Below are 115343 nucleotides of genomic sequence, written 5' to 3'. Positions count from 1 at the left end.
AGGGCTGCGTGTTGGTGGAGCGGGGTGGGTTGGCGGGGAACGGCAACAACCGCATCCTGCGGGCCTCGTTTCGCGCCATCCATGGCGCTCAACGCCCCCGCCAACCCACCCCGCCCCACCTTCGACAGGTCCATGGCAGCCTTGGAACATGCGGCTCTGGTAGCGCCGACCCATGGTCGGCGGATCGTTGGGGGAACAGGATCTGATGGTCTCCGCCGACCATGGGTCGGCGCTACCGCTTGCTTGCTGGCGGCCACGGGAACTGTCAGAGCGACGGGCGGGTGGGCTGTCGGGGACACTGTGAGGCAGGAGCCGAACAGTAGCCTACAAGGACGTACTTGCGGCGTGTCCCGGACAGCCCACCCGCCCGTCGCCGTCCCAGAGCAAACCAGCCCTTCCATGACCTGTGGGCCAGCCCCTGCCGGGGAGGGGCTGCTACCCTTGGCCGGTTTTCTCCTCCACGGTGCGTCCCGTCCATGTCCCGAGTGCTGCCGCTGTCCCTGTTGTTGTCCGCCCTGCTGGCCGCTCCGGCCGTTCAGGCCGCGCCGACCCCGATCACCATCGAACAGGCCATGGCCGACCCCGACTGGATCGGGCCGCCGGTGGAACGCGCCTGGTGGTCCTGGAACAGCCAGCAGGTTGAATACCAGCTCAAGCGCAAGGGCAGCCCGGTCCGCGACACGTTCCGCCAGCCGCTCAGCGGGGGCGTCGCCGCCCAGGTGGCCGACGACCAGCGCGGCAGCCTGGACGTGGCCGATCCGGTCTATGACAGCAGCCGCAGCCGCATGGCCTTCGCCCGCAACGGCGATGTCTTCGTGCGCGACCTGCGCAGCGGCGCGCTGACCCAGCTCACCCGCGGCAACGAACGTTCCAGCGGCATCAACTTCGCCACCGACGGCGGGGTGATCTGGCGCAACGGACAGAACTGGTTCCATTGGACCGCCGCGAAGGGCGTGGCCCAGGTGGCCAGCCTGAAGGCGGAGAAGAATCCGTCCGACGCGCCCAAGGCCGATACCCTGCGCGAGCAGCAGCTGCGCACGCTGGAAACCCTGCGCCGCGACCGCGAACAGCGCGAAGCCCTGAAGGAACAGGACCAGCGCTGGCGCGAAACCGACCCGACCCGCGCGCCGGGTCCGGTGTTCCTCGGTGCCGACGTGGAGATCGTCGACAGCGTGCTGTCGCCCGATGGCGTGCACCTGGTGGTGGTGACCAAGCCGAAGGGCTTCGAAGAAGGTCGCACCAGCAAGATGCCGCTGTACGTGACCGAATCCGGTTACGAAGAAACCGAAGACACCCGCACCCGCGTCGGCCGCAATGAGCCGGAACCGCATACCTTCTGGCTGGTCAATGCACGCACCGGCAAGGTCGACAAGGTGTCGCTGGACGCGCTGCCGGGTATCGGCACCGATCCGCTGGCCAGCCTGCGCAGGCAGGCCGGCAAGGACGCGCTGAAGGGCAACCGCCCGCTGGAACTGATGAGCGACTTCATGGGCGGCGGCATCCGCTGGAGCGCCGATGGCCAGCAGGCCGCGATCATGTTGCGCGCCAACGACAACAAGGACCGCTGGATCGTCAGCGTGGGCGCGGCCGATGGCCGCCTGCAGAGCCGCCACCGGCTCACCGATGCGGCCTGGATCAACTGGGGCTTCAACGATTACGGCTGGATGGCCGACGGCCGCACGCTGTGGCTGCTGTCCGAGGAATCCGGTTTCTCGCACCTGTACACCCAGGCCGGCACCGGCAAGCCGCAGGCGCTGACCAGCGGCAAGTGGGAGACCTCCGCGCCGGCACTGTCGGCCGATGGCAAGGGCTTCTACTTCCTGTGCAACCAGCAGGCCCCGCACGACTATGAAGTGTGCAGCGTCGACGTGGCCAGCCGCCAGGTACGCGAGCTGACCAGCCTCAACGGCGTGGAGGATTTCACCGTCTCCCCGGATGGCCAGCAGCTGCTGGTGCGCTACTCCGGTGCCTATCTGCCGGCCCAGCTGGCCGTGGTGCCGACCGCAGGCGGGCAGGCGCGCGTGCTGACCGACACCCGCAGCGCCGAATTCAAGGCACGCGAATGGATCCAGCCGAAGCTGGTGGCGGTGCCGTCCAAGCACGGTGCCGGCGTGGTCTGGGCCAAGTACTACGAGCCGGAAAACAAGGAACCCGGCAAGAAGTATCCGATCGTGATGTTCGTGCACGGCGCCGGCTACCTGCAGAACGTCCACCAGCGCTATCCGGCCTATTTCCGCGAACAGATGTTCCACAACCTGCTGGTCCAGCAGGGCTACATCGTGCTGGACATGGACTACCGCGGCAGCGAGGGCTACGGCCGCCACTGGCGTACCGCGATCTACCGCAACATGGGCCACCCGGAGCTGGAAGACTACAAGGATGGGCTGGACTGGCTGGCCGAAACCCAGCAGGGCGACCGCGACCGCGCCGGCATCTACGGCGGTTCCTACGGCGGCTTCATGACCTTCATGGCGCTGTTCCGTTCGCCGGGCACGTTCAAGGCCGGCGCTGCACTGCGTCCGGTGGTGGACTGGCACAACTACAACCACGCCTACACCGCCAACATCCTCAACACGCCGGACATCGACCCGGAGGCCTACCGCGTTTCTTCGCCCATCGAGTACGCGCAGAACCTGCAGGACCACCTGATGATCGGCCACGGCATGATGGACGACAACGTGTTCTTCCAGGATTCGGTCAACCTGACCCAGCGCCTGATCGAACTGCACAAGGACAACTGGACCATCGCGCCGTACCCGCTGGAACGCCATGGCTACACCCGTGCCGATTCCTGGCTGGACCAGTACAAGCGCATCCTCAAGCTGTTCAACGAAAACGTGAAGTAATCCAGCGGGGCGTGCCGGTTGCGATCGGCACGACCCGGCTGGCGTCGTCTCCCCCTGCAAGGACACCGGATGTCACAGCGCCCCCCTTCCCTGGCCACGCCGGGCCATGGCACATCCCCGCGCACCGATTTCGTGCGCCCCATCGCGTTGACCACCCTGCTGGTCTGCATGGCCATGATCGTGTGGTTCCTGCTGCAGGCACTGGTGGCCTGGCCGATCGGCGCCAGCCAGCCCTGGCAGATGCTGGTGGAACTGGCCGAGGAAAGCGGGTGGCCACCCAGCCTGCGCTGGATGCTGGCCCACCCGGTGGCCACCAGCCTGTTGCTGGGCGCGGCCTGCGTGCCGTCACTGGTCTCCAGCTGGGGCCTGTACAAGGGCACCCGCTGGGGACTGCTGAGCTTCGTCTGGCTGCTGGTGATCACCGGCATCGGCAACATCGGCGTGGCGTGGTGGATGGATCGCGTCGCCGCCGTGTTGATCGGCATGCTCGGCGAGGCCGACGTGGTCGAGGCGCTGAATGCCCAGCGCATCCTGTTCACTGCCACCGTGCTCGGCAGCTGCGTGCTGTTCGCGGTGCTGCAGGGCTGGCTGGCATGGCGGCTGATGCGCCCGGACATCCGTTCGCGCTACTGATTTTCCCTCTTCCTTCTTTCCTTTCCCCCGGAGTCTGCATGTCAGTGATGACGTTGCCGCTGCGCGCGATCACCGCGCTTTTCCTTCTGTCCGCCACTGCCGTGGCCAGCGCACAGGACTGTGCTGTCTACGATGAGGCCACCTGTGGCAACCAGCTGTACAGCGCCGATGCAACGCGCCTGCAGCAATGGTGCGAGCAGGGCACCGGCGTGGCCTGCAGCGGCCTGCTGCGCGAATGGGCCAGCGAGGCGCGGCAGGCCGACACCCGCGCCCCCAACGACGACCCGGACCTGCAGGAACCGGCAGTGTGCAAGGAAGCCGACCCCGCCTACGACGAGCAGGCCTGCGAGGTGGCGGCCAAGGCGGCGCTGTCCAAGGCGATGGGCATGGCGCTGACCGGAGTGTTCGACCAGCGTGAGATCGTGTTGCCGACGGCCCGGCTGGAGGCGCTGCAGTCGTTCTGCGTGGCGCATCCGCATGGCGACTTCTGCCGCGAGGTCGCCGAAGAACAGTGGAAAGCCGGTGGCTTCGCGCAGGCCGTGGCGGCGCTGCAGCTCAGCTGCCGCAGCGGCGATGAGCGCGGCTGCGAGCTGCATGCCCCACTGCAGGCGCTCGGTGGCGCGGCGCGGCCGCAGCCGGCCACCACCGTGCCGTGCGGCGAGTATCGCAGCGAGGGCGGCCTGCTGGACACGCTGGACTTCGGCGACGGCGGCCTGGTTGGACTGGGGTTGGGCGCACAGGCGCGCGCGCGGCTGGAAGACGGCGCGATCCGGCTGCGCCACGACAAGGGCGGGGACTTCGTGTTCCAGACCCTGCCCGGCGGGCGCCTGGTCGGCATGGACGAGTGGACCCGGATGCGGGTTTTCCAGCGTACCGGTGGCAAGGCGCAGTGTGCCGAAGCGGTGGTGTTCAACGTCGTGCCGCTGCCACGGGACTGCCCGCAGGCCGCCAGCGGGGACGGCGCCGCAGCCTGCTGCAAGGCCGGCAGCCTGCAGGGTTGCAACACACTGGGCAACCAGCAGGCCTTGGCCGGCAATTGGGTGAAGGCGGCCGGCAGCTACCTGCAGGTATGCCGCGCGGGCGTGCGCGAAGGCTGCGAGAACCTGGCCAGCGCACAGGAAAACAGCGCCGAGGTGGATGCGAGGGGGCAGTTGCAGCAGCTGTGCGAGGCCGACCGCAGCGGCCGTCACGTGGCCTGCGATGTGGTGGCCACGCGCAACTGGACACTGATGGAACTGGGCCGGGCGCTGCAGGACGCCGCCGAGGAGAGCAGCAAGGACGACGCGCCGGCAGCGTCGCGCACGCGCAACCACAAGCGCTGATGGCATCGGCCGGGAGTGGCTCGGCGCTACCAGCGCTGCAGCGGGCGGCGGGCACCGGCTAAACTGCACGCATGAACCAGTTCGACCGCGTCCGCGCCTACCTCACCGACCTGCAGGACCGCATCTGCGCCGCCATCGAAGGCGTCGACGGCCAGGCCCGCTTCCAGGAAGACCTGTGGCAGCGCGCCGAAGGCGGCGGCGGGCGCACCCGCATCCTGCGCGATGGCGCCGTGTTCGAGCAGGCAGGCATCGGCTTTTCCGACGTGGCCGGCAGCCGCCTGCCGCCTTCGGCCTCGGCCAACCGGCCGGAGCTGGCCGGCGCCTCGTGGCGCGCCACCGGCGTCTCCCTGGTGTTCCACCCGCTCAATCCGCGGGTGCCCACCACCCATGCCAACGTGCGCTTCTTCCAGGCCGAACGGGACGGCCAGGTGGTGGCCAGCTGGTTCGGCGGCGGCTTCGACCTGACCCCGTTCTACCCCTTCGACGAAGACGTACGGCACTGGCACCAGACCGCGCATGACCTGTGCGCGCCGTTCGGCGCCGAGCGTTATCCGGCGCACAAGCGCTGGTGCGATGAGTACTTCTTCCTGCGCCACCGCAACGAGACGCGCGGCGTGGGCGGATTGTTCTTCGATGACCTGCATGGCGATTTCGAGCGCGACTTCGATTACCTGCGCGCGGTCGGCGATGGCTTTCTGGACGCCTACCTGCCGATCGTGGCGCGGCGCAAGGATGCCCCGTACGGCGATGCCGAGCGCGAGTTCCAGCTGTACCGGCGCGGCCGCTACGTGGAGTTCAACCTGGTCTACGACCGCGGCACCCTGTTCGGCCTGCAGAGCGGCGGCCGCAGCGAAAGCATCCTGATGAGCCTGCCGCCACGCGTGCGCTGGGAGTACGGCTTCCAGCCCGAATCCGGCAGCGCCGAAGCGCGACTGGCCGACTACCTGGTGCCGCGCGACTGGCTGTAACGGCGAGGCCCTGCAGACGCCCCAAATAAAAAGCCCCGCTGACCAGGGGGAGGTCAACGGGGCCGGGGAACGGGTGCTTGGGGAGGAGCCCCCGTTCCGAGATCTGCTCCAGGGGATGGGAGAGATCCACAACAGGCGTTGCGCCTGTTGGAGCCTATGGAAGCACTCCGAACATTGATGAATCGTGAAGGCGGCCCATTTAGCCAACCTCCCCCACCAGAATATTCATCATTTAGTCAGCTAAATCACGTCGATTAACCCATTCAGCGGCATAAGGTGCTGAACACGACTCAATGGGCTTCGTCCCAGTTGTGACCGTGTCCGGTATCGACCACCAGCGGCACCTTCAGCTGGGCCGCTTGCGACATATGGAGAACCACCGCCGTACGCAGCTCGTCGATGAATCCGGCTTCGCACTCGAACACCAGTTCATCGTGCACCTGCAGGATCATCCTGGCCGGCGCCGCAGACGCCTTCAGCCAGCCGTCCACGTGCACCATCGCCCGCTTGATGATGTCAGCGGCGGTGCCCTGCATCGGTGCGTTGATGGCCGCCCGTTCGGCACCGGCACGCAGGCCCTGGTTGCGCGCATTGATGTCGTTCAGGTACAGGCGCCGGCCGAACAGGGTTTCCACGTAGCCCTGCTCGCGTGCCTGCTGGCGCATGCGTTCCATGAAGTCGCGCACGCCGGGATACCGGCTGAAATACAGCGCAACGTAATCCTGCGCCTGGCCGCGGTCGATGCCCAGGTTGCGTGCCAGGCCGAACGCACTCATGCCGTACATCAGGCCGAAGTTGATCGCCTTGGCGGCGCGTCGTTCGTTGCTGGTCACCTCCTCCAGGCTGCGCCCGAACACTTCTGCGGCGGTGGCGCGGTGCACGTCCGCACCTTGTTCGAAGGCCCGTACCAGGCCCGGGTCTTCGGACAGGTGGGCCATGATCCGCAGTTCGATCTGCGAGTAGTCTGCGGCCAGCAGCAGCTTGCCCTCCGGTGCGACGAAGGCACGGCGGATGCGGCGGCCGTCGTCGGTGCGGATCGGGATGTTCTGCAGGTTCGGATCGGACGAGGACAGCCGCCCGGTGGCCGCGCCGGACTGGTGGTAACTGGTGTGCACCCGGCCGGTATCGGCGTTGACCATCTCCGGCAGCTTGTCGGTGTAGGTGCTGCGCAGCTTGGCCAGCCCACGGTAGTCCAGGATCACCCGCGGCAGCTCGTGCTGTTCGGCGATCGCTTCGAGGGCTTCTTCGTTGGTGCTCGGCTGGCCCTTCGGCGTCTTCACCAGGGCCGGCAGCTTGAGTTCGTCGAACAACACCGCCTGCAGCTGCTTGGGCGAATCCAGGTTGAAGCTGCGCCCGGCCAGTTCGGTGGCCTTCTGCTGCGCGGCCAGCATGCGGGTGGACAGGTCCTGGCTCTGGCGGCGCAGTTCGGCCACGTCCACCTGCACGCCATTGGCTTCGATGCTGGCCAGCACCGGTACCAACGGCATTTCGATTTCCCGGTACACCTGGTCCAGCGACGGCAGCGCCAGCAACTGGGGCGCCAGCGCGCGATGCAGCCGCAGGGTCACATCGGCATCTTCGGCAGCGTAGCGGCTGGCCTCGTCGATGCCCACCTGGGAGAAGGAAATCTGCTTGGCGCCCTTGCCGGCCACGTCCTCGAACTTGATCGTGGTGTAGCCGAGGTAGCGCTGCGCCAGCGAATCCATGTCATGCCGGGTTGCCGTGGAGTTCAGCACGAAGCTTTCCAGCATGGTGTCGTCGTGGTATCCACGCACCTCGATGCCATGCCGACGCAATACGTGCAGGTCGTACTTGCCGTGCTGGCCGAGCTTCTTCTTCGCCGGGTCTTCCAGCACCGGGCGCAGCGCATCCAGCACCTGCTGCATCGGCAGCTGGGCCGGCGCGCCGGGGTAGTCATGGTTGAGTGGGATATAGGCCGCCTTGCCCGGCTCCACCGCCAGGCTGATGCCCACCAGCCGTGCACGCATCGCATCCAGGGCGTCGGTTTCGGTATCGAAACTGACCAGGTCGGCCTGTTGCAAACGCTCGATCCAGGCCTGCAGCTGGGCCGGCTCCAGCACGGTCTCGTACTCGCCCGGCAACGACAGCGACGGGTCCAGATCAGCCACCGGCGCATCTTCGCCGCCACCCCGGGCGAATCCAGCCGCGGTGCCGCGCAGACTCGGCACCGTCTCGCTGGCCAGCGACGGTGCCAAGCCCGCGCTGCCTTCCAGTTCCTTCAGCGCCTGGGTGAAGCCGTACCGCGCGTACAGTTCGCGCAGTTCCTCGACGTTGCGCTCGCGCAGCGGCAGGTCCTGCGGCCCGGCTTCCAGCGCCACGTCGGTACGGATGGTGACCAGCTCGCGGTTCAGCGGCAGCCGTTCCAGCGCCGCGCGCAGGTTCTCGCCGATCTTTCCCTTCATGGTCGGCGCGGCGGCGATCACCCCGTCCAGGTGCTGGTACTCGCCCAGCCACTTTGCGGCGGTCTTGGGGCCACATTTCTCGACGCCCGGCACGTTGTCCACGGCGTCGCCCATCAAGGCCAGAAGGTCGACGATCTGGTCGGCGCGCACGCCGAACTTTTCCATCACCGCAGCGTCTGAATCCATCCGGCTGCCGGTCATGGTGTTGACCAGTTCGATGCCCGGGCGCACCAGCTGGGCGAAGTCCTTGTCCCCGGTGGAGATGGTCACGCTGAGCTCGCGCGCCACACCCTGCAGGGCCAGCGTGCCGATCACATCGTCCGCTTCCACGCCGGAGATGCGCAGGATGCTGATACCCAGCGCGTCGACGATGCGGCACATCGGTTCGACCTGGCTGCGCAGCTCGTCCGGCATCGGCGGGCGGTTGGCCTTGTACTGGGCGTACAGGTCGTCGCGGAAGGTCCTGCCCGGCGCATCGACCACGAACGCCACGTAGGCGGGGCGCTCCTTCAGCGTTGCGCGCAGCATGTTGACCACGCCGAACAACGCGCCGGTCGGTTCACCCTGCGGATTGGACAGCGGCGGCAGCGCGTGGAACGCGCGATACAGGTAACTGGACCCGTCGATAAGGACTAATCTGCTCATGCGACGATTCTACGCGCCCCGCGCCTGCACGTCGGTCACGCCGGCTGGGGCATAATCCCCTACACACCCGGCCAAGGACTCCTGCCCATGAAACCCATGATGCTCGCCGCGCCGCTGCTGCTGGCCCTGCTGCTGGCCGGCTGCGCGACCTCCGGTGGCGCCGGTGCACCGCCGGTCGACGTGGCCGGTGCGGACATCGCCAAGCGCACGCTGGACAACGGCGACGTGCTGGAGGAGTACCGCGTGGCGGGCCAGCTGCGCATGGTCAAGGTGACCCCGCTGCGCGGTGCCCCCTATTTCATGTACGACCAGGACGGCGATGGCCGCATGGATGATTCCAAGGACGGCGTGTCGCCGGTGTACTGGAAGCTCTACAGCTGGTGATGCACGTTTTTTCGAAATGAACAACGTAGAACGCCGCAACCTGCCGATCGACCAGGCCGCCCTTCGCCAGGGGCTGACGGCCGAGCAGCTGTCCGCCGTGCAGACCCTGGAACATTTCGGCTGGCAGCTGCGCTTCGTGCGGCGGCCGCTGTTCCGCGATCCGATCCCGGTGCTGTTCGACCGCAGTGGCGAGCGCTACGTGGTGCTGCAGGCCGATGGCAGCCTGGACGAATCGCAGACCCTGAAACTGCGCGACTGAGCGTGGCGCGGCTGGCAACAGCGTGACGACCAACGGTCGTCACCCACCACGACCAATGGTCGTCACCCACAACCGCGCCGGGCGCCACCCACAAGGCAGCAGAACGGCGCCGGCCGCTTCCTGTGACCGACGCCGGGTCCCCTCCCCGGGAACGCTGTCTCAGCGGATGACCAGCACCGGTATGCTGCTGCGCGCGAGCACTTCGGCGGTCTGGCTGCCCAGCAGCACGCGGGTCATACCGCGCCGGCCATGCGAGGTCATCACGATAAGGTCCGAGCTGCGCTCGCCGGCCACGTCGATCACACCGTCGGCCGCATAGCGGTCCAGCACGTGCACGCCGTTGGCCCGCACGCCCTGCGCCTGCGCGGTGGCCAGCGCGGGCTGCAGGATCTCCTGCGCGGCCTCTTCGCGGTCGGCCTTGTATTCCGGGCTGTTCATGTAGCCGACGCTCCAGCCCATGGCGTCATACATGCCAACGGCCCAAGGCTCGGATACGGTAACGATATCGACCTCCGCGTCCAGGTCCTTGGCCAGCTCCAGACCCTTCATCAGGCCTTTTTCCGACAGTTCGGACCCGTCGGTGGCAATCAGGATGCGCTTGTACATGGCCGGGCTCCTTGGTGATCCGCCGTGTGGGGACAAGAGCATTACATACCCCGCGTGCAGGCCGCGCCTTGAGCACGATCAATGCAGTGCAGCATGGCGCAGCGGGCGGTACGTGCCAGAATCGGCCGCATGCGCACCCTCATCTCCTGCTGCCTGGCCCTGTTGCTGCTCCCCTGGCCGGCCTTTGCCGACGATGCGGTCCTGGTCTTCACCCGGACCGCCAAGTTCCGCCACGATTCCATCCCGGTGGCCGTGGATACGCTCAGATCGCTGGCCGCCGAGCAGGGACTGCGGGTGGTGCACGGCGAAGACAGCGGCGTATTCACTGCCGAAGGACTGTCAGCCTATCGCGCCGTGGTGTTCGCCAACACCACCGGTGACGTGCTGGATGAGCCGCAGCAGGCCGCGCTCCAGGCCTATATCGAACGTGGCGGCGGCTTCCTCGGACTGCATTCGGCAGCCGATACCGAATACGACTGGCCGTTCTATGGCGAACTGGTCGGTGCCTGGTTCCACAAGCATCCACCCGGCCTGCAATCTGCGCGGGTGACGCTGCACGGCCAGGGCCATGAGGGCGTGCAGTGGTCGATCACCGATGAGATCTACAACTATCGCCGCAATCCACGTCCGTGGGTGCAGGTGCTGGCCACGGTGGATGAAGCAGGCTACGAAGGCGGCACGATGGGCGATGACCATCCCATCACCTGGTGCCGGCCGATGGGCCGCGGCCGAAGCTGGTATACCGGCTTCGGCCACGATGCGGCGGTGTACGCCGATCCCGATGTACGCGCGATGCTGCGGCGGGGACTGGCCTACGCCAGCGGAGCGTCCCCGCACTGCTGACGGCAGCCTGCGGGTCATCGGGTCGCGCTGCCCGACGCGCCGCTGTGAGGGTCCACGTATTGCCGGGTGCGTTGCCGCCCGGGGCGGGAGCCAGGCGCCGCCTCTGCGCGTGGAGAGCCTTCCCTGAGCGCCCGCAATCGTTGTTCCAGCCTGGCCGTGGCGCTGTCTTCCCGCAGCGCGCGCAGGCGCCTTTCAAGCTGCGCATCGGTGTGCCTGACAGAGGACGCGGAGCCGCCGGCAACATCCGGGCTGCGCAGCATTGCAAGGCGTGTTTCAACCTCGTTCTTGAATCCGCGGCTTTGGACGATCGCATCACGCGTGGCGCGGGCCGAGGCTTCGCTGGCGGCCTTTGCACCTGCGCGACGTTCGGCCTCTCTGTGCGCGGTGGCCTGGGCCTGCGCACTTGCCTGCGCATTTGCCTGCGAGGAGGCGGCAAGAGCCGCAGCGCGGGTAGCGCTTCCAGCAGCACGGGCGGATGCCCGCTGAGCGGATTCCCTGACCTTGCTGCGCGCTTGCTGTTCGGCCTGTACCTGCGCATCCCGCTGCGCCTGGGCCGCTGCACGGGCTGCCATGTCGCCAGCGGTGGCAGCCGCGTGCTGCTGCGCGCGTTGGCCGATGCCCACTGCATCCAGGGCCTCATTGCCGGTGCCGCCAGCGTCACGCACCATGTTGCGGATGTCGACCTCGATCTCCGCGGCACATTGTTTGAGCAACTGACGCCTGTCCGGCAGCGACAGTCCCGGCTGCGCCAGCACCGCGTCCGTGTAGCGCCGCTCACCGGCCTGGACCCGTAGCTCGGCGTCGGCTTTGCGCAGGTTTCTCATTCGAATCCGGTAGTCGTCCAGTGCTTCGCTCTTGAGCTTTTCGATCATCCCGGGCGGCACGGGGGCGTTGCGTGGAAGCCGGTTGTTTTCCAGCGCCTCCTTCCAGGCGCCTTCCACGGTGTCATGCACAAGCGCCTGCAACGCCTCGTCCTCGGCATGGCTGGTCAGCTTCATGTGCAGGTTTCCGCGCATGACGGGCAGCTCCAGTTCGATCATGCGGCGGACACCATACGCGCCTTCGACATGCTGCACGAGGGCGCGCAGCGGTAACGCGGAGCGCTGTCCTGCGTCCGCTGCGACCCTGATCGGTTCGTCACTGCGGCGCGGCTCGTAGGACAGCTTCTTCGCCGCCCAGCTGCGCCACGACCGCAGTCGGATGTACTCCGCGTTTCCCGGCAACAGCTCGGCCTGTTGCAGGCGACGATCCCACGCGATCGATGCGCCTGATGCCGCCAACGCGGCGTAATAGTTGGGATAGCCCTTCTCCTTCGCCGTCAGCAGGCCCTCGCGCAGCATCGTCGGGGTGATCTCCGCCGATCTGGCCATCAGGGTCTCCAGCAGCTCGATGAAGGCCATCCCGAGCGCGGGGTCGCCATGGGCGTGCGCGCCGACGTTGGGCGGATAGACGGATCCTTCGAACGGCTCCAACAGGCAGCGCGTGACCCGCGTGGCATCGAGGTGACCCGCGTCCACCAGGCGGGTCACCAGCAACAGCCAATCGCGGTTTGCCTCGAAGCTGGCGTGCCCGAGAGCATCCGAGCCCGGACCCAGTTCCAGGTCCCTCAACAGCTGCCCGAACAACAATGGGGACAACAGTTCTTCGCCGATCGCACGGATGTCCCTCTCCTCGTTGGTGTCCAGCGCGGCCGCCAGTCTTCGATTGCAGTCATGCAGCTGCTGCAGCGTCCTGATCCGTGCCGTCGTGGCATTGGGAGCGTGCGCCGTGGCGTCACCCATCACCGGGGCAAGATCGCCGTCCAGCAGCATCTGATGCCCGGCGTGCAGGGCGTTGATGTGTTCCTGCAGGGCCATGGGGTGGGCATCACCGCCCAAGGCAGCACCGATGCCGTCCAGCATCTGCTGCCGGACCCGCGCGGCGCGCTCGGGGTCGGCGCTGATCCAGTCGCGGATCTGCGCTGGCGCATACTGTGCCAGCAGGGCCTGCCGGCGCTGCACCAGGGTGCCGGCCATCCGTGCGGCGTCTGGCCAGTGGCCTTCCGGCGCGCCAGCGGGAACCTGCCATCCTGCGCCGACGACCGCATGCACGGTCATTGCAGGAACCAGCGCGAGCCGATAACCCATTTCAGCCATCGCATCGGCAATGGCCGGGTCGGGCACGGCAGGCGCACGCATGAGCTCGGCGACGCTCTCCGACTGGAATCCATAGGGCCAGCCCAGCGTGTCATGCAACCGGCCGGGATCTGCCGCCATGGCATCGAACTCCGCAGCGTTCTCAACGAAGGCATCCGGTATCGGAAACAGCGAGGCGGGCCGCTGCAGCATGGCGATATCGCCACTGACCTGCTTGGGCAGCATCACCCTGCGCGCATCGAGCGTGGCGAATCCAAGCGGCCCGCACGAACCGAAATCCACGGTCATCGCCACGGGCTGTCCATCGCGCTCGGCGTAGCCGAAATTCTCCATCCGGAAGTTGAGATGATCCCAGTTGCCGAGCCATCGCGAGGCGATGAAATGGCGGACCTGGTCGCTGCGCACCGCGGTCGGCAGCAAGCGGTTCATCGCCTCCAGCGCATCGAATCGTTGCCTGTCGGCCGCTGCGTGTTCGGCCTGCAGTCCAGCGTCCTGCACCTGCCAGAAATGCGCGACCCCGGCGCGCTGCAGCACCGCATCGCAGGCGGAAACAGCCGCTGCATGGTCGCCACGCAGCTGCGCATAACGCAGCCGGGCACCTTCATCGCCTGCGGCGGCCAGCGCTTCGGCGGCAGGCGAGTCAAGGTAGCTGCCAAGATCCTTGAAGCTGGGTTCGTAACGCGAAGCAAAGCGCTGGCTGTCGCCCGGCAGCGAGGCGTCCGCTGCCATCACGCGCGCGTCCGGCGCGGCCAGGCCGGTAAGCTGGAACACGCGGGACAGGCTGGCCTCCATCGCACTGAGCCCGGTGTCCCCGGTTTCCTTCACCCTCCAGTCTGCGCCATCGAGGAAAACCAGCGCGGCGGGACGACTGCCGGCGCCGGTCCATGCGCGGGCCGCTGCCGGGCCTTGGCCGTCACCTTTCGCATCGGAATCTGCATCGGGATGGAACAGATGAACCAGCTGGTCGACTCCCTGCACGGCTTCTCCGGAAAGCTGCCGCAGCAGCGCACCGCGCTGGATGCTGGACAGCGAAGGGCCCGACCCGGCGACAGCAGCTACATATTCGTTCTGGATATCGGCAAGCAGCAGGTTTCCCTGCGCGCGTCGCAGGCCACCTATTTCTCGCGTGTAGGTGGCCAGGGCATCGCGCCTCTGCGATTCCAGCGAGTGCGCCCGTGATGGCGTGGACTGGAAGAACGGGCTGTCGCGCAGACCGCCGGGCCCACCGCGCTGGAACTCCATCGCCACCATGCGGCCTACCCACTCTGCTTCGGAAGCAGTGATGAGCGCTGGCATGTTGGCGTCCACGCTACGCCGCAGCAGCGAAAACTCCAGCGTTGCCAGGCGTACCGGACAGGTTGCCTCGCAGGCTTGCTGCAGCGTCTCGTGCAAAGTGCGCCGGGGCGGGTCCGTCGGCCCCGCTGGCACCAGATTGCCGCGCGCGCGCGCACGCAGGGCAGTCAGGGCTGCATTGCCAGTGTCTCTTTCATGCAGCGTATCGAGCAACGCGACGTAGGCCGCGCCAAGTTCCGGATCACGGAGATAGCGTCTGGTGGAGGGTGCACTGCGTCCATCCGGTGCCGGATCCAGTAGATAGTCGACCACTTTGCCTGCCGCAAGCACCTGTTCCTTTACCAGGCCCGTCACGGTCTCGAGCAAGTACTGGTTGGCGTCCACGCCGGCTTGCCGGAACTCCGGCGTGGCGGAAGAAAGCTCCAGGTCGAGCATCAGCCGCCGATGCACGCCATTGTCCAGCAGTGCCGCCGCGGCACGCCCGCTCGCCGCTGCATCTCCCGTCTGCAATGTCTGGCGCACCGCGTCCATCGCGCGATGGAACATGCCCAGGGTGGTCGACTGGCGCATCGCATCGGGTGATCCGGCAACAGGCAGGCAGCGTTCCGCCGATACCCGTGCAGTGGCGGTTGGCGCAGACCAATGGCGGATGCGGACGGGTGCCGCATTGCGGACATGCACGTCGCTGATTGCGTTCCCCGCAGCGCGCTCCTGCAGAGGATCGGCTGGATGGCGCCCGTCTCGAATCACTGCGGGCGTTGTCTGCGACGAGGTGCCACCCACGGGCATATGCCTTCCTTCCATGAACAAGAAGCAAATACTGCCTCTAGCCATAGGCGCAAGCTTTCATAAATGCGGCGCTGGTCAGATGACACCGTCACCCGCCCGGGGAGATGGAGACACGATGCGTCCACGCCGGCCACTCAGCGCAGGTGCGGACTGACCTTGCGCTTGAGCAGTTCGACCAGCACCGGGTCCATGTAGTCGTAGTCATCCGGGATATCCAGGCACACCACGCGCTTGCCGTTCAACCAGGGGGCGAAGCGTGCCGACAGCCGCGTGCGGTGCGCGCGCTCCATCACGAACACCAGATCGGCCCATTCCAGCAGCTCAGGCCCCAGCAGTTCGTCCGCATCGGCCAGCAGCCCGGCCGACGCGGTTTCAACACCGGGCCAGTCGGCGAACACCTGCTCGGCCGTCGGGCTGCGCAGGCGGTTCTGGCTGCACAGGAACAGCACGTGGCGGGTCAATGCGCGGCCGCCGAGCTTACAGCGCGGTCAGGTTGGCGTAGGCCATCACCAGCCACTTGCTGCCGGCATCGGCGAACTCCACCTGCACGCGTGCATGCGCGCCGCTGCCTTCGTAATCGGTGACCATGCCTTCGCCGAACTTCGGATGGGTGACCATCGTGCCGAGCTTCAGCGGCGGTGCTTCCAGTGCGGCATGCCCGCCGCCGCGGCTGGCGCCCAGCGAGGCCGGCCGCGACACCTGCACCTTCGGCCGCACTTCATGCAGCAGCTCGCGCGGGATCTCGCGCAGGAAGCGCGACGGCACCCCGTAGTTGTCCTGGCCATGGATGCGCCGTGATTCGGCGTAGCACAGCACCAGCTTCTGCCGGGCGCGGGTGATGCCGACGTAGGCCAGTCGGCGTTCTTCCTCCAGCCGCCCGCTTTCTTCCAGCGAACGTGCGCTCGGGAACAGCCCGTCTTCCATGCCGGCCAGGAACACCAGCGGAAACTCCAGGCCCTTGGCCGAATGCAGGGTCATCAACTGCACCCCGTCTTCGTTGGCCTGGGCCTGTCCTTCTCCCGCTTCCAGTGCGGCATAGGCGAGGAAGGCGACCAGCTCGTCCATGTCCTCCACTTCTTCGACATCGTCGGCCCGGCGCACGAAGCGCGAGGCTACCGACACCAGTTCGTCGAGGTTGTCGGTGCGCGATTCGGAGTCCAGCGCGTTGCGGCTTTCCTTGCTCCAGTGCTCGCGCAGCAGCGAGCGCGCCAGCACGTGGTCGATGCGCTCGGCCAGGGTCATGTGCACGGTCTGCGCCTGCAGCTCGTTGACCAGCACCAGGAAGCCGGCCAGCGCATTGCGCGCGCGTGCCGCCAGCGCGTTGCCCTGGGTGACCAGCATGGTGGCTTCCCACAGCGAAATGCCCTGTGCGCGCGCCTCCCGGCGCACCTCGTCCAGGGTGCGGTCGCCGATGCCACGGGTCGGGGTATTGACCGCACGCTCGAAGGCCGCATCGTCGTTGCGGTTGGACAGCAGCCGCAGGTAGGCCAGCGCATCCTTGATTTCGGCGCGTTCGAAGAAGCGCATGCCGCCGTAGACGCGATACGGTACCTGCTCGCTCAGCAGCACTTCTTCCAGCGCGCGCGACTGCGCGTTGCTGCGGTAGAGCACCGCCACTTCGCCATGGCTGCCGCCGTCGCGCACCCACTGGCGCGCACGTTCGACGATGTAACGCGCCTCGTCCATCTCGTTGTAGGCCGCGTACAGGTCGATCGGATCGCCGTCGCCGCTGTCGGTCCACAGCTCCTTGCCGATGCGGTCCGGATTGTGCGAAATGACCGCGTTGGCCGCGCCGAGGATGTTGGCGGTGGAACGGTAGTTCTGTTCCAGGCGGATGGTCTGCGCCCCGGGGAAATCACGCAGGAAGCCCTGCACGTTCTCCACCTTCGCGCCGCGCCAGCCATAGATGGCCTGGTCATCGTCGCCGACCACGAACACATGCCCGGTGTCGCCGGCCAGCACGCGCACGAAGGCGTACTGGATGGAGTTGGTGTCCTGGAATTCGTCGACCAGGATCTCGCGGAAGCGGGCACGGTAATGCGCCAGCAGGGCCGGGTTGTCGCGCAGCAGTTCATGCGCGCGCAGCAGCAGTTCGGCGAAGTCGACCAGGCCGGCGCGGTCGCAGCGCGCCTGGTATTCGGTGTAGGCCTGGCGCATGGTGTCCAGCCAGGCGTCATTCGGCTCGGGCTGGATGTGCTGCGGCCGGCGGCCCTCGTCCTTCTGTTCGTTGATCCACCAGGCGATCTGCTTGGGTGGATACTTGCCGTCGTCCAGCTCCAGTGCCTGCACCACGCGCTTGACCAGCCGCAGCTGGTCGTCGGAGTCCATCACCTGGAAGGAATCGGGCAGCCTGGCTTCGGCCCAGTGCAGGCGCAGCAGCCGGTTGGCCAGCCCGTGGAAGGTGCCGATCCAGGCGCCACGGCTGCCACTGGGCAGCTGCGCGTCGATCCGGTGGCGCATCTCGCCGGCCGCCTTGTTGGTGAAGGTGACCGCGAAAATGCCATGGGTCGGCACGCCGAACACTTCGTGCAGCCAGGCGATGCGGTGGGTCAGTACGCGGGTCTTGCCAGAGCCCGCGCCGGCCAGCACCAGGTGGTGGCCAGGGGGGGCGGACACGGCATCGCGCTGGGCCGGGTTCAGGCCATCAAGCAGGTGGGAGACATCCATGCCCCCATTTTACGGCATCGCTGCTTCGAGCTCCCGCACCGCGTGGCGTGCCGCATCTTCGGCCTGCTGACGCAGTTCAGGCACGGCCAGGCTCTCCCACAGCGTGCCGATGCGCAGGCTGCCCAGCACGCCGATGGCGCCATGCGCGGTGCCGTCGGCATCGATCAACCGGTCACCTGCTGCCTCGCTGTCCAGGCCGAGGCCATGCGGCCCCGGGCGCGCGATGCCTTCAGCCAGCAATTGCCTCAGCAAGGGATTGCGCAGGCCCTGCGCACGCGTCTCCACGCCGGTGGCGTTGACCAGCGCGCCGAGGTCCCACTGCACCGCTGCGCCGTGCGACAAAGCGGCCAGGCGCAGGCCCGCCTCGGTTTCCACGACACCCTGCAGGCGCACGCGGTGCAGCTGCAGGCGGCCATCGGCCAGCGCATCGCGCAGCTGCATATGGACCTCTTCAGCGATACGGTGCCGGTGCACGTCCCAATGCCGTACCACGTGGCGCAGGAAACGCCGCTGGTCAGCCTCATCGAGGGTCTGCCACAGGGCCTTGCCCAGCGGGCGGATGCGCTCCATCACGCTCTGCCAGGGAATGCCCTGCGCGGCGGCCTCGCGGGCATGCCGGCGCAGCGTGTGCAGCCGCGCACGCAGCCCCATCGCCAGCAGCGGTTGCGGATCATACGTGGCGGGCGCGCCGTGGGCATGCGGCAACGGCATCAGCGCGTGACGCGAAAACACGTGCAGCACGCCGGTCTGGCCCGCCGCGAACAATGCCACCACGCTGTCCACCATGCTCAGCCCGGAGCCGATGATGCCGATCGCCTGGTCACCCGCCAGCAGCCGTACCCCGTCGTAATCCCAGGCCTCGGCGATCGACTCGTGCGGCAGGGCATCGGCGCCAGCCAGCGGAATCGGCCGTACGCTGTTGCCGCAGGCCAGCACCACCTGGCGGGCATCGACGGCGCTGCCGTCGGCCAGCTGCAGCCGTGCCATGTCGTCCTGCTGGCGCAGCGACAGCACCGCCTGCGCGACCACCTGCAGCTGCGCGCTGCTGGCCTGCTCGGCTTCGGCCAGCCGCTGGCGCAGGTAGGCAGCGTAATGCCGGCGCGGCACGAAGCGGCCCGCCAACGTCGCATCGTCATCCTGCGGAAAGGCGTCGACCTGGCGCAGGTAGCCGGTGAAATCGGTGGGCTGGTCCGGCAGCGCGCTCATCCGGCCGGCCGGCACATTGAGCAGGTGCTGCGGTGCCGGCGTGGCATAGGCGATGCCCTCGGCCAGGGTCGAGGCCGGCTCGAACAGCTGGACCTGCAGCGGTGTCCTGGCGTGGCGCAGCAGATGCAGGGCGGTCAGCGCACCGGCGGCGCCGCCGCCGATGATGGCCAGGTCGATGCGGTGCGGAGTCGCTGTATCGTTCATGCGTTGATTGTAGGCGATGCGTGGGCCAGCGCCTTTACATCAGCGCATCGGCCAGCCGCGCGATGCCTTCGCGGCTGCGCCGCCAGGTGGGGCGCTTGCGCCACTGCGAAAGCTCCAAGGGCCGCGAGTTGCGCAGGTAATCGTCCTCGATATCCAGCAATTGGCGCACGATCTTCCGGTCATAGCAGAGCAGGCCGATTTCGGCATTCAGCGCGAACGAACGGATATCCAGGTTGATCGATCCCAACAGGGCGATGTCCTCGTCCACGCTGAGGTGCTTGGCATGCAGGAAATGGGGTTCGTACAAGGCGATGCGCACGCCGCTGCGCAGCAGTTCATCGTAGTAGGCTTCCTGCGCCCACGCGGTCAGCCGTGCATTGCTGGTGGCCGATACGATCAGCTGCACATCCACCCCGGACAGGGCCGCGATGCGCAGCGCGCTCAGGGTGGCTTCGTCGGGCACGAAGTACGGGGTGACCAGCACGATGCGCCGGCGCGCGAGGTGGATCAACGCATTGACCGCATCGCGCGCGTTGCTGAAGGGGTAGGCCGGGCCACTGGGCAGCAGCTGGGTGGCCACGTCTTCGCAGCACACCGGCACATCGGCCATCACCTCCAGCCGCTGGCCGGTTTCCATGTACCAGTCGCTGGCGAACACCGCTTCCAGGTGGGCCACGGCGGGACCGCGCACCCGCGCCACCAGCTCGCGGTTCGGACGGCCGCGCACGAAGCCGGCATCGGCCAGGTTCTGCGAGCCGATATAGCCGACCTTGTTGTCGATGACGGCGATCTTGCGGTGGTTGCGCAGGTCCATGCGCCCGCTGCGGCGCCAGCGCAATCCACCGGGCAGCATCGCGCGGACATCGATATCGCGCGCCATCAGGCGCTTGCGGTAGGCCCGCAGTCCACGCTTTGCGCCTACCGCATCCAGCAGCAGGCGGCAGTGCACGCCGCGCGCGGCGGCACGCTGCAGCGCCTCCACGATGGCCTCGCCCACCGTATCGTCGAACATCAGGTAATACAGCAGGTGGACGCGCTCTTCGGCCTGGTCGATGTCGGCGATCAGGTGGGCCAGCGAGTCGTCGTAACCGGTCAGCAGGTCCAGTGCATTGCCGTGCACCGGCATGAAATCGCCCTGCCGCTCCACCAGTGGCACCATTTCGGCGACGGTGGTGTCCGCGTCCGGCTGCCAGCGCAGGGCCGCCTGCAGCGCCTGTTCTTCGCGGATCACCTGCGAGGCTTCGGCCTGGCGGCGCAGGCGCTCGGCCGACAGCCACGGATGGCCGAACAACAGATAGAGCGGCAGGCCCAGCAAGGGCACGAAGCCGACCAGCAGCAGCCAGCTGCGTGCGGCGCCGGGCGTGGTGCGGGCGGGGATCCACAACAGCGCGGCCAGCCGGATCAGCCAGTCCAGCAGCAGCAGCCATGATCCCAGCATCCACTCGAAGAGCATCGCGCCACCTGCCCGAAGGAAGCCGCATTCTGCCACGGGCTGGGCCACGGCAAAAAAGAAACCCGCCTCGCGGCGGGTTTCTTCATTGGGGAAGCTCAAGCATCCTGGCGGATTACTTGATCTTGCCTTCCTTGTACGGGACATGCTTGCGCACGACCGGATCGTACTTCAGGAATTCCATCTTCCCGGGGGTGTTCTTCTTGTTCTTGTCCGTCGTGTAGAAGTGGCCGGTACCGGCCGTCGAAATCAGACGGATCTTGTCGCGCTTGCCTGCCATGATTTACTCCTCAGACCTTTTCGCCGCGCGAACGCAGCTCAGCCAGAACGGAGTCGATGCCGTTCTTGTCGATGGTGCGCAGTGCATGCGCGGAAACACGAAGCTTGACCCAGCGGTTTTCGCTGGCGACCCAGAAGCGGCGCTCGTGCAGGTTGGGCAGGAAACGACGACGGGTCTTGTTGTTTGCGTGCGAGACGTTGTTACCCGTCTGCACTCGCTTGCCGGAAACTTGGCATACGCGGGACATTGCGCACCTCGATAAGTTTGTATTGAAAGTCCGGCCAGGGAAGGCCGAGCTTCTGCGGAAGGATCCGCACATGTTGTCAGCCCGTAGCCCGGGCGACGGCGGCCTCGATGGTTGCCCATCACACGTCAAGAGAATCAAAGGGTTACGCTGTCCTAGGCGCACCGGAGGACGTATTCCCGGCACCGCCATCCGGGGTTGACCGGACACAGCGAGCCGCGAATTATGCCGCGAAGCGGGGAAACCTGCAAGCCTGCCCGGCAGCGGGCGCCGGTTTACGGAGCCCTCGCCCGGTCCCTGCTACACAGGGCACATGAGACTCCTCGCGCTGACCTACGGCACCGAAGGCGACACCCGCCCACTGACCCTGCTCTGCCGCGGGCTGATCGACGCCGGGCACCAGGTGCTGCTGCTCGCCGACGGCGGCACGCTGGGCAGCGCGCGGGACCTGGGTGTCCCCCATGCCGCCCTGCAGGGCGACATCCACGAAGAGGTGGTGGCGCTGCTGTCGCGCGGCAACAGCCCACGGGCCGCCAGCAGCGGACTGGCCCGGATGGCGCGCCGCCACGTGGCCGACTGGATGCGCCAGGCCGACCACGCCGCGGCAGGCTGCGATGCGGTGCTGGCCGGTGGCCTGGCCGCCTTCGTCGGCATGAGCGTGGCCGAACGCCACCGCATTCCTGTGATCGGTACCGGGATGATCCCGATCACCCCGACCCGCGCCTTCCCCTCGCCGTTCCTGCCGCCCGGCTGGACGCCGGCTCCCCTGAACCGGCTCAGCCACCGGCTGGTGACCCGATTGATCTGGCAACAGTTCCGCGGGCCGATCAACCAGGCCCGCCGCGCCGTGCTGGGCCTGCCGCCGGCCACCACGCCGTGGATCGATGCGCCGATGCTGTACGGGGTGTCGCCGAGCCTGGTCGCCACGCCTGCGGACTGGCCGGCCGACCATCGCGTGTGTGGCCAGTGGCGACTGCCCGACAGCACCGACTGGTCGCCGGCGCCCGCCCTGCAGGGGTTCCTGGATGCCGGCCCACCACCGGTCTACGTGGGCTTCGGCAGCATGACCGGCTTCGACCGCGACGCGGTGCTGTCGGCCCTGCTGCGCATGCTGGAAGGACGCCGCGTGCTGTTGTCGCCCGGATGGTCCGGCACGCCGGCATTGGCCCTTCCCGGCAACGTTCATGTGGTGGGGGCGGTGCCGCATGAAGCCTTGTTCCCGCTTACCTCGCTGGTCATCCACCATGGCGGCAGCGGTACCACGCACTCGGCCTGCCGCGCCGGCGTGCCCTCGATGGTGATGCCGTTCGCGGCCGATCAGTTCTTCTGGGCCGACCGCCTGCATCGGCTCGGCGTGGCGCCGCGGGCCCTTTCGCCCCGGCGGCTGGACAGCCGGCGACTGTCGGCCGCACTGGCCATCGCCGAACATCCGGACGTGCATGCGCGCGCGACGGCACTGGGTCGGCGGATGGCGACGGAAGACGGTGTGGCCACCGGTGTGGCGGCGGTGGCGCAGCTGCTCTCTCAGCCGACGGCCAGCTGCAGTGCCATGCCGCCGAGCACGTCCGCGCGTTCCCGATCAGACCCATGAAGCACGATGAAGTCGCGCGCGCAGGCGGCGAACTCGGCCTGATCGGACTGCGCTTGCGCGATCGACTGCTGCTGCAGCTGCCGCAGGTCATCCGGCACTCCCGGCAACTGCAGGGCGCGCAACGCAAGCCAGAGCGCCCCCAGCAAGCGCGCGCGCCGGCTGGTGAGGTCCTGGTGGTTGAGCTGGAAGAATTCGATCGTCACCCGCGCACGTTCGTGGTCGCGGCCGCGCTTGCGGCGCGGCACGGCCAGCACGCCGTCAAAGCGGATGATCCGTGCCGGATCGGTGTCCAGGGTGCCGAGCGGATAGACCAGCAGCGGATCTTCGCTCCGTGCCGACTGCGGCGTGGACGCGCGCGTGCGGCGCCTGCCCCGCACCGGAAAGTAGTCCGCTTTCAACGTCGAATTGCAGCGGGTGCAGGCGATGACATAGTTCAGGGGATGGTAGGCAAGCAGGTAATAGCCGCGGGTGCTGGGCCTGCCGACCGGGCACGGCGGAATGAAGCCGACGGCCCCCCTGCCGGTGGCGGGCGGCCACGCCCCCACTTTCGATTTGGGCCGGAAGTGCTCGACTTCGTGGACCTTGCTGGCCAGCGCGCGGCCAGCGAGACGGCTCTCGCAGTAGGCGCATTTTTCATGCTGGAGTCCGATGTAGACCTGCTTGATGTCGCCCCAGAATTCCCTGCCTTCCAGGTAGTGACCCTGGCCTCGGTATTCGGCGGTGCGCTGCCGCGCCTTTTCCAGCCAGCGGCCATCGTGGGCAGCGATGAGGGCAACCAGTTCGGCTTCGGTCACCGGGATGCGGATCATGCCAGGCCCTCCCCGCAGGCAAGCAACTGCAGATAGGCTGCTGCCGCAGCGGGATCGCCCCGCTCGCTGGCCAACCGCAATCTGTCCAGCGCCTCACCCACCTCCGCGGGTCGGGTGGTGGCCAATCCGAAGTACGGGCTGAGCAGCACCTGGTCGGCACTTTGGCCGTGTATCCGTTCGGGCAGGCGGCGGCACTGGGTGCCCTCGCTGCCCGCGTGTTCGAGCACCAGCAGGTTCGACGGCTGCAGCGCGCCCACCACCAGCGGACTGTGGGTGGTCACGATGAACTGCAGGTTCGGCAGCGCCTGCGACAGGGTGGACAGCAGCACGCGCTGCCATGCCGGATGCAGGTGCAGGTCGATCTCATCGACCAGCACAACGCCCTGGTTGTCCACCAGCCTGCGCCCGGACGGTGCGCCCATGCACAGCTGATGTAGCAGGTCGCCGATCCAGCCCACATACGCCTGATAGCCGTCGGACAAGCCTTCGAACGGAAGCAGGATACCCTCCATATCGAACCGGGTAGCCTCACCGGGGGGGGCCGCCGCCAGACGGCATCCCGCCGGTAGCAGGCAATCCATCAGGGTGACCACCTGCCGGTAGCGACCCGGGTTCTGCAGCGCGAACGCAGGCAACCAGGCAGCCAGCGGCAACAGGCCGCGGTTGTCGAACAGGCTGGCCACGCGCTGCCGTCGCTGTGTCGCCAGCGGCATCGATGCTGTGCTCGTCCCTGCCTGCGCGTGATCGACCCAACGCGAGGCGCCGTAAGCCACCAGGAAGAACGCACTGGGTTCGCGCACCTGCTGGATCAGGCGCAGCTCACGTGCCAGTACGTGATCCTGCGGGCGATGCCAGTCGATCAGGTCGAGCTCGCCGACACGCTCGATCCGCGCCTGCATCGGCAACATGCGTGGAGGCTGCCCGGCGCACCGCAGCAGGTCCTGGCCGTGCAGCCGCAGGTCGATATCGATCGAGGCGAAGTCGGCAGCCATCCGGTCCCTGCCTGCGCCGGCGCGTGGTGCCCTGCGTACCCAGGCGCTGCCCTCCAGGGTGGGATCGCGCTCGATCACCGGCGCCAGTACACCCAACGCAATGGCACGCAGCACGGTGGATTTGCCCGTACCGTTGCCGCCGAGCAGCACATGGATGTTGGAAAGTGCGCCGGCCACGCCAGGATCGTCGTCCGCCGCGAAGTCGATCCGTGCGTCGCTGAAGGCACGCAGGTGCTGGATGCGGATGGCGTCTACATGCAAGGTGGCAACCCCTTCGACGCCCGGCCGCGCGCCTCGTACCCAGCGTAGGCGGGGCGCGCTGGCGGCCGCCAGAGGCAACCGGGTCAGTTCAGGACTGCATCAGCGCAGTCACCCAGTCGATGAACACCCGCAGGCGCTGGTTCACGTGCCGGTTCGGTGGAAACATCAGGTGCATCGGCATCGACTCGATCTGCCAGTCCTCGAACAGGCGCACCAGTTCGCCGCGCGCAGCAGGCGCGGCGGCCATGTAGTCCGGCACGCAGACAATGCCGAGCCCGGCCAGGCCAGCGGCGAGGTAGGCGTCGCCATCGTCGACGGCGATCACGTGGCGTCCCTGCAGGTCGATCTGCTCTGCGCCACGCTGCATCACGAAGCGGCGCGTGCGGCCGGTACGCGGTCGCAGGAAACCAACCGTGAGCTGATGCGGCCCTTCCAGTTCGTCTGGATGGGCGGGCCTGCCATGGCGCTGCAGGTAACCAGGCGACGCATGAATGCCGAAGCCGAGGTCACCGATATGACGCGCCACCAGCGACTGTTCGACCGGCGCACCGCCGCGGATGACGCAGTCCACGCTGTCCCCGATGAGGTCGACTTCGCGATCGCTGACGCCGATCTGCAGCTCGATGTCCGGATAGCGCGCATGGAAGTCGGGCAGCGCCGGCACCAGCAGCAGGCGTGCGAACGGGCTGGGCACGTCGATGCGCAGGCGGCCACGCGGGGCGGCGGTGGCAGTGGAAAGGCTGGCTTCGGTGTCTTCCAGTTCGGCCAGCAGGCGCACCACGCGCGGATAGTAGACCTCCCCTTCCGCGGTCAGGTTGACCTGTCGGGTGGTGCGGTTGAGCAGGCGCACGCGCAGGTGCGCTTCCAGCTGCTGCACCCGTTCGGTCACCCCGGTCCGGCCCAGCTGCAGGGTCTGCGCCGCGCGGGTGAAGCTGCCGGTCTCCACCACCCGCGCGAACACGCGCATTGCGTCGAAGCGGTCCATGCCGGGCCCCTATTTGTTGGATATGCCGAACAATCTAGGCGCTCTGGGTCGGTTTATCCATCAGACCAGCCGGTCCAGTATGAATCTCGTGCTGTGGCAGCCTGCCGGGCCCCTGACGGAGCAATCCCATGAGCCGTGACGTCGTGTTTCCCGCTGGCCGCCAGGCCCTGTATGAGCGCAACCGCTACTCCCCGGCGGTGCGCGCCAACGGCTTCCTGTTCGTATCCGGCCAGGTCGGCAGTCGTGAAGACGGCTCGCCCGAGCCCGAACTGGATGCGCAGGTCCGCCGCGCCTTCGACAACCTCAACGCAGTGCTGGCCGCAGCCGGCTGCAGCTTCGATGACGTGGTCGACGTGACGGTGTTCATCGTCGACCCGGAGAAGAACTTCGAGAAGGCCTGGGCGATCGTGCCGGAGTACTGGGGGGAGGCGCCCCACCCCACCCTGACCGGCATCGGCGTGACCTGGCTGTATGGGTTCCAGTTCGAGATCAAGGTGATCGCCAAGTTGCCGGCGCAGGTGGGTGGGTGACGACCGTTGGTCGTCACGCCCTTCCAGCGGCCATGGGAAAGCAGAAGCCGTGACGACCAACGGTCGTCACCCACCAGAGCAGTCGTCAGTGTTCGCGGCGGTGCAGCCAGCGGTACAGCACCGGCAGCAGCAGCAGGGTCAAAAGCGTGGACGATACGATGCCGCCGATCACCACCGTTGCCAGCGGCCGCTGCACTTCCGAACCCGCACCGACATTGAACGCCATCGGCACGAAGCCCAGCGAGGCTACCAGCGCGGTCATCAGCACCGGCCGCAGCCGGCCGAGCGCACCGTCGCGCACCGCGTCCGGCAGCGCCAGTCCCTGCCCGCGCAGTTGGCGGATGAAGCTGATCATCACCAGCCCGTTGAGCACCGCAACGCCGGACAGCGCGATGAAACCCACTCCGGCGGAGATCGACAGCGGCATGCCGCGCAGCGCCAGCGCCAGCACGCCACCGGTCAATGCCAGCGGCACGCCACTGAACACCACCAGCGCGTCCCGACTGGAGCCGAAGGCCCAGAACAGCAGCGCGAAGATCAGCACCAGGGTGACCGGCACCACCACCGCCAGCCGCTCGCTGGCTGAAATCAGCTGTTCGAAGCTGCCGCCGTAGTCGATCCAGTAACCGGCGGGGACCACCACATGCGTGCCCACCGCTGACTGCAGGTCAGCGACGAAACCGCCGAGGTCACGGTCACGCACGTTGGCGGTGACCACGATGCGCCGCTTGCCGTTTTCACGGTTCACCTGGTTCGGCCCTTCGCTGGTTTCAATGCGGGCCAGTTCGCGCAGCGGCACCGTGCGCGGGCCGCCACTGGCCGCGCTGTCGCCACGGCTCAGCTCATCGGCGTCGCCATTGGCAAGCGCCGGTTCCAGCGACACCGGCAGGTCCGCCAACGCCGCCGGGTCCTGGCGCAGGGCTTCGGGCAGGCGCACCACGATGTCGAAGCGGCGATCGCCTTCGAACAGCTGCCCCGCCACCGTACCGCCGACGGCGGTGGCCACGGTCGACTGCACCTGCCCCGGATTGAGCCCGTAGCCGGCCAATGCCTGGCGATCAGGCCGCACCGTCAGCAGCGGCAGGCCGCTGGTTTCCTCCAGTCGCACATCGGCGGCGCCGGGCACGGCGGAAACCACCTGTTCCACCTGCCGGCCGATCTGCGCCAGGGTATCCAGGTCATCGCCGTACACCACCACCGCCACATCCGCACGCACACCGGAGATCAGTTCGTTCATGCGCATCTGGATCGGCTGGGTGAACTCGTAGTTGTTGCCCGGCAGCTGCTCCACCGCCGCTTCCAGCTCGTCCAGCAGCACGCCGCGCGGCTTGCGCGGATCGGGCCAGTCGCGCCGATCCTTCATCATCACGAAGGTGTCGGCCACCGATGGCGGCATCGGATCAGACGCCACTTCCGGCGTGCCGATCTTGGAGAACACCTTGGCTACCTCGGGGAACTGCAGCAGGCGCGTTTCAATCTGCGTCTGCATCCGTACCGACTGGCCCAGGCTGGTTCCCGGAATGCGCATGGCATGCATCGCCACGTCACCCTCGTCCAGGCTGGGAACGAACTCGCTGCCGAGGCGGCTGGCCAGCACGCCGCAGCCCACCACCAGCACCAGCGCGGCGGCCACTGCCCAGCGCCCACGCCGCAGCACGAAGCCCAGCAGCGGCTGGTAGCGCCGGCGCAGCCAGGCCATCACCCGGTTTTCCTTCTCCTGCACCCGTCCACCCAGGAACAGCGCGATGGCGGCCGGCACGAAGGTCAGGCACAGCAGCATCGCGCCGGTCAGCGCCAGCACCACGGTGATCGCCATCGGGTGGAACATCTTTCCTTCCACCCCGGTCAACGCGAAGATCGGCAGGTAGACCGCAGTGATGATGCCCAGGCCGAACAGGCTCGGACGGATCACTTCGGCGGTCGCGCTGGCGGTTTCGGCGAAGCGTTCGGCGGCACTCATGTCGCGGCCCAGCGCATGCTGGCGCTCACCGAAGCGGCGCAGGCAGTTCTCGATGATGATCACCGCGCCATCGACGATCAGGCCGAAATCCAGCGCGCCCAGGCTCATCAGGTTGGCCGACACCCCACCGCGTGCCATGCCGGTCAAGGTGAACAGCATCGCCAGTGGGATCACTGCTGCGGTGATCAGCGCGGCACGCACGTTGCCCAGCAGCAGGAACAGGACCACGACCACCAGCAGCGCGCCCTCCAGCAGGTTCCTGGCCACGGTGGTGATGGTGCGGTCCACCAGCGCGGTGCGGTCGTAGCTGGCGGTGGCGGTGACCCCTTCCGGCAGGCTGCGCTGTGCCTGCGCCAGTTTCGCGGCAGCAGCCTGGGCCACCTCGCGGCTGTTGGCGCCGACCAGCATCACCACCGTGCCCATCACCACCTCATGACCGTCCTGGGTGGCCGCGCCGCTGCGCAGCTCCGCCCCTTCGGCCACCTCGGCCACATCGTGCACGTGGATCGGCACCCCTTCGCGGCGGTCCAGCACGATGTTGCCGATCTCTTCCAGGTTGGCCACCTGGCCGGGTATGCGCACCAGGAACTGCTGCCCGTTGCGCTCGATGTAGCCGGCGCCCACGTTCTGGTTGTTGGCTTCCACCGCGGCCGCCACATCCTCGAGTGTGAAGCCCAGCGCGCGCAGCCGTGCCGGGTCCGGCGTGATATGGACCTGGCGCTGGAAGCCGCCGATGGTATTGACCTCGGTGACCCCGGGCACGTTGCGCAGCTGCGGGCGGATCACCCAGTCCTGCAGCGTGCGCAGGTCGGTGGCGGTGTAGGCCGTGCCATCGGGCTTGCGCGCTCCGGGCGCGGCGTCGACGGTGTACATGAAGATCTCGCCCAGGCCGGTGGCGATCGGCCCGAGCTGCGGATCCAGGCCGTCAGGCAGCTGCGAGCGGACCTGCTGCAGACGTTCGGCCACCTGCTGGCGGGCGAAGTACAGGTCCGTGCCGTCTTCGAACACCACCGTCACTTGTGACAACCCATAGCGCGACAGCGAACGGACCTGCTCCAGTGCCGGCAGCCCGGCCATCACGGTTTCCACCGCGTAAGTAATCCGTTGTTCGCTCTCCAGCGGCGAGTAACCGGGTGCCGCGGTATTGATCTGCACCTGCACGTTGGTGATGTCCGGCGTGGCATCGATGGGCAGCCGGCCGAAGCTCCACGCACCCACCAGCACCAGCACCACGGTCAGCGCCATCATCAGCCAGCGCTGGGCAATGGCGCCGCTGATCAGACGTTCCAGCACGCCGGGCGTGGCGCGTCCGGCCATCGTTTCAGTGCTCATGCGCTGCCCCCGCCTTGCCGATGTCCGCCTTCACCGTATAGCTCTGCTCCACCACCACCTGTTCGCCCGCCCGCAGCCCGCCGATGACCGCAACCTGGCGTGCGTCGCGTGCACCCAGCTGGACCTCGCGTGCCTGATAAGCGTCGCCGTCGCGGACGAAGACCACGTCCTTGCCCTCCAGGGTCTGCAGCGCGCTCAGCGGTACCGCCAGCGGCGCTGGCGTACTGGCGACGACGATCCGTGCGCGCACCGCCGCACCGGGTCGCCATAGGCCATCGGCGTTGTCGATGGTGGCCCGGGCAACGGTGCTCTGGCTGGCGGTGGCGGTGCCCGGCAGCACGCGTTCGAGGGTTACGGTCTGCGCGACGCCATCGGTCATGCGGGTGATGGTGACCGGCACCCCTGCGGTGATGTGCTGGGTATCGGCACCGAAGATATGCAGGTCCACCCACAGCTGCGACAGGTCACCGATGTCGAACAATACCTGGCCTTCGGCTGCTACTGCGCCCAGTTGCACCTGCCGCGACAACACCACGCCGGAGATCGGCGCGGCGATGCTGTAGAGGGTCAGGCTGAGGTTGCTCTCGATGCTGGCCAACGGCTGGCCGGCGCGCACCCGGTCACCGACATTGGCGCGCAGTGCACGCACCGGTCCGGGGAAGCGCGCCGTCACCTGTGCGCTGCGGCCATCGACAGGCGCCAGCAGGCCCTGCACTTCGTGCTCGTCGGCGATGGTGCCCGGGCCCGCGGCTGCGCTGACGATGCCGGCGGCGCGGGCTTGTGCGTCGCTGATACGGGTGCTGTCGGCGGGCGCTTCATCATCGTGCGATTCACCTTCTGCGTGCGCGTGTGCGTCTTCGGCGGAGTCCTCGGCCTTGCCAACGCAGCCCGCCAGCAGGGCAGACAGCAACAGGATCGCGAGCGTGCGGCGCGTGGCCACGATGATGGGGGTCATGGTGCAGCTCCTTGGGTTGCGTTGGCGACCAGTGGCTGTCCGGTCAGCCGCTGGATCTCGATCAGGGCACTCTGCGCGGACACCGCTGCATCCAGCTGGCGCTGCCGCGCTTGGATGCGCATCGCCTGCAGCTGGGCCCATTCTAGGTAACTGATGGCGCCGGCGCGCCACGCGGTTTCGGCAGCCTTCTCCGCACGACGCAGCTGCGGCAGGACGTCACGGTCCATGCGGGTCACCTCCAGACGCGCGTTTTCGTAGCGCCCATGCGCTTCGGCCAAGGTGGCATGCAACTGCAGGGCGCGCGCCTGCCGCTCCACGGCACTCATCTGCAGTTCGCTGCGTGCCGCGCGGATGTCCGCATCGGCGCGCCGCACACTGCCAAGTGGCACGCTGAAGCCCGCCACCAGCGAGGAATCGCGGCTGGCGCGGTCATTGCGCAGCCCGAACTGCCAGGACACATCGCTGCGCTGTTGGCTGCGGGCCAGTTGCACCTGCGCTTCGCGCACGCGCTGCTCACCGGCGATCATCGCCAGCTCCGGGGTCCGCTCGAGCAGATCGGCCAGCCCGGCGAAGTCCTGCAAGGCGGGCAAGCGCAGGGGATCACCACTGGCTACATCGAAATCCACGCTGCGCGCGTTCCACAGCGCCGCCAGCGAAAGGCGCGCAGTGCTGCCTTCCTGCAGGGCACGATCTAGATCCAGCTCGGCCTGGGCCACCGCCGCCTGCGCGGTCATCAGGGTCGAGGCCGGTGATGCGCCAGCGCTGAGCCGCCGGCGCGCTGCGTCGACCGCGCGACGGCGCTGCTCGATGTCATCCAGCGCGATGCGCTGACGGCCACTGGCGACGGTGATCGCAAGGTAGCGACGGGCCACTTCGGCCATCATGTCCAGCCGGATGATCTCGCGCTGTGGTGCCAGGGCGTCGATGTTGGCCTGGGCCAGGGCGCGGCGGGCATTCAGCTTGCCGCCACGTTCCAGGACACCGGCCAGCGACACGGTGGTTTCCAGCGCGTCGATGCCGCGGCTGTTGCCGCTGCCAAGCGCGTTCTCGATGTCCACCCCGAACACCAGTGGCGGTGCCAGCCCGGCTGCGTCGTAGCGGGCGCGGGCGGCCTGCTGCTGCAGGGGCAGCAGTCGCAGGTCGGGGTGGGTGCGCGAAACACGTTCGATGGCAGCATCGAGCGTCAACGGGACGGCGGGCGATGTCACCTGTGCGCCTGCGCACGGTGCCATCGCCAGGGCCGCAAGCGCGGCCAGGCGTTTCCACATGGGATTTCTCCAGCAATCTCAGGACAGGATCGGGTCGTCCGCTGCGTGCGGACCGCGGATCAGGCCTGGATCGGGGGACGCAGCGGGCTGTCCTGTGGCGCGGGACGCCAAGTCGCGTCATGCGGAGCGTGGCGCATGCCGGCCGGTGCAGTGATCAGTTCCCAGCCTGCGTATGCAAAGGGCAGCACGCCACCCTGGCCATGACAGTGGCCGCAATGCACGAGTGCATGCAGCAGGCGTGCGCCGGTATCGTCATCATCGTGGCCGGTCTCCATTCCGGCATCGCCATGCGGCGCGGCGGGATGATCGGCATGGGACAACTCATGCAGGTCACCCAGCGCCGACGCCAACGCGCCACCGGCCGTGCCAAGCGCCACCACCACCAGCATCAGCAGGCGGATCAGGAACAACGGGCGTCGGCGGACAGTACGGATCATCATCGTCAGGGTAGCGGCCGCACGAGGCGTTACACAATCGCAGCGCAGGCGACCGGTGCTAGAGGGGGGTCTGCAGATCGTGCAGGGAAGCGCCAGTGACTTCGTGCATGCCGGGCGGCAAGGCAGCTTTCAGCGCGTCCAGTGTCGCGAAATGCCTGCCGCGTACGCCGTTCCAGCCGCTGTTCGCGGTATCGGCGACGTCCAGATGCCAGCCCCTGGCCGAATGCTTCAGCGCGGTGCGCACCAGCTGCGGTGTCCGCTGCGAGCGATGCACCAGCATGAAGGCGCCCTGCTCCGCATGCCGTATGGCATAGCGGCCGGGCCGCTCGAACTCCGTACACAACACCCGATAGGCTACGTGGGCCGTCGCCTTGCAGGCATCGATGTTGAACACGTAATCGGGCTTGTTGAGATAACCGCGATGCCGGCTGTAATCGTCCTTGATGACGGCGCGTTCCGCAGCCGCCAGCACGTGGGCGATGCCTGGCGGTGCATGCTCGCCGTAGCACGGCATGCCCACCATCCAGATGATGCCGGAGGCATCCGGCGCGTTGGCCATCACGCGGGGCACGCTCGATGGGCGCGGAGGCAGCGTTGGCGGCACGTCGCGGTTCGCAGTTGCAACCGGCGTGGCGGGACTGTCTTGCAGGGAGGGAAGCATGCGGCAGGCCTGTCTGTTGGACCAGACAAGCCTGCCCTGCTGCAGAAAATCCGCTACCAGCAATCAGCCTTTGCGGCGCTCTGCGATGAAGGCCTGGATCTGCTGTTCCAGCACCGGCAGCGGCACCGATCCCTGCTGCAGTACGGCGTCGTGGAACGCCTTGATGTCGAATGAGTCGCCCAGTTCCTTCTCCGCCTGCGCGCGCAGCCGCACGATGGCGATCTCGCCGAGCTTGTAACTGAGTGCCTGGCCCGGCCAGGAGATGTAGCGATCCACTTCGGTGGTGACTTCGTGTTCGCTCAACGCGGTGTGGTCGCGCAGATAGGCCAGTGCCTGCTCGCGGCTCCAGCCCTTGCTGTGCACGCCGGTATCGATCACCAGCCGCGCCGCACGCCACATTTCGTAGGTCAGCCGGCCGAAGTCTTCGTACGGGGTCTCGTAGATGCCCATCTCCACGCCAAGCTTTTCGCAGTACAGGCCCCAGCCTTCGCCGTAGGCGGAGATGTAGCTGTTGCGACGGAACTCCGGCAGCTCGCCCTGCTCGGCCGCCAGCGCGCCCTGCAGCGCATGGCCCGGATCGGACTCGTGCAGGGTCAACGCGGGCAGGTTGTACAGCGGTCGCGCCGGCAGGTTGTAGGTGTTGAGCCAATAGGTGCCCATGCCACCGCGGCCGGCGGTCCAGAACGGGGCGATGTCCGGCGGCACCGGCACGATGGTGAAGCGTGCGCGCGGCAGCGTCATGTATTTACCGATCACTCCGTCCACCCGCTTGGAGATCCACGCCGCGCGATGCAGCAGTTCATCGGGTGTCCTGGCGTAGAACTGCGGATCGGTACGCAGGAAGGTCAGGAACTCGCCGAAGCTGCCCTTGAAACCGACCTGCTTGATGATGGCGTTCATCTCGGCCTGGATGCGTGCCACCTCGGCCAGGCCGATCGTGTGGATCTCATCCGGGCCCAGGTCCAGGGTTGTGTATTCGTGGATCTGCTGTTTGTAGAACGCCTTGCCGTCCGGCATCGCTTCGGCGGCCAGCGTGGTGCGCGCCTGTGGCACGTACTCCTGCAGGAAGAAGCGGCGCAGCTGCTGGAACGCTGGGATGACCTTGCCGGCGATCGCCTCGCGCGCCTGCGCCTGCAGCTGGGCCTGCTCGGCGGCGGGGATGCTGGCAGGCAGTTTCTTGAACGGCGCGTACAACGGTGACCGGGTCGGGTCGGTGAGGTCGGCGACGTTGGAGATCGCCACTTCGCGGCCATCCAGCACTGCACGCGGCACGCTGAAACCACGCGCCAGGCCGGCACGCATGTTGTCGGTCTGCTGGGTGAAATAACGCGGCACGTCGTTGAGGCGCGCGATGTAGTTGCGATGGTCCTGCGCGGTCTTCATTTCGCGACGGGCCATGAAGGACAGGTTCGACCAGAACGAGGAATCCGAATTGAACGGCATCTCGTAGGTGCGCAGGCGCACGTCCTCGGCCAGGTTGAACACCTGGTCGCGGTAGATCGCCAGGTTGACCTGGTTCACCGCTGACAGGGCCTTGGCATCCAGCCCATCCAGTTGCTTGAGCACGCCGTCCCAGACCGCAAGCCGCGCCTGCTGTGCGGCCGGGCCTACATCGGGCATGCGCGCGGCGCTCTCCGGGGCGTCGCCGTCTTCGCTGGCTTCACCTCCACCGGCCTGGCGCCACGCCCATTCCTTTTCATAGATCGCGCGGAACGCGGCGTCGGCGGCACTTTCATCGGCAACGCTGGCCGGCGCCGCCGTGGCGACCGGCGGGGCCGCGTGGGCGAGCAAGGGAGCGGACAGGGCGAGCAGCAGGGCAACGGCAAGGCGGGTTTTCACGAGCGCAGGATTCCCGGGGAGGCAGGCCTTCGATGATGGCACCGATGCTGCCCCGCTACATGGGTCGAACGTCCTGCCCGCGGACTAGTGAGCGGCCTTGTCGCGCTTCCAGCCGCGGTGGGCGATATCCAGCTTCAGGCTGTACAGCGCGGTGAACGCAGGGAAAAGGTTCTGCAGCACGCCGACCGAGTCCTGTTTTGCGGAAAACAGGAAGTAACTCAGCGTCATCAGGCTGCCGACCACGCTCATGTACCAGAACAACCGCGGGATCACCGGCTTGCCGGCGCGCCGCGAAGCGACGAACTGCACCAGCCAGCGGCCGCCGAACATCAGCGCGCCGGTGTAGCCGATCAGCTTCCAGCCGGTGACGTGCAGCCCGGTCCAGTACAGCCAGGTCAGCGGCTGGTCCAGCAGGGGAAGGTCCATCAGCGTTCTTCCACGGCGGTGCGGCGGCTGCGCGTGATCAACCAGGCCACCCCGCGCAGGTCGCGCAGGCCGACCAGCGCCCGCTGCAGGTTGTTGTACTTGGACACTCCGGCGGTACGCGGGCGGTGGTTGACCGCCACGCACTGCGTGGTCCAGCCGGCACGCTGCATCAGCGCGGGCAGATAGCGGTGCATGTGGTCGAAGTAAGGCAGGTCCAGGAAGGCGTCGCGCTCGAACAGCTTGATGCCGCAGCCGGTATCGGGGGTGGCGTCGTGCAGCACGCGTGCGCGGATCGCATTCGCCCAACGGCTGGCCCAGCGCTTGCTGCCACTGTCCTTGCGGTTGACGCGCCAGCCAGCGAACAGCTTGACCTGGGCGTCCGCCGCTACGCGTGCATCGAGCAGCTTCGGAATATCGGCGGGATCATTCTGGCCGTCGCCGTCCAGCGTGGCGATCCACGCGCCGCGAGCGTGCTTGACGCCGGTCCGCACCGCCGTGCTCTGGCCGCTCTGGCTGACGTGGTGCAGCACGCGCAGCTCCGGCGTGGTGGCCTTCAGGGCCTGCAGCACCGCCAGCGTGTCGTCCCCTGAATGGTCGTCCACGTAGACGATCTCGAACGCCACGCGGCCGCGCAGCGCTGCGGTGATTTCAGCCACCAGCGGGGCGACGTTGTCGCGTTCGTTGAATACCGGGACGACGACGGAAAGCTCTGGATGACTCATCGGGAACTCGGCCAAGGGAAAGTAAAACAGCGCGCATTCTCCGCTGCCGAGGTTATCCGAAGATGAACCCGGCTGCCCAGCAAGGCCGCCTTCAGCCGCTTTCAGCCGCTTTCGCCGAAATAATCCCGGCACCACGCCACCACGGGCGGCAGACCCTGTTCGATCGGCAGGGACGGTGAATAGCCGAACGCGTCATGGGCACGGCGGGTGTCAGCCATCGTGCGCACCATGTCGCCGGCCTGCATCGGTTTGTAGACCTTGCGTGCAGGGCGAGCGGCGGCTTGCTCGATCACCTCGATGAACCGCTCCAGTTCCACCGGGGTGTGGTTGCCCAGGTTGAACACGCGGTGCGGCACCGGCTCGGTGCTGGAATGCGCGAGCGCACCAAGGATGCCCGCCACGATGTCGGAAACATGTGTGAAATCGCGCTGCATCCGGCCTTCGTTGAACACCTCGATCGGCCTCCCGGCCAGCACCGCGCGGGCGAACAGCAGCGGCGCCATGTCCGGCCGCCCCCAGGGGCCGTACACGGTGAAGAAGCGCAGACCGGTGGCGCGCAGGCCATACAGCTGCGCATAGCTGTACGCCATCAATTCGTTAGCGACCTTGGTGGCTGCGTACAGCGAGCGCGGCTGGTCCACGCGCTGGTCTTCGGAGAACGGCGGGGTGGCCGAATCGCCATACACCGAACTGCTGCTGGCATACACCAGATGCTCCACGCGGTGGTGGCGGCAGGCTTCCAGGATGTTGACGAAGCCACTGAGGTTGCTGTCGACGTAGGCCTGCGGATTTTCCAGCGAATAACGCACGCCGGCCTGCGCCGCCAGGTGGATCACCGCCTGCGGCTGGACCTCTTCGAACAGCGCAGCCAGGCCGTTGCGGTCGGTCAGATCCAGCGTGCGCAGGTCCAGCTGCGGGCACAGCGCCGCTACGCGGTCGCGCTTCAGCTGTGGATCGTAGTAATCATTGAAATTGTCCAGGCCGACCATCGGCTGGCCGGCCTGCAGCAGCGCCTGCGCGGTGTAGGCCCCGATGAATCCCGCAGCACCGGTAAGCAGGATCTTCATGCGGTCGCTCAGCCGCGCTGGGCCCGCAACCGTTCCAGCACGCCATCCAGCGTGTCCAGATCGGTGTAGTGGATGACCAGCTTGCCTTTGCCGCCGCGGCCGTGGTTGATCGCCACCTTGGCACCGAGCGATTCGCTCAGCTCGGTTTCCAGCGAGGCGATATCCGCCTGGGGCGCGCTGCGCGGCGCCGGCTGCGGGCGGTTGCCCGGCACCTTGCCGGCGGCGAACGCCTGCGCGCGGCGCTCCACTTCACGCACCGACCAGCCTTCATCGGCCGCTTCCTGGGCCAGCTTGCCGGCCAGTTCCGGGGCCAGCGTCAGCAGCGCGCGGGCGTGGCCCATTTCCAGGCGGCGCGATTCCAGCAGCACGCGGATCGCGATCGGCAGTTCCAGCAGGCGCAGCAGGTTGGACACCGATGCACGCGAACGGCCCACCGCTTCGGCGGCTTCGGCGTGGGTCAGGGTGAACTCGCTGATCAGCCGATGCAGCGCTTCGGCTTCTTCCAGCGGGTTGAGGTCTTCGCGCTGGATGTTCTCGATCAGCGCCATCGCGATGACGGTGCGGTCTTCCAGCTCACGCACCACCACCGGCACTTCGTCCAGGCCGGCCAGCTGCGACGCACGCCAGCGGCGTTCGCCGGCGACGATCTCGTAGTTGCCGCCCGGCAGCTGGCGCGCCAGGATCGGCTGGATCACGCCCTGCGACCGGATGGAATCAGCCAGTTCGGCGAGCTTGGCCTGGTCCATTTCGCGCCGCGGCTGGTACTTGCCCGGCTGCAGCTGGCCGATCGGCAGCCTGCGCAGCACCTCACCAGGCAGCGGTTCGATCACCGCCGTGGCCTGCACCTGGCTCACCGAAGCCTTCGGTCCCAGCAGGGCATCCAGGCCGCGGCCGAGGCCACGCTTCTTCCCTGCGGCGGGCTTGGTGGTCATCAGGCAGTCTCCACGGCCTTGGCGGCCTTGTTGCGATCGTTGTTGCGACGGATGATCTCCCCGGCCAGGCCGAGGTAGGCCACGCCACCGCGCGAGCCACGGTCGTAGCCGACGATGCTCTGGCCATGGCTGGGCGCTTCGGCCAGGCGCACGTTGCGCGGTACGATGGTGCGGAACACCAGGTCGCCGAAGTGTTCGGTGAGCTCGCCGGACACCGCGTTGGCCAGGTTGTTGCGCACGTCGAACATGGTGCGCAGCACGCCTTCGATTTCCAGGGCCGGATTGAGGTTGCCGCGCAGCGCTTCGATGGTTTCCACCAGCGCGCTCAGGCCTTCCAGGGCGTAGTACTCGCACTGCATCGGCACCAGCACCGAATCGGCGGCGGCCAGGGCATTCAAGGTCAGCAGCGAAAGTGCCGGCGGGCAGTCGATCAGGATGTAATCGTACTCATCGCGGATCGGTGCCAGTGCGCGCTTCAGGCGCTGCTCGCGCTCGCCCTGGCCCATCAGCTGGATCTCGGCGGCGGTCAGGTCGATGTTGCCGGGCAGCAGGTCATAGCCCTCGGCCGATTTCACCCGCACTTCCGCCGCGGTGCTTTCGCCCAGCAGCAGGTCATAGGTGGACGAGACCAGATCGCGTTTTTCCACGCCGCTGCCCATCGTCGCGTTGCCCTGCGAATCCAGGTCCACCAGCAGGACGCGCTTGGGGGCGTGGGCCAGGGCGGCGGACAGGTTGACGGCGGTCGTGGTCTTGCCGACGCCACCCTTCTGGTTGGCGATGGCGATGATGCGGGCCATGCGGGTGAGCCTCGTCGACGGTTGCTGGGGCTGGTCATTATGCGTACAACCAGCCCCGGGCGGAAATCGGGATGCGCCAGGGCCTTGCCGAACAAGGACCGGCGCAGCCGTTCAAGGACCGGTAATGGTCACCAGATGGCGCTCGCCGGACAGCCCGGGAACCTGCAGCGGCACTACCTCGCGCACGCTCCAGCCCTTCGGCAGTGCGGCGATTTCATCGTGCGGATGGATGCCTTTCATCGCCAGCAGCACCCCGCCCGGGCGCAGCAGGTGGCCACCCACGCGCACGATACCTTCCAGCGTGTCCATCGCACGCGCGGTGATCTGGTCGTACTGGCCGGGCTCGTCCAGCGCTTCAGCGCGCGATTCGGCGACCCGCGCATTGCCCAGCTGCAGTTGGCGCACGGCTTCGCGCATGAAGCGCGCCTTCTTGCCGTTGCTTTCCACCAGGGTGACGTGCAGGCCCGGGCAGGCGATGGCCAGCGGAATGCCGGGCAGCCCCGGACCGGTGCCGAGGTCGGCCAGGGTGCCTTGGGTTACGTGCGGCTGCATCGCCAGCGAATCCAGCAGGTGGCGGGTGACCATCTCCTGCGGATCGCGCACGGCGGTGAGGTTGTAGGTCTGGTTCCAGCGATGCAGCAGGGCCAGGTAACGCAGCAGCGGCGGCGCCAGCTCGGCGGCCAGGCCCATGTCGGCCAGGCCACGCTGCAGCGTGTCGGCGACGGCAGGCGGAAGGTTGTGTTCGCTCATGCCGGCATTATCGCCGGTTTCACCCGGCCACGAGCGCTTCAGGCCGCGTGCCAGGCCAGCGCAGCGCGGAAATCGGCGCGCGCCTGCCACTCATGCAGGTGCCAGCGCGCGGCCGGGCCGAGTGCCGGATCGCACCAGTGCAGCTGCAGGCTGCCGTCGCGGGCGGGGGCGAACTGCAGGCGGTGCAGGCCGAAGGAGATGCCTTGCCCGTCCGCCTTCAGCATGGCCTCCTTGGCACACCAGACACGGAAGAACCAGTGTTCGCGATCAGCCTCGGACAGGCTTTCCAGCCATTCGATTTCCGCCGGGTGGAAAAAGCGGCGGACGATTTCCAGCAGGCGCGGTCGGGGACGCAGCAGTTCCAGGTCCACCCCCAGCCGCACGCCTTTGCCCAACGCCACCAGCAGCAGCTCGCCGCTGTGGCTCCAGCCGGTGCCGTAGCCGGACAACGCGGCAGACAGTTCCGGGCGGCCACGCGGATCACGGACCAGCGGCAGCGCCAGCGGATCGCCCCCCAACGCCTCTGCCAGCACCTGTCGCGCCTGCGGTTCGCCGCGTTGTCCGGGCACGTGGGGACGGCGCCAGACCGTCACCGGACCGAACTGCCACGGGCCATCGAGGGGCAGCTGCGGGGTCACGATGCGCTCCTGCCAGCACGACTGCACAAGCGGTTCACGGCCGGGCGCGTCAACTGAGGTCCCTTGGGACGTGGAGGTGTGGCGATGGGCATCATCATCTGGTTGATCGTAGGCGGCATCGTGGGCTGGCTGGCCAGCATCATCATGAGGCGCGATGGCCAGCAGGGCATCATCCTCAACGTGGTGGTCGGCATCGTCGGCGCACTCATTGCCGGCTTTCTGTTCGGTGGTGGGATCAACGACGCGATCACGCTGCGCACCTTCCTGTTCTCGTTGATCGGCGCGGTGATCCTGTTGGCGATCGTCAACCTTTTCACCCGCAAGAGCATACGCTGACGCCGTCGTGGTGCCGGCCGCTGGCCGGCGGATGCATCAGCACGGGGCCCGGCAAAATGCCGGGCCTCGTTGTTTCAGGCCAGCTGCACCCAGGCCGGTGCGTGGTCGCTGGGGCGCTCCCAGGTCCGCGGCTCGCGATCAATGCCCGATGCCACCGCAGACGCCTTCAGCGCCTCCGATACGAGGGTGAGGTCGATGCGCAGGCCAAGGTTGCGGCGGAAACCGGCGGCGCGGTAATCCCACCAGCTGAACACTCCGGCCTCGTCACTGTGCAGGCGGAACGCATCATGCAGTCCCAGCTGCAGCAGCTTGTTCAGCGCGCCGCGTTCGGCGGTGGAGGTCAGGATGTGGTTTTCGTTCCAGACCAGCGGGTCGTTGACGTCACGTTCGTCCGGGGCGATGTTGAAATCGCCCATCACGATCAGCTTCGGGTAGCGCTGCAGTTCACTGGCGATCCAGGCGTGCACGGCCTCCAGCCAGCGCAGTTTGTAGGCGTATTTGTCGGTGCCCACGTCCTGGCCGTTGACCACGTACAGGTTGATCACCCGCAGCTCGCCGAAGGTACCGGCGATGACGCGCTTCTGCTCGTCTTCAAAGCCGGGGATGCCGATCTGCACGTCCTGGGCCGGCTCGCGCGACAGCAGTGCCACGCCGTTGTAGGTCTTCTGGCCAGCGAACACGCTGCGGTAGCCGGCGGCGATCAGCGCCGAATCCGGGAACTTGTGGTCTTCCAGCTTGGTTTCCTGGATGCCGACGATATCCGGGCCGAAGTCCTTGAGCCACTGCTCCAGGTGCGGCAGGCGGACGTTGAGGGAATTGACGTTCCACGAGGCGATTTTCATGCGGGGATTGTAGCCCGCCCGGTGGTGCGGCCCGGTAGCGCCGAGCCATGCTCGGCGGCTCTTTGCCGAAGACTACGGATATGTTCCGCCGAGCATGGCTCGGCGCTACCCGCCTTCAGGCCGGCGGGACGTCCCAGCCGAACAGATCCAGCGCCTTCTGGAATGCGGCGTCGACCGGTGCGCGCACATCCACCGTGCCACCGTCCGGATGCGGGAAGCGCAGGCGCTCGGCATGCAGCAGCATGCGGTGCACGCCCTGCATGCGGAAGATGCGGTTGTGCCGCCCATCGCCATGGCTGGTGTCACCAATCATGTGGTGCGACAGGTGCTTGAGGTGGCGGCGGATCTGGCGGAAGCGCCCGGTCTGCGGCTGGCAGCGCAGCAGCGCATAGCGCGAGGTGTTGAACTCACCACTCGGCACCGCCAGCTCGCCGGTCGCCAGGCGCTGGAAATCCGTCACCGCCGGCTTCTTCACCGGCTTGCCGGGGCCGCCGTCCAGGTCATGGTCGACCTGCCAGCTTTCCTCTGCCGGCCACCCACGGCACACGGTGAGGTAATCCTTCTGTACCTCCCCGCCCATCAGCGACTTGCCCAGCGCGCTGGCGGTATCGCGGTCGAAAGCCAGCAGCAGGCAGCCGCTGGTGGCACGGTCCAGCCGGTGCACCAGGAAGATCTGCCGGCCCAGCTGCTCGCGGAGCCGATCGGCCAGGAAATCATCCTCGCCGCGCGCCAGCTTGCTGTCGTGGACCATCAGCCCGGCCGGTTTGTTGACCACCGCCAGGCGTTCGTCCTGGTGCAGCAGCTGCAGCGGTTCCGCTGCTGCGGCGGCAGACGCATCCTCCTGGATCGTTTCGTCGATCACCGGGTCGCCCCCATCATCGCCACCACGCCCGTGCCAGCGCCAATGCACCCAGCACGCCGGACACCGCGCTCCAGATCGGCATGTCGCCGAAGTACAGGCCCGGCGGCTGCAGCACGTACAGCAGCGCGGCGATCGCCAGCAGGCCGACACCGGTGATTGCGCCCACGGCGCGCTTCTGCAGCCGTCGCAGGCTGGCATCCAGTGCGGCCAAATCGCGCGAGCGCATCGACAGCTCATGCCGTCCTTCCACCTGCTGGCTCAGCCAGGCGTGCACCAGCCGCGGCATGTCCGGCGCATGGGTCATGATTTCCGGCACCCGCTTGCCGATCTCGCGCAGCACCCGGCGCGGGCTGTAGCGCGCACGCAGGATCTTCGCCAGCACCGGCTTGGCCACCGCCCAGATATCGATCTGCGGATCCAGCTGGCGCCCCACCCCTTCGATGTTGAGCAGGGTCTTCTGCAGGAGGATCAGCTGCGGCTGCAGGGTCAGCTGGTAGCGCTGCGCCACGCGGAACAGCTTCATCAGCACTTCCGCCAGCGAAATCTGCGACAGCGGGCGGGTGAAGTACGGCTCGCACACCGAACGCACCGCCGACTCCAGCTCGTCGATGCGCACGTGGTCGGGCATCCACCGGGCCTGCACATGTAGTTCGGCGATGCGCCGGTAATCGCGGTTGAAGATGGCCATGAAGTTCTCGGCGAGGTAGTACTGGTCCTCCTGCGAGAGCTGCCCCATGATGCCGAAATCCAGCGCGATGAAGCGCGGATTGGCGCGGCGCTGCGGATCGATATCGACCCAGATGTTGCCGGCGTGCGCGTCGGCGTGGAAGAAGTTGTCGCGGAACACCTGGGTGTAGAACACCCGCACGCCCTTGGCCGCCAGCGCGACGCGGTCGATGCCGGCGCGGTCCAGCGCTTCGATGTCGTCCGAGGGGATGCCCCACACGCGTTCCAGGGTCAGCGCGCGTTCGGCGGTGTGGCTCCAGATCACCTCGGGCACGTACAGGTCGTCGGAGTTCTCCCAGAACCGGCGCAGCACGCTCGCATTGGCCCCTTCGCGCTGCAGGTCCAGTTCTGCCGAAAGCGTGTTTTCGATCTCGGCCACCACTTCGCGCGGGCGGATCTTGTCGGCGCGCGGATGGGTGCGCTCGACCAGCGTCGCCAGCGAGTTGAGCAGGGCGATGTCGGCGACGATCTGCTTTTCGATGTCCGGGCGCAGTACCTTCACCACCACCTGCCGGCCATCGCCGAGCGTGGCGGCGTGCACCTGGGCGATCGATGCCGAGGCCAGCGGCTCGGTATCGAAACTGGCGAACGCCGCACTGACCGGCATGCCCAGCGCCTGTTCGACGATGCGCCGTGCGGTATCACCGTCGAACGGCTTGACCCGATCCTGCAGCAAGGTCAGTTCGACGGCTACATCCGGCGGCACCAGGTCGCGGCGGGTGGAGAGGATCTGTCCGAACTTGACGAAGATCGGGCCGAGGTCCTGCAGCGCCAGGCGCAGCCGCGCACCGCGGGACTGCGCGGCGATGTCCGCCGATGCGCGTGGCACGAAGGGTTTGGCCAGCCGCAGCCAGCGCTCGGCCGGGGTGCCCTGCAGCAGGTCGTCCAGCCGGTAGCGCAGGATGATGCGGCCGATGCGGCTGGCCCGCAGCAGCGCCTTCACGCGGCACCCCGCAGGCGTTGCACGCGCGCGGCGATGCGCTCGACGTCGTCACGCAGCACGTCCACGTCGTCATGGAAGGCATCCAGCTCGCCGCGCGGAACCACGTCACGCGATTCCTCGGTGACGAACTCGGCGGCCGTATGCGCGAGGTCGGACGCGCCGCGGCGTGCATGCTGCAGGGCACTGCGCAGGGTATTGGCCACCTGCACACCCAGCACTTCGCCGAACACGCGCACGAAGGGCAGCTGCCAGTCCGGATCGAAGCCCTTGGCCAGCTGCTGCAGGCGGCGCGCCAGTTCTGCATCGCCGGCCACCCGCACGCGCCCGGCCGTGTTGGCCTGGGCGCCGCGTGATCTTGCCAGCAGCGGCAGCTGTGCCAACACCCCGGACAGGCTGCTGCGCACGGCCAGGTCGGCTTCGCGATGGTCAACCGGCCCCACTTCCAGCGCCTCGCCGTGCACGCTGATGCGCATCGCCAGCGCGGGCGCTTCCAGGGTCAGGTCGATATGGCGGCCATCCAGTGCGGTCAGCGCCTGGCGGGTATCAGGGTCCAGCGCAAGCGCGCGGTTGAGCGCGGCTTGCAGGGCGCGGCCGGCAACCGGCTTGAGCGACTTGAGCAGGGAAAGAGGCATGGCGGGCATTCTACCTGCCTGATGAGGTAGTGACGCCCGCTGTGGTCGGTGACGACCGGTGGTCGTCACGCTGTTCCCGCTGCGCTCGCCGAGCATGGCTCGGCGTTACCGCCATTCCGGTAGTGACGGCCGCTGGCCGTCATCGTGCAGAAACAACAAAGCCGGGCAATGCCCGGCTTTGTCTTTCAAGCAACCCGACCGGAGGTCAGGTTCGCTTGCGGAACATCGAGATGATGGCCAGCACCAGGAAGACCACGAACAGGATCCAGGCGATGTTGCTGGCGGCACCGGCAATACCGGAGAAGCCAAGCACTGCGGCAATCAGGGCGATGACGAAAAAGATGACGGCGTAATGCAGCATGGCGTTCCTCGCGGTTAACGTGCCGGGGTGGCGTTGGGGACCATACTCACGTGCCAGCGGTGTTCATCTGGTGATGGAAATCTCGCCGATTGATGAAGCTTTCAGCCGCGTGAGCCCTTCGTCAATGCTCACCACGGGCACATAACCGAAGTCACGGCGCGCCGGTTCCATGCTGTACCAGTGCGCGGTGCACAGCTGTTCGGCAAGGAAACGGGTAAGCGGCGGCTCACCCGGCAGGCGCAGCAGCGGCCACAGTTTTTCGGCCACCGCACCGATGCGATATGCGGTCTTGAAGCTTACCGACTTCGTCACCGGGGGCGCGCCTACCGCAGCCAGCAGCTTGTTTAGCAGCTCGCGCATCGGCAGCGGTTCGCCGTTGGAAATGAAGTACGCCTTGCCCGCGCACGCCGCACCGGGTGCCAATGCATCCAGCGCCAGGAAATGCGCCAGTGCGGCGTTGTCGATGTAGGTGGTATCGACCAGGTTGCTGCCATCGCCGACCAGACGCAGGCGTCCAGCGCGCGAACGCTGCGCCAGCCGCGGCACCAGCTGCAGATCGCCTGGCCCCCAGATCAACCGGGGGCGCAGCGCCACGGTGGCCAGCGTGGCATCGTTGGCCGCCAGCACGCGTTGTTCGGCAATCGCCTTGGTCGCGGCATACGGCGCCTGGAAGTCTTCGCCATACGGCACCTCGTCCGCACCCAGCCCTTCCACCGGATGCGTAGCCCGATGGGTCACGCTGGGCGTGGAGGTGTAGACCAGTTTCGAAACCCCCTGCGCACGGCAGGCGGCGATGACGTTGTCGGTGCCGACGACATTGGCCCGGTGGTAGCTGTCATAGCTGCCCCACGCTCCTGCCTTGGCCGCGTTGTGCAGCACCGCGTCCATGCCCGTCACGGCGTGCAGCACCGCCTGCGCATCGGCGAGATCCCCCTGGATCTGGCCCACGCCCATGGCCTGCAGCGCCGGGTAATGACCGCGATTGAAGCTGAGGACCTGGTGCCCGCGTTCGGCAAGGCCAGCGCACAGCGCCTGGCCGAGGAATCCACCGCCGCCGGTGACAAGGATCTTCATGCGTGTTTTTCCCGTTGCGAAGCGGCCCAGATCGCCAGCTTCTCGCGGCCGATCTTGGCGTTGTGGCGGATATCCACCGGGAACCCCGGATGGACCAGGAAGTCCTGCAGTCGCGCCTCGGGCAGGCGCACGGCCGCCTTGGTGCGCAGCGCTTCCTGCAGGGCGGCGGAATCGGAATGCCCGCGCAGCAGCTCCACGCACAGCACCGGCACCTGCGCACCCGGCGCACCGACGCCGACCAGCGCAGTGCGCGCCACGCCGGCCACGGTGTTGAACACCGGCTCGACCTGTTCGGTGTACAGCGGCCCCTGCGCGGTTTCCACGCGCTGGGTCTTGCGCCCACAGAACCACAGCTGGCCCTGCGCATCGAAGTAGCCGACATCGCCCATGCGGTGCACCACGCGGGTGCTCCCATCGGCCAGCGTCTCGTTGATCTTCGCCGCCGCGGTGGCCTGCGGACGGTTGAAATAGCTGTCTGTCGCAGTGGGTCCGGCCACGGTGATCTCGCCCACTTCACCCACCGCCAGCTCACGCACCTGCGACCAGTCCGGCAGCGGCGCGTCGTCGATGGCGATGATGCGCACCTGGTTCGGTGCCACCACCCCGCCCACGCAGGTCCCGGCACCGCCTTCAGTGGCCGCGCGGGTGTTTTCCAGCGCGCGCCCTTCGATCACCGCGACCGGCAGGCATTCGGTGGCGCCATACGGCGTCCAGAACTGGGCATCGGGCGGCAACAGCCGGCGGATCCTGGCCACCACGTCCGGCGGCACCGGCGCCCCCGCCGAGGTCACCCGCTTGACCCCCGGCAGCGGCTGGCCATGGTCGGCCAGCACCCGCATCAATGCCGGCGAGCCGAACAACTGGGTGACGCCGTGGCGTTTGATCGCATCGTGCAGGCGGCGCGGATCGGCGCTGGCCGGGCGCGTCGGGTCCATGTCCGGAATCACCGACGTCAGCCCCAGTGCCGGGTCGAACAGGGCGAACGGCGGGAAGGTCGGCAGGTCCACCCCGCCCGGTTCCATCCCGAACGCCGAACGCAGCAGCTCGACCTGGCCGACGAAATGGCGGTGGCGGTAGACCACGCCCTTTGGCACGCCGGTGGAGCCGCTGGTGAACAGGATCGCAGCGGTATCTTCGCCATCGGTGGCGGCCAGCATCGGCGGCGTACCGGCGCCGGCCCGCTCCAGCGCGGCCAGTGTGGTGCCGCCCCAGCCCAGCCGGCGGCCGACGGTCACCAGCAGCGTGGCCGACGGCGCCCAGCGCAGCGCAAGCCGGGCCACGTGGGCCAGCGCAATGCCAATGAAGGCCTGCGGCTGCGCCTCGTCCAGGCACTGTTTCAGCGCGCGCTTGTCGATGCCCGGATCCACCAGCACCGGCACCGCACCCAGCTTGAACAGCGCGAACATCAGCAGGAAAAACTCGGGCGAAGGCCGCACCATCACCACCGCACGTACGCCGCGGCCGATGCCGTAGGCGGCCAGGCCGGCGGCCATGGCATCGCTGCGCGCATCCAGCTGACGGTAATCCAGGGTCACGTCATAGGCCGCCATGCCATTGCCCGGACCGCGCCGTCCGGGGCAGCGGATGGCGATCTGGTCGGGGCGTTCACGCGCCAGTTCGGGCAATCGTGCGGCGATGTTGCTGTATCGGTTCATCCGTTCATTGTCGCCGTATACGGAAATTCTTGCGCGCCGGCCCGCATCATGGAAAATCCGCACTCTCTTTTCATGTCGCTAACGGCCGCCCGAGGCGCCCTGCCCATGCTACACCCCTGCATGACCTGCGGCGCCTGCTGCACCCAGTACCGCGTGGCATTCCACTGGATGGAATCGGATGAAGTCACCCCCGGCGGCGTGCCGCACCAGCTGACCGAAGTGCTGGACCCGCATCGCCTGTGCATGCAGGGCACCCATTCGGCGCCGGTGCGTTGCGTGGCGCTCGACGCCCAGATCGGCGTGTATTCGCGGTGCACGATCCATCCCAACCGGCCCAGCGTGTGCCGCGAGGTGGACGCTTCATGGGAATACGGCAAGCGCAGCGCGCAGTGCGAGAAAGCCCGCATCGCCTACGGCCTGGACCCGCTGACGCCGGCCGACTGGCGCTGGCGCGACGCCGCCGGCAACGATGACGACCACCCGGATGACAACGGCTCGCCGCAGGCCCCGATCGCTGCCTGAGTAGCGCCGATCTATGGTCGCCGGCTCTTCATCGCGGTGTCTGATGGTTTCCGCTGACCATGGGTCGGCGCTACCGCGACGCGCGCGCGGACTGTCGGGGGCGGGCGGTGGGGCGGGGGCGTTGAGCGCCATGGATGGCGCGAAACGAGGCCCGCAGGAGCGGCTTTTGCCGTCCCCCGCCCAGCCCCACCGCCCGACGCCAAGCACGATGCCTGCTTTCAGAGCCCACCCGCGAGGGGCTCCGCCGTTCGCAGCCCGCTCAGCCGAGCGGATGCGAATCCAGGAACGCGCGGATCCGCGGCACCAGCACCTCGTGCTTGTCTTCCAGCACGTAGTGGCCGGCATCCTCGAAGGCGAGCACTTCCGCCTGCGGCAACGCCGCCTGGAAGCCCTTCAGGAAATGGTGGTCGAAGACGAAATCACGCAGGCCCCAGCCGATGAAGGCGGGCCGGTCGGCGAAGGACGGCAGCACCCGGCCGGAGCGCTCCAGCAGCGGCCACGCCTTGTCGGCCGGCGACAGCGGGATGTCCTGCATGAAGCGGATGGTGCTGATGCGGTTGGCATAGCTGTCATAAGGCGCCACGTAGGCGCGGCGTACGTCGGCCGGCATCTTCCGTTCCACGCCCAGCCAGGAGGCCCCGGCGGAGAACGCGTTGAAGCTGCGGATGATCCACTCGCCGACCTTCCAGTGCCGCCCCAGAGCGATCTGCCACGGCATTTTCTTCGCCGCCGGCATCGGGAATGCCGCGGTGTTCAACACCACCAGGCGCTTGACCTGGGCGTGGTGGGACAGCGCCCAGCCGAAGCCGATCATGCCGCCCCAATCGTGCACGGCCAGGGTCACCGGACCGGTGATGCCCAGGTGCGCCAGCAGCGCGTCCAGGTCATCCACGCGCGACTGCAGGGTGTATTCGTAGCGGTCATCGGCCGACTTGTCCGACAGGCCCATGCCGATGTGGTCCGGCACGATGCAGCGGTAGCGGTCGGACAGGCCGGCTACCAGCGTGCGCCAGTAATAGCTCCACGACGGATTGCCGTGGACCATCACCACCACCTCGCCATCGCGCGGGCCTTCGTCGAGGTAGTTCATCGACAGGCCCGGACGGACCTCGAACCGATGGGGAGTGGACGGGTAGCCGGGAAGATCGCGCATGCGGTGCACCTGTAAAAAGGGCCGGTAGTACCGGCCCTTGGGAAGACTTACCGGGCCTGGGTCACCAGACCACTTCAGCCATCGAGCAGTTCAGCCCCGAGCCGATGCCGAGCAGTGCGATGCGATCGCCCTTTTTCAGCTTGCCCAGCTGCTTGAGCTTGCTCAGCACGATCGGCACCGAGGCCGGGCCGATGTTGCCGTGCTCGCCGAAGATGGTCATCACCTTCTTCGGATCGATGCCGAAGTTCTTGATGAACGCGGCGGTGTGCGGCTGGCTGACCTGATGGATGACGAACTGGTCCAGCTCCTCCACCGCCCAGCCCAGCGCGATCTTCGCCGCGGCGAAGGTCTTCTGGGCCAGTTTGATGCCTTCGATCAGCAGCAGACGGGTATCGGTGACCATGCGGTCCAGGTTGCCCAGGCACAGCTGGTTCCATTCGGTGGCCGAACGGGTGACGCCGCCCTTGTAGCGCGGGGCATCGGGGACCAGCTCCGAACGGGCCATGACCATCGCCGCCGCGCCCGACCCGGTGGTCAGCGCCGCCAGCTCGTTGCGGAAATCTTCGGCGGTGACGCCCGGGGCAGTCATCCGCTCCAGGGTCTTCTCGTACACCAGGTTCGCGGTTTCGCCGTCGACGACCAGCGCATAGTTCAGCTCGCCGCGCTCGATCATCCGTGCGGCGATGTCCATGCCATTGATGAAGGCAAGGCAGGCATTGGCTACGTCGAAGGTCACGCATTCCTCGCCCACGCCCAGGTTGCCGGACACGATGCTCGCCGTGGAAGGCTCCAGATAGTCGCGGCTGACCGAGGTGTTGATCACCAGGCCGACGTCGGCCGGACCGATGTTGGCGTCTTCCAGCGCCTTGCGGGCGGCCATGGTGGCCGCGTCCGAGGCCAGCGTGCCCTCATCCCACAGGCGGCGCGCATGGATCCCGGCAACGTCACCCAGCACGTCGGTACGGATACCGAGGCGGTCCAGGGTGGGCTGCAGGCGTTCGTTGATTTCCTTGGTCGTTAGCGTGTGGGGCGCGTCGACATGCGCCAGGCCGGCGATCGAGACATTCTTGAAGAGCATCGAGTTAGCGCCAAGGCTCAGGCAAAGGGGGCGTCATTCTATAACCCTCTTGGCCTGACCGCACCTTTACCGATTCAGCTTTACCGTATGGTGCGTTTCAGCGCGGCGGGCACTGGAAGGCGGCGAAGCGCTGGCTGCCATCGGCCGGCGGCGCGGCGGCCTGCACGGCGTTGGCGCCGGCGCTGGGCGCCTCGTTGCGGGCCAGGGTTTCCAGCTCTTCCTGCACGCGCAGCGGGTTGCGGTTATAGAAGCCGACCTTGCTCTTCACGGTCACCACCACCTCGCCCTTGGTCTGGCAACCGGCCGGGACCGCGCCGGGGGCCAGCACGCGCACGGTCTTGCCGGACGACTCGATCGGTACCCAGGTGCAGGCAGTGGTGGCGAGCAGCAGGGTGGAGATCAGCAGGAAGCGCATGGCGGAGTACCGGATAAGGTTTCCGCGATTGTGCCTGAACAGGCTGAACGGGAGGTAGCGCCGAGCCATGCTCGGCGAGCGCAGCGGCGCGGAAACAGCGTGACGACCAACGGTCGTCACCCACCGATGGCAAATGCATGACGGCCAGCGGCCGTCACTACCTCGCGCGAACGCGAAGGGGCCGCGGATTTCGCCGCGGCCCCCGGTTCACTTCGTGTCGATCACCGTTACTTGGTGATGTCCACGTTCCTGGTATCGCGCAGGAACAGGCCACCGATGACCACCGTCATCAACGCGATGGCGATCGGGTACCACAGGCCGTAGTAGAGGTTGCCGGTGCCGGCCACCAGCGCGAAGGAAATCGCCGGCAGGAAGCCACCGAACCAGCCGTTGCCGATGTGGTACGGCAGTGACATCGAGGTGTAGCGGATGCGGGTCGGGAACAGTTCCACCAGGTAGGCGGCGATCGGGCCGTAGACCATGGTCACGTACAGCACCAGGATCCACAGCATGAAGATCGTGCCGGGGATGTTGATGCGCGCGTTGTCCGCCTTGGCCGGGTAGCCTGCGTCCACCAAGGCGGCCTTCAGCTCGGTACCGAAGGCATCGGCCTTGGCCTTGCCATCTTCCTTGGTCAGGCCAGCCGCTTCATACGAGCTCACCTTGGACGCGCCGACATTGACCACCGCCAGCGAACCGGCCGGTGCCGGCTGCACGTCATACGGCACACCGGCCTTGGTCAGCGCGGCGGTCGCCACGTCGCAGGAGCTGGTGAACTTGCGCAGGCCCACCGGATCGAACTGGAACGAGCAGGTATTCGGATCGGCGACGACCAGTGCAGGCGAATTGGTGCGTGCTTCCTCGATCGCCGGGTTGGCGAAGTGGGTCAGGCCCTTGAACACCGGGATGTAGGTGACCGCAGCCAGCAGGCAGCCGGCCAGGATGATCCACTTGCGACCGATGCGATCGGACAGCCAACCGAAGAAGATGAAGAACGGCACGCCCAGCGCCAGCGCCGCGGCGATCAGCAGGTAGGAGGTGGTGGCATCGACCTTCAGCATGCTGCTGAGGAAGAACAGCGCGTAGAACTGGCCGCCATACCACACCACCGCCTGGCCGGCCGCTGCACCCAGCAGGACCAGCAGCATCAACTTCAGGTTGCCGTCCTTCAGGCTGTCACGGAACGGGGTCTTGGAGCCCTTGCCTTCGGCCTTCATCTGCTGGAACAGCGGCGATTCGCTCAGCTGCAGGCGGATCCACACCGAGATGCCCAGCAGCACGATCGACACCAGGAACGGGATGCGCCAGCCCCACGCTTCGAAGGCTTCGTTGCCCAGGAAGTAGCGGCAGGCCAGGATGATCAGCAGCGACATGAACAAGCCCAGCGTGGCGGTGCACTGGATGAAGCTGGTGTACAGGCCACGCTTGTTGGCCGGTGCATGTTCGGCCACGTAGGTGGCCGCGCCGCCGTACTCACCGCCCATCGCCAAGCCCTGGGCCAGGCGCAGGATGATCAGGATCACCGGTGCGGCAACGCCGATCGAGGCGTAGTTGGGCAGCACGCCGACCAGGAAGGTCGAGATGCCCATGATCAGGATCGTGACCAGGAAGGTGTACTTGCGGCCGATGCGGTCGCCGAGGCTGCCGAAGAACGCCGCGCCGAACGGACGCACGAAGAAGCCGGCCGCGAACGCCAGCAGGGCGAAGATCATGCCCGTGGTTTCATTGACCCCGCTGAAGAACTGCTTGGCGATGATGGCGGCGAGTGAGCCGTACAGGAAGAAGTCGTACCACTCGAACACCGTGCCAAGGCTCGATGCGAAAATGACTTTCTTGTGGCCGTGCGTCAGTGACGCAGGTGCGGGTGCAGGTGTTGTTGACATGGGAAGCTTCCCCTCCGAAGCATGGTGACGGTGGGTGCCGACCTGGGTCGGCACTCAGTTAAAAGCTGTACTTGGTGGTGAACTGCACGCGGTTGATGTCGCCCTTGCGACCGTCTTCGATCTCGCGCACGCCGTACATGTATTCCGCACCGATATCGACCTTCGGCATCGGCGTATAGAACACGTTGCCGCGGATGCTCTGCACGCTCTTGGTGACCAGCGGGCCCAGCGTTCCGTCGTTGTCGTAGTCACTGCGCGCGTAGATCAGGTTGGTGCGCAGCTTCGGGGTGAAGGCATGCCGCCAGCCCACGTAACCGGCCAGCACGCCGGTGGTCGCCAGCTCGTCGCGGGCGATGTCATAGGCGGTGTCGGCGGTGATGCCCAGGCCGATGTAGCGCGAAATGCCTTCGCCTCCGGTGAGCTGGTAGTGCAGCGTGTCCGAGTCGGCCATCACCCATTTGCCGCCCAGGGTCAGGCCGCCGGCGATCTTGTCCGCATCCGCGCCGGTGGTCTGGTTGTCGACCTTCAGCTGGCGGACCAGGCCGGCCACCCCGAAGGTGCCCCAGTCGCCCTTCCAGCCATAACGCACGGTCAGGTCGGGCAGGCTGCCACGATCGGAGTTGGCGCTGGCGTTGGTCCACGCACCGGTCACCGGATTGCGCACGCCGGTCAGCGTGGTGGTTTCCGGGTTTTCCAGCGCAACGCTCAGGCCGCCGGTGGTGTAGCGGATCTGTGCCTGGCGGATGAACACCACGCCGTCGGTGGGACCGACGAAATCGGCGGCTTCGGGAATGGAGGCCGCGTCCATGAAGTTGGTCCAGGTCTGGCCGGCCGTCCACTTGTTCCAGTACATGTAAGCGTGCCGCAGGGTCACGCCGTAGGTATTGGTGGCGGTCTGGTTGCCGAGCGAATTGCCGAAGAAATCCATCTCGAAGAACGCACCGGCCTTGTTGCCGTTTTCGCTGACGTTGTCGATGCCCAGGTTGAAGCGCGAGAATTTGGCGTGGGCGTTGAAGTCCACGTCCGAACGCTCACCGCTGCCGCCGGCGCCAGCCACCGGAGTCTGGCCCGGCAGGTACAGCGCGCGGCCGGTCGCATCGTCGGCCAGCTGGCCATCGCCGGTCTGGGTAGCCAGGAAATCGGCCTTGATGAAGCCGCCGATCTTGACCGTGGTGCCCGGCGCGGCGCCGGGAGTGATGGTGGTGACCTGGATCGGCTGCTTGCCTGCCGGTACTGCCGGCTTCTGCTCGGCCTGCACCGTCCTTACTTCGGTGACCGCCTGCTGGGTCTGGCTGATCTGGCTCTGCTGCTGTTGCTGCGAAGACAGCAGCAGCTGGACCTGGCGCTCCAGCTCGCCCACGCGTGCTTCCAGGGCCTTTTCTCTTGCGGTTTCGGCGAAGGCCATGCCCGGTGCAGCCAGTGCGACCAGCATGCAGGCAGCCAACGGCTTGCGCAGCGTCTTCAACGTACGGTGATTCATGTTGCCCTCTCTCCCAAGTGGCAAATCGAAAGACGCGCGTGGGGCACGGTCGAGGCCGAGGGTGCGACTGGTTGACGCACGGCGGCTATTGGCCATTAGTCGTACCTGGTGCAGCGGGCGGGGGCCGTGTTAACCCCGCGCAGCCTCTGCGCCTGTCGGCTTGCGACCATGGTCTAAGCGCGGCGGTGTGGCGGGCGGGGACGGATCGGGCAAACTGGGTGGCAACGGTTGCGCCGCATGCTGCAACCGCACATCAAAGTCCACGTGCAAGTGAGGGCGCCATGGCTGATCTCTATCCCGTCGACCCGCAGTTCGCCAAGAACGCGCGGATCGACAAAACCACCTACCAGCAGCAGTACCAGGCTTCGATCGCCGACCCGGATGCGTTCTGGGGCGAAGCGGCGCAGCGGCTGCACTGGTTCAAGCAACCCAGCATCATCAAGAACGTCAGCTACGACCTGGCCGACTTCCACATCAAGTGGTTTGAAGACGGCGAGCTCAATGCCAGCGTGAACTGCCTTGACCGCCAGCTGGAAACGCGTGGCGACAAGACCGCCCTGCTGTTCGAACCGGACAGTCCGGATGCGCCGGCCCAGCACGTCACCTACCGCGAGCTGTACGAGCGCACCTGCCGCCTCGGCAATGCATTGCGCAGCCTCGGCGTGCAGAAGGGCGACCGCGTCACCATCTACCTGCCGATGATCGTCGATGCGGCCGTGGCCATGCTGGCCTGCGCGCGCATTGGTGCGATCCACTCGGTGGTGTTCGGCGGATTCGCGCCGAACTCGATTGCCGATCGCGTCAGCGACTGCGCCAGCAAGCTGATCATCACCGCCGATGAAGGCCTGCGTGGTGGCAAGAAGATCCCGCTGAAGGCCAACGTCGATGCCGCGCTCAAGCTGGCCGGCACCAACACGGTGGAAACCGTACTGGTAGTGCGCCATACCGGCGGCGCGGTGGACATGCAGGCCCCGCGCGACCGCTGGTTCCACGATGTGGTGGACAGCCAGCCGGCCAAGTGCGAGCCGGAACGCATGAACGCCGAGGATCCGCTGTTCATCCTCTACACCTCTGGTTCCACCGGCAAGCCGAAGGGCGTGCTGCATACCACCGGTGGCTATCTGTTGTATGCGGCCTACACCCATGAAGCAGTGTTCGACCTGCGCGAAGACGATATCTACTGGTGCACCGCCGACGTCGGCTGGGTCACCGGCCACAGCTACATCGTCTACGGACCACTCGCCAATGGCGCCACCTCGCTGATGTTCGAAGGCGTGCCGAACTTCCCCACCACCTCGCGCTTCTGGGAAGTGATCGACAAACACAACGTCAGCCTCTTCTACACCGCGCCGACCGCCATCCGCGCGTTGATGCGCGAAGGCGAAGAGCCGGTCAAGCGCACCTCGCGCGCGTCGTTGCGGCTGCTCGGCAGCGTCGGCGAGCCGATCAATCCGGAGGCCTGGCGCTGGTACTACGAGGTGGTCGGCGACAGCCGCTGCCCGATCGTCGATACCTGGTGGCAGACCGAAACCGGCGGCATCCTGATCTCCCCGCTGCCCGGTGCGGTGGACCTGAAGCCGGGCTCGGCCAGCCTGCCCTTCTTCGGCGTGCGGCCGGCCCTGGTCAATGCCGATGGCGAGATCAAGGACGGTGCCACCGAAGGCAACCTGATCATCCGCGATTCGTGGCCGGGCCAGATGCGCACCGTGTACGGCGACGACCAGCGCTTCATCGATACCTACTTCCGCACCTATCCGGGCGCCTATTTCACCGGCGACGGCTGCCGTCGCGACGAGGACGGCTACTACTGGATCACCGGCCGCGTCGACGATGTCATCAACGTATCCGGCCACCGCATCGGCACCGCCGAAGTGGAAAGCGCGCTGGTATCGCATCCGAAGGTGGCCGAAGCCGCCGTCGTCGGCTTCCCGCACGAGGTGAAGGGCCAGGGCATCTATGCCTATGTCACCCTGATCGCCGATGAGGCGCCCAGCGACGAACTGCACAAGGAACTGGTGGCGTGGGTGCGCAAGGAAATCGGCCCGATCGCCACGCCGGACCACCTGCAGTGGGCCCCCGGCCTGCCGAAGACGCGTTCGGGCAAGATCATGCGCCGCATCCTGCGCAAGATCGCCGAGAACGCGCCGGATCAGCTGGGCGACACCTCTACCCTGGCCGATCCGTCGGTGGTGGCCTCGCTGGTGGACGAACGCAAGGTCAAGTAATGCGCCACGCGGCGGACCGGGAGGAGGGCCCGGTCCGCACGTTGGATCCAGCTGCTTTCGCGTGGCGAAGCGCGCTGTGTCCGCCCCTGCCCTCCTGTTTTCCGTAAGCTGATCCCATGCCCACCCTCCTGATTGCCGACGACCATCCCCTGTTCCGCGAGGCCCTGCGGGGCGCCGTGAAGCGCGTCATCCCCGGCGTCCAGCTGTTCGAAGCCGACAGCGTGGAAGCGCTGTACGCGCTGGCTGACCAGCACAACGACGCCGACCTGGTCCTGATGGATCTCAACATGCCCGGTGCGCAGGGATTCAATGCACTGGTACACATGCGCTCGCTGCACCCGCACCTGCCGGTGGTGGTGGTGTCCGCGCGCGAGGAACCCAAGGTGATGCGCCGTGCGCTTGATCATGGCGCGTTCGGCTTCATCCCCAAATCGGCTGACTCGGACACCATCGGCCATGCGCTGGGAATGATCCTGGACGGCGAAACCTGGGCACCGCCGGAGGCGCACAGCGAGCCACCCACCGGCCGCGAAGAGCGCGAGGTCGGCCAACGCCTGCGCGAACTCACTCCGCAGCAGTTCCGCGTACTGCAGATGCTGGGCGCGGGGCGCTTGAACAAGCAGATCGCCTACGACCTGAATGTGTCCGAGGCCACCATCAAGGCGCACGTCACCGCCATCCTGCGCAAGCTGGGCGTGACCAACCGCACCCAGGCCGTGCTGATGGCCGGCAAGCTGGCCATCGACGACGAGCAGATCGTGTTGCCGCCCGAGGAAGACTGAGCCGCCTCCGGTAGCGCCGAGCCATGCTCGGCGGCTTTCCGTTCCGGCATCCCGCTGCGTGCAGCAGGCCGCGCTGCGCGCTCGCCGAGCACGACTCGGCGCTACCAGGTCGCGATATAGCCTGAGCTATGAAAACCAGCTTCACCTGCGCAATCGCAGGGTGACGCCACAGACCGGGACCCCGGTGCTAAGCTTCGCGTCCCCTTGGGGAGTAGCCGGTTTCCTGCTGCAGGAAACGCCCGTATCAACATGCTCGGCCAGTGCGCCGTGGTGCGGGCAACCATCTTGGTTGGCGAGACCAGCGGCCCGCGTGCGCAACGAGAGGTTGGGCGCGAACGTGGGCCGTGCGTCCGTCTTCGCCCGACCTGTCGTGAACTTCATGTCCCCTCTTTCGATCCTCCTGATCGGCTTTGCCATGTCCACCGATGCCTTCGCTGCGGCGATCGGCAAGGGCGCCGCCATGCGCAGGCCGGTGTTCCGCGATGCACTGCGCGCCGGCCTCATCTTTGGCGCCATCGAAGCGATCACCCCGGTGATCGGCTGGATGCTCGGGCGCGCGGCACTGGAGTACGTGGAGGCCTTCGACCACTGGATCGCCTTCGGCCTGCTGATCGCCCTGGGGCTGCACATGATCGTCAACGGCCTGCGTCCGCAGCACGATGATGCCGACGAAGACCCGCAGCGCCACCATGGCTTCTGGCAGCTGGCGGTCACCGGTTTGGCCACCAGCATCGATGCCATGGCCGTGGGCGTCGGACTGGCTTTCATGGATGTGCATATCGGCGTGGTGGCGGCGGTCATCGGCCTGTGCACGCTGGTCATGGTCACCGCAGGCATCATGCTTGGCCGCGTACTCGGCGACATGGTCGGCAAGCGCGCGGAGATCATCGGCGGGGTGATCCTGATGATCATCGGCGCCACCATCCTGTACGAGCACCTCAGCGGCGCTGCGTGACCGGCACCGCGCGGTTCACCCTTCCCACCAGCGGCCTGGCCGGCGTGGGGTTCCATCCAAGGGGAGGTTGCTGGTGCGTCGATGACGGATGGTCACCACCGATTCCACGGTGGGCCGGTAACAGTCCGCCGGCGGGCGGATATCGCGTTCGGCGGCAGGCAACACCTGCTGCGCGGGTCTGCGATCCGGACTCGGAGCCGATGCCAGCTCTCCTTGCATGAAGATGCAGCCGCGCTGGCGGAACGCCAGGCAGGCGGGGCGGCCTGCTTTCAGCTCCCGGGTGAGCGCGTCTGCCGACGCCTCGTCGATTGCCGCCAGATAGTAATGGCCCTGGTGCGGCTGCAGCGCCATGAACGGTCCCCGGTCCAGGCACTGCGCCATGCAGAATCGGGTGATGGCGTGGATCGCCTGCGGATCGCAGAACAGGCCGTGCTGCACGCAGTAAGCGCGGTAGTGATCCACCATGCCCTGCGTCAACCGCTGCATGCAGGCGTGCAGCTGCTTGACCTCGGCCCGGTCACTGAAGCGGACATTGTTGTGTTGCAGCCATGCTCGCATCTTCGGGAACTCGTTGAGTACCCTCCACCGCTGCTGGTGGGCCGTGTCATCAAGGTAGCGGTCGCGCGAGAACTGGTGATATATCAGGCCCAGTACAGCGCTGAAAACGGTGTCCCCCAGCAGCCGGCTGCTGCCGTTGCAGAGCAGCGAAAGGCCCGCACCTGCGCCCCCACCCAGCGCCACCGCCAAGACGGGTGCGCGCGGCGAATCCACGGGAGTGTTCAGCACACCCTGCAGCGCACCGCACAGCGATGATGATGTCGATGCCGTGGATGTCCATGGCGTGGCCGTCGATGCGCTCGGCACAGGCCCGGTTGAGGACACATGCATGGTCTATCGTCCGCCGCAGAAACGCTCTGTATACCGGCCAGCCAGCCTGGCTGCCACCACCAAGCGCGCAACGCTTCGATGGCGGCGACTCAGTTGTCCGAACGTGCGTAAGCGGCCAGGAAGGCACGCAGCGATGCTGGCTTGATCGGCTTGGTCAGCACCCGATAGCCGCGGTCGCGTGCCATCCGCTTCAGCTCATCACGGCCATCAGCCGTGAGCAGGGCACCGGGCAGGTCGCTGCCAGCCGCCTCGCGCAGCGCGACCAGCGTGTCCAGGCCATCCAGGCGGTCATGCAGGTGGTAATCGACGAGCATCACGTCGGGGTGCGCGGTGATTTTCTCCAGCGCCTGGTCCACGGTGCTGGCGGTGATCACCTGCACCTGCCAGCGTCCGAGCAGCGCGCGCATGCCATCCAGGATCTCCTCATCGTTGTCCACGCACAGCACGCGCATGCCGGCCAGTGAATCCGGACGCGAAGCCGGCGCCGCCGCGGCCATCAGTTCCTGCTCGCTGGCACCCGGGGTCGCCGCTACCCGTGGCAGGGTGATGGAGAACATCGACCCGCTACCCACCCGGCTGCGTGCATTCAGTCGATGGTCGAGCAGGCGTGAGATACGCTGGCAGATGGACAGGCCCAGCCCCAGCCCCTGTTCGCCCCAGTCGAAGGGCTGCTGGTAGCGATGGAACTCATCGAATATCTGCTGCATGTGGTGTTCGGGAATGCCGGGACCGGTATCCCACACCTGCAGTTCCACTTCCTCGCCACGCAGGCGCACGGCCAGCACGATGCGGCCCTGCCGGGTGTAACGCAGCGCATTGGCCAGGAAGTTCTGCATCACCCGCCGCAACAGCCGGCGGTCACTGCGTACCCAGGCCGGACGCGCGAACAGGTCCAGGCGCAATCCGCGGCCTGCGGCGACCGGCGAATACTGCGCCGCCAGCTCGCGCATCAGGGCGCTGGCATCGAACTCGCCGATCACTGGATTCAGGCCACCAGCGTCCAGTCGCGAAACGTCCAGCAGGCCATCGAGCAGTTCCTCTGCGGCACGCAGCGAGGCGTCCACGCGCTCGGCCAGATGGCGCTGCTCTTCGTTGTTGTGGTGGCTTTCGCGCAGCGCCGAGGCGAACAGCCGCGCCGCATTCAGCGGCTGCAGCACGTCGTGGCTGATCGCCGCCAGGAAGCGGGTCTTGGACTGTTGCGCCGCCTCGGCAGCATTGGAGCGCTCGGCCACTCGCTGCTCCAGTGTCTCATTGGCTTCCAGCAGCGCTTTTTCAGCGTGTTTGTAGTCGGTGATGTCGTTGTAGCTGGTGACGTAGCCGCCGCCGGGCAACGCCTGTCCCCGCATCTCGATCACCTTCCCATCGCTGCGCGTACGTTCAAACACATGCGGCGAACCGGCGCGCATGTAGCGGATGCGACGGCTGATCTGGCGTTCGATATCGCCCTCGCCCAGTTCACCGCGTTCGGCGTTGTAGCGGATCAGGTCGGCCACCGGGCGGCCCACGTAGAGCATGCCGTCCGGATAGCCGAACATGTCCTGGTAGCGCCGGTTCCATGCGGTCAGCCGCATGTCCGGGTCGACCACGCTGACCCCGGCACTGATGTTCTCCAGCGTGGTGGACAGGATTTCCCGATTGAAACGCAGCTCCTGGCCGGCTTCGTCCAGTACCGCCACCACCTCGCCCAGGTCCATGCCCGAACCGCGCAGCAGGCTGGTCAGCAGCAGGCGGGCCGACGCGGCACCGATGGAGGCGGCAAGCAGGCGTTCGGTGAACTGTACCCAGGGCCGATCCGCCGGCACCTGGGTCTGCAGTTCGCGCCCCAACGACTGCGCCTGTTCGAAGAACGACCGGCGCGCATGGCGCTCGCCCACCACCCGCGATGCCAGCGCCAGCAGGTCGCCCACGTGCACGTGGCCCGGCCAGCCACTGGCCACCGACGGCCGCTGCGCATACGGGTCCAGGAACGGTGCCGCGCGCAGGCGCTCGTCGACGCTGGGCCGCCAGCGTGCCGACACCAGCATCATCGTCGCTGCGTTCACCAGCAGCGACCAGAACGTGCCGTGGGTCAGCGGATCCCACCCGTTCATGCCGAACAGCTGCTGCGGCCGCAGCCATGCCACGCCGAACGGCCCATCGCTCAACCACGCCGCATCCATCAGGCCGGACTGGGTCAGCGCGGGCAACAGCAGGGTGTAGATCCAGGTGGCGAAGCCCAGCACGATGCCGGTTTCCACGCCGCGGCGGCTGGCCCCTCGCCAGTACAACCCACCGATCAGCCCGGGCGCGAACTGCGCCACCGCCGCGAACGCCATCAAGCCATAGGACGCCAGCGAGTTGTCGTTGCCGCTGCTGCGGTAGTACGTATAGGCGATCAGCGCCAGGAACAGGATCGCCAGGCGGCGGATCCACAACACCCGCGATGCCACGTCCGCCGCCTCGCCGGTGCCCCCGCTGCGTCGCAGCAGCACCGGCATGACCAGGTCGTTGCTGATCATCGTGGCCAGTGCGATGGACGATACGATGACCATGCCGGTCGCCGCCGAGAACCCCCCCACATAGGCCACCAGCGCCAGCGCGTTGCGGCCCTCGTGGAGGGGCAGGGCCAGTACCATCGCATCGTCGGCCACCGTGCCGCCGGTACCGAACAGGGTGACGCCGGCCGTGGCGATGGGGATCACCATCGCCGAGATCACCACCAGGTAGCCGCCGAACATCCAGCGCGCGCGGTGCACGTCACGTACATCGCCACACTCCACCACCGCCACGTGGAACTGCCGCGGCAGGCACACGATGGCCAGGAAGCTGAGCAGGGTCTGCGAGATGAACCCCACCGGGGGCAGCGACGTGAACAGCGTATGCGCCGACTGCACCACCGCATCGGTGCGCTCGCTCAGCCACAGATAGGCGAACACGCCCACGGCCACCATCGCCAGCAGCTTGATCACCGATTCCAGCGCGATGGCCAGCATCATGCCGTGGTGGTGCTCGGTGGCGTCCACCTGGCGGGTACCGAACAAGGTAGCGAACAAGGCCATCAGCAGCGCCACGTACAACGCCGGATCACTGAAGTAGCCGGTCGGTCCGCTGTCGCCGGTCAGAACCTGCAGGCTCATCGCAACGGCTTTGTACTGCAGCGCCAGGTACGGCACCACGCCGATCAGCGCGATGATCGCCACCAGCGCCGCCAGTCGCCGCGAGCGGCCGAAACGCGAAGAGATGAAGTCGGCGATGGAGACCACGTTCTGGCTGCGCGCCACCAGCGCCAGGCGCTCGATGATGCGCCAGCCGAACAGCATCATCAGCAGCGGGCCGATGTAGATCGACAGATAGCCGATGCCACTGCGCACGGCGGTGCCGACCGCGCCGTAGAAGGTCCACGAGGAGCAGTACACCGCCAGCGCCAGGCTGTAGACCACCGGGCGCAGCCAGGGCCGGTCCGGATACAGCGGGCGTCGGTCACCCCACCACGCCACGCCGAACAGCAGCGCAGCATAGGCGACAGACACCAGCAGCAGGATCCAGCTGGAAACCAAAGGCGGTCTTCCGGGGCGGCAGTGCCGACAGTGTAGTGGGTTGGGCCGCGGCCAGCCTGCGCGCGGGCAAGCGCTCGATGAAAGCCGTGGCCGTGGCAGAAGCGCACGCTGTCGTGCTGCAGCGCCTGCCGTTGCGTCCTGATGCCCGGATCGCCATGAATTCGACCGCCCCTGTCCAGACAACCTTCCCGGTGCTTGTTGCCGCGCTCCGCGGCACCCATCCCGATCTTCGGGCGATCGGGGTCGCGGCGGACCCTCCGGCGATGCCAGGCCGGATAGCGAATGCGCCGCTGCAGCATGCGGCCGCGACACCGGAAGCGGATGTGCGCCTGCTCGTCGAGCGCGCACTGGCAGCGGCCACGTGGGAATGGGTGCAGGAACGCACGGCCGAGCAAACTACCCGGCTGGTGGACACGATCAGCGCCGATCTGGTCCAGGACAGCGCCAGGCAGGGACTCACGCTGTCATCGGTGCGCATCGTGGAAGGCTGGGACCAGGGCGTGCACGGCCTGTTCGTGTGTGCGTGGAACGCCCTGACCGCCCCACCCGTGTTCGAACCAGGCCCGGGCAGCAACGCCATCGGCTGGGATCCGAACAACCCGCTGGATGTCCCGGAGTACCGTCAGCCGACCTTCGATGCCATGCAAGCGCCGGTGCGTCGCCTGCTGCTGACGTTCATCAGCAATTGAGCAAGCCTGTACCGGGGGCGGTGCGGGGCCGCCGCCTGCCCTGCCCGCTCACTGCTCCGCCGGCACACCCATCTCCTGCAGCAGTGCCGGGGCCGGATAGACCTTGGCCAGCAGCCAGCGCAGGTAACGCATGTCCACGTGGACGGCGCGCTTGAAGCGCGGATCGAACCACCAGCTGGCGCTGACCGATTCCCAGTTGCTGTCGAAGTTGAGGCCGATCAGTTCGCCCTTGGCATTGAGAACAGGGGAGCCTGAGTTGCCACCGGTGGTATCCAGGTTGGTCAGGAAGTTGACCGTCTGGGTCTTCAGCGCCGGATCGGCGGTGCTGCCGAAGTCGCCCTTGGCGATGGCGTCCTGCAGCGGGCGCGGTGCATCGAACGGATACGCATTAGTGTTCTTTTCCACGATGCCGGCCACGGTGGTCACCGGATCGAAATGCACGCCATCGCGCGGACTCAGCGCTTCCACCTTGCCGAAGCTGATGCGCAGGCTGCGGTTGGCGTCGGGGTAGACCGCCCGGCCCTGCTGGGCACGCCAGGCGAACAGCGCCTGCATGTAGGCCGGGCGCAGGCGCAGGCTCTCACCCTCACGGGTCTTGCGCTCGCCTTCCACGCGCAGCTGCGCCTGTACCAGCGGGCCGGCCAGGGCCAGCAGGGGATCCGGCGCCAGCGCCTTGCCCTCACGCGCCGCGGCAAAGCGCGACAGCCGCTGTGCCTCATCACCCAGGGTGGTGCGTCCATACAGGCCATCGAGCGCGCTGCCCAGCGACTGCGGAGTGCGCCCGAAGGCAGCATCGAACTCTGCCAGGCGCTGCGCGTCCGGCAACTGCTGGTAGCGGCCCAGCAGCGCGCCCAGCAAGGCCTTCTCCACCGCAGGGGCATAGCGCCGCTGGGCCTGCTTCAGCACCCCTTCGATCAGCGCCTGGTCACGCTGCTGGAAGCCGCTTTCACGCTGGGCATCCGGCTTGGCCGATTCCAGCCGCAGGCGCTCCAGCAGCAGTGCCGAGCGCAGCAGCTGGGTCTGGCTGGCGATCTGGTCCAGCAGCAGGTCGCGCTCACCCACCGAGGCGCCCTGTGACAGCGTGGCCAGCAGGGCCTGGATATCACCGCGATAGCGGGAATCGACACTGGCCAGCATCGCCTGCTCGTCACGGGCGCGCTGGGCCTTCGCGTCGCTGCGCAGCAGGCCTTCCAGTTCACCGGCGGCGCGCTTGCGGTTGTTCTTCAGCGACTGCAGCTGCGAGGCATAGCGGGTGCGCGCCTGCGCATCGCCCTGGGTGGCCGCCTCGATGGTATCGATCATCTGCTGGAACAGGGCGACGCGGCGCGGCAGCACGCTGTCGATCTGGCTGGCGAACTCGCCCGCGGTGCGGTGCCGATAAGTGATTCCCGGGTAGCCGGCCAGCATCGCGAAGTCGCCCGCCTTCGGGCCCTGCAACGACATCTGCAGGTGTGCCGGTGCCTGGTACGGCACGTTGTCGGCGCTGTACGCGGCCGGCTTGCCATCCTTGCCGACATAGGCGCGCAGCAGGGTGAAATCACCGGTGTGCCGCGGCCACATGAAATTGTCGATCTCATCGCCATAGTTGCCGATCGCCCGCGGCGGTGCGTAGACCAACCGTACGTCGCTCAGTTCCAGCTGGGAAATACGGTAGAAGTCGGTGCCGTAGTACATGTCGGCCACGCTGCAGCGCACATCGCCGGCGCGCTCGCACTCGGCCACGATCTGCTTGCTGGCCCTGTCCACGGCATCGAAATAGGCGCGGCCGGTCTTGCCCTTGGCCTGCGCCAGCACCTGGTCGGTGACCTTGTCGAACCCCACCGTGACCAGCACGCGGAAATCCGGGTTGGATGGCCGCTCGTCGGCCCGGTCACGCGCAATGAAACCGTCGTCGATCAGGTTGTGCTCGGCGCTGCTGTTGTACTGGATGACCCCCATTGCCACGTGATGGTTGGTCAACAGCAGGCCATCGGGCGAGACGAACGAACCGGTGCCGCCCCCTGCGCGCACCACCGCGCTGAGCGGTGGTGCGGTGACCGTCGCCAGTGCGCCCGGATCGCCCTTGAAGCCGGCCGCCTTCAGCGGCTTGGCCAGCTCGGGCAGCTGGGACGGCATCCACATGCCTTCATCGGCATGTGCGCCTGCCGCCATGGACAGGCCCAGGGCCAGGGAGACGGAAAGGGTTCTGCGGAGAAACATGCGGGCATCCGGCGGATCAGGTCAGCCCGTGACCTTAGCCTCTGCATGCCCCGCACGACAACCTCCGGACGTTGGGCACCCGAGGGTCAGTCGGGCAGCCCGGACAGCTGCACCAGGCACTTGCCATCGCCGTGATCGGTCAACTGCAGCGTCCAGGCGGCCCCCCGCCACCAGACCGTCGCGTCCAGGCGGGTCACATCGAAGACACCATCGTCCTCGGGACGTTCCACCTTGAGTACCACCACATCCGGCGCCAGGGTCATGGCGTCCAACGCACAGGGCAGCAGCACCTGCTCCTGTGCATCGGGGCCCAGGTAGATCACATCACCATCGATGGCGGCGGTCAGCTGCAGCCAGTTATCACCCCACTGCCCGCTCGGGTCGATCTGCGACGCATCGAAGCGTGCGTCCGGCGGTACACGCGTGGAAGCCAGCAGGCCGCGCAGTCCGGCGATGCCGTCGGCGTCGAGCAGCTGGTCGATCTCCCATTGCGCGATGCAGCTCTCGATGGCAGCGCGATGGGCCGCCAGCGGCCCGGTAGGAGCCGGGTGCTGGGCAGGAACGTGTTGTGGCGGCATCGGGGGAGGCATGGAATCGATGGAGGTCATGGAATGAACCAGATGGGTGAGTGGAAAGCGTAAGGCCAGGGGCCGTTGCCGGAGAGCACCGACGAGGCCGATGAGCGATACCTGTCATGGTGCAGATCCGGGCTCAGGGCAGCGGAAAAAGGCGCGGCGGGTTCCTGTGCGGCCGGATGACCCCGCCATGGCCCGGCGGATCGCCATAGCTCATCTTGATGTCCACACCCGGCAATGTCTCCGCTGCCGCCTGCATCAGCAACTGGCAGTTGTTCAGGCAGGGCACCCTGTCTGAAAACAGGCCCACCGAGCCGGTCACCCGGTCCAGCATCTCCGGCCGCTGCCACACGCCGGGCAACTCCGCCTCCACCGCATCAGCGACTTCATTGAGGAACTGCGATTCGGTGCAGCGGCGCACCGATGACAGGTAGACAGGGTCACCCACATGCAGCTGCGTACCGCCTATGTTGACGTGGGTGCGGAGCAGATGTTGCAGGTCGGCCTCGCTGCCGATCCAGTGCAGTTGGGTGTCCGGGACGCCCTGGGGCGCGCTGCCCGGCAGCTGGGCGCGCGGTTCCACCACGTAGCGACCGAACGGATGGTCCTCGGTCATGACCCGGTGCAGCAACGCTTGCGGTGCTTCGAAATCGGCTTGCCCCGGCGTGGCGACGCCTTCGTGGCCCGGTCGCCGGCGCGCGGGCACCATCACCTTCTGCACCTTCACCCCCTCCACCTTCGAGAACCCGTACCTGCCCCCCAACTGGCTACTTGAGACGAATGCCGGCTTGTCCCAGGCGAGGGGGCGTCCGTCGATCCGCAGCGAGACGTCGGCCACCAGGATGTTGGCCGTGCCCAACGCCTCGCGCGCAGCGAAGGCCTGCACGAAGGCAGAGAGTTCCCGCGGTGCAGCGGCGGAGGACTTCCAATGTGCCTTGATGAAATCCCTCAGACGCGCATCGTCACCGGCATGGCTGCCGGGCGGATTATTTCCCCGCCAGGAACGCGCCGCCGTGCCTGAGGTGTCCTTTGCCAACCACGCACGCGCTGCGGCACGTGCCTGTCCAAGTGCGTCGTCCAGCGCCTTTGCGGCGTCCCGTCGCAGGCTCACGGCCGTGTCGCGAAGATTCAACTGCCGCTCCAGGTCGTTCTGGTCCGGGCGGCGCGCACTGGCCGGGCAGCTGCCTGCCGCGGTCGGGCAGGCGGGCCGGCCCGCGGTCTGCAGCACGGCGTGGCGGTGCTGTTGGATGCGTGCCGTCGGGGCGGCCATTTCAAGCGCGCGCAGCCGTTCGGCCACCGCGCTTCCCAGCCCGTTGGCGTTGCGCAGCGCGATCGCCGATTCGGTGCCGAGCACCGCACTGACCGCCTGCTGCCATTTCGCGTAGGGCTGCGCGTGGCCGCTGACCCGCACGCCATCGGCGCCGAACACGAGCGTATGCGTTCGACGCGCATTGGGCTGCAGCGCCATGTGCAACTGCGGCCTGCCCTCAGGATGCAGGTCGCTCACGATCTTCCACGAGGGCAGCAAGGCAGCAAGCACATCCTGCAGCAGCGTCAGCGCATCGACCGACGGCACCCGCCCATCCAGCAACGCCTGCCGCAGCGTGCGCTCGCCCTGCCGTGCCAATGCGTCGGCGATGGCATCAACCAGTTGCTGCGGCCGTTGGTAGCGCAGGACGGCACCGGTGAGCTCGGGCTGCCGCTGCAGCACCTCCTCGGCCAGCCCGCGGTCAAGGCCGAACTGCAGTTGCAGGGCAGCCACCGCCGGCTGCGCCGCGTCGATATCGTCGGCCAACGTGCGCAGGGATGCCTGCACGTCGTCACGATGGCGCTTCACCGTACGCTGCAGGTGAGCGGTGACCGGGTCCACCAGCGCCGCTGGCGCGGTACCTGCTGGCAGCTTCAATGCCGCCGCTACGACGTCCGGATTGAGCAGCACGATCACCTGCTCCAGAGTCGGCAGTTCAGAGGACAACTGGAGCCGGAACAACGGCTCGGCGCCCCTGCCGATCACGATGCGGCGCTGGCCGGTGGCCGCCGAGCCGGTATACAGCTCGATGCGCCGGCCCTGTCCCAGCAGCGGGTCGCTGGCGAGTGCGCACAGCATGGCCATGCGGCCTGCTGGGCCGAACCCGGGTGCTTCGAAGGAGGCCTTGCCTGCCCCGATACGCCCCACCATCGCCTGCTGTGCACTGTCACGCAGGTCGCGGCGCAGGCTGGCACCGACCTGCCCGCCCAGCGGGCCATGCACGCTCAGCGCGCGATGGATGGCGGTGTCGTCGAGCAGCCGCGGTGCCGGCACCGCATGTTTCAGCACGGCCAGATCGGACGTGTCTTGCGTGCCGGGTGCGCCTCCGCGCAATCCTCCGCGCGGCCGCTGGGTCACCTTCCACACGCCATCCACGCGGGCCAGCAGCAGATCACTCCGGACGCGGCCACCGGGTGCCATCAGGTAGCGGCCACCCCCGAGTTCGGAACGCACCTCAGTGCGGAACCAGCCGCCGTCGATGCGGACGAACTGCGCACCATCCAGGTCGTACACGCCATTGCCCTGGGTGCTCAGGCGACGCAGTCGGTGGTCGTCAAGGTGCTCTTCCAGGTGTGAGTAGTCCGCGCTGCGGCTGGGCTGCGCCGGTTCGATCCGCCACTGCAGGGTCTTCCTGTCGTAGCGCGCCACGCCCCCCGCCGGCTGGCCGGTGACAGGGTCCAGCAGCACCGCCAGGCCCGACGCAGCGGTGCGGCTGCCTTCGGGGATGCGGTAGTCGCCCTGCCGGGCCTGGATGTATACCGGGCGCGCCAGACTGGCCTGCTGGCGCAATGATCGCGGTACGCCGGCAGCCAGCAACGGCCGGTTCGGCGCGGCCCCCAGCGTCGTGCCGGTTGCGGCATGGCTGAACAACTGCAGCAGCGCGGTTTCCGCTGCCAGCCGGCCGGCCCGCGCGGAGACACCATTCCGGGAAAGCAGCGGCGCCAGGGTACGGGCCGCCATCGACAACGCCTCAAGGCGCAGCGGCAGCAGGTTCTCGGCGAACTCATATACGCCGCTCAGCACGTCGAGGATGTCCCTCCCGCATTGCTCCTGGTCAGAGACCACCAGATCATCGGCTTGCCGCTGCAGGTGGCCGGCCCAACGCCGGTAGCAGGCGTCCAGTACATCGCCCTGGTCCGGGGTCACCGAGAGTTCCGACCAGGTGCCCGGCTCTTCCATGTCCTGTCGGTGCCTGGCGGCCGGCAGATGGGCCTTCAGCCAGTCCTGCATGGCGTGGCCGGCCAACAGGGCGTTGAGCTCGGCCTCGTTGTCGGCGGACAGGAACGGGCTCGGGTGCAGGCCGGCCACGTAGGCCTCCACGCGGCCATCCCCGGTACGTACGGCCAGGGTGCCGGGCAGCACGGAGTTGCGATCGAACACATACGTGTCATCGATCACGGCATGGGTGATCAGCGTGAGCGGTCCAACCTGCACCTGCTGCACCCTGCCCCGGTGTTCCACTGCCCGGGATCCCGGGTGCGCCAGCATCTGCCGCAGCACGGACGGGCCTTGCAGGCGCTGATGGGCAAACGCCAGCTGTTCTTCCAGCGCGATCCGTGCCGGGAATGTGTGGCGGAAGGCGCGCAACCGGAGGTCGCCCGGGCCGCCGCGCTGGCTGCTGTCGAACTGCTGCTGCAGGTGCCCCCGATACGATCCATCCAGGTCCAGTCCCCGGATCCATTCGCGCATCAGCGCAGGGGTCAGAGACGGAAGGGCCTTTCCATGCCTGTCGAACGCCTGCGCGCCGGCGCCGAACGGGATGTCGACGAACCCGATGTTGCGAGTGGCCAGCTCGGCAAGGCTGAGATCATGCTGGATCGGCGGCAGCAGCCTGGCCCCGGCCGGGTTGTGCGGCAAGCCGACCGGCTCCGGGCGGTAGTGGACCTGCTGCCAGCGCACGCGGATCTCGTCTGGCGCGGCGTCGATGCCGATGCTTTGAAGGTGCGCCTGCAGGCGCTCACCAATATGCCGTTGCAGTTGATCGCCGGTGGCGTAATCCTGTGGTGACTGCAGGCCGGGCACTGTCGGCGCATCGACCAGCGCGTCCAGATAATCGATCCATGCCGTGGTCAAGCCGAGCGCGCGCCCGGCGTCCTGCACGGGTGCCTGCAGCAGGCCATGGTCGGCCAGTTGTGCCAGCGCATGTTCCACCACGCCGGCCGCCGCTACGTAGGGGCCGACCAGATCCGCCAGCGGCCGCACCGGTTGCGCCCGCTGCGCGCCCGCACGTCGGATGTCGATGCCACCCTGCAGCACACGCTCAATCACTTCTTCGCCGGTGCGGTCCGCGTCCATCGGTGTGACCCCGAGCGTGACCTGGCCCCTGCCACCGGGTGCCGGCTGCAGGCGCCCCAGTGGGATCAATCCATACAGCGCCGCACGCAGCACGGGATGGGCGTCCATGTCGCGCAACAGGGTGTCCAGTGCCCCCGGAGCGTACTCAAGCAGGCCGATCCCCGGCAGCATCACCACGATCGGCCCGCTCGCGCTGCGCGGGGAGGTATCGGTGGGCTTGCCGGTGATCACCACCGCACCGGGCACGGCCACCTCGCCGCTGCCATCCACCAGCAGCCGCAGGTCAAAACGACCCACTGCATGCGCGCCGGCCGGCGTGCCTTGGCGGTCCTGTTCCACCAGCTGCATCACCAGATCGGCCGCGGCCGCGCTCAGGGTGTTCCGGGCTCTCCCGGCCTCTGCTTGCTCCTGCAGGTGGTCGCCCCAGGCCCGCGCCAGCTCGGCGCGAACGGTGGTCGATGGCCCGCCGCGCGTCATTGCCGGCAGGTCCAGGTAGTCGGCGATCGCCGATTCCTGGCCGTCGCCTGCGATTTCCGGCATCAGACCCAGCAGCAGCCGCAGCCGCGCCTGTGCCTTGGCCGGCGCCGTCGCGTTGGCAGCCGGCGAGGCGGCGGGCGTCAGCGCCTGCGGCTCGCTCGCGCCGCCCGCGACCGGTGCGACGGCGTCCGCGCGCAATCGCATGGCGATCGCCGCAATGCCGCTGAAGACGCCGGCGACGTCGTAAGGCGCCCTCTCCAGCGAGCCCGGTTCGGTAAGCGCACCGGTGCGTGCCGTCCGTGGCAGGTCCGGTGCAATGGCCTGTGCCGGGGTGCTCGCCGTCGCGACCGGATGCGCCGCAGCGAGGCGGTTGAGCGCCATCGCCTGCTGGGCCTTCCCTGCGCGCGCCTGGGCGATCAGCGGTGCCTGATTTCGCAGGTTGTCCACGCGCGCCCGGGCGGTCGCGATGGCGTCCAGGCGCCCAGGCCCAGGGGCAATCGAGCGCGCATGCAGCAGGCGCAGGCCGGCTTTGGCGCACCGACGCTGGTACGTCGTGCGGGTGTCTTCCGGGTCTGCACCGACCTGGTCGATCTGTCGCTCCACGATGGCGCGGTAGTTCATTCGTGCGGTGTGCTGCGCCAGTTCGAACAACCCCACCGAGGCCGGTCGCACCGGCTCGGCGCGGCCGGCCGGGAATACTCCGCGCAATGGCTGGCTATCGGTCGGCGCAGTGCCGGCCGCCACCGTCGACTGCGGCGGCGACAAGCCAGCGAGCAGCCGTGCCAGCGCTTCGGCGACGGCCGCCCGGTCGCCTGCCGGGGGCACGGCGGGCGGCAACCGGGAGGCCGTTTTCACCACGCCCAGCGCCCTGTCGATGCAGCCGTCGGCGTCCTGCAGCGCCTGCGTGGCCTGCAGGCTGACCATCAGCAATGAGCGGTCATTCGGTCGTTCAGCCCAGATCGCATACAAGGCATCCCGTTGCGCGCCGTCCCACGCCGGCAGCAACGTCTGCAGCACCGCATCGGCACGCTCTCGCAGCACATCGGACTGCACCTCCCCGGCCTGTGCCGCGGTGGCATCGGACACTGCAGCCTGCGCGGTGATACCCAGGAAGCCCGCGCTGCCGGCCAACAGCGCCGGCACGGCGACCGCAGGCATGAGCGTAGATACCATCGCCGCCGTGCCCAGTGCCGCGGTTGCCAGGCCGACCTGCGCCAGGCCGCTGCCCGGCACAGGGGTAGCTGTCAACTCCGTGCGCAGCGCCGCCCAGTGCTCGGCGTCGTGCAACGCGCGCAGGCGCATTTCACCACCCTGCCCATCACGCGGCAGGGCCAGTGCGCGCGCCCACGTGGCAAGCGGAACGTCCTGCGCATGCATGCGGATATCAGCGGTCAGTTGCTGGCGTTGCGCGTCCTGCAAGGTGGGAAACAGTGCCAGCAGCAACTGATCCAGCACGTAGGGCACCAGCGCGCGCGACGCGCTTCCGTAAGCGGCGGCCACCGCATCGCCGAACGGCGCGTGCAGCCATCGCAGCGCTTCATGCAGCTGGTGTTCGTCATGCCCGGGCTGCGCGCCATGCTGCAGCCAGGCGCAAAGGTGCTGCTTTAACGAGAGATCGGACGAGGTCAGCGGCAGTGCCAGCAGCTCAGCGGCCAGCCGCGCCTTCTGCAGTGAAGCAGGCGCAGGCGATCCGCTCGGGGTATACCGTGGCAGGTTGATGACACGCTGCGGCGTGGAATGCTGTTCCGCGCGAGCCGATGATGCGTTCGGGTGGCTGGCTTCGGCGCACGGGACAACCCGCGGCGCAGAGGAAGAAGGGGGCACAAGCGAGGGGGAGGCAATCATGGAACGATCCGATGGAAAGGCGTCCGGCTTCAGCCGGAGCGAGATTCTTGCCCTCGCCGTTCTTTTCGCCTTTCATTTCCCGCCCATCGAACGCGATCGCCGCTATTTTTCGCGGCGCCAGTTCAATGAACCGCGGTTCTCCACCGTGCTCGATTCCACTTCGATATCGAAGCCGCGGCTGAGCAGGTACTTCAATGTGAGCACCGAACCACTACCGACCAGCGAAACGCCGTAGCCCACGTACAACTTCGGCGAAATGAACTTGCCTACGCCCAGCACCGAACCGCCGAGCGCGCGTGACTGGCTGACGCCTGCATCGTCCAGGCCCAGTTTCGCGCCCAGCTGCGAGGCCAGCAGGCCGCTGCCCGCCGACAAGGCCGCCGATGCGGCGTTGACCTGCTGGGTCTGGTCGCTGGTGGCACCGGTCAGGCTGCGACCGAGCACCAGATAACCGAGCGCCTCGGATTGCGACATGGACGGGTCCGACCACACCTGCGCACGCGGCTGCATCGCACGGCCGGTGACATCGATGCCGGCGGTCACATCGCCGATGCGCCGTTCCGCGCGCAGGTTGATGCGTGGATCGGACACCGGGTTGTAGTTCCAGGTCAGCTGGCCGCGGGTGATGGTCAGGTCCTGGCCATAGGCCTTGTAGCGACCACTCACCTCCAGCCCGCCATTGGCGGTCATTTCGCGGCCCGGCTTGGCCCACACCTGCATCTTGCCGGTCAGTGCACCCTTCAGGCCGAAGCCGGCCATCTTGACGTTGTCGCCAAGGCTCACGGTCAGGTCCATGTCCAGGGGTGAGCTGACCGTCTCTTCCGGATCGACCGGATCCAGCACCACCACATCCGAGGAGACCGAGGTGCCGCGGTCAAGGCGTTCCAGGTCGATGTCCGCTTCCGGCACCAGCACTTCGCCCTTCAGCTGCATCGTCGTGCCGGCCAGGGTGAAGTCCAGGTTCGGATTGGCCACCACGCGCAGTTCGCTGGTGTTGGACAGCAGCACGTTCTCGCCATGGATATGCAGCTGCAGCGGCTGCGCATCGCCGAACCACGACAGCCCGCCGTCTACATACAGCGTGCCCTTGCCGGAGTTGGCCTGCGCGGTGATCTTCGCCGAGCCATCCGGTTGTGCGGTGAAGTTGCCCTTGCCCTGTTCGAACGTCAGGCCCAGAGCCGGGAATTCGCCCTTGAAGTCACTCAGCGTGGCCTCACCGCCCAGCAGCGGCTGGCTGCGGGTTCCGCGCAGGCTCACGTGGCCTTCGATCAGGCCGGTGGGCCGCACGATGTCCGGCGAGAACAGCTCCAGCCAGTACAACCGCGCCATGTTGAGGTACAGCTCACCGTTCAAGGGCGCACTGGCATCCCAGCCGGTCTGCACCTTGGCATTGACGAAGCCGTTGCCCTGGAAGCCCATGCCGAGGAAGCCGTCGATACGCGCAGGCGTCATGTCCAGCTTGATCGAGAACTGGTCGTACTTCAGCAGTTCGCCGCGGGCGTTGTCGCCCAGGCGCACACCACCTTCGGCCGAACGTACCTCCACGTTGCCTTCCCAGGCGTTGCCACGCGGACGGATCTGCGCGTCCATCGTCACCTCGCCACGCAGGAAGATGCGACGCCCGGAGGTCGGCGGCAACCACGGCTGCACCAGGGTCAGCGGCAATGCGTCGCCGCGCACCACCAGCCCTTCGCGCGGCCAGTTGGCATGCACGCACAGCGCACCGCCGGTGGCCGGGGCCAGGCAGGTTTCCGTCAGGCTGTAGTTGCTGCCGTTGACCGCGAAATCCGATGCGCCACGCAGCACCCAGGGATCGCCCTTCTGCGGTGCCAGCCGCAGCGATTCAAGCTTGCCACGCCACTGTTGACCCTGCTGGCGCACGCTGCCCTGCAGGTCCAGCGCGCCCATGTCATTGCGTGCCTGCGCGGCCAGCCGCAGGTTGCTGACGCTGCCCTGCGCATCCACGTTCACGCTATCCAGCAGCATCCCGGCGTTGACGTTGCGGCCCTGCAGCGCCAGCGTGCCACTGTCGCCGCTCCATGGCAGGCGACCCTTCAGGCTGATCGCTTCGGCCGCGTAATCGTCCCAACGCAGGTTGCTGCCCACCACGTCGGCGGTGATGTCCGGCGCGTCGCGCCGCCCCTTGATCTGCACCGTGCCCTGCAGGCCGCCATCGGCACCCGGCAGCAGGTCACTGAGCTGCAGCGGTGCAAAGCGCGCGTCGATGTCCAGCCGGTCGCCGACCTTGCCCGATGCCGTGACCCGGCTCGCACCGACGGCCAACTTCAGCTGGCCTTCGCCCTGCTCGCCCTGCACCGCGAATCTGCCCTGCGCATCCACCGCACGCTGGCGCAACCTGCCCTTCAAGGAGGGCAGATCGACCGTTGCTTCGATAACGCCGGCGGTCCCCGGCGGTGCATTCGCCGGCACCGGCAGCTGGCGGCCGGTGCTGGCAAGATGGCCCGACAAGCGGCCGTCCCAGCCCGGCATGAAGTAGCCCGGATCGAACGCGTCGAGTGTCGCCTTGGCATCCCATTGCAGCTGCGGCGCCCAGGCCACGTTGCCTTCCACGTCGAGCGTGCCGCCGGGCGTGCGCGCCTGCAGCTGCTCGATGCGCGCCGCGTTCTCATTGCCGCGCACATCGAAATCCAACGCCGCCTTCTGGCCATCGCGCTCGATGTCGGCGGTGCCGATCGCCGCCCACGCCTGCAGCGTACCGGCCAGTCCCATGCGGGCTTCGCGCAACATCACCGGCACCGCGACACTGCCGGCGGTGTTGGGATCAGCAGCCGGGGTATACGTCAGGTCATTGGCGACGATGGAAAAATTGAGTTTCTGGTTGCCCTGCTCCCGGAAGTCGGCACTGCCCTTCAACCGCACCTGCCCACCGAACGCCTTCACCACCAGCGGCGATACATTCAGCACCTGGTCTTCCAGCTGCACCTTGGACGGGGCCAGCTCGATCTTCTGTTCGCCAAGCTGGGCGGTACCCTTCAGATCGGCACTGCCCCCCTTGCCGGACGCGGTGAAGTCCAGCGTCAGCGGCTCCAGCGTGGAGGCGCTCAGCGCCGGGGTCAGCAATCGCACGTCCAGCGCATCGGTGCTTACGCTGGCCTTCCAGGTGGGATCGGTGCGGCCGTCGAACACCAGCATCGCGCGCAGCGGCTTGGGTGCACGACCGGCCACGGCCACTTCCATATGCCCCAGGTTGCCGCGTGCCACCAGGCCCAGGCTGGCCGGCGTGCGGCCACGCGGCGCGGGCAGGATGGCGGTAGCGCTCAGGTCCGTGTCGTAATCATCGGACGGAATGTAATGGCCGTTGATGCGGACATTGCCCATGTCGCTGTCCACCAGCAACTGGTTGGCCTTGAACTCGCCGTTGGCGATTTCCAGTCCACCGCCGATGCGCGCGATGTCGATGGTCGGCTCGCCGCCGGTGGTGACGCGCAGCCCATTGACCTGGATGAAGTCGGCCTGGATGGCCAGGGGCATCTCGATCTGCGGCAGCGAGTCCGGCCATGACGGCAGCTCGAAGGGCTCTTCGCTCTTGGCCAGGTTCAGCGTGGCATTGTCCAGTTCCAGCCGGTCCAGCATCAGCTTGCGGCCCAGCAGCGGACGCAGGTCCGGCTCCAGGTGTGCGCGATCGGCGTGGAAGTGGATGTCGTTGTAACGGAAATCGACGTTGTGCAGGGTGAGCGGTCCGGCCACCGGACCTTCGGCCTTGTCCCAGGTGAAACTGGCACCGGCCGGCAGGCGCGCGATCACCTGGGCCAGCAGCACATCGCGGCCGGCGACGGTCTGCAGCAACCAGTACAGCGCCAGCAGGCCAACCAGCACCAGGCCAAGCACGCCCACGCCGGACCACGCCCAGAAACGACGACGGCGGTAGAAGCGCCGGCGTGGCACGGGGGCCTGCGCGTTGGGTGCGTTCGGCGGGGTCGGGGGCGGCGTGCTCACAGGTCAGCTCCGATGTTCAGGTAGATCTGGAACTGTGAGTCCGGATCGTTCAGGCCATGGGCGATGTCCACGCGTACCGGGCCGACCGGCGACTTCCAGCGCACGCCGAAACCCACACCGGTGTGCAGGTCGATGGTGTTGTCGAAGGCGCTGCCGGTATCGACGAACACCGCCGCGCCCCACGGCCCATCATTGAAGTAATGCTCGTATTCGGCCGAGCCCACCACCAGGTGCTTGGCACCGAGGGCGAACTTGTCCGGTTCAGGCGTTCGCGGCCCCACTTCACGCCAGGCGTAGCCGCGGATGCTGCGGTCACCGCCGGCGAAGTAGCGCAGGCTGGGCGGCATCGCGACCAGGTCACTGGTCCAGGTGGTGCCGCCTTCACCGCGCAGGATCAGGCGATTGGTCTGTCCCAGTGGCACGTACCAGCGCAGCACCATGTTGGCCTGCACGAAGCTGGTGTCCGAGCCGGCGCCTTCCACGCCACCGCGCATCGTCGCGCTGCCGCTGATGCCACTGCGCGGGAACAGGCGGTCATCGACGTTGACGTAGTCCGCCGCGATCTGCGGATAGACCAGGGTGGAGTACTGGTAGACCGCATCGGTGAACTCGGTTCCCGATGCATAACCCCATCGCTCGCGCAGCGCGTTGATCGATGCGGTGGCCGTCCAGAATTCGTTGATCTGCCCGCTGCGGCTGGCGATCAGTTTCAGGTTGCGCAGGTCGATGTAATCGGTCTGTTCGTCGTAGGCGCTGGCGGCGAACGTATACCAGCCGTCGAGCCAGCGGAAGGCCGGGATCCGATAGCTTGTAGTAAGACTCTTACGCTTCTGGGCATAGTCCAGCTGCGTGTTCATCTTGTGCCCGCGGCTGTTGAGCCAGCGCCGCTCCAGGCCGCCACGCACACCGGCGCCGCTCTCGCTGCCATAGCTCAGGCCGGTGGTGTAGATGCTGCGCTTGGCACGGGTCAGGTTGACGTCCACCGGCACATTGCCGTTCTCGTCGGCTTCTTCCGGCTTGGGCTGGATGTCGATGGTGCTGAAGTAATCCAGCTTGGTCAGCGATTCGCGCAGCCGGTCCAGCTTGCCCTCGTGGAAATAGCTGCCCTCTTCCCAATACACCAGCGGATCGAACAGCTTGTCGACGAAGTAATTCTGCTTGAAGGTGATCGGGCCCATGTTGTAACGGCGCCCACTGTCCCAGGCGAGGTCGATATCCGCCGCATTTTCCGCGCGGGTGACCTGTACCTGGTGCTGGGTGTAATCGGCATCGAAATAGCCGCGCTCGGCCAGTCGCCGGGTCACGGTGATCTTGCTCGCTTCGTACAACGTATGTTCAAAAGCGTCACCCTTGCGCGGCCTGAACGCCTCCAGATCATCCTGCAGGTAACGGTCGTACATGGCCGGGCCGGTGATCTCGATGTGGTCCTCGCGGACCCGTACCGGCTCGCCCTTTTTCACATCGATCACCACGCGCAGGGTCTCGCCCGTACGGGGCGCCTCGACGGTGATGGTCGGGTTGTAGAAACCGAACGGCTCCAGCGCCTCGCGGGTCTGTCGTTCGGCCTGTGACAGCAGATACTCCAGCCGGGATTCTCCCTGCACTTTGCCGATCGTGTCGAAAAGCGTCAGCGAGACCTGGATGTTTTCGATGATCTCGGCGTCGTCGCCCTTGTCCAACCCACGGATATCCACTTTTTCGATAGTGCCTCGCGCATGCGCTGAAGCGATGGAGAACAGGGCCAGGCAGGCCAACGGCAGGGTCGATTTCATGGGCGGCATCCCCACAGCATAGCCGGGGGCGGCGGCATCGGGAATGAAGAGAACGACTTCGCCGCGCCCTGCCCGGGCCTGGCGGTCAGATGTCGATGGTGAGGGGAGGATTGCCGGTTTCTTCTACCTCACCGAAAGCCAGCATTTGCTTGAAGATCAGCATGGCCCAGTCACTGACCAGCTGATCCATCAGGTTCACCGGCTCCGGCAGCGGCACCAGATTGTCCTGCGTGGACTTGATAGTGGGCTCGGTGGGGACAGCCATCCTGCGCTGGGCGAGCACACGATCGGCCAAGCCGATTGCGCCGCCTGTTTCATGGGGGCCGACGGCCATTGATGTTGCGTACGGGTCTATGGGATTCATTGCGTCTCCATTTGTGTGTCACCGAGTCGAGCGAAGCCGCGTACCTGTGCGGCGGAGTCCAGTGCATCCAGCACGCCGCTGCTGTACTGGCTGGCGAGCGCGTTGAGGCGGTCCTGCACGCCGGGCAACGCCCGGGCCAAGGCGAGTTCCACGTCCTCCAGCAGGCTGCCCTGCAGGTCCAGCTCCCATGCCAGCGGGCCCAATTCAAGCAGCGGGCGTTCGCGATCAGCCGGGCGGACATCAAGCGCCTGCAGGCGTGGGTGGTCTCGCAAGGCCTGCAACAAGGCCTCCTGCTCACGGGGCACGTGCAGCACCGCCTGCGTGTCGGCACCGGCCTGCGCCATGCGATGGGCGAACGCGGTGCAGATGGGCTCCACCACGACATCCGGTGCAGCATTCATCGACAGCAGGGCGGCCTGCACTTCATCGCGCACCGCTGCTGCCAGCACTACCTGCTGCTGCTGCATGCCGTCAATGACGTTCTGCAAGGCACCCAGCGCGTACAGCACGCCGTCGCGGTAGCCCTCGAACGCAGCGGTCGCACGCAGTTCACGCGCATCCAGCAGGGCCTGTTCACGTTCCTTGGCTATCTGCCGTCGAGCAAATGCCTGCACGCGGGCGAGATCGATGCCCTGCTGGACGCTGGATGCCTGTATGACATCGTCGACGGCGCGCGCCAGCAGGCTTTCAGGATAGGTCTGCAGCATGGTTCCAGGCACTCAGGAAACAGGTCATGTCAAAAGGGGGCGGAGCGTCCAGGACCGCTGCCGGCACAACCGGCAGGCCGGCGAACCACAGCGCGAGCCGGGCGTGCAGCCAGTCCGGCAGGTGCGCGCGCAGGCCGTGCTGCAGCTGCCCCCCCCCCCAGGCCAGCAACAGCTCAGGCGTAGGCGGAGCAGGCCAACAGGCGGATGTCTCCGGCCATCCCAGACGCAGGAAAGCATGCAGGGCCGGCGGCTGGCTGGGCAGCCAGCGTGCCCCCAGCACATGCCTGCGGTGGCGGGCGCAGGCGAGCAACCACGCCGTTGCCGGTACCCGCCGCCAGGCTCGGATCATCCTGTCCGCCAACGGGCCGGAGGCAGTGCGGGAAGGCGGCGAGGGCAGCCCGTGGGTCTGGCAGATCCATCGGTTCAAGGCACTGCGCTGGGCCGCCACGCGGGGCAGCTCCAGCGCCAACCAGGGCCGGTAGTAGCTGATCGGATCGTGCAGGATGCCCAGCCGGTCATGCATGGGAGGGGCCGTCCGCTGCCCTGCCCCTGCGCAGGATGCGGTCACGCATGCCGACAGCACGCGGGTCGCCCCGCCGCAGCAACCAAGCCGCCGCCACCACGATCAGTGCCAGCAGCAACAACGCCACGGCCAGCAGCATCCAGGTCGGGGTCGTTTCCTCGGCCGGGGTTACCGCCAGGCTGCGCGGCTCGGCTGCGGGCGTCAGCACGACCGATACGTTGTCATATGCGACATCGACGAAAGCGTTGCGTAGGAACCGCTTCGCGGTGACCAGCAGAACCGCCTGGTCGATATCGCGTGCATGTGCCAATACGGCCGCCACGTGCATGGCCGGTGGCTTGCGCTGCTGCAGGCTGCCCTCGGTGGGCCCGGCGTCGTAGCTCACATGTACGCGTGCGCTCTTCACGCCGAGCAGGGTGGTCAACGACTCTTCCAGCCGCTGCTCGATCGCCGACAATAGACGCGCCCGTTCGGCCAATGGCGTGCTGACCATCGTATCGGCAGGGAACAGCGTGGCAATCTGCATCCGGGGGGTGGAAGGCAGGCCCTTCAACTGCACCAGATCGATGGCCTCGGCCAGGTCTGCCGCACTCACACGGACCACGAAGCCGGCCTTGCCCTGCGGGCGTTTCTCAGCGGGAATATTATGGTGCAGCAGCGCAGCCATCACCTCGTTCGCCTGGCGCTCGTCCAGCGATTGCAGCAGTTCGGATCGTGCACAACCCGCCAGCAGCAGGCAAAGGGCAACCGCCGTCACACGACGCATGAGAAAGCAACTCATCGTTCAACTCTTCAGCAGCGTTTCAGCGGCCTTGGTCATATGGCTGGTAACCGCCGCGCCGAACGAGATCGTCTTGATGTACGCCTCTTGGCGCAGTTGCAGTGCGTAGATGCTGTCAGGGTCGCTGGCCACGGCGGGGTTGTTGGCCGCTGCGAGAATGCCGGCACGTTCCTGCCCGGCCCACACGTAAGCTTCGGCCAGTGCGGTATTGAAATGATCTGAAAGCGGAACGGGCACACCGTCGACCGGTTTGACGCCGAGTCCGGCGGCGGAAAGGGGGGCAATGCTGATCATGGAAAATCCTTGCGGCGAAAGTCGGCCCCTGCGGTGCAGGGGCCGATGAACTCAGGCCAGGTTGCGAATGACGGACTTGCTCTGGTCGGTCAGGCTTTTGGTCGAATTGGACTGCAGCATCCGGTACATGTTGTATTCGGAAAGCGCGCTCTGGTATTCGGCAAGCAGTTCGGGGCTGCTGGGCTTGGCGGCCAAAGCGTTGAATGCCTTATCGAGAAGGGCCTTCAGGTCATTGACGCCTTTGTTGAAGGATCGGGAGTGATTACTCATCCAGCCGTCCCACCTGCTGGCATCACCGCCCGCCTCCGGTGGATCGCCCCATCCGTAACTGGGTACCACGGGCTTGTTCATGTCGCTCATCGTTTATCTCCGTTGTGACAGCGTGTAATCAAGGCGCGGCATGACGATTAGCGGCGCCGGCGTAGTCCCAGCGCCCGCTGCCAACCGACAGCAGCTGGCCTGGGGAATAGCGATAGGACCGCCCCTGCAGCAGGTCGTCCCACAGCTGCGGCGCAACGCTTATGCGGCGCGTGCCCCAGCGTTGATGGAACATCCGCGCGGCACCCGCCATCGCGTTCAGCCCGGCATCGTCGAGGAACACGTCGTTGACCACGCTGACCCGTTGACCGCGGGGCTCCGTTCGCGTGCTGATACCCAGTACCGCCAGTTCCTGACGGGCCAGCGCCAGCAGTGCCTGGTCGCTGATGGTCGATACCTGCGGCTGCACCACATACGGCGCCTGGGCGGCAAGCAGCGTGGCGACCTGTGCGCTGCGGGCGGTTGTCATTTGGCCACTGAGCACCACCTCCGGTCGCGCCGGGTCATCCAGGCGGACCACCACCAGCTCCACGCCGGAGCTGACAAGGACCTGCTCCAACCGCAGCGCCTCCTGGCGACGCAGCAGGTGCACATCATTGCGGCGCTGCGCACGGCGACTGGCACGCTCACCCCAGGCACGCGCGGCGGGGCTGTCACTGAAAGCATAGAGACGGCCGTCGTGGCCCGCGGCGATCGCATAGTCCACGGGAGCAGACGCCAACACGGCGGCCAGTCCGCGCACGCGTGCTTCAGGTTGATGCTGCCAGTAGAACCATGCCGCCGTCGTGGCTACCGCCAGCAGTACCGTGATACCCAACAGCAGCGCGCCACGCCGCCGCATGGGCACCGGACGGGCGTTCGCTGGATCGACCGGATATTCAACCGGCAATGCAGGTGCTGCGAAGGTCTGTACATCGGCCGACCACTCCGCAGAAGCTTCGCGAACGGCGAAATGGATGCCACCGGCCTGCAGCGGGCGCTGCAGCGTCATCGGCCGCCAGGCCCAGGGCGTCTGATCGTTCGAACGCTCGCCCAGTTGAAGGCCGGGGTCGTCCGCAGTACATCTTATGGCGAAGGCGGCCGAAGGCAGGTCCGCCGGTATGAAATACGCCGCCTCGCTGTCACCCAGCAGCTGCTCGGCGCGGCCATTGGCCAGATCGTCCTGCGGGCCCACGTGGAACACCGTTTCACCCTCTGCTACGGCGTACTCGACGCCGTGCAACGTCCCGGCCAGGATTTTCAGAACATACGACATGGGATTCAACAGACAATGACGTGCCGTGGTTGGCTGACGGCTATTCTCTGCGCGGTTGCAGCAGATCGATATCAGAAGAACTGCAATTATTCGGCGCGGAGTTTCCTGAGCCACTGCGCCTCGTAACGCCTGACAGACCGCACATACGCTTGCGTTTCGGCAAAGGGTGGAATCTGGTTGCCATGGCGACGCACACTGCCCTCGCCCGCGTTGTAAGCGGCCAATGCCAGATCGATGTCGTGGTTGAAGTGGCGCAGCAGCCACGCCAGGTAGGCTGCCCCTCCGCGCAGGTTCTGAGCGGGATCAAATCGATCCTGCACGCCGAAACGCCGCGCGGTGCCTGGCATCAGCTGCATCAGGCCGGCAGCCCCGGCACGCGAGACGGCCGCTGGATTGAACGCGGACTCCTGCTGCACCACCGCCCGCAGCAGACTGGGGGCGACGCCGCTCTCCATCGCAGCGCGATCAATCAATTCGCTGACCGTGCTTTCAAGGCGCGGTGCCGATACCGGGCGATGCGGTGGCGACGGCGCATGGGGATCGAAGCGGTGCAGCCCCGCAGCGGGCGCTGCGGAAACGATCAACCTGCCGTCGGCGGACAGTCCTGCGTGGAAGCTGTGTGCCTGTGTAACCGTGCTGGCGCCGAGCATTACGCCCAGCGCCAGCAATGGCCTCATTCCACGCCGCATGTGGCCAGTGCAATAGCCGATTCAAGATCGGCCACTGTCTTGATCTGCGCCAGCATCGGCGCGGTGATGACCACGCCGAGTTGGCTTTCGATGCATACCAGCAGATCAGCCACTTCCAGCGAATCCATGCCAAGGTCTTCATGAAGCCGGTCGCTCGGGGCGATGCTCCGGGCGATGGAGGCAGGAATGACCAGGGAGATGAGCTGATTCAGATTCACTGCGACGTACTCGCGCTGCGCTCAGGGATGGGCGCGGGCTCGGGCAACCCGGGTTCCCCAAAGTGCTTGCGTAGGGCCTTCACGTCCCATTGCACCTTGACCCGACCGAGCGTCGTAGCGGTGCCTGCACCAGACGATGCCTGACCAGCCTCTTCCGCTGCTGGCGCAACGGCCAGCGGCACGGCTCCCGCAACGTTGTTGCGCGTGCTTTCGCCGAAGGCCAGGAAGGTCGAGTCCACTGTAGCGCCGGGCCTGATCGGTGCCTTCATGTATGGATTGATCGCAGCGAGGTGCTCGGTGTTCGTGCGGGTGTACTGCGTGATCGGGACATTGCCCTTTCGGTAATCATCAAAGTCGATTTGTGCGGAGAGGTCCTGTACAAATCTCGCTGCGGGTGCGAGGGTTCTCCGCAGTCCGAATCCTTCCACGTCACGGCGTTGCCGTACCTCTTCGAGCAGCCGGTTGAACATCTCCCTGTTCAGCCCCTCCGGAAGGCGCGGCATGTGGTCTCGAACCGCTGGCGGGTTGGGATTTCCAGGCGGCGGTGGCGGTGGCGGTGAAAAGGCCTGCTGGGCAGTGGCCTGCTCGACGTGCCTGTCCTCGTCTACTCTGTCAGCCACGGGGACACGGACGATCGCGCGTTGTTCAGTGTGCACGACCGGGCGTTCAACGGGCTGTTCCTCGCGGGATGCCAGCCGTTCGAAGGCGGGCTCGGATCGCAATGGCATCGTCGGCCACTCGATCTTCGCGTTTCCGAAGTTCTTGCCGCGGAAGCCGTTGTTGTTGCCGTTGTTGTTGCCGATGTTGCCGATATGGATAGGCGGCAGCACGCCCTGCAGTGCCTTGAGAATGCGCGCCACATCGGCTATCGGGTCTGCCGTGGGCCGCACGGCTGTGGGCGGAGCGGCATCGCGCTCGTTGGCCGGTGGACGGGCGGGCTTTTCCGCCGATTCGATCAAGTTGGGCAGCAGTTCGGCAACGTGCAGAAGCTCCTGGCCGGTAGCGGAGTCCAGTAGGCCCTTGTATGCCGAGAATCCCTGCACGTTCAGCAGCTCGGCCAGCCTGCCACGCAGTTCACCCGCGCAGACGCCCGGATTCTTGCGGGCCATCGTGTCCAGGATCGCCGGGGCCATGTCCTTGAGCAGGCGATCACGCACCTGCTGCGGCCCGATCTTGGCGATACTGTCCTTGATGCAGGCCTCCAGCGCCTTGCATTCCTCGTGCGAGCGGTGACCGAATGCCTTGTAGTTACCGGAGTAGTCACCTTCCGCTCGCTTGATGTAGCAACGAAGCGCCTCCTCCAGGGCTGCTACCACCTGCGCATGCTCGCGCACTTCCGGCATGGACAACAGACGACAGGCATCGATGATCGCCCGGCCGCCCGCGCTGCGCTCGCTGTCCAGTACGGCCCTGATGATGTCGGCCGACGTCTTCAGGTCACCCAGCACCGCGCGGGTATGCGTCTCACGTGGCGACAACGCAGTACGTACCTGCTCCGGGTCATAGAGATGGCTGACCTGCAGCGTGCCGCCTGCGATGGTACGGGCATCCGCCACGCGTGCATCCAGACCGCCCCACTCGTTGAGCAGCGGCGCCAGCGATGTGCCCACTGCCAGCACGTGGGCGGCACAGGGACCTGCAGGACGTGGTGCGTTGTCCAGCGGGTTGGAACGTGCGAGCGGCGCGCGGTAGGCCGCCCGGTTGATGTCGTCACCATCCGGGTCGAGGCGACCACTCCCGCTGCTGCTGATGCTGCTGAGCGAGGTATTGCTTGGCCACCTTGGCGGGCTCGGACAGTTACCTACATTTTCCGGTACGAAGGCCTTGGTTTTCGCCGATGGCTCCATGTGCAAGGATTGAAAGCGCGCTGACGTCGCCGGTGCTAACTGAGCTGTTGGCATGTTCTTCTCCTGTCATCCGCCAATGTTTCTGATGGCCGCCATGTTGCCCTCGTTCATCGTCTCGATACTGCTGCTGAGCACCTTCTGCAGGGTGTCCCACAGGCGCAGCAGCTGCTGGTACTTTTCCGGGAACGCGCGATTGAGCTGATTGAACGCTTCCAGCGCGCTTTCCTTGCTGGACATCAGCGTGCTGAGTTCGGTTGCCGACAGCTTGGTTTTCCCTTCGAAGACTTCCCTGAGGGATGTCACCAGAGCGGGATTCACACCCACCTGGTAGGTTGTCTCGACCCACGGAGGGGGGCCCAAGTGCCAGGTTTTCAGCGTGAGGACCGTCAGTCCATTAAGGCCGCCCAGCTCTTGCAGGAATGCCTTGGCTTCGTCTTCGGTTTTGAATACCGGGCCGAGGCCCTTGCTGGCCAGCGCGTTCTCGATCTCCGCCAGCGCCTGGACCAGAGCGTCAAAGTCCACCTCGACGTTGCCGTCTTTGTCCGGCTTCCCCAGTGCGCCGTCGGCAGACAACAGGAGCATGGCCTTGTTGATCCTGGCAAAGATCGCGACATACTCGGAGAGCGCATCGCCGAACTTCTTCACCCACTCCGTATCCAGCTGTCCCAGCAGCGCGGCGATCCTTTCGAAGAACTCGCGGTTGGATTCGCCTATCGCTGCATCTTCCTGCAGTGTGTCGCCCAGCAGGCCCGAAGCAAGGTCGCGCACCTGCGCGACGATCCGCGCGGCGTCGGGATCACCGGCGTCGGCAGCGTCCGGCAGCGCCGTGCTGACGAGGGCCTGCAGTATGCTGGCCTGTTGGTTTGCCAGCCACATTTCATCCTTGCGCAGTGCGTGCAGATACAGCGCCTGCTGATCGGCCACAGCGCCCGGCAGCGTGCCCGCCGCGCGCTGTCGCAGGTGCTGCAGGAGCGCCGAGCCGGCGGCATGGGACCGCAACGCAGGCAGATCCTCGTTATCCGTCTCTATGGGGGTCTGCTTGCCCACGGTGCCGAGGGCCGGCAAGCGCATGACAGGCGGATACACCGCGGGTGTCGAAGTTTCGATCATGATGATTTCCTTGCAGAAGGGCGCCACGCAGGGCGGCGCTTGTGATCAGGGGAGCAGGCGGCAGTGTCAGTGCTTCATGTTGCCGACCATGTGATCGGCCGTCTGTTTGTTGTCCTGGCCGCGATTTCCGTAAGCGCTGAACAGCGCGCGTTCGGCCTCGCTGGTCTTGCTCACTTCCTGCTGGGTGCGGCCGCCGACGTCCAACTCGATATCCTTGTTGACGCGATCCTTTTCGGCATCCACCGAATGCCCGGTCGATTCCAGATCCAGCGGCGAGCCGGCGACCGCGCCGGCGCCGTTGCTGGTCTGGACGACCGCATGGCTGGCATTGGTCATCACGCCCAGCTTGGTGGTATCGATGGCGTGAGCCGTGCTCTGGCCCGAGGCGATTTCCTGCAGACCCTGCGATTCCTGGCGCAGGGCAGCCAATTGCGCCGGCGTCGCTGACGAACCGGCCGGCGCCGTGTTCAAGTTCTCCGCCAGCGTTACATTGTGCTGGTCGGCCTTGATCTCGTTGTTCTGGGCGCCCACCTTGTTGGCGCGCAGGCTGGCCACGCCCTTGGCCGCCGCCACGCCACCCATCGCGACGCCGCCACCCGCCACCGCCGCACCCACCGCCAGCACGACGATTTTCGCGGTCTGCGTGGCCTTGGCACTTTTCACCATGCTTTGGCCCATCGCCTGCACCGATTGCGCGGCCAACTGGACCATGGCCACGGCCTGTTGGCGCTGGCCGACATTCATCTGCATCAGTATCTCGACCAGCAGCAGCACGTAGGCCATCCGGGTATCGAGCTCCATCCGCAGTGGCAGCTGTTCCGGCGGCACGGTGTGTGCGTCGTCCAACACCTCACGCAGGCCCGGCGCATCGGCCAGGACGTCGTTGACGAATTCCAGCGTTGCAGGTCCGACCTTCGCCGTACCCGCAGGCGCCGAATGCTGCGCCGCCATGGGTTGGGCCCGCTCGTCCTGCGCGCTCGCCAGCCCGACCAGGGCCTGCGCCTGTGCCATCACCGCGCGCATCGCGGCGGCGTCGGTCCGTTGCGCCGCGCCGCCCGCGGCTGCCAGCGCTGCTGCCATCCGGTGCAGCGTCACGAAGGCCTCTGCGGTGGCGCCAGGCACCATCGCCGGGTGTTGACCTGCCATCTGCGGCAACAGCGCGGAAAGCTGCGCCGCATCCAGCGCGGTGGCGCCGGGCGCGGTCAGTTCGGGCGAAACGCGCAGGCGCCTGCCCTGCGCACCTTTGCCCAGCGATTGGCTGAGCCGCTCTGCGGCACGCTGTGCCTGCGCCTGATCCAGGTCAGCGGGAGCATGCGCGCTGGGCAGTTCCTGCAGGGATCGCAGCAGCGTGCTGGGTGCGGTAGGAGAAATGCTGATAGTCATTGGAGTGATTCCTGTCTGTTGAAGCGCCGCCGAGAGACTCAGGCGCGGCTGCGGATATGGGCAACGATGCTCGTGGCGGTTTCAGCGCGGTCGTCGGCGACCTCTGTCATCCGCACCAGCAGGTCCAGCGCCGTACGGTGTTGCAGCGCGACGGCCTCGCCGAGCTTGCGCAGCATGTCCAGCAGTACTTCATTGCCGAACAGGCTTTCCTGGATCTGCGCGAGCAGCTTGGTGGCCTCCAGCATGATGCCGGCCACCACCAGCTGCCCGGCGTTCTGGGTGATCTGTCCGATGGCACCGGCGGCCTGCGCGACGAACTGCAGGATCCGGCTGCCCTGCTCAACCAGGCGCGCCGCCGTCAAACCGGAATCGGCCGCCGCCTTCGCCGCAACCACGGCGCCGGCCGCCGTGCGCCCTGCCGCGGCAATGTTGCCGGTCACCAGCATCACCGCCACGATGGCCACGATCACCACGACGGTGGCGGTGATCGCACCAATCTGTTTGGCTACGTCTTCGGGCACCCCAAAGGCGATCAGCGCCTTGGAGATCACGTTGCCGAGGCCTTCGATGGTCTTGCCGACGACCGAGAATCCGGTGGTCATCCCTACGATGCTGTCCACGGTGAGCATCATGCCCATCACCCCAGCGGCGACCAGCGCGACGTTGCCATGCAGCGCGCCGACCACGATGGCGCCGATGCTGGCGATCGCACCCACCGCCGCACCGATCCAGCCGAAGATCTTGCCGGCGCATCCGGTTTTCTTCTCTGCATCGCGCGCCCGCTGCACCTCTTCCTCGTGCTTGCGGATCTTCTCCAGCTCTATCTCACGGCGCATTTCGATCCACGTCATCGTGAACTCGGCCGTCGCCTTCATCCCCGAATCGGTCATCTCGGACATCAATCTGCTGAGCATTCCCATGATCAGCTGCAAGGTGCTGGTGGGGTCCAGCTTCTTCTGCCGTCCCGGGTCCACGCCCAGTGGCTGTCCGGCATTGAATGCGTCCGCCTTGGCCTGCTCTGCGTCCAGGTCGCCCAGTGCCTGGTCCAGCGCGCTGGCGGCCTCGATGAGATCGCGCCCGGCGGCCTCCAGGCGGCTCTGGGTCCGCTGCAGCGCAGCCTGTGCCAAGCCCAGCTCGGCCTGTTTGGCCGCATGGGCGGGATCATCCGGGTCCAGCGCCTCCAGCTCGGCGCGCAGCCGCAGGACTTCTTCCTTGGCCGCGTTCAAAGCGCCTTCCTGCGCCCCCACTTCGGCGGCCGCCGCATCGGCGAGGCCCTGGGCGGCCACGGCCGCGTCCAGCGCAGCCTGCAGTCTGGCCGCCAGCGCGCCGCCGTGCGCCACACGCGCGCTCAACTGGACGCGATGCATGTCCAGCCGCTGCCGCAGCGATTGCAGGCTGGCGTCGCCCAGGGTGGCCTGCAGCGTGCTCATCAGCAGGGTCATCGTCGCCTCGGGGCTCAGCCGCTGGGCACCATCGCCCACGGCACGATGCACGCGCGCCATGTCCGGTTGGCGCAGGGCCATCGGGTCATTGGGCTTGAACGTTTGGCCATCGGCCTGCGGCGAGGCGGATTCAAATGCAGCGAACAGGTCCGCCTCGATCCTGGCCAGTTGTGCCTCGGTGATCGGGACGCCGAACCCCTGAGCGGCGCGGAGGGTGCTTTCATGGCCGGTCGTGCGCAACACCAGCGGTGTGCGATGAGCCGGCATGGCAAGGAGCAGATCGCTCATGGGAGAATCCTTGTGCGGTTGGGCCCTGGTGGGGCGGGTCGGCGCCGCAGAAGCGCGGCAGCGGATGTCAGTGCGGCCAGTATCGCGAGCACCTGGCAGGGCAACTTTCAGTTTCCGTCCTTGCCCACCGGGTTCGCCCCATGCAGCCGCGGCCGATGCGTGATGGATGACAGAGGACGGCTCAGCCTTCCTGCCGCGGGGTCGCCCCGGCTTCAGGCGCTCCATCCGGCTGGCCTTTGACCGCCTGCAGATAGGCCTCGGCCCGACTGCCCAGCTCGCTTCCGGCCGCCCTGCCGGCAACCGCCTCGAAGCATTCGCGCGCCTTGCGCAGCCGACCCAGCGCAAGATGGCACTGGCCGACATGGAACATTGCGCGGTCGTCGGTCACGTCCAGTGCCTGGGCGACGGCGTACATGCCGATGGCTTTCTCATACTCGCGCTTGAGGTGCAGCACCGCGCCCATGCCCAATGCATAGTCCGCATTGTAGAAGTCGTACAGGCACAGGAAGCGGAAGAAGGCCTCGGCTTCCTCCAGCTGGCCGTTCTGGTAGTAGCGATGTGCGACCGCATACACCCCTTCCAGGGTATCCCGGCTGACGCCTTTGAGGTCGGACAGGGTAGCGCCTTCCCGCAGCCCCTCCAGGATCAACCGGGCTACCTCTCCATGGTCGTCGGCGGTCACGGGGGGCGGGTCGGATCGTCATCGATAGTCATGTGGTGCTCCAGTTGTGGGTTGGTTGAAGGAGTCAGTGCGGGGGCTCGGCAGGCGTTGCATCACCGTCCTCCGGCGGCTTGCCGGCGCGTTCCACGTCGCGCAGCCAGCGCACGACGGCCATGACCGCATCAATGTTGCGATCGTTGACGAAGCGGTAGCGCCGCGTACTGGAATAGATGGCCCGCGCCAGCTTGATGTCGCGCACCACCGGCACGCCGTGGGCTTCGGCCAGCGCAATGACCTTGCGCGCGCGCGCGCCGCGCTCGCGTACCGAAACGAAGGGCATCGGCATGTCATCGTCCATCAGGAAGATGCCGACCGCGATATGGGTCGGGTTGGCCAGCACCACCGTTGAACCGCGGGTGTCCGCCTGGACCTGCGCGGAGAGCTCGTCGCTGATCTGTTGGCGACGCTGTTTTACTTCCGGCTTTATTTCGTTTTCCTTGTGCTCGCGCTTGACTTCATGCTTTTCCATCTTCATTTCGCGGATGAAGAGCACGTGGTCCAGCCAGGCGGTAAACAGATAGACCGGCGCCAAGGCCACCAACAAGCCCAGGGCGAACCTCAACGCCACGTGCTGCCATAGCGCAGCGAGCTGCGCGTCGGTGGCGTGGATCTGACTGAACAGCTGCGGGCCCCACAGCGCGATGGCCCACCACGCGAACAACGCGCAGCACACGATGTAGAGCACGGTACGCAGCAGGTCCTTCACCACGCGCACGGAGAACAGGTTCTTGAACCCGTTGATCGGGTTCAGCTTGTTCAGATCGAAGCGGATCGCCTCGCTCGCGATCATTCCCCCGCTCATCCACAGCGAACACAGCACTACGCTGGCCACACACGCCAGGAACACCGGGGCCAGCGCCAGCAGAAGCGCCTTCAGCGCGCCCAGCGCTGCCGCCGCGGGGGTGATGGAGAAGCCACCGCGCACAATATCCATGTACAGATGCGCTACCGGCATCAGCGAGCCCAGCAGTACGATCGCCGGCAGCCCCGCCCACAGAACGGCAGCGGCCACCAGGTCGCGGCTGTTGAACGACTTCCCCTTCCGGGATTCCTTCTTCAGGCGCTGAGGGGTCGGTTTCTCGGTTTTCTCGCTGGCGCCGGAACTCATCCGCCCACTCCGGGAAGGAGGGCGCGCAGCACCGGATACTGCCGCCACAGCGCAGGCACTTGTTCGGTCATGGCCAGCATCAGGTAGACGACCATCGCCGCGAATGCCAGGACCGATTTCACCGCCAGCGACACCGAGAACGCGTTGAGCTGCTGGGCGAACCGGGACACCACGCCCAGCAGGATTTCCACCAGCAGCAACAGCAGCAGCACCGGGGCCGCCATGCGTATCGCCGAGGAAAGCACGATATCCACGAAGCTGTGGATACTGGACGACTCCGGCAGGAATCCCGTGCCCATCGGCAGCAGTGCGTAGCTGCCCTGGATGGCTTCCAGCAGCGGCACCAGCCCACCGGCCACGAGGAATACGACCGCACTCATCATCTGAAGCAGGTTGGCCATTTCCGTCGCTTCCACGCCCGTAAGCGGATCAAGCATCGCGCCGACGCCTGCGCCGCGCTGGGTATCGATCATCGAGCCGAGCGCGTGGAAGACGTGGTAGGGCAAGGCGAGCATCAGCCCCAGGACGGTGCCGGCCACGGCCTCGCGCAACGCCGCCATCGCCAGCGCCGTCATGTCCGCTGGCCGTTCCACGGTTTCGGTAACCGGCCACAGCCCGATCAGCACCACCAGGGACAGCACGACGCGCATCATGCGCGAATGAATCGCGCCGCTGGAGAGGTAAGGCAGCCAGGCAAAGCAGGCCAGCAATCGGGCCATGCCAAGCGTGGCAGGCACTGCGTACTCACCGAGCGATTCGATCAGCACAGTGTTCAGTGCGGTGAGGCCCATCTGCGCTATACGCCCAGCGCGCGGGTGAAGACCAGGATGCCGAAGTCGATCAACATGCGCGACATCCAGCCCAGCAGGACCAGCACGGTCAACACGACCGCCAGCATCTTCGCACCGAAGGGGAGGGTCTGCTCCTGCAGCTGGGTGACGGTCTGGAACAGGCCGATGAGCAGCCCGACCACGGTCGCCACGGCGACCGGCCCGGCCGACAGCAGCAGCACCAGCATCAGCGTCTTGTTACCGATGGTGATCAGTTCGTTCATCCGTGGCTGCCTGGGTGGCCGGCACGTGGCTGCTGCGCCCGCCTCATGCCGGCACATCCATGTACTGCATCACCAGCCCCTGCGAGAGCAGGCTCCAGCCGTCCAGCACCACGAACAGGATCAGCTTGATCGGGGCGGAGATGGTGACGGGACTCATCATCATCATGCCCAGCGCGAGCAGGATGCTGGACACGATGAGATCGACCACGATGAAGGGCAGGTACAGATAGAAGCCCATAAGGAAGGCATCCTTCAGTTCGCTCAACGCATAGGCCGGCAGCAGCGCGAACAGCGAGCGGTCTTCCGCGGCGGTGTCTGCCGCAGGCACGTCGGTGCCGTCGGTCACCTGGGCGCGTTCGAAGAACCGCAGCAGTTCCGGGTCGGCGTGGCGGGCCAGGTAGGCGCGGTACTCGCCCAGGCTGTTGTCGAGGAAATCCGCGGTTTCCTGCACCGTCGTCAGCGGGTGCCCGAGCTCCTGGTAGGCGGCCTGCACCGAGGTGACGATGGGATGCATGACGTAGAACGCCAGGATCAGCGACAACGCGTTGATGACCATGTTGGAGGGGACCTGCTGCAGGCCGAGCGCGTTGCGGATCAGGGTGAAGACCACACTGAACTTGATGTAGCACGTACCCACCGCGACCAGGAACGGCAGCAGGGACGCGGCCGCAAGGATCGCGATCAACGACACATCGTTGTTGATTTGCACGACGCTCATGCCCTTCCCGGCACCTGCGCCAGCTTCACCCCCAGGCGGTCACCCACCTGCACCAGCTCGCCCACCGCAAGCCGCCGTCCGTTGTGGACGAGTTCGACGCGCTGGCTGGCGCGTTCCGGCAACGCGACAACGCTCCCCGCCTCCAGCGCGGCCAGCTCGCCCAGGCTCATGTCGAGGCGGCACAAGATCACATCAAGGGTCAGCGGCAACGTGTCCAGGCCGCGCGCTTCGGACGCGGAGAGTTCGGCAGGCAGGCCGGAGGCTGTCGCGGCGGGATCAGGAGTGAGGGGCAGATGCATGGTGGTCACGATCAGTGAGTCCGGATGGAGGTGGAAATCGAACAACGGGTAGCGGCCCTGCCACGCCCGCATTACGGAAACGGACAGCAGGACGATGTCGCCCCCACGCAGGCGGCGCAGACGCTGCAGGCTCATGCAGGCGTGGCCCACCTGCAGGCGGACCGGCAGCGGCAGCCCGGCGGGTAGTCCCGGCCCACCCGGAGCAGGGGGCAACGGGGCGGTTCGTGATTCGATCCACACCTCGCCTTCTGCGGCGGCCACGGCGGCCAGCGCCGGAGCGTCGGCGGGCGGTGTCGTGGGGGGTAATGCCCGGGCGTGGCCGTAATCCAGCACGGCGTCGGCGAACTGCAGGGGGCGATCTACCGCAGTCAGGCCTGCCAGCACGGTCGGATCCATCGATGACCAGTCCAGGCCGACAAGGCCGGGCAGGTGCACGGCTGCCCACGCATTGGCGTCCACGCAGCAGACCATCGCGCCATCGGCGGTGCCCAGCTCGAACCGCAGGCAGGTTACCGGTGGTGGCGTGCTGGCCACGGCGTGTACGCCACTGCGGCGGAGACAACGCAGCAGGGTCAGGACGCGGAGCTGTTGAGGATCGACCTCGGCCAGCAGCGGCAAGCGCGGACTCATTCTTCGTCCTCGGGCAGGTGGCGGGCGGCCCTGCGTTCAGCGGTGCCGTCTTCCGGTGCATCTGCTGCGATGACCTGCAGGTGGCCCAAGGTCATCCCTTCATCGGCAACCAGTGCGGCGCCGAGCGCCCGCTGCGCGTTCTCGCTGCTGCCGCGCAGGAACACCGGCGCTGCCGGCAGACTGCCCGATGCGCCGGGGAGCCAGCTTGCAGTGGCCTGGTGGCCCGGCCCCCAGCTGCTGAACGGCACGCTGACCGTCACCATGCGTTGCGCCGGGGCGAGCGGCAGATCGGCCCCCGGTGCATCGGTCCGCGCTGCGACAGGCGGTTGGCTTCCCGGGCGCGTGCCCGCGGCGTTGAGGGCCGCGTGCGGCTGCGGCCGGTTCGCGGCGGTCGCCGCTCCCGCATGTCCAGCAAGCTGCGGTATCAGCGCGCCCTGCTCGCGGTTGTGGCGGGCCCTCCGTCCTGCGCTCACGACGAGTGGAGGATCGTCGCCCTGGGGCAATGACGGTTCCCCGGTCGGCAACGCGTCTGCCGCGGCCACGGAATGGCCGCCGTCGCGGACGTGCGCCGCGTTCGGGGCGGGCACGGGAGGATCAGCAGGCTGGTCCTGGCGGGGTGGGCCCGCGATGCGGGCGGGGTCCGATGCGGGCAGCGGGTGCGCGGCGTCCGCTTTGTGATCGCCCGCGGCCGCGACGATGCCCGCGCCATGCGGCGATGCGACCCGCGCGGTCTGCCGGGGTGGCGACCGCACCGGGACGGGATCGCCCACGGGCGCGTCGGCCGCATCGGACCGGGCATGCACGCCGGTGCTGCGGAGGAATGCCGGGTTCGCCGCGCCGCGGCCCACGCCCGGCCTCGGATCCTGCGGCGCTGCGGGGTGAAGCGGGGCCGTGGCGAACGGATTGCCATCCAGTGTGGTCGGTAGCGCCTGCGACTGCCCAGGTTCGGATTCCGGCTCGGGATCGACGGGCATATCCGGCGGCCCCAGCTCCTCCGTCCTGTCCGGCCGGGGCGGGCGGGGGTCCTGCTGTGCGCGTCGCAGCAGCGGCACCACCGGGGTGACCGGAGCAGCAGGCTCGGCAGCGTGCACGGGGTTCAGCGCGATGGGCGGCGACGACATGAGATTTCATCCAGCTGTTGGGTATGGAGGCGCAGTTCGCGAAGCCGGCTGGCCTGCCGCCGGTAGTGGGCATGCCAGTGCTCGATCTTCTTCTGCTTGCGGTATTGCACTGCGGCGCGCTGGCGCTGGCCGGCTTCCTCGGCATCGCAACGCGCGGCATCGGTCTCGAGGTCGGTGGCCGCATGCCCGCTTTCCAGCGCATGCGCGCGGGCGACGGCGAGCACCCGCAGGCGGTCGAACAGGGCGCTGCGGCTGAGGCCGGATTCCGGCTGCAGGATCGCGCGGTGCAATGCCTGTTCGGCGGCGTTGCGCAGCGCATCGGCCTCTTCGCGCCGCGCGCTCGCCGCGGCGTGCTGCGCCTGTGCCGACAGCAGCGAGAGCTGCCGTTGCGCCTTCTTCAGCTGGACCAGCCGCGGGCCCCGGGCGTCAACGCGAAAGTCCATGCAAGGCCTCCAGCGTGTGCGGAAGCTCGGCCCGTTCGTGCTGCCCTTGGCGCAGGAAGGCCATCAGTGCCGCTTCACTCGCTATTGCTTTGTCATAGGCCGCGCTGACCCCGGGCGTGTATTCGCCGAGGTCACGCATCAGCTGCAGGTCCTCAAGCGTGCCCAACAGACCGCGTATGCGCGCCGCCGCCTGCTGGTGCGCCGCATTGGTCAGGGAGCCGAAAAGGCGGCTTCCGCTGCGCAGCACATCCAGGGCGGGCAGGTGGCCGCGCCCGGCCAGCTTGCTGCTGAGGTAGAGGTGTCCATCCAGCAGCGACTTCACCTCTTCGCCGATGGGATCAGCGTCCTGCTCGTCTTCCAGCAGGACGGTATAGAAGGCGGTGATGCAACCGGAGTCAGTACGCCCACTGCGTTCCAGCAGGCGGGGAAGTGCCTCGAACACAGACGCGGGAAATCCACGGCGAGCGGGAGGCTCGCCGGCGCCCAGCGCAAGTTCGCGCAACGCACGCGCGTAACGGGTCACCGAATCCATTACCAGCAGCACGCGCCGGCCCTGGTCGCGGAAGTACTCGGCGATGGTGGTGGCGATCAACGGCGCCTGGCTGCGTAGTGCAGGTGCGGTGTCCGAGGTTGCCTGCACGATCACGGTGCGTCCGGCGCGTTCGGAATGGCGGAAGCGCTCCACCAGCGAAGCGACTTCCCGGCCACGCTCGCCCACCAGTGCGATAACGCTGACATCCACGTCGGCATTGTCCAGCAGCATTTCAGCGAGCGTGGTCTTGCCCGCGCCGGCCCCGGCGAAGATGCCGACGCGCTGGCCTTCGCCACAGGTCAGCAGACCGTCCACCGCGCGTATCCCCGTGCACAGTGGCGACTCGATCGCGCGACGCTGGTGATACTCCACGCCGCGTCCATCGGTGCGCCTCATCTCGGTATGCGAGACGATCGCGGGCGCGAGACGTTCCACTTCATTGCCCTGTCCATCGATCACGCTGCCCAGCACCCCCTCGGATATGGCCACCAGGGGGCCATGGCCAGTGGGCAGGACCAGGCACTGCGATGAAAGACCGGTACTGTCCCGAAGCAGTCCGATCGATGCCAGGCCATGCTCCACTGCGACGACCGTGCCGGACCCGGCAGGCGTGTCATCGTGCGAGGCGGCCTGCAGCCGGCACACATCGCCGATGGCCACGTGGGGCAGCGGCGCCCGCATCATCGAACCGATGATGGTCGCCGGATGCGCGGCAGGCCGCCAGAGAGACCGTGGGTACGTCATCGAATGGCCTGCATCCGGGCCAGGCACTGATGGAAATCCTGCAGCGCCTCGGCCAACCGCGAGGGATCGCGCGCGTATTCGGATTGCAGCATGCCGCCGACGCGGCCGTCCTCACGCAGCACCATGGCCCCGGCATCCCAATGGGCGACGGGCCGGATGACCTCGCCCAGCAGCGGCTCGGCCAGCACGCTGCGCGCCTGTTCACCGATTTCTTCAATCGAGCCCCACAGCCAGACCTGTTCGCCATCGCGTGGGTCGAGGTAGATATCCCCCACATCGTCGAATGACATGACGATCGTCGAATGGTCATCGAACTCGTAGTCGCTGGAGTTGGCACCGAGTTGTTCGAGTGCCTGGCAGAGTGTTTCTTTGAGGGTCATAGTGATTTCACGACATCAAGGGAGATGGCATCGGATATCTCCGAGAACGAGAGAACCGCGAGACCGGGCAGCTTGTTCTCGACGAACCGTTTGACGAACCGGCGCACGTCCGGCGCGACCAGCAGCACCGCTTCCGGGCGGCTGGCCAGCAGCGGCTCCATGACGATGACGAGGCGGTCGAGCAGCTGCTCCGCCTGTGTCGGGTCAAGATTCAGGAAGGCCGCGCCCTGGCTCTGGCGTATGCCCGAACGGACCAGGTGTTCGGTATCCGGCGCCAGCAGGACCGCCGCGATGCGACCATTCCGCGCGTGCTGGGAAGAGATATAGCGCGCCAAACCGGTGCGCACGTGCTCCACCAGCAGGATGACGTCCTTCTCACGCTGGCCCCACTGCGCCAACGTTTCCAGGATGATCTTCATGTTGCGGATGGAGACGCCCTCACGCTGCAGGCGCTGCAGCACTTCGGCGACGCGCTGTACGGGAATGTGGCGGTGGACTTCCTTGAGCAACTCGGGGAACCGTTTTTCGGTTTCGTCCAGCAGGTACTTGGTTTCCTGGATACCGAACAGTTCGCCGATGTTGCGCATCAGTGCATCGTGTACCAGCTGGTGCAGTTCTTCCTCATCGCTGCGGGTTCCCATGCCCATCGCCTGCAGCTGTTCCTGCATGCTGGCGGGCATCCAGCACCGCGTTGGTGCGCCGTTGTCGCCGGGCAGCGCGATGGCACCGTCAAGCATCGCAAGCTCATCGCTGTCGGCGAGCACGCGGACGTGGTCGAGGACGATCTCCGTGCTGGCAGCGGGGATCTCATTGATCATCACCATGATCCGGTGCGCGCCGGCTTCGTGCTTGCGCAGCAGCATGGGCGGCAGCTGCATGCCCGCACGCAGGTGCAGTTCCGCGCGAAGCTGGCGCTCCAGCCCGGCCGCGTGCCATTTGGCATGGTGCGCCGGCGGTACCAGCAGCAGCAGCGGGACTGTCTCGTTGACCTGCTTGCCATCGTGGGTCAGCTGTCCCTGCCCGCCCGATGCGTCCGGCTTGCCGCTGTGCCCGATTGCCTGCGCGATGCCGCTGCCGCTGCGCTGTGATTCAGCGCCATCGGCGCGCAGCCGCCACGCTGCCAGCGCGAACAGGCCGGCCGCCAGCACGAAGAACACCGGCAAGGGGAATCCAGGCAGCAGGCCCAGGAGCAGGACAAGCGTGCCGGCGATGAACAGCACTTTCTGGCTGCTGAAAAGCTCCTTGATGATGCTCGAACCCAGGTTGCCTTCATCGCCCCCTACGCGGGTCACGATGAAACCGGCACTGATGCAGATGAGCAGCGCCGGAATCTGCGCGACCAGACCATCACCGATGGTGAGCAGCGTGAACACGCTCAACGCCTGCTGGAAGCCCATTCCGTGCTGCAGCATACCGACGGCGATGCCGCCGAACAGGTTGACGAACACGATCACGATGCCTGCGATGGCGTCGCCCTTGACGAACTTCATCGCGCCGTCGTACGAGCCGTATAGCTGGCTCTCCTTCTCCACTTCGCGGCGGCGCAGCTTGGCGCCGGCCGCATCGATGGATTCGGCGCGCAGGTCCGCGTCGATGCCCATCTGTTTGCCTGGCATGCCGTCCAGTGAGAAGCGCGCCACCACCTCACCGATCCGCTCCGAGCCCTTGGTGATGACAATGAACTGCACGATGGTGACGATCGCGAAGATGACGAAACCGACGACCAGATTGTCTGCAACCACGAACTCGCCGAATGCGGCCACGATATGCCCCGCATCGGCGTCCACCAGGATCAGCCGGCTGGTGCTGACCGACAGCGCCAGCCGCATCAGCGTGGTGAACAGCAGCACCGATGGGAACGTGGAGAAGTTCAGGATGCGTTCGACGTAGAACGAACTGAGGAAAATGACGATCGCGATCAGCAGGTTGACGGCGATCAGCAGGTCGACCAGGAAGGTCGGCAGCGGCACGATCAGCATGCCGATGATGACCGCCATCAGCACGACCAAAGCCAGTTCCGGACGCAGCAACGTACGCGCCACCTGACCCAGCCCGCCGGCGGCGGGTGCATTGGCGGACATCAGACCGCCACCCAGCGGCCTGCAGCCGCTTGCTGCTGTTCCTGCCTCAACGCGGCTTCAAGCAACCCCTCGACCTCGTCCAGCGCACGGACATGTTGCCCGGGATCGCTCCACAGGCCATGCGGCACCGCCTTCAGGAAGCGCCGCATGTTGGCGGCGAAACGGGATTTTTCATTGGTCTGGAGGGCACATGCCACCTGCCCGAACACGCCGTCGAACAGCTCCTGCAGTCCTCCCCCCCGCCGGATCATCGCGAACAGGGCCGACAGCAGCGCCGATTGGGTGACGCCGATGCGGATCATCACGGAGGCTTCCCAACAGCACGCCAGCAGCAGGTAATCGGCCGAACGCAGCATGGTGAGCTGCCGCACGCGCTGCAGCAGGTAGCCGAACTCCAGGCGGCTGCAGGAGGGGTCGAGCGCATACATGTCCGCCCCCATGGCATGTTCGATGAAGTCGACCACCCGGGTGCGGGATTCGAAGCCGTACAGGGCGATCCATTCTTCATAGCTGGTCAGCGGTTCGCCGTCGCCGAGGAAATCGCGGTAGGTCTGTCGGAGCTGGGCAGGTGTCGCGTCCAGCAGCCTGGAATGCAGGCGCGCCTTCAACGCGACGTTGAGGCCCGCGCGCACTGCCTTGCCGCTGCTGCCGCCGAGAAACTCCTGTTCCAGTTCGTCAAGGATCTCTGCGAGCTCCTCCAGCTCCGCACCGGAGCGCAGTGCACGCAACGCGGCCACTGCATCGCTGGGATCGGCGAACAGCGCGCCGAGCAGGTTCCGCAGCTGCTCCACGTCGGCAGGCGGAAACTGCTGCAGCTGCAGGCGCAGGGCGGACAGCTTTTCCGGGCCTTTCGGGTCGAGCACCTGTTCCAGCCAGGCATGGGCGTTGACGGGAGACTCGTCGGCATCCCGCGAGCGGTTGCGGCGCAGGCTCGATACCAGAGCGGAAAGGTCGTCACTCATGGTCAGCGCCTGGTTCAACAAGCCCTGCTGCGAATTCGTCCGCCGCATGGCGGAGGTCGAGGAGGCAGGCTCGTCTTCGGGCACGGGCTGGGCAACCGGTGCGGTGCGAGGGCGCTGGACCGGCACGGAAAGCCGTGCGGCGGCTACGTCAATGTGTGCCATTCAATGCCTCCCGCACGCTTTCGCGAACGCGCTGGAAATGGTCCGGCAGGGGCAGCTGAAGGTCTTCCATACGGTTGAAGCCTGCGTCAGGCAGCAGATCCGCGGGCGTGCGTACGCGGGGCTGGATCAGGAAGACACGCACCAGTTCCTGTTGGCGGTTGCTGCGGTGGCGAAAGGCATGGCCCAGCCACGGGATGCGTCCCAGCCCGGGAATGGCCGCACGGTTGCGTGCCTGTTCGTGGCGGGTGTAACCGCCCACCAGCAGGCTGAGCTGATGCGGCACGCGGGCGACGGTATCGATGGTGGTGCGGTTGATCACCGGCAACCCTTCCACTTCGCTGCCGCTGTCGGTTCCATCTTCGATCTTCAGCTGCATCTCCACTTCTTCGTCGGCGGAGACGCGTGGCAGCACGCTGATCATCGTGCCGTAGGTCACAGCTTCAAGTGACGCCGCGCGCTCTGCCTGCAGCCGCGCGTAGAAGGTGCTGTTGCTGTCGAAATGGGCCAGCACGTTTTCCTGGGTCAGCAGCACCGGGCGCGATACCACGCTGGCGTGGCCGCGCTCGGACAGCGCAGTGACCGAGGCCAGGAAGCGCTCACCATCCAGTGTGGAGGTGGAGCCGTTGAAGCCCACGCCGAGGCGGCCACTGATGCCCACCTGACCGCTCCATTTCACCCCCAGGCCGTCCAGTTGCTTCTTCTGCACATCGATGATCCACAACGACAGTTCGACCTGCTTGCGCGGCAAATCAAGCTCCGCCACCAGCTGCTTCACTTTCTGGATGCCAGACAGCGTGCCTCGCACGATCAGGCTGTTGGTTTCGGGGTAGGCCACCACGACGGTACGCGTGGAGGCTTCCGAGGCAGCCGGTATACCGCTTTCACGGCGTGCCAGCGGCTGGCCCTGCCGCGCCGCAACGGCACTCTCCTGGCTGGGATCTTCCGCGCTGGCCTCGTTCGGCGGCCTGCGCACGATGATGTCACTGACGCCTGAGTCCGCAAGCACACTGGCCAGTGTTTCCGCCATGCCGGGCAGGGTGGTTTCCCAGGACCGCATGCCATAGCGCCGGCCCTGCGCGAAGCTGTTGCGCAGGGCGATGACCTCCACGTGCTCGGCGCGTGCATCGGCGCCGCGGTACAGTTCATCCAGGTAGCGGGCCGCATTCAGCACGATGTCGACATAGACCGGCGATCCGGACACGTAGAAGGTTCCCGCACCGCTGCCCCCCCGCAGCGCATGCCGCGGATCGGCAAGGCGCGTGCGGCGCAGGAAGTCTTCCAGCACCGCGATCGAGGCATGCTGCATGTGGCCGATGGCATTGCGGGTTTCACTGGCGTCATGCACGTAAAGCGTCTGGCCGTCGCTGTACCAGATCAGTCCGACATCGCGGGCGACCTGGTCGAGCACCGACTGCGGTTCACGCAGCGAAAAGCTGCCCTGGACACGCTTTTTCTGCGCTTTGGTGCTGACGATGACCGGCAGTTTCATCTGCGCGGCCACCGACTGCAGCAGCAGGGATACCCCGTCGCCACGGGATACGAAGGTGGCGTCGGCGGACAGTTCGCCGCGATGGCGGATCGCGGTGTTTTCAAGCGGCACATCGTCGCCGCCCGCCTCTTGGGCATGCGACGGTGCGGGAAAGGTGCCGGCCAGCAGCACGACGAACAGACAGACGGTGTAGCGCACGGTTTTCACAGTGAATGGACTGATTGATAGATGGAACTGGGCGACCTGCCGAGCAGCGATTTGATTTCACTGCAGAAGTGCGAAGGCGAGGAAAAGCCGAAATCCGACGACAGCCGGGTGAAGGTCGCTCCGGTTTCGGCATAGCGATGCAGCACCCGCCCTGCGCGCAGCAGGCGCAGCTGTTCCTTCAGCGAGCGGCCGAAGGCGCGCCGGCCGATGCGGCGGAACTGGGCGACGGACAGGCCGTAGCGATCAGCAAGCTTCTGGACGCCCTGGTCCGGACTTTCCAGCACGAACCGCACCAGCTGGTAGACCTCACGCCGTGCCCAGCGCGCGGCCACGGCCTGGAAGGCCGGTGTGTCATCCAGCAGCTCGTTCATCAGCCAGTGCTGCGGTGCGTTCGGGTGATCGAGCGCGCCGGTGACCGGCAGCAGCGCCGCCGTGCGGCGATCGCCTTCCACGCTGCGCTGCAGGCCTTTGGCGTGATCGTGGAACGCAAGCAGGCGCGGCATGCTGTCCGGCACCGCCAGCACCCGGACATGGCGTCCCAGCAGTTTCAGCTGGCGCTCGCCGCCTGCCAGCAGGCGGACGCCACCGGGTTCGATCGTGAAGCGGGAGTTGCCGTCGTAGTCGCGTGCCGCGCCCAGGTCGACCTCCGCCACGTGGTGGTCGGCGACCAGAAACACCGATTCCGTGCGGGGAACCACGCACGACAGGGTGGTCGGATGCGCCGTCGGCGACTGGGGAAGAGGGGTGTACGACATGACGCACATGGTGTTGCGTCATGCCGCAGAGGGCTATGAGCCGAATTGCGCTTTTGCCTGCGGGTCGCTCAACAGGGCGGCAGGCGGCCGGCCCCGACTCCCCGGGTGTTACATCTGTGCCAGCGAGGCCACCGCGTCGAAGCGGTCGGACAGCCGCTTCAGCAGCGCAAGCCGGTTAGCGCGCACGGCCGGATCCTCGTCGTTGACCATCACCTGGTCGAAGAACGCGTCCACCTGCGGCCGCAGGCGCGCCAGCCGTTCCAGCACACTGACGTAGTCTTTCTGATGCAGGCTGGCGCCGGTATCGTCGATGGCCGCGGCAACGGCTTCGGCGAGCGCGCGCTCGGCCTCTTCCCGCAGCAGCGACGGGTCGATCTGGCCCGGGATGGCGATGTCGGCCTTGCGCAGGATGTTGCCGATGCGCTTGTTCGCCGCCGCCAGTGCCGGCGCTTCCGGCAAGGCTGCAAACGTGCGGATTGCGTCAATACGTCGGTCGAAGTCATACAGCGATGCGGGCTTCAGTTCGGCCACCGCGTTGAACTGCGACGCCGGAACGCCCTTGTCGGCGTAATAGCCGCGCAGGCGTTCGATGATGAAGTCGTACAGTTCGGCCACGTCGGCCTGCACGTTGCGCGGTGCGAGCGCCGTGTTGGCCTGCGCCAGCAGCGCGCGCAGGTCCAGTTCGAAGCCGCTTTCGATGACCGTACGCGCCAGGCCCAGCGCGTTGCGGCGCAGCGCGAAGGGATCCTTGTTGCCGGTCGGCTTGAGGCCTGCGGCAAAGCCACCGGCGAGGGTGTCCAGGCGCTCGGCGATCGCCAGCACCTTGCCCAGCGACGACAGCGCGATATCGTCACCGCCGAAACGCGGCTGGTAGGACTCGTCGATGGCCAGCGCGACCTCCGGCGACTCGCCCCCGGTCAGCGCGTAATGGCGGCCGGCGATACCCTGCAGTTCGGGGAATTCATTGACCATGCGCGACTGCAGGTCGTTCTTGGCCAGCTGCGCGGCACGCCGCGCCAGCACAGGATCGGCACCGACCTGCGGGGCGATGGCATCGGCCAGCGCGACCACGCGAGCGACCTTGTCGGCCACGCTGCCCAGCTTGGCCTGGTAGGTCACGGTCTTCAGGCCATCGCCCATCGACTCCAGCCCCTGCTTGAGGTCTTCGTCGAAGAAGAACTTGGCATCAGCGAAGCGCGGGCGGATCACCCGCTCGTAGCCCTTGGCGACTTCCGCCACATCCCTGGATTCGATGTTGGCGATGCCGATGAATTTCTCGGTCAGCTTGCCGCCGTCATCCAGCACCGGGAAGAATTTCTGGTTGATCTCCATCGTCTCGATCAGCGCTTCCTGCGGTACCGCCAGGAAGGCGCGTTCGAAGCTGCACAGCACCGCCGACGGCCACTCCACCAGGTTGACCACCTGGCCGAGGTTGTCCTCGGTGATGCGCGCACTGCCACCCGCTTCCGCGGCGGCGGCCTGCACCTGCGCTGCGATGCGTTCGCGGCGTTCCTGCGGATCGACCAGCACGAACGCCGAACGCAGCGATTCGATGTAGTCCTGCGGTTGGGTCAGCCACACGGTCTTGTCGTGGTGGAAACGGTGACCACGGCTCATGCGGTCGGCCTTCAGGCCGAACAGCTCGGCATCGACGATGTCCGGGCCATGCAGCAGCACCAGCCAATGCACCGGACGGGCGAAGCCCCACGCATGGTCACCCCAGCGCATCGGCTTGGGGATCGGCATGCCGGCGATGGCTTCGCGCAGCACCTCCGGCAGCAGGTCGGCGGTGCGCGCACCCGGCTTCACCGCACGGTGCACGAAGCGCTCGCCCTTGGCGTCACTGGTTTTTTCCAGCGCGCTCCAGTCGATCCCGGCCTTGGCCGCGAAGCCCTGCAGCGCCTTGGTCGGCTGGCCGTCGGCATCCAGTGCGATGTTCAGGTACGGGCCCAGCACTTCGCTGTGCTGTTCGGGCTGTTCGGTGCCCACGCCCGGCAACAGCACAGCAAGGCGGCGTGGCGTGGACAGCGGGCGCGCATCGCCCAGGTCCAGTTCGACGCCGCGCTTGCGCAGGCCCTCGACGATGCCGTCGAAGAACGCCTGGGACAGGCCCGGCAGCGCCTTGACCGGCAGCTCTTCGGTGCCCAGTTCGATCAGCAGGGGAGACAGGTGGCTCATCGGTTCAATCCAGTTGGGGGCGCAGCGCGCGACGCGGCCGGCGCCCGGTGGTTCGGGAAGGTGCGGGACTCAGGCCTGCGCTTTGGCACCGGGGAAGCCCAGCTTCTCGCGCTGTTCGTAGTACGCCTGGGCCACGCCCTGGGCCAGCGCGCGCACGCGCAGGATGTAACGCTGGCGCTCGGTCACGCTGATCGCACGGCGCGCATCGAGCAGGTTGAAGGCGTGGCTGGCCTTGGTCACCTGCTCATACGCCGGCAGCGGCAGTCCCAGTTCGACCAGCTTCTTCGCTTCGCGTTCGCACGCGTCGAAGCGGTGGAACATCTCTTCCACGTCGGCGTGTTCGAAGTTGTAGGTGCTCTGCTCCACTTCGTTCTGGTGGTAGACATCGCCGTAGGTCACCGGGGTGCCGTCCGGACCGTAGGTCCACACCAGGTCGTAGACGTTGTCGCAGTTCTGCAGGTACATGCACAGGCGTTCGAGACCATAGGTGATCTCGCCCAGCACCGGCCGGCACTCCAGGCCACCGGCCTGCTGGAAGTAGGTGAACTGGGTCACTTCCATGCCGTTGAGCCAGACTTCCCAGCCCAGGCCCCAGGCGCCGAGGGTCGGCGATTCCCAGTTGTCTTCGACAAAGCGCAGGTCATGCACCAGCGGATCGATGCCCAGCGCCTTGAGTGAATCCAGGTACAGCTGCTGGATGTTGTCCGGCGCCGGCTTCATCGCTACCTGGTACTGGTAGTAGCGCTGCAGGCGGTTCGGGTTCTCGCCATAGCGGCCATCGGTGGGACGCCGCGAAGGCTGCACGTAGGCGGCATTCCAGGTCTCCGGGCCGATCGCGCGCAGGAAGGTCGCCGGGTGGAACGTGCCGGCGCCCACTTCCAGGTCGAGCGGCTGGATCAGCACGCAGCCCTGCTGCGCCCAGAACTGGTTCAGGGTCTGGATCAGGCCCTGGAAGGTGATCGGAACGGTCGGGGTCGCTGACATGCGGTCGTTTCTTGGCCGGGCGGAGGGGTGCGCTAGTATAACGAGCGACCACCGCCGGGCGCTGGACGTGATCCAGACCACGCTGCGGCGGCGTTCAACGCACCATGTGGCAACCAAGGACACAGGACGATGGAGCAGCACCCGATGGCGTCGTCCCCGCATCCGGCAGCGGTGTTGCCGCCCGGCCGGCTGCTGTTCGAACAGGTCGCCACCGCGCTGGTGGCCGACGGCCTGGTCGCCGACAGTGACCTGGAGCGCGTGCGCTTTTCCGCCCAGGGCGCGAAGAACGCCAGCGAAGTGCATCCGCTGGTGCTGCTGGCCAACCTGAAGCTGGCCGCCAGCGGCGGCGGCGAGCTGGGGCTGGAGCGGCTCACCGACTGGCTGGCCAAGCGCACCGGCACCCGCTACCTGCGCATCGACCCGACCCGGGTGGACGTAGCCAGCGTGACCGCGCTGGTGTCCCACGCTTATGCGCGCCGGCATCGCTTCCTGCCGCTGGCGGTAACCAGTGAACGCGTGCTGGTGGCCACCAGCGAACCGCTGGCGCAGGAGTGGCGGCGCGACCTGCAGCACCTGACCCGGCGCACGATCGAACTGGCCCTGGTCAACCCGCTGGACCTGCACCGCTACACCATGGAGTTCTACGGGGTCACCCGTTCGGTGCGTGGCGCCCGCGGCGATGCCCGTTCGGAAACCAGCAGCACCCTGCCCAGCTTCGAGCAGCTGGTGGAGCTGGGCCGCGCCGGCGACGTCAATGCCGACGACCAGCACATCGTGCACATCGTCGACTGGCTGCTGCAGTACGCCTACGAGCAGCGTGCCTCCGATATCCACCTGGAGCCGCGGCGCGACATGGGCCGCATGCGTTTCCGCATCGATGGCGTGCTGCACAAGGTGTTCGAAGTGCCGCCGGCGGTGATGACCGCCGTCGTCAGCCGGATCAAGGTGCTCGGCCGGATGGACCTGGGCGAACGCCGGCGCCCGCAGGACGGCCGGATCAAGACCCGCTCGCCCGGTGGCCGCGAAGTGGAAATGCGTATTTCCACCATGCCCACCGCGTTCGGCGAGAAGTGCGTGATGCGCATTTTCGACCCCGACGCGGCGTTCAAGAGCATCGACCAGCTGGGCTTCAGCGCGCAGGAAGCGGCCGGCTGGAACACCCTGGTCGAACAGCCACACGGCATCGTGCTGGTCACCGGCCCAACCGGCTCGGGCAAGACCACCACGCTGTATTCCACGCTGAAACGGCTGGCCACGCCGGACGTGAACGTGTGCACGGTGGAAGACCCGATCGAAATGATCGCGCCGGAATTCAACCAGATGCAGGTGCAGACCAACATCGAGCTGGATTTCGCCAGCGGCGTGCGCACCCTGCTGCGGCAGGATCCGGACATCATCATGATCGGCGAGATCCGCGACCTGGAAACCGCGCAGATGGCGGTGCAGGCTTCGCTTACCGGCCATCTGGTGTTGTCCACCCTGCACACCAACGATGCGCCCTCGGCGATCACCCGCCTGCTCGACCTCGGCGTGCCGCATTACCTGCTGGCCTCCACCCTCAACGGCATCCTGGCCCAGCGCCTGGTGCGCACCCTGTGCACGTACTGCAAGGTGCCGCACGTGCTGGAAACGGCCGATTGGGCGGTGTTGGCTGATGGCCAGATGGCATATCCAGATGCCGCCACGCCGTACCGGCCGGTCGGCTGCCTGGAGTGCCGGCGCACCGGGTTCATGGGACGGATCGGGCTGTATGAGCTGCTGCCGTTGGGCTCGCGGCTGCGCGGGCGGATCCGCGCGGACATGGATCTGGGCGCGTTTTCGCGTGAAGCACGCGGTGCAGGACTGCGCACCCTGCGCCAGGCAGGGCTTGAAAAGGTGGCCCTTGGGCTGACTACAATCGAAGAAGTCCTGTCAGTCGTGCCCCCTGCCGATGAACCGCCTTCCCTTCCTGATCGTTGAAACCGGCCGACCGCTTGCCTCGCTGCGGCGCTACGGCCGTTTTCCGCACTGGATCCGGGTCGCGGCGGGGCTGGAAGAACAGGAAACCGTGGTGGTCGATGCCGAACACGGCGACCCCCTGCCGGACGTGCGCGGCTATGCCGGCGTGCTGGTGACCGGCTCGGCCGCCTATGTCACCGACCGGGCCGACTGGAGCGAACGCAGCGCGGTCTGGCTGCGCGAGGCGGTGCACGGCGGCAGTCCGGTGTTCGGCATCTGCTACGGCCACCAGCTGCTGGCGCATGCGCTGGGCGGGCAGGTGGATTACAACCCGGCCGGCCGCGAATCGGGCACCATCGAGCTGTCGCTGGATCCCGCTGCCCACCAAGACCCACTTTTCAGCGGTTTGCCATCGCGTTTCCCGGCCCACGCCACGCACCTGCAGACGGTGCTGCGCGCACCGGAAGGTGCCTCGGTGCTGGCCCGTTCCACGCTGGATGGCTGCCATGCCTTCCGCTGGGGTGACCGCGCCTGGGGGGTGCAGTTCCATCCGGAATTCGCCACCCACCACATGCGCGGCTACGTGCGGGCGCGTGCCCAGTGCATCCGCCAGCACGGCGGCTGCGCACGCAGCATCGAGCGTGCCATCACCGCCGCCCCGCTGGCCCGGCAACTGCTGCGCCGTTTCGTGCGCCAGGCCCGCCACGCTTCAGGTCACGGCGTCGTAAAACAGGGATAATCACCGGATGCAGGGCACGCGCCCTGCCCCTCCCCTGTTCTTCGGATTGGTATGAGCGAGATGCGCAAGCTACCGGCTTCGGCTGGTGCGGAATGGCTGGTGTCCGGGTTCACCCTGCTGCGCAAGGCGCCGCTGGGCCTGGGCATCCTTGGCATGATCTGGGCGCTGGCCGCGCTGCTGGTGACGGCATTGGCGACGATGGTGCCCGTGCTCGCGCTGCCCGCGCAGTTGGTGATGGCCTTGGCCGGCCCCCTGATCTTCGGCGGCCTGGTATGGGCCGTGCGCGAAGTCGACCACGGTCGCCCCGCGCAGCCGGCGCACCTGTTGCAGGGCCTGCACGACGGCCGTGCGCCGCACCTTCTGGTCTCGCTGCTGCCGCAGCTGGTGGCCGGCCTGGTGCTGGGCATCCTGTTGCTGCTGCTGATCGGCAGCTCCGGCCTGGGCCAGCTCAGCGAAGTGATGACCAAGCTCAATGAGTTGAGCCAGTCCGGTGCGCAGCCGAGCCCGGCGGAGATGGAAGCGCTGGCCGCCAGCCTGCCCGCCGGCCGCATCCTGCTGTGGCTGCTGTGCGTGCTGGTGGTGTTCATCGCGGTGGCGCTGGCGCTGTTCACGCTGTCCCCGCAGGTGATGTTCGAACAGCGCAACGGGCTGCAGGCGCTGCGCCTGAGCCTGCGCGCCTGCGTGCACAACCTGCTGCCGATGGGGGTGTTCTTCCTGCTCGCCTTCGTGGCGGTGTTCGCCGTCTACTTCCTGGTGATGATCGTGGCGATGGTGGCCCAGCTGGTGGGCGGGGCGATGCTGGCCCTGTTCGCCGCGCAGCTGCTGCTGATGGGCGTGATCATGCCGGTGTTCGCCGGCGCGGTGTACAGCGCCTGGAAGCAGATGTTCGGCGAGGTCGGTGAACCGCCGGCACTGCCGGACAGCGGACCGTCGAACGTGTTCCACGCCTGAGGCTTTGCGTGCCGCTGCCGCTGCCGCTGCGCTCGCCGAGCTTGGCTCGGCGCTACCGGCGATGCGCCCGGTGTGGCCCCGGTCAGGGCTCGGTCTGGCGGGCGCGGGAGGGCACCAGCCACTTCGAGGCATGGATGCCCAGCTCGTAGAGCAGGCACATCGGGATGGCCAGCATCAGCTGTGACACCACGTCCGGCGGCGTCAGCACCGCGGCCAGCACGAAGATGCCGACCACCGCATAGCCGCGTCCTTCCTTGAACTGCTCCGGCGTGACCCAACCGAGCAGCGTCAGGATGACCATCGCCACCGGCAGCTCGAAGCTGCCGCCGAAGGCGAAGAAGATCGCCAGCACGAAATCCAGGTAGGCATTCGCATCCGGCGTGATGGCAATCACGTCTGGCCGGAACGTGGTCAGGAAGTGGAAGACCGCCGGCAGCACCAGGAAATACGCGAACGCGCAGCCGATGTAGAACAGCAGCACGGACGAGCCGAGGATCGGCACTGCCAGTCGTTTTTCGCGTGCGTACAGGCCAGGCGCGACGAAGGCCCACAGCTGGTACAGCAACCACGGCATGGCCACGAACAGGGCGAGGAAGAAGGTCAGCTTCAGCGGCGCGAAGAAGGCACCGGCCGGGTTGATCGCGATCATCGACTGCCCATTGGGCAGCTGCGAGATCAGCGGTTCGGCGACGAGCGTGTAGAGGGTGCGCGAGAAAGGCAGCAGGCCCAGCAGTACGACACCCAGGCCCAGCAGTGCGCGTACCAGCCGTGCGCGGAGTTCGACCAGATGCTCCACCAGCGAACTTTCACCGAACTCGTGCTCGCTCATGGGCTGTTCTCCTTCGCATTGGCAGGCGCAGGCGCATCGGCCGGCGGCTCCGCCGTTGCAGGTGCCGGACTCGAACCGGGCAGCACGGCCGGTGCGGATGATGGCCGATCCAATGCGGTGGTTTCCGGCGTGGGGCGCACCTCGCCCATCGACGCGGTAGCGCGTGGCGTGCCGCGCACTTCATCGGCGATCACCCGACCCTGGTCATCCACATCCTGCATCTGCCGGCGTGCGGCTTCGCCGCTGGCACGCAGTTCGCTCTCGGTGTCCTGCATCGACTGGCGCACGTCCTGCATCTGCCGCTTGATGTCCTCGGCCTGCAGCTCGCGTTCCAGTTCCTGCTTCACCGAATCCCACTGGTTGCGCGCACGGCGCACCCACAGGCCGGCAAAGCGCGCCGCCTTCGGCAGTCGTTCCGGGCCAAGTACCACCAGTGCCACGATCGCAACGACCAGCAGCTCACTGAAGCCGATATCAAACACCGCTACCCCTCCGGATCAACGCGGGTCGCGGTCGCGCTCGTCCTGCACCGTGCTGCTGCGCGAGGCATCGTTGCGCGATTCATCACCGAGCTGTGCACCCGGCTTGTCTTCGTCACGCATGCCTTTCTTGAATTCCTTCACGGCCGAGCCGAGGTCCTTGGCGCCGCTGGTGAGCCGCTTGGTGCCGAACACCAGCAGGACCACGGCCAGCACGATCAACCAGTGCCAGATGCTGAAACTGCCCATAAAGACGCTCGCAAATATTTTCAGGGATCAGGACCCCGAGCATAGCGCACCGGCAGGGGGCCGGCGCGCATGCTGGAAGTCAGTTGCCGTCCAGTGACTCGGTACGGATCTCACCTTCGGTGACCGGCTGGAAGCCCTGTTGCGGCGGCGGCGCGGCAGGTACGTTCTGCAATGGCACGGTCGTCGCTTCGGCGGCCGGCGGCGGAGCCACCGGCGGTGCCGGAGCGGCAACCGCCGCACGCGGGGCAGGCGCCGGGCCACCGGAGCCACGGTTGTTGCGGGCGGCGTAGGTGGCCTCTTCAAGGCGGTCACGGAAGGCCACCACATCCATCGACGGGGCACCTGCGGCACGCCCTTCAAAGATCATGCGCGGCGTGGTGCCGCTGCCGTAGGCATCCAGATTGGCGGCATCATCGATCTGCAGCACGGCACCGTCCAGGGCGACACCGGCGAACAGGCCGCGTGCACGCGACCACGACCAGATTTCCGCCTTCAGCTGGCCATCCGTTGCGGCGGCCGCATTGCGCCCCACTGGACCTGCGGCCACGCCGGCGTCCGCGCCAAGCGTGAACTTGCCATTGACCAGGTTGTCCAGGCTGCGTTCGTTGCGGAACACCAGCACCACGTCGGAGGACTGCACACCGGCCTGGAAGCCGATGCTGCCACCGGTGAGCTTCATGAATACCGGATTGGACCAGCTGCCATCGGGCATCTTCACCGACATCAGGCCATGCCCGCGGCGACCGCCGATGACCAGCCCGGCCTTGATGGTGTCCGGGATGACGACGACGGCATGGCCTTCATCGAGCAGCTTGTCCGGGATTCCCTGCTCGGGAATTTCCTGGATTTCGGCCAGCACGCGTACCGCGTTGCGCGCACGCTGGTCTTCCTGGGGGCCGGCCAGCGCGGCCTGGCTGGACAACATCAAGCCAGCGGTGATCAACAGGGTAAGGCGAAGGCGACGCATGACGGACTCCGTATCAGTTCACCAAGAAGATATAGCAAGCAGCTGAAAGTAGGGCTGTTTAGATGAATCAGCAATGAGTTTTCCGGCTATTCATTCACTCTTTCGATCCACCTCATTGATCGATCTCATCCCGCCATCGGACGCGATCAGCGACAATGGCACATGCTCAACGCACCCGAATCCGCTGTGCTGGCGGTAAACCTAGGCACGCCCGAAGCCCCGACTGCCCCGGCAGTGCGGCGCTATCTGGCTGAATTCCTTTCCGATCCGCGCGTCGTCGCGATCCCGGCGCTGTTCTGGAAGCCGCTGCTGTACGGCGTCATCCTGCCGCTGCGCAGCGGGCGTTCGGCGGAAAAATACGCGCAGGTGTGGCTGCCCGGGGGCTCGCCGCTGATGGTGCACACGCGCAATCTGGCCGAGGCCATGCAGCGCCTGATGCCCGGCCGTCGGGTCCGCCACGCGATGCGCTACGGGGTACCCGCGCTGGGTAACGAGCTGGATGCCGCCAGGGATGCCGGCGTCCGACGCATCGCGGTGCTGCCGCTGTATCCCCAGTATTCAACCACCACCACGGCGTCGGTCGAGGATCTGGTGGAGCGCTGGCGCCGCAGGAATCCCGATGTGCAGGTGGAGCTGATCCGCGACTACCCGGTGCATCCGGCATGGGTCGATGCGGTTGCCGGGTCGATCCGTCGCTGGTGGGAACGCAATGGCCGGGGGGAGAAACTGATGTTCTCCTTCCATGGGATACCGCAGCGGGTTGCCGATGCCGGGGACCCCTATCCGCGGCAGTGCGAAGCGAGTGCGGCGGCCATCGCTGCGGCGCTGGGCCTGTCCGCCGACGAATGGCAGATGGGCTATCAGTCGCGATTCGGCCGCGAGAAGTGGCTGCAGCCTTATGCGGAACCCAGCCTGTGGGCGCTGGCCGAGGGCGGCGTCAAGCAGATCGACGTGGTCTGCCCCGGGTTTGCAACCGACTGCCTGGAAACCCTGGAAGAGGTCGCGTTGGGCTTCACCCACACCCTGGCAGAGCGCGGCGCGCAGATGCGCTATATCCCCTGTCTGAATGATGATCCCGCGCACGCAAGCGCCTTGGCGCAGTTGGCGGAGGACGCGCTGAAGTGACGCTGCAGGCGTTTTCGCTGCAACTGGATGGACAGACCGCCAGTGGACTGCGGCGGCCAGGGACGGGGCGTCGGGTACTGGCGCTGCATGGCTGGCTGGACAACGCCGCCAGCTTCGTGCCGCTGCTCGCGCATCTGCCGGAGCTGGACATCGTCATGCTGGACCTGCCCGGGCATGGCTTCAGCAGCCACCTGCCGGCAGGTGCCGGTTACACCACGCCGGCAGCCATCTGCCATGTGCTGGATGTGGCCGACGCGCTGGGATGGGAACGCTTCACGCTGTTGGGCCACTCCATGGGGGCCGGCATCGCCAGCCTGACGGCCGCCGTTTCTGATCGCGTGGAGCGGCTGGTGGCGATCGAAGCCCTCGGCGGCCTGCGAGGCCCGGAATCGGAGACCGCGCAGCGCCTGCACGACCACGTAACCGCCAGCCGCACCACCAACGACCGGCCGCTGAGGGTGTTCCCTACACTGGCCGCACCGATCCGCGCCAGGATGATGGCCAACCAGCTGAGCGAAGCCAACGCCCGCCTGCTGGTGGAGCGCGGGGTATGCGACGTGCCGGGGGGTTACCGCTGGCGCACCGACCGGCGGCTGATGCTGCCAACCGCGATACGGCTCACCGAGGGCCAGATCGACAACCTGCTGCAGGCCATCGCCTGCCCCGTGCAGGTGATCTATGCCAGCCCCGCGCAGGCGTATTACCCGGAACCCCAGCGCAGCGAGCGGCTCAAGCACCTGCGCGATGGCCGCTTGGCCGTGCTGCCTGGCACGCACCACGTGCACATGGAACGGCCGGCCGAGGTTGCCGAGCTCATCGTGCGGTTCTGTGCCTGAGCGTTTTCTGACAGATGTGCGTGTGGCTCCAGTGGTCTCATGGGAGGAACGATGAAGTGATTTCGTCAACCTTGGAGGCACCATGCCGCAGACCACTCCGGCCATCACCGACACCTCGTCCGTGCTGAGCAGCCGGCGCATCGCCCCGATAGAACCCGCAGCGTCGCCCGCACAGCCCCCACGCGGCCGGTTGGCTGCACCTTGCCGCGTCGGAAACGAAGCCATGCCTCACGCCTGGGCGCCCAATGCGGGGTCTGCACGTGCCACCGCGCTGCAATCACCGCAGAGCCGCACCGGATGTCGCCGGATACTGCCCTCAACGCTGGTCTGGGCACAGTCGGCACCCCAGCCTTTGATCGGCACGGGCCGCCCTACGGTCATCCAGCACGCATCGGCGCTGCCGATTGACGTCGTTGGCCTCGACAGCGACGGGCCACAGCCGGTCATCAGCCCGCCACGCAGCGAAGCGCTGACTGCTTATGAGCGACAGACCTTTGAGCATTGCGCCGTACAACTGCGTTCTGGCTGGAGCAACTTCCAGGATGATCTGATTGCCCACGGCGTATCGGAACTTGATCCCAGTTGGCCTCATGCGTCACGCCAGATCTTCGAAATGTCGGCACGCCAGCTGTTGCTGGACCAGCCGCCTTCGGAGCTGGGCAAGCAGCCGGTATTTGCCGGGTTCCTCGATAAGCCGGGTTGCCTGCGGTCACTGCTGCCTGCCACGCTGCGATGGCTGGAGGCACACGTCGAGGTGCTGGAGCGAGGCGACATTGAACGCATGGGCACGAGCCGGATAACCAGCAGCAAGCATCTCTACCTGAGTGAGATGACCACGCTGTTGGAGGGGCGCTTTGAACAGGCGCTGGAAGATCCAACGCTGCTGAAGATCTTCAATGCATTACACGTCGGAGACACGGCGCTGCCGGAGCTGGAAGCGTTGCACCGTGCATCGACACTGCAGTGGACAGCGTGGCTGCAAGGGACGCCAGCACCCAACCGGTAGCGCCGAGCCACGCCCGGCGAGCGCAGCGGCAGGTTTCCAGAAATGAAAAAAAACCCCGCTGCGTGAGCAGCGGGGTTTTTGGGTATAAACCCTGGCGATGAC

The 115343-nt window shown here is 67.0% G+C and carries 96 protein-coding genes and 2 pseudogenes; 21 read left to right on the top strand and 77 right to left on the bottom strand.

Annotation, left to right across the window (positions count from 1 at the left end):
- Positions 1 to 476: 476 nt before the first annotated feature.
- The 4 genes from IFT63_RS15610 to hemF all read left to right on the top strand — a co-directional run bounded on the left by IFT63_RS15610 (position 477) and on the right by hemF (position 5769).
- Positions 477 to 2846 (top strand): S9 family peptidase, encoded by a 2370-nt coding sequence (locus IFT63_RS15610; protein WP_042613871.1) that lies wholly within the window; start codon positions 477 to 479, stop codon positions 2844 to 2846.
- A gap of 69 nt (positions 2847 to 2915) precedes the next feature.
- Positions 2916 to 3479, top strand: a complete 564-nt coding sequence (locus tag IFT63_RS15605) for a hypothetical protein (RefSeq protein ID WP_192085026.1) — start codon at positions 2916 to 2918, stop codon at positions 3477 to 3479.
- 38 nt (positions 3480 to 3517) lie between these two features.
- Positions 3518 to 4801: a hypothetical protein gene (locus tag IFT63_RS15600; RefSeq protein WP_192085025.1), complete on the top strand. Its 1284-nt coding sequence runs from the start codon at positions 3518 to 3520 to the stop codon at positions 4799 to 4801.
- Positions 4802 to 4872: 71 nt separating this feature from the next.
- Positions 4873 to 5769 carry an oxygen-dependent coproporphyrinogen oxidase gene (hemF, locus tag IFT63_RS15595; RefSeq protein ID WP_192085024.1) on the top strand — a complete coding sequence of 299 codons (897 nt, stop codon included), beginning with the start codon at positions 4873 to 4875 and terminating at the stop codon, positions 5767 to 5769.
- Between the two features lie 290 nt (positions 5770 to 6059).
- Here hemF and polA read toward each other — a convergent pair whose 3' ends face one another.
- Positions 6060 to 8837 carry a DNA polymerase I gene (gene polA, locus IFT63_RS15590; RefSeq protein WP_192085023.1) on the bottom strand — a complete coding sequence of 926 codons (2778 nt, stop codon included), beginning with the start codon at positions 8835 to 8837 and terminating at the stop codon, positions 6060 to 6062.
- 99 nt (positions 8838 to 8936) lie between these two features.
- Here polA and IFT63_RS15585 point away from each other — a divergent pair, with 99 nt between their 5' ends.
- Both IFT63_RS15585 and IFT63_RS15580 read left to right on the top strand, forming a co-directional pair.
- Positions 8937 to 9221 (top strand): DUF2782 domain-containing protein, encoded by a 285-nt coding sequence (locus IFT63_RS15585; protein ID WP_192085117.1) that lies wholly within the window; start codon positions 8937 to 8939, stop codon positions 9219 to 9221.
- Between the two features lie 16 nt (positions 9222 to 9237).
- The gene (locus IFT63_RS15580) at positions 9238 to 9480 is read left to right on the top strand and encodes a hypothetical protein (protein ID WP_192085022.1); all 243 of its coding nucleotides are present in this window, start codon (positions 9238 to 9240) and stop codon (positions 9478 to 9480) included.
- A 159-nt stretch (positions 9481 to 9639) separates the two neighbouring features.
- Here IFT63_RS15580 and IFT63_RS15575 read toward each other — a convergent pair whose 3' ends face one another.
- Entirely contained in the window at positions 9640 to 10086 is a 447-nt protein-coding gene (locus IFT63_RS15575) for a universal stress protein (RefSeq protein ID WP_192085021.1), read from the bottom strand.
- 129 nt (positions 10087 to 10215) lie between these two features.
- On the opposite strand from IFT63_RS15575, the gene IFT63_RS15570 reads away from it, so the two are divergent.
- Positions 10216 to 10929 carry a ThuA domain-containing protein gene (locus IFT63_RS15570; protein WP_192085020.1) on the top strand — a complete coding sequence of 238 codons (714 nt, stop codon included), beginning with the start codon at positions 10216 to 10218 and terminating at the stop codon, positions 10927 to 10929.
- A 14-nt stretch (positions 10930 to 10943) separates the two neighbouring features.
- Here IFT63_RS15570 and IFT63_RS15565 read toward each other — a convergent pair whose 3' ends face one another.
- From IFT63_RS15565 to rpmB, 7 genes are all read right to left on the bottom strand, one after another.
- Positions 10944 to 14927, bottom strand: a complete 3984-nt coding sequence (locus IFT63_RS15565) for a hypothetical protein (protein WP_192085019.1) — start codon at positions 14925 to 14927, stop codon at positions 10944 to 10946.
- 353 nt (positions 14928 to 15280) lie between these two features.
- Positions 15281 to 15607: a low molecular weight protein tyrosine phosphatase family protein gene (locus tag IFT63_RS15560; protein ID WP_192085018.1), complete on the bottom strand. Its 327-nt coding sequence runs from the start codon at positions 15605 to 15607 to the stop codon at positions 15281 to 15283.
- Positions 15608 to 15623: 16 nt separating this feature from the next.
- Entirely contained in the window at positions 15624 to 17813 is a 2190-nt protein-coding gene (uvrD, locus tag IFT63_RS15555) for a DNA helicase II (protein ID WP_192085017.1), read from the bottom strand.
- 9 nt (positions 17814 to 17822) lie between these two features.
- Positions 17823 to 19241 (bottom strand): FAD/NAD(P)-binding protein, encoded by a 1419-nt coding sequence (locus IFT63_RS15550; protein ID WP_042613881.1) that lies wholly within the window; start codon positions 19239 to 19241, stop codon positions 17823 to 17825.
- A 16-nt stretch (positions 19242 to 19257) separates the two neighbouring features.
- On the bottom strand, positions 19258 to 20676 hold the full coding sequence (cls, locus tag IFT63_RS15545; RefSeq protein WP_192085016.1) for a cardiolipin synthase: 1419 nt from the start codon (positions 20674 to 20676) through the stop codon (positions 19258 to 19260).
- Between the two features lie 112 nt (positions 20677 to 20788).
- The gene (rpmG, locus tag IFT63_RS15540; protein ID WP_042613882.1) at positions 20789 to 20953 is read right to left on the bottom strand and encodes a 50S ribosomal protein L33; all 165 of its coding nucleotides are present in this window, start codon (positions 20951 to 20953) and stop codon (positions 20789 to 20791) included.
- Between the two features lie 10 nt (positions 20954 to 20963).
- Positions 20964 to 21200, bottom strand: a complete 237-nt coding sequence (gene rpmB, locus IFT63_RS15535; protein ID WP_019185625.1) for a 50S ribosomal protein L28 — start codon at positions 21198 to 21200, stop codon at positions 20964 to 20966.
- Positions 21201 to 21510: 310 nt separating this feature from the next.
- On the opposite strand from rpmB, the gene IFT63_RS15530 reads away from it, so the two are divergent.
- On the top strand, positions 21511 to 22788 hold the full coding sequence (locus IFT63_RS15530; RefSeq protein ID WP_192085015.1) for a glycosyltransferase: 1278 nt from the start codon (positions 21511 to 21513) through the stop codon (positions 22786 to 22788).
- Here IFT63_RS15530 and IFT63_RS15525 read toward each other — a convergent pair.
- The 3 genes from IFT63_RS15525 to IFT63_RS15515 all read right to left on the bottom strand — a co-directional run bounded on the left by IFT63_RS15525 (position 22722) and on the right by IFT63_RS15515 (position 25835).
- On the bottom strand, positions 22722 to 23597 hold the full coding sequence (locus tag IFT63_RS15525; RefSeq protein ID WP_192085014.1) for a hypothetical protein: 876 nt from the start codon (positions 23595 to 23597) through the stop codon (positions 22722 to 22724). The genes IFT63_RS15530 and IFT63_RS15525 overlap by 67 nt on opposite strands.
- Complete coding sequence (locus IFT63_RS15520) at positions 23594 to 24850, bottom strand: AAA family ATPase (RefSeq protein ID WP_192085013.1); 1257 nt, start codon at positions 24848 to 24850, stop codon at positions 23594 to 23596. Before IFT63_RS15520 ends, IFT63_RS15525 begins: the two co-directional genes overlap by 4 nt.
- 88 nt (positions 24851 to 24938) lie before the next feature.
- Positions 24939 to 25835 carry a LysR family transcriptional regulator gene (locus tag IFT63_RS15515; RefSeq protein WP_192085012.1) on the bottom strand — a complete coding sequence of 299 codons (897 nt, stop codon included), beginning with the start codon at positions 25833 to 25835 and terminating at the stop codon, positions 24939 to 24941.
- A 128-nt stretch (positions 25836 to 25963) separates the two neighbouring features.
- Between IFT63_RS15515 and IFT63_RS15510 the strand changes: the two genes are divergently transcribed.
- The gene (locus tag IFT63_RS15510; protein ID WP_192085011.1) at positions 25964 to 26365 is read left to right on the top strand and encodes a RidA family protein; all 402 of its coding nucleotides are present in this window, start codon (positions 25964 to 25966) and stop codon (positions 26363 to 26365) included.
- Positions 26366 to 26450: 85 nt separating this feature from the next.
- Here the strand turns inward: IFT63_RS15510 and IFT63_RS15505 are convergent, their stop codons facing one another.
- The 13 genes and pseudogenes from IFT63_RS15505 to IFT63_RS15445 form a co-directional block, all read right to left on the bottom strand.
- On the bottom strand, positions 26451 to 29618 hold the full coding sequence (locus tag IFT63_RS15505; protein ID WP_192085116.1) for a CusA/CzcA family heavy metal efflux RND transporter: 3168 nt from the start codon (positions 29616 to 29618) through the stop codon (positions 26451 to 26453).
- 28 nt (positions 29619 to 29646) lie between these two features.
- Positions 29647 to 30435 (bottom strand): annotated as a pseudogene (locus tag IFT63_RS15500) (efflux RND transporter periplasmic adaptor subunit); the annotation flags it as partial.
- 173 nt (positions 30436 to 30608) lie between these two features.
- The gene (locus IFT63_RS15495) at positions 30609 to 31880 is read right to left on the bottom strand and encodes a TolC family protein (protein WP_192085010.1); all 1272 of its coding nucleotides are present in this window, start codon (positions 31878 to 31880) and stop codon (positions 30609 to 30611) included.
- Between the two features lie 59 nt (positions 31881 to 31939).
- On the bottom strand, positions 31940 to 32320 hold the full coding sequence (locus IFT63_RS15490) for a hypothetical protein (protein ID WP_192085009.1): 381 nt from the start codon (positions 32318 to 32320) through the stop codon (positions 31940 to 31942).
- A gap of 55 nt (positions 32321 to 32375) precedes the next feature.
- Positions 32376 to 32879, bottom strand: a complete 504-nt coding sequence (locus tag IFT63_RS15485; protein WP_192085008.1) for a hypothetical protein — start codon at positions 32877 to 32879, stop codon at positions 32376 to 32378.
- A 162-nt stretch (positions 32880 to 33041) separates the two neighbouring features.
- Positions 33042 to 34793 (bottom strand): DUF885 family protein, encoded by a 1752-nt coding sequence (locus tag IFT63_RS15480; RefSeq protein WP_197974439.1) that lies wholly within the window; start codon positions 34791 to 34793, stop codon positions 33042 to 33044.
- Positions 34794 to 34901: 108 nt separating this feature from the next.
- The gene (locus IFT63_RS15475) at positions 34902 to 35243 is read right to left on the bottom strand and encodes a lipid-A-disaccharide synthase N-terminal domain-containing protein (protein WP_101099439.1); all 342 of its coding nucleotides are present in this window, start codon (positions 35241 to 35243) and stop codon (positions 34902 to 34904) included.
- A complete protein-coding gene (locus tag IFT63_RS15470; protein ID WP_192085006.1) occupies positions 35243 to 35965 on the bottom strand; it encodes a glycosyltransferase family 2 protein in 723 nt (240 codons plus the stop codon). The genes IFT63_RS15475 and IFT63_RS15470 overlap by 1 nt, the downstream gene beginning before the upstream one ends.
- Before the next feature lie 101 nt (positions 35966 to 36066).
- Positions 36067 to 37032, bottom strand: coding sequence for an NAD-dependent epimerase/dehydratase family protein (locus IFT63_RS15465; RefSeq protein WP_192085005.1), 966 nt, complete (start codon positions 37030 to 37032; stop codon positions 36067 to 36069).
- 8 nt (positions 37033 to 37040) lie between these two features.
- Positions 37041 to 37964 carry a ParB/RepB/Spo0J family partition protein gene (locus IFT63_RS15460; protein ID WP_042613894.1) on the bottom strand — a complete coding sequence of 308 codons (924 nt, stop codon included), beginning with the start codon at positions 37962 to 37964 and terminating at the stop codon, positions 37041 to 37043.
- Positions 37964 to 38761, bottom strand: coding sequence for a ParA family protein (locus tag IFT63_RS15455; RefSeq protein WP_042613895.1), 798 nt, complete (start codon positions 38759 to 38761; stop codon positions 37964 to 37966). Before IFT63_RS15455 ends, IFT63_RS15460 begins: the two co-directional genes overlap by 1 nt.
- A gap of 111 nt (positions 38762 to 38872) precedes the next feature.
- The gene (rsmG, locus tag IFT63_RS15450) at positions 38873 to 39511 is read right to left on the bottom strand and encodes a 16S rRNA (guanine(527)-N(7))-methyltransferase RsmG (RefSeq protein WP_192085004.1); all 639 of its coding nucleotides are present in this window, start codon (positions 39509 to 39511) and stop codon (positions 38873 to 38875) included.
- Positions 39512 to 39549: 38 nt separating this feature from the next.
- Positions 39550 to 40149, bottom strand: a complete 600-nt coding sequence (locus IFT63_RS15445; RefSeq protein ID WP_342450503.1) for a 4'-phosphopantetheinyl transferase superfamily protein — start codon at positions 40147 to 40149, stop codon at positions 39550 to 39552.
- 84 nt (positions 40150 to 40233) lie between these two features.
- Here IFT63_RS15445 and IFT63_RS15440 point away from each other — a divergent pair, with 84 nt between their 5' ends.
- Positions 40234 to 40485: a GlsB/YeaQ/YmgE family stress response membrane protein gene (locus tag IFT63_RS15440; protein WP_101099446.1), complete on the top strand. Its 252-nt coding sequence runs from the start codon at positions 40234 to 40236 to the stop codon at positions 40483 to 40485.
- A gap of 74 nt (positions 40486 to 40559) precedes the next feature.
- Here the strand turns inward: IFT63_RS15440 and xth are convergent, their stop codons facing one another.
- The 7 genes from xth to oleC all read right to left on the bottom strand — a co-directional run bounded on the left by xth (position 40560) and on the right by oleC (position 47580).
- Positions 40560 to 41327 (bottom strand): exodeoxyribonuclease III, encoded by a 768-nt coding sequence (gene xth / locus IFT63_RS15435; RefSeq protein WP_192085003.1) that lies wholly within the window; start codon positions 41325 to 41327, stop codon positions 40560 to 40562.
- 115 nt (positions 41328 to 41442) lie between these two features.
- On the bottom strand, positions 41443 to 42186 hold the full coding sequence (locus IFT63_RS15430) for a pseudouridine synthase (protein ID WP_192085114.1): 744 nt from the start codon (positions 42184 to 42186) through the stop codon (positions 41443 to 41445).
- A gap of 16 nt (positions 42187 to 42202) precedes the next feature.
- A complete protein-coding gene (ubiB, locus tag IFT63_RS15425) occupies positions 42203 to 43858 on the bottom strand; it encodes a ubiquinone biosynthesis regulatory protein kinase UbiB (protein ID WP_192085002.1) in 1656 nt (551 codons plus the stop codon).
- A complete protein-coding gene (locus tag IFT63_RS15420) occupies positions 43855 to 44490 on the bottom strand; it encodes an SCP2 sterol-binding domain-containing protein (protein WP_192085001.1) in 636 nt (211 codons plus the stop codon). The genes ubiB and IFT63_RS15420 overlap by 4 nt, the downstream gene beginning before the upstream one ends.
- A 205-nt stretch (positions 44491 to 44695) precedes the next feature.
- Complete coding sequence (locus IFT63_RS15415; protein ID WP_042613899.1) at positions 44696 to 44851, bottom strand: DUF1328 domain-containing protein; 156 nt, start codon at positions 44849 to 44851, stop codon at positions 44696 to 44698.
- 63 nt (positions 44852 to 44914) lie between these two features.
- On the bottom strand, positions 44915 to 45925 hold the full coding sequence (gene oleD / locus IFT63_RS15410; RefSeq protein WP_192085000.1) for a 2-alkyl-3-oxoalkanoate reductase: 1011 nt from the start codon (positions 45923 to 45925) through the stop codon (positions 44915 to 44917).
- On the bottom strand, positions 45922 to 47580 hold the full coding sequence (gene oleC / locus IFT63_RS15405) for an olefin beta-lactone synthetase (RefSeq protein ID WP_042613901.1): 1659 nt from the start codon (positions 47578 to 47580) through the stop codon (positions 45922 to 45924). The genes oleD and oleC overlap by 4 nt, the downstream gene beginning before the upstream one ends.
- A gap of 105 nt (positions 47581 to 47685) precedes the next feature.
- Between oleC and IFT63_RS15400 the strand changes: the two genes are divergently transcribed.
- A complete protein-coding gene (locus IFT63_RS15400) occupies positions 47686 to 48102 on the top strand; it encodes a YkgJ family cysteine cluster protein (protein ID WP_192084999.1) in 417 nt (138 codons plus the stop codon).
- A gap of 259 nt (positions 48103 to 48361) precedes the next feature.
- On the opposite strand, the gene IFT63_RS15395 is transcribed toward IFT63_RS15400, so the two are convergent.
- The 5 genes from IFT63_RS15395 to IFT63_RS15375 all read right to left on the bottom strand — a co-directional run bounded on the left by IFT63_RS15395 (position 48362) and on the right by IFT63_RS15375 (position 54111).
- Positions 48362 to 49255 (bottom strand): alpha/beta fold hydrolase, encoded by an 894-nt coding sequence (locus IFT63_RS15395; protein ID WP_192084998.1) that lies wholly within the window; start codon positions 49253 to 49255, stop codon positions 48362 to 48364.
- Between the two features lie 61 nt (positions 49256 to 49316).
- Entirely contained in the window at positions 49317 to 50333 is a 1017-nt protein-coding gene (locus IFT63_RS15390; protein WP_057507087.1) for a 3-oxoacyl-ACP synthase III, read from the bottom strand.
- A gap of 97 nt (positions 50334 to 50430) precedes the next feature.
- A complete protein-coding gene (locus tag IFT63_RS15385) occupies positions 50431 to 50748 on the bottom strand; it encodes a DUF4156 domain-containing protein (RefSeq protein WP_192084997.1) in 318 nt (105 codons plus the stop codon).
- Between the two features lie 227 nt (positions 50749 to 50975).
- Positions 50976 to 52631 carry an MFS transporter gene (locus IFT63_RS15380; RefSeq protein WP_192084996.1) on the bottom strand — a complete coding sequence of 552 codons (1656 nt, stop codon included), beginning with the start codon at positions 52629 to 52631 and terminating at the stop codon, positions 50976 to 50978.
- A 58-nt stretch (positions 52632 to 52689) separates the two neighbouring features.
- Positions 52690 to 54111: a DcaP family trimeric outer membrane transporter gene (locus IFT63_RS15375; RefSeq protein ID WP_192084995.1), complete on the bottom strand. Its 1422-nt coding sequence runs from the start codon at positions 54109 to 54111 to the stop codon at positions 52690 to 52692.
- Between the two features lie 281 nt (positions 54112 to 54392).
- On the opposite strand from IFT63_RS15375, the gene acs reads away from it, so the two are divergent.
- The 3 genes from acs to mntP all read left to right on the top strand — a co-directional run bounded on the left by acs (position 54393) and on the right by mntP (position 58073).
- Positions 54393 to 56336 (top strand): acetate--CoA ligase, encoded by a 1944-nt coding sequence (acs, locus tag IFT63_RS15370; protein WP_192084994.1) that lies wholly within the window; start codon positions 54393 to 54395, stop codon positions 56334 to 56336.
- A gap of 116 nt (positions 56337 to 56452) precedes the next feature.
- Positions 56453 to 57118, top strand: coding sequence for a response regulator transcription factor (locus tag IFT63_RS15365; RefSeq protein ID WP_192084993.1), 666 nt, complete (start codon positions 56453 to 56455; stop codon positions 57116 to 57118).
- 379 nt (positions 57119 to 57497) lie between these two features.
- Positions 57498 to 58073 carry a manganese efflux pump MntP gene (mntP, locus tag IFT63_RS15360; RefSeq protein ID WP_042612039.1) on the top strand — a complete coding sequence of 192 codons (576 nt, stop codon included), beginning with the start codon at positions 57498 to 57500 and terminating at the stop codon, positions 58071 to 58073.
- Positions 58074 to 58088: 15 nt separating this feature from the next.
- Here mntP and IFT63_RS15355 read toward each other — a convergent pair whose 3' ends face one another.
- Together IFT63_RS15355 and IFT63_RS15350 are read right to left on the bottom strand one after the other, a co-directional pair.
- Positions 58089 to 58844 (bottom strand): hypothetical protein, encoded by a 756-nt coding sequence (locus tag IFT63_RS15355; protein WP_192084992.1) that lies wholly within the window; start codon positions 58842 to 58844, stop codon positions 58089 to 58091.
- Between the two features lie 206 nt (positions 58845 to 59050).
- Entirely contained in the window at positions 59051 to 62497 is a 3447-nt protein-coding gene (locus IFT63_RS15350; RefSeq protein WP_192084991.1) for a PAS domain-containing hybrid sensor histidine kinase/response regulator, read from the bottom strand.
- 113 nt (positions 62498 to 62610) lie between these two features.
- Between IFT63_RS15350 and IFT63_RS15345 the strand changes: the two genes are divergently transcribed.
- On the top strand, positions 62611 to 63186 hold the full coding sequence (locus IFT63_RS15345; protein WP_192084990.1) for a hypothetical protein: 576 nt from the start codon (positions 62611 to 62613) through the stop codon (positions 63184 to 63186).
- Between the two features lie 48 nt (positions 63187 to 63234).
- On the opposite strand, the gene IFT63_RS15340 is transcribed toward IFT63_RS15345, so the two are convergent.
- The 34 genes and pseudogenes from IFT63_RS15340 to glyQ form a co-directional block, all read right to left on the bottom strand.
- Positions 63235 to 65385: a S46 family peptidase gene (locus IFT63_RS15340; RefSeq protein WP_042612006.1), complete on the bottom strand. Its 2151-nt coding sequence runs from the start codon at positions 65383 to 65385 to the stop codon at positions 63235 to 63237.
- An 86-nt stretch (positions 65386 to 65471) separates the two neighbouring features.
- Positions 65472 to 65993, bottom strand: a complete 522-nt coding sequence (locus IFT63_RS15335; protein ID WP_152620509.1) for a hypothetical protein — start codon at positions 65991 to 65993, stop codon at positions 65472 to 65474.
- 103 nt (positions 65994 to 66096) lie between these two features.
- Complete coding sequence (locus IFT63_RS15330; RefSeq protein WP_192084989.1) at positions 66097 to 72606, bottom strand: hypothetical protein; 6510 nt, start codon at positions 72604 to 72606, stop codon at positions 66097 to 66099.
- Positions 72607 to 72708: 102 nt separating this feature from the next.
- Positions 72709 to 76563: a translocation/assembly module TamB domain-containing protein gene (locus IFT63_RS15325; protein ID WP_192084988.1), complete on the bottom strand. Its 3855-nt coding sequence runs from the start codon at positions 76561 to 76563 to the stop codon at positions 72709 to 72711.
- Positions 76560 to 78344 (bottom strand): autotransporter assembly complex family protein, encoded by a 1785-nt coding sequence (locus tag IFT63_RS15320; RefSeq protein ID WP_192084987.1) that lies wholly within the window; start codon positions 78342 to 78344, stop codon positions 76560 to 76562. The genes IFT63_RS15325 and IFT63_RS15320 overlap by 4 nt, the downstream gene beginning before the upstream one ends.
- A gap of 76 nt (positions 78345 to 78420) precedes the next feature.
- Entirely contained in the window at positions 78421 to 78699 is a 279-nt protein-coding gene (locus tag IFT63_RS15315; RefSeq protein ID WP_192084986.1) for a hypothetical protein, read from the bottom strand.
- Entirely contained in the window at positions 78696 to 79406 is a 711-nt protein-coding gene (locus tag IFT63_RS15310) for a hypothetical protein (RefSeq protein WP_042612012.1), read from the bottom strand. The genes IFT63_RS15315 and IFT63_RS15310 overlap by 4 nt, the downstream gene beginning before the upstream one ends.
- The gene (locus tag IFT63_RS15305) at positions 79387 to 79929 is read right to left on the bottom strand and encodes a hypothetical protein (RefSeq protein WP_192084985.1); all 543 of its coding nucleotides are present in this window, start codon (positions 79927 to 79929) and stop codon (positions 79387 to 79389) included. Before IFT63_RS15305 ends, IFT63_RS15310 begins: the two co-directional genes overlap by 20 nt.
- Positions 79922 to 80695: a type III secretion inner membrane ring lipoprotein SctJ gene (gene sctJ, locus IFT63_RS15300; RefSeq protein WP_192084984.1), complete on the bottom strand. Its 774-nt coding sequence runs from the start codon at positions 80693 to 80695 to the stop codon at positions 79922 to 79924. Before sctJ ends, IFT63_RS15305 begins: the two co-directional genes overlap by 8 nt.
- A gap of 18 nt (positions 80696 to 80713) precedes the next feature.
- Complete coding sequence (locus IFT63_RS15295) at positions 80714 to 81004, bottom strand: hypothetical protein (RefSeq protein ID WP_042612015.1); 291 nt, start codon at positions 81002 to 81004, stop codon at positions 80714 to 80716.
- Between the two features lie 51 nt (positions 81005 to 81055).
- Positions 81056 to 81364 (bottom strand): EscF/YscF/HrpA family type III secretion system needle major subunit, encoded by a 309-nt coding sequence (locus tag IFT63_RS15290; protein ID WP_197974427.1) that lies wholly within the window; start codon positions 81362 to 81364, stop codon positions 81056 to 81058.
- Positions 81365 to 81392: 28 nt separating this feature from the next.
- Positions 81393 to 82577, bottom strand: coding sequence for a PrgH/EprH family type III secretion apparatus protein (locus IFT63_RS15285; RefSeq protein ID WP_192084983.1), 1185 nt, complete (start codon positions 82575 to 82577; stop codon positions 81393 to 81395).
- A gap of 86 nt (positions 82578 to 82663) precedes the next feature.
- A pseudogene (locus IFT63_RS17610) lies at positions 82664 to 83038 on the bottom strand (lytic transglycosylase domain-containing protein); the annotation flags it as partial.
- Positions 83039 to 83250: 212 nt separating this feature from the next.
- Positions 83251 to 83484, bottom strand: a complete 234-nt coding sequence (locus IFT63_RS15275; RefSeq protein ID WP_192084982.1) for a phosphopantetheine-binding protein — start codon at positions 83482 to 83484, stop codon at positions 83251 to 83253.
- A complete protein-coding gene (locus IFT63_RS15270; RefSeq protein WP_152620512.1) occupies positions 83481 to 85385 on the bottom strand; it encodes a hypothetical protein in 1905 nt (634 codons plus the stop codon). Before IFT63_RS15270 ends, IFT63_RS15275 begins: the two co-directional genes overlap by 4 nt.
- 12 nt (positions 85386 to 85397) lie before the next feature.
- Positions 85398 to 86441: a hypothetical protein gene (locus IFT63_RS15265; protein ID WP_152620513.1), complete on the bottom strand. Its 1044-nt coding sequence runs from the start codon at positions 86439 to 86441 to the stop codon at positions 85398 to 85400.
- Positions 86442 to 86507: 66 nt separating this feature from the next.
- Entirely contained in the window at positions 86508 to 87824 is a 1317-nt protein-coding gene (locus IFT63_RS15260; protein ID WP_192084981.1) for a hypothetical protein, read from the bottom strand.
- Between the two features lie 38 nt (positions 87825 to 87862).
- A complete protein-coding gene (sctE, locus tag IFT63_RS15255; RefSeq protein ID WP_042612021.1) occupies positions 87863 to 89554 on the bottom strand; it encodes a type III secretion system translocon subunit SctE in 1692 nt (563 codons plus the stop codon).
- Positions 89555 to 89735: 181 nt separating this feature from the next.
- Positions 89736 to 90236 (bottom strand): SycD/LcrH family type III secretion system chaperone, encoded by a 501-nt coding sequence (locus tag IFT63_RS15250; RefSeq protein ID WP_192084980.1) that lies wholly within the window; start codon positions 90234 to 90236, stop codon positions 89736 to 89738.
- Between the two features lie 64 nt (positions 90237 to 90300).
- Positions 90301 to 91383 (bottom strand): EscU/YscU/HrcU family type III secretion system export apparatus switch protein, encoded by a 1083-nt coding sequence (locus IFT63_RS15245; protein WP_042612023.1) that lies wholly within the window; start codon positions 91381 to 91383, stop codon positions 90301 to 90303.
- On the bottom strand, positions 91380 to 92174 hold the full coding sequence (gene sctT, locus IFT63_RS15240) for a type III secretion system export apparatus subunit SctT (RefSeq protein ID WP_052811731.1): 795 nt from the start codon (positions 92172 to 92174) through the stop codon (positions 91380 to 91382). Before sctT ends, IFT63_RS15245 begins: the two co-directional genes overlap by 4 nt.
- Before the next feature lie 5 nt (positions 92175 to 92179).
- A complete protein-coding gene (sctS, locus tag IFT63_RS15235) occupies positions 92180 to 92437 on the bottom strand; it encodes a type III secretion system export apparatus subunit SctS (RefSeq protein WP_042612024.1) in 258 nt (85 codons plus the stop codon).
- A 43-nt stretch (positions 92438 to 92480) separates the two neighbouring features.
- Entirely contained in the window at positions 92481 to 93155 is a 675-nt protein-coding gene (locus IFT63_RS15230; protein ID WP_197974426.1) for an EscR/YscR/HrcR family type III secretion system export apparatus protein, read from the bottom strand.
- Positions 93152 to 94084, bottom strand: coding sequence for a FliM/FliN family flagellar motor switch protein (locus tag IFT63_RS15225; protein ID WP_192084979.1), 933 nt, complete (start codon positions 94082 to 94084; stop codon positions 93152 to 93154). The genes IFT63_RS15230 and IFT63_RS15225 overlap by 4 nt, the downstream gene beginning before the upstream one ends.
- On the bottom strand, positions 94081 to 95205 hold the full coding sequence (locus IFT63_RS15220) for a hypothetical protein (RefSeq protein WP_192084978.1): 1125 nt from the start codon (positions 95203 to 95205) through the stop codon (positions 94081 to 94083). Before IFT63_RS15220 ends, IFT63_RS15225 begins: the two co-directional genes overlap by 4 nt.
- On the bottom strand, positions 95181 to 95648 hold the full coding sequence (locus IFT63_RS15215; RefSeq protein WP_042612027.1) for a hypothetical protein: 468 nt from the start codon (positions 95646 to 95648) through the stop codon (positions 95181 to 95183). Before IFT63_RS15215 ends, IFT63_RS15220 begins: the two co-directional genes overlap by 25 nt.
- A complete protein-coding gene (locus IFT63_RS15210; protein ID WP_192084977.1) occupies positions 95632 to 96924 on the bottom strand; it encodes a FliI/YscN family ATPase in 1293 nt (430 codons plus the stop codon). Before IFT63_RS15210 ends, IFT63_RS15215 begins: the two co-directional genes overlap by 17 nt.
- The gene (locus IFT63_RS15205) at positions 96921 to 97304 is read right to left on the bottom strand and encodes a hypothetical protein (RefSeq protein WP_042612029.1); all 384 of its coding nucleotides are present in this window, start codon (positions 97302 to 97304) and stop codon (positions 96921 to 96923) included. The genes IFT63_RS15210 and IFT63_RS15205 overlap by 4 nt, the downstream gene beginning before the upstream one ends.
- Positions 97301 to 99385: an EscV/YscV/HrcV family type III secretion system export apparatus protein gene (locus tag IFT63_RS15200; RefSeq protein ID WP_192084976.1), complete on the bottom strand. Its 2085-nt coding sequence runs from the start codon at positions 99383 to 99385 to the stop codon at positions 97301 to 97303. The genes IFT63_RS15205 and IFT63_RS15200 overlap by 4 nt, the downstream gene beginning before the upstream one ends.
- Positions 99385 to 100509 (bottom strand): type III secretion system gatekeeper subunit SctW, encoded by a 1125-nt coding sequence (sctW, locus tag IFT63_RS15195; RefSeq protein ID WP_192084975.1) that lies wholly within the window; start codon positions 100507 to 100509, stop codon positions 99385 to 99387. The genes IFT63_RS15200 and sctW overlap by 1 nt, the downstream gene beginning before the upstream one ends.
- The gene (gene sctC / locus IFT63_RS17605) at positions 100496 to 102196 is read right to left on the bottom strand and encodes a type III secretion system outer membrane ring subunit SctC (protein ID WP_192084974.1); all 1701 of its coding nucleotides are present in this window, start codon (positions 102194 to 102196) and stop codon (positions 100496 to 100498) included. The genes sctW and sctC overlap by 14 nt, the downstream gene beginning before the upstream one ends.
- Before the next feature lie 5 nt (positions 102197 to 102201).
- Positions 102202 to 102960: a helix-turn-helix domain-containing protein gene (locus IFT63_RS15185; RefSeq protein ID WP_161793537.1), complete on the bottom strand. Its 759-nt coding sequence runs from the start codon at positions 102958 to 102960 to the stop codon at positions 102202 to 102204.
- Between the two features lie 108 nt (positions 102961 to 103068).
- Positions 103069 to 105138, bottom strand: a complete 2070-nt coding sequence (gene glyS / locus IFT63_RS15180; RefSeq protein ID WP_192084973.1) for a glycine--tRNA ligase subunit beta — start codon at positions 105136 to 105138, stop codon at positions 103069 to 103071.
- 69 nt (positions 105139 to 105207) lie between these two features.
- Entirely contained in the window at positions 105208 to 106122 is a 915-nt protein-coding gene (gene glyQ, locus IFT63_RS15175) for a glycine--tRNA ligase subunit alpha (RefSeq protein WP_042612032.1), read from the bottom strand.
- 129 nt (positions 106123 to 106251) lie between these two features.
- Here glyQ and IFT63_RS15170 point away from each other — a divergent pair, with 129 nt between their 5' ends.
- From IFT63_RS15170 to IFT63_RS15160, 3 genes are read left to right on the top strand one after another with little or no spacing between them, the layout of a single operon-like run.
- Positions 106252 to 108081 carry a GspE/PulE family protein gene (locus IFT63_RS15170; protein WP_192084972.1) on the top strand — a complete coding sequence of 610 codons (1830 nt, stop codon included), beginning with the start codon at positions 106252 to 106254 and terminating at the stop codon, positions 108079 to 108081.
- Positions 108053 to 108799 (top strand): glutamine amidotransferase, encoded by a 747-nt coding sequence (locus IFT63_RS15165; RefSeq protein WP_192084971.1) that lies wholly within the window; start codon positions 108053 to 108055, stop codon positions 108797 to 108799. Before IFT63_RS15170 ends, IFT63_RS15165 begins: the two co-directional genes overlap by 29 nt.
- Before the next feature lie 51 nt (positions 108800 to 108850).
- A complete protein-coding gene (locus IFT63_RS15160; protein WP_192084970.1) occupies positions 108851 to 109750 on the top strand; it encodes a BPSS1780 family membrane protein in 900 nt (299 codons plus the stop codon).
- A gap of 82 nt (positions 109751 to 109832) precedes the next feature.
- Here IFT63_RS15160 and tatC read toward each other — a convergent pair whose 3' ends face one another.
- The 4 genes from tatC to IFT63_RS15140 all read right to left on the bottom strand — a co-directional run bounded on the left by tatC (position 109833) and on the right by IFT63_RS15140 (position 112274).
- On the bottom strand, positions 109833 to 110579 hold the full coding sequence (gene tatC, locus IFT63_RS15155) for a twin-arginine translocase subunit TatC (RefSeq protein WP_192084969.1): 747 nt from the start codon (positions 110577 to 110579) through the stop codon (positions 109833 to 109835).
- Positions 110576 to 111061: a Sec-independent protein translocase protein TatB gene (gene tatB, locus IFT63_RS15150; protein ID WP_192084968.1), complete on the bottom strand. Its 486-nt coding sequence runs from the start codon at positions 111059 to 111061 to the stop codon at positions 110576 to 110578. Before tatB ends, tatC begins: the two co-directional genes overlap by 4 nt.
- A 15-nt stretch (positions 111062 to 111076) precedes the next feature.
- Complete coding sequence (tatA, locus tag IFT63_RS15145; protein WP_057507047.1) at positions 111077 to 111307, bottom strand: Sec-independent protein translocase subunit TatA; 231 nt, start codon at positions 111305 to 111307, stop codon at positions 111077 to 111079.
- Positions 111308 to 111386: 79 nt separating this feature from the next.
- Positions 111387 to 112274: a YSC84-related protein gene (locus tag IFT63_RS15140; RefSeq protein ID WP_192084967.1), complete on the bottom strand. Its 888-nt coding sequence runs from the start codon at positions 112272 to 112274 to the stop codon at positions 111387 to 111389.
- Between the two features lie 162 nt (positions 112275 to 112436).
- On the opposite strand from IFT63_RS15140, the gene hemH reads away from it, so the two are divergent.
- The 3 genes from hemH (at position 112437) to IFT63_RS15125 (ending at position 115241) form a co-directional block, all read left to right on the top strand.
- Positions 112437 to 113399, top strand: a complete 963-nt coding sequence (gene hemH, locus IFT63_RS15135) for a ferrochelatase (protein WP_192084966.1) — start codon at positions 112437 to 112439, stop codon at positions 113397 to 113399.
- The gene (locus IFT63_RS15130; RefSeq protein WP_192084965.1) at positions 113396 to 114235 is read left to right on the top strand and encodes an alpha/beta fold hydrolase; all 840 of its coding nucleotides are present in this window, start codon (positions 113396 to 113398) and stop codon (positions 114233 to 114235) included. The genes hemH and IFT63_RS15130 overlap by 4 nt, the downstream gene beginning before the upstream one ends.
- Before the next feature lie 82 nt (positions 114236 to 114317).
- Positions 114318 to 115241: a hypothetical protein gene (locus tag IFT63_RS15125; protein ID WP_192084964.1), complete on the top strand. Its 924-nt coding sequence runs from the start codon at positions 114318 to 114320 to the stop codon at positions 115239 to 115241.
- The last annotated feature ends 102 nt before the right edge of the window (positions 115242 to 115343 follow it).

Source organism: Stenotrophomonas sp. CFBP 13724 (genome assembly GCF_014841975.1).
GTDB classification, from domain to species: domain Bacteria; phylum Pseudomonadota; class Gammaproteobacteria; order Xanthomonadales; family Xanthomonadaceae; genus Stenotrophomonas; species Stenotrophomonas lacuserhaii.
This window is presented reverse-complemented; position numbering and strand designations above follow the sequence as displayed.

What these genes read in the sequence shown, in the direction of transcription:
- IFT63_RS15270 (WP_152620512.1), bottom strand. Translation starts at nt 85,385, where the DNA reads ATGCCAACAGCTCAGTTAGCACCGGCGACGTCAGCGCGCTTTCAATCC.
- IFT63_RS15330 (WP_192084989.1), bottom strand. Translation starts at nt 72,606, where the DNA reads ATGATTGCCTCCCCCTCGCTTGTGCCCCCTTCTTCCTCTGCGCCGCGG.
- IFT63_RS15490 (WP_192085009.1), bottom strand. Translation starts at nt 32,320, where the DNA reads ATGATGATCCGTACTGTCCGCCGACGCCCGTTGTTCCTGATCCGCCTG.
- hemF (WP_192085024.1), top strand. Translation starts at nt 4,873, where the DNA reads ATGAACCAGTTCGACCGCGTCCGCGCCTACCTCACCGACCTGCAGGAC.
- sctW (WP_192084975.1), bottom strand. Translation starts at nt 100,509, where the DNA reads ATGGCACACATTGACGTAGCCGCCGCACGGCTTTCCGTGCCGGTCCAG.
- tatA (WP_057507047.1), bottom strand. Translation starts at nt 111,307, where the DNA reads ATGGGCAGTTTCAGCATCTGGCACTGGTTGATCGTGCTGGCCGTGGTC.
- IFT63_RS15170 (WP_192084972.1), top strand. Translation starts at nt 106,252, where the DNA reads ATGGAGCAGCACCCGATGGCGTCGTCCCCGCATCCGGCAGCGGTGTTG.
- glyS (WP_192084973.1), bottom strand. Translation starts at nt 105,138, where the DNA reads ATGAGCCACCTGTCTCCCCTGCTGATCGAACTGGGCACCGAAGAGCTG.
- IFT63_RS15125 (WP_192084964.1), top strand. Translation starts at nt 114,318, where the DNA reads ATGCCGCAGACCACTCCGGCCATCACCGACACCTCGTCCGTGCTGAGC.
- rpmG (WP_042613882.1), bottom strand. Translation starts at nt 20,953, where the DNA reads ATGGCAGGCAAGCGCGACAAGATCCGTCTGATTTCGACGGCCGGTACC.
- IFT63_RS15295 (WP_042612015.1), bottom strand. Translation starts at nt 81,004, where the DNA reads ATGATCAGCATTGCCCCCCTTTCCGCCGCCGGACTCGGCGTCAAACCG.
- IFT63_RS15375 (WP_192084995.1), bottom strand. Translation starts at nt 54,111, where the DNA reads ATGAATCACCGTACGTTGAAGACGCTGCGCAAGCCGTTGGCTGCCTGC.
- uvrD (WP_192085017.1), bottom strand. Translation starts at nt 17,813, where the DNA reads ATGGATGTCTCCCACCTGCTTGATGGCCTGAACCCGGCCCAGCGCGAT.
- IFT63_RS15205 (WP_042612029.1), bottom strand. Translation starts at nt 97,304, where the DNA reads ATGACCCTCAAAGAAACACTCTGCCAGGCACTCGAACAACTCGGTGCC.
- sctE (WP_042612021.1), bottom strand. Translation starts at nt 89,554, where the DNA reads ATGAGCGATCTGCTCCTTGCCATGCCGGCTCATCGCACACCGCTGGTG.
- rpmB (WP_019185625.1), bottom strand. Translation starts at nt 21,200, where the DNA reads ATGTCCCGCGTATGCCAAGTTTCCGGCAAGCGAGTGCAGACGGGTAAC.
- IFT63_RS15260 (WP_192084981.1), bottom strand. Translation starts at nt 87,824, where the DNA reads ATGACTATCAGCATTTCTCCTACCGCACCCAGCACGCTGCTGCGATCC.
- sctT (WP_052811731.1), bottom strand. Translation starts at nt 92,174, where the DNA reads ATGGGCCTCACCGCACTGAACACTGTGCTGATCGAATCGCTCGGTGAG.
- oleC (WP_042613901.1), bottom strand. Translation starts at nt 47,580, where the DNA reads ATGAACCGATACAGCAACATCGCCGCACGATTGCCCGAACTGGCGCGT.
- cls (WP_192085016.1), bottom strand. Translation starts at nt 20,676, where the DNA reads ATGCTCTTCGAGTGGATGCTGGGATCATGGCTGCTGCTGCTGGACTGG.
- IFT63_RS15315 (WP_192084986.1), bottom strand. Translation starts at nt 78,699, where the DNA reads ATGAATCCCATAGACCCGTACGCAACATCAATGGCCGTCGGCCCCCAT.
- IFT63_RS15420 (WP_192085001.1), bottom strand. Translation starts at nt 44,490, where the DNA reads ATGCCTCTTTCCCTGCTCAAGTCGCTCAAGCCGGTTGCCGGCCGCGCC.
- IFT63_RS15140 (WP_192084967.1), bottom strand. Translation starts at nt 112,274, where the DNA reads ATGCGTCGCCTTCGCCTTACCCTGTTGATCACCGCTGGCTTGATGTTG.
- IFT63_RS15575 (WP_192085021.1), bottom strand. Translation starts at nt 10,086, where the DNA reads ATGTACAAGCGCATCCTGATTGCCACCGACGGGTCCGAACTGTCGGAA.
- IFT63_RS15335 (WP_152620509.1), bottom strand. Translation starts at nt 65,993, where the DNA reads ATGACCTCCATCGATTCCATGCCTCCCCCGATGCCGCCACAACACGTT.
- IFT63_RS15390 (WP_057507087.1), bottom strand. Translation starts at nt 50,333, where the DNA reads ATGCTCTTCAAGAATGTCTCGATCGCCGGCCTGGCGCATGTCGACGCG.
- IFT63_RS15605 (WP_192085026.1), top strand. Translation starts at nt 2,916, where the DNA reads ATGTCACAGCGCCCCCCTTCCCTGGCCACGCCGGGCCATGGCACATCC.
- acs (WP_192084994.1), top strand. Translation starts at nt 54,393, where the DNA reads ATGGCTGATCTCTATCCCGTCGACCCGCAGTTCGCCAAGAACGCGCGG.
- IFT63_RS15210 (WP_192084977.1), bottom strand. Translation starts at nt 96,924, where the DNA reads ATGACGTACCCACGGTCTCTCTGGCGGCCTGCCGCGCATCCGGCGACC.
- IFT63_RS15530 (WP_192085015.1), top strand. Translation starts at nt 21,511, where the DNA reads ATGAGACTCCTCGCGCTGACCTACGGCACCGAAGGCGACACCCGCCCA.
- IFT63_RS15395 (WP_192084998.1), bottom strand. Translation starts at nt 49,255, where the DNA reads ATGCGCGATCTTCCCGGCTACCCGTCCACTCCCCATCGGTTCGAGGTC.
- IFT63_RS15200 (WP_192084976.1), bottom strand. Translation starts at nt 99,385, where the DNA reads ATGTCCGCCAATGCACCCGCCGCCGGCGGGCTGGGTCAGGTGGCGCGT.
- oleD (WP_192085000.1), bottom strand. Translation starts at nt 45,925, where the DNA reads ATGAAGATCCTTGTCACCGGCGGCGGTGGATTCCTCGGCCAGGCGCTG.
- tatC (WP_192084969.1), bottom strand. Translation starts at nt 110,579, where the DNA reads ATGAGCGAGCACGAGTTCGGTGAAAGTTCGCTGGTGGAGCATCTGGTC.
- mntP (WP_042612039.1), top strand. Translation starts at nt 57,498, where the DNA reads ATGTCCCCTCTTTCGATCCTCCTGATCGGCTTTGCCATGTCCACCGAT.
- IFT63_RS15510 (WP_192085011.1), top strand. Translation starts at nt 25,964, where the DNA reads ATGAGCCGTGACGTCGTGTTTCCCGCTGGCCGCCAGGCCCTGTATGAG.
- IFT63_RS15160 (WP_192084970.1), top strand. Translation starts at nt 108,851, where the DNA reads ATGAGCGAGATGCGCAAGCTACCGGCTTCGGCTGGTGCGGAATGGCTG.
- sctS (WP_042612024.1), bottom strand. Translation starts at nt 92,437, where the DNA reads ATGAACGAACTGATCACCATCGGTAACAAGACGCTGATGCTGGTGCTG.
- IFT63_RS15245 (WP_042612023.1), bottom strand. Translation starts at nt 91,383, where the DNA reads ATGAGTTCCGGCGCCAGCGAGAAAACCGAGAAACCGACCCCTCAGCGC.
- rsmG (WP_192085004.1), bottom strand. Translation starts at nt 39,511, where the DNA reads ATGAGCGAACACAACCTTCCGCCTGCCGTCGCCGACACGCTGCAGCGT.
- IFT63_RS15400 (WP_192084999.1), top strand. Translation starts at nt 47,686, where the DNA reads ATGCTACACCCCTGCATGACCTGCGGCGCCTGCTGCACCCAGTACCGC.
- IFT63_RS15320 (WP_192084987.1), bottom strand. Translation starts at nt 78,344, where the DNA reads ATGCCGCCCATGAAATCGACCCTGCCGTTGGCCTGCCTGGCCCTGTTC.
- IFT63_RS15455 (WP_042613895.1), bottom strand. Translation starts at nt 38,761, where the DNA reads ATGGCCCGCATCATCGCCATCGCCAACCAGAAGGGTGGCGTCGGCAAG.
- IFT63_RS15215 (WP_042612027.1), bottom strand. Translation starts at nt 95,648, where the DNA reads ATGGACTTTCGCGTTGACGCCCGGGGCCCGCGGCTGGTCCAGCTGAAG.
- IFT63_RS15600 (WP_192085025.1), top strand. Translation starts at nt 3,518, where the DNA reads ATGTCAGTGATGACGTTGCCGCTGCGCGCGATCACCGCGCTTTTCCTT.
- IFT63_RS15380 (WP_192084996.1), bottom strand. Translation starts at nt 52,631, where the DNA reads ATGTCAACAACACCTGCACCCGCACCTGCGTCACTGACGCACGGCCAC.
- IFT63_RS15525 (WP_192085014.1), bottom strand. Translation starts at nt 23,597, where the DNA reads ATGATCCGCATCCCGGTGACCGAAGCCGAACTGGTTGCCCTCATCGCT.
- polA (WP_192085023.1), bottom strand. Translation starts at nt 8,837, where the DNA reads ATGAGCAGATTAGTCCTTATCGACGGGTCCAGTTACCTGTATCGCGCG.
- IFT63_RS15285 (WP_192084983.1), bottom strand. Translation starts at nt 82,577, where the DNA reads ATGTCGTATGTTCTGAAAATCCTGGCCGGGACGTTGCACGGCGTCGAG.
- IFT63_RS15440 (WP_101099446.1), top strand. Translation starts at nt 40,234, where the DNA reads ATGGGCATCATCATCTGGTTGATCGTAGGCGGCATCGTGGGCTGGCTG.
- IFT63_RS15415 (WP_042613899.1), bottom strand. Translation starts at nt 44,851, where the DNA reads ATGCTGCATTACGCCGTCATCTTTTTCGTCATCGCCCTGATTGCCGCA.
- IFT63_RS15265 (WP_152620513.1), bottom strand. Translation starts at nt 86,441, where the DNA reads ATGATCGAAACTTCGACACCCGCGGTGTATCCGCCTGTCATGCGCTTG.
- IFT63_RS15365 (WP_192084993.1), top strand. Translation starts at nt 56,453, where the DNA reads ATGCCCACCCTCCTGATTGCCGACGACCATCCCCTGTTCCGCGAGGCC.
- IFT63_RS15230 (WP_197974426.1), bottom strand. Translation starts at nt 93,155, where the DNA reads ATGAGCGTCGTGCAAATCAACAACGATGTGTCGTTGATCGCGATCCTT.
- IFT63_RS15515 (WP_192085012.1), bottom strand. Translation starts at nt 25,835, where the DNA reads ATGGACCGCTTCGACGCAATGCGCGTGTTCGCGCGGGTGGTGGAGACC.
- sctJ (WP_192084984.1), bottom strand. Translation starts at nt 80,695, where the DNA reads ATGCGTCGTGTGACGGCGGTTGCCCTTTGCCTGCTGCTGGCGGGTTGT.
- IFT63_RS15470 (WP_192085006.1), bottom strand. Translation starts at nt 35,965, where the DNA reads ATGAGTCATCCAGAGCTTTCCGTCGTCGTCCCGGTATTCAACGAACGC.
- IFT63_RS15495 (WP_192085010.1), bottom strand. Translation starts at nt 31,880, where the DNA reads ATGTGGAAACGCCTGGCCGCGCTTGCGGCCCTGGCGATGGCACCGTGC.
- IFT63_RS15475 (WP_101099439.1), bottom strand. Translation starts at nt 35,243, where the DNA reads ATGGACCTTCCCCTGCTGGACCAGCCGCTGACCTGGCTGTACTGGACC.
- IFT63_RS15165 (WP_192084971.1), top strand. Translation starts at nt 108,053, where the DNA reads ATGAACCGCCTTCCCTTCCTGATCGTTGAAACCGGCCGACCGCTTGCC.
- IFT63_RS15585 (WP_192085117.1), top strand. Translation starts at nt 8,937, where the DNA reads ATGCTCGCCGCGCCGCTGCTGCTGGCCCTGCTGCTGGCCGGCTGCGCG.
- IFT63_RS15340 (WP_042612006.1), bottom strand. Translation starts at nt 65,385, where the DNA reads ATGTTTCTCCGCAGAACCCTTTCCGTCTCCCTGGCCCTGGGCCTGTCC.
- IFT63_RS15305 (WP_192084985.1), bottom strand. Translation starts at nt 79,929, where the DNA reads ATGCATGACCGGCTGGGCATCCTGCACGATCCGATCAGCTACTACCGG.
- IFT63_RS15565 (WP_192085019.1), bottom strand. Translation starts at nt 14,927, where the DNA reads ATGCGCCAGTCGACCACCCTGGGCATGTTCCATCGCGCGATGGACGCG.
- IFT63_RS15465 (WP_192085005.1), bottom strand. Translation starts at nt 37,032, where the DNA reads ATGAAGATCCTGCTTACCGGTGCTGCGGGATTCATCGGGGCCTACACC.
- IFT63_RS15385 (WP_192084997.1), bottom strand. Translation starts at nt 50,748, where the DNA reads ATGCGCTTCCTGCTGATCTCCACCCTGCTGCTCGCCACCACTGCCTGC.
- IFT63_RS15225 (WP_192084979.1), bottom strand. Translation starts at nt 94,084, where the DNA reads ATGAGTCCGCGCTTGCCGCTGCTGGCCGAGGTCGATCCTCAACAGCTC.
- IFT63_RS15610 (WP_042613871.1), top strand. Translation starts at nt 477, where the DNA reads ATGTCCCGAGTGCTGCCGCTGTCCCTGTTGTTGTCCGCCCTGCTGGCC.
- IFT63_RS15580 (WP_192085022.1), top strand. Translation starts at nt 9,238, where the DNA reads ATGAACAACGTAGAACGCCGCAACCTGCCGATCGACCAGGCCGCCCTT.
- IFT63_RS15310 (WP_042612012.1), bottom strand. Translation starts at nt 79,406, where the DNA reads ATGCTGCAGACCTATCCTGAAAGCCTGCTGGCGCGCGCCGTCGACGAT.
- IFT63_RS15290 (WP_197974427.1), bottom strand. Translation starts at nt 81,364, where the DNA reads ATGAGCGACATGAACAAGCCCGTGGTACCCAGTTACGGATGGGGCGAT.
- IFT63_RS15185 (WP_161793537.1), bottom strand. Translation starts at nt 102,960, where the DNA reads ATGTCGTACACCCCTCTTCCCCAGTCGCCGACGGCGCATCCGACCACC.
- glyQ (WP_042612032.1), bottom strand. Translation starts at nt 106,122, where the DNA reads ATGTCAGCGACCCCGACCGTTCCGATCACCTTCCAGGGCCTGATCCAG.
- hemH (WP_192084966.1), top strand. Translation starts at nt 112,437, where the DNA reads ATGCTCAACGCACCCGAATCCGCTGTGCTGGCGGTAAACCTAGGCACG.
- xth (WP_192085003.1), bottom strand. Translation starts at nt 41,327, where the DNA reads ATGAAAATCGCCTCGTGGAACGTCAATTCCCTCAACGTCCGCCTGCCG.
- IFT63_RS15460 (WP_042613894.1), bottom strand. Translation starts at nt 37,964, where the DNA reads ATGACCACCAAGCCCGCCGCAGGGAAGAAGCGTGGCCTCGGCCGCGGC.
- IFT63_RS15220 (WP_192084978.1), bottom strand. Translation starts at nt 95,205, where the DNA reads ATGTCGTCGCCGCCCATCGCGCTGAACCCCGTGCACGCTGCCGAGCCT.
- IFT63_RS15570 (WP_192085020.1), top strand. Translation starts at nt 10,216, where the DNA reads ATGCGCACCCTCATCTCCTGCTGCCTGGCCCTGTTGCTGCTCCCCTGG.